Genomic DNA, 113006 nt, shown 5'->3' with positions numbered 1-113006 from the left:
CGGAGCCCCGCCATAAAGAGCGATGCCGGGTCGCGCCATGACGCCGTGAAAATCGCCGCCGAGGAAGATGCCGCCGGAATTTGCGAAGGAGATATCGTAGCCCGGGAATTCTTTCGCAACGCGACGCATTTCCGCAAGCTGATCACCGTTCTGAGCGCCGTCGAGCTCATCCGCGGAGGCGAGGTGGCTCATGATGAACAGTATGTAGAGATGGCTTGAGGTTTCGAGATGAGCCGCGACGGCAGCTCTTTCTTCAGGCGGTATGCCGAGCCGCGACATGCCGGTGTCGAATTGCAGGACCGCCGGAAGACTGCGCGCCACGGAATGCGCGGTCTGCGACCATTGCCGGAGCTGTTCGAGCGAATTGATGACAGGGATGATGCCGCCTTCGACGCAGGCAATTTCATTATCCGGCAACAGCCCGTTCAACACGAAGATCGCTGCATCGCGCGGCAATTGCGGGCGCAGCCGAAGCGCCTCGATGAAGTGAGCCACGAAGAAGTCTCGGCATCCATGGTCATAAAGTGCCTTGGAGACCTGATTTGCGCCAAGCCCGTATGCATCGGCCTTGACGACAGCGGCCGTTCGCGCTGGTGCGACGATGGTGGAGAGCCTGTCGTAGTTCCGGCACAGGGCCGCAAGATCAATGGTGAGATAGCCGCAAGCGCCGCTGTCAATCGTCAGTCTTGACGCCCGGGAATCCACTATGCCGCCGTCCATATCAGCCCTCGTTCTTTCAATTACAGATTATTGAAACGATCGTGAAATTGCTCATCGAATAGTGATTGATTGTTGTGTAATTGTGGAAGTATTGAAACGATCGGCGAATTTTTGAAAGAATCCACATGACCGCACTCGACACGATCGATCGCAATATTCTTCGCCTGTTGCGCCTGGATGCCCGTGTCAGCAATGCAAGCCTTGCAAGCGAGGTCGGCTTGTCTCCGTCCGCATGCTTGCGGCGCATCAAGCTGATGGAGCAAGCGGGGGTCATCCGGGGCTACACGGCGCTCGTCGATACGTCTCAGGCTGAAACGGCGATCGCCGTCATCATCAACATCACGCTTGAGCGGCAGACGGAGGATCATCTCGACCGTTTCGAGGCGGCGGTACGCAAGCATCCGGAGATCCGCGAGTGTTTTCTGATGACAGGTGGGTCGGATTATCTCCTGCGCGTAGAGGTCGCCACGGCCGGCGACTTCGAGCGTATCCACAAGGATATTCTCTCGACCTTGCCGGGGGTTCTGCGCATCCATTCTAGCTTTTCGATCAGAAACGTGCTGGCGACGCGGCCGAAGAATTCGCGTTGAACATTCCATGCCGGCCTGAGGGATGGAGCCGCGGCGCGCGATCCTGTCTCAGGCCTGATCCCAGCCAATGCCGGTGGCCGCATCCACCTCGCAGATCAATCCGCTCGGCTCATAGCTGATTTTCACCTTGCCGTTCAGTTCCGCCGCGAGCAGGTTTTCAATCAATCTGGAGCCGAAACCCTTGCGTGTGGGCGGCTTGACGGTTGGTCCTCCGGTTTCCTGCCAACGCAGTCTGAGCCGGTCGGTATCGCCTGCTTCTGACGACCATATGATCGCGACATGACCATCGGGCACAGAAAGAGCTCCGTATTTGGCGGCATTCGTCGCCAGTTCATGCAGCGCAAGCGATATGGAGACAACGGTCCTCGGCGCGAGCTTGATCGCCGGGCCGGAAACCTCGAATCTCTCCCTTGGGTAGGGTGACAGAGCCTGGTTGATGACAGCCATCAGATCGGCTTCTTCCCATTTGCCATGGATCAGCAGATCATGGGCGCGGGCCATCGACGCCAGTCGCGCATCGAATGTTTCGACGGATGCCTTGTCGACGTCGTCGCGTCCCAATGTCTGGCGCGATATGGCCATGACAGTTGCCAGCACGTTCTTGACGCGGTGATTGAGTTCGCCAGCCAGGACGCTTTGAAGGTGCTCGGCTTCCTTTTTTGCGCTGATATCATGGGCAATCTTCGATGCGCCGACGATCCGGCCATAGGTGTCGTAGATCGGGGAGACGCTCAGCAGGACATCGACGAGCTTGCCATCGCTGTGCCGCCGCTTGGTCTCGTATGGCTCGACCTTTTGCCCCGCCCGGATTTGCGCGAGGATCGCCGGTTCCTCCTCGCTTCTGTCATCGGGAACGAGCATCATGACCGAGTGGCCGATGGCTTCTTCGGCGGAATGACCATAAAGCCTCTCCGCGCCGCTATTCCAGCTGGTGATCATCATGTTGAGATCGGTGCTGAGGATGGCATCGTCTGACGATGCGATGATGGCCGCCAGGCGCCGCTCGACTTCCTGTGCCCGCTTGCGTTCGCTGATATCGGTGACGACGCTGACGGCGCGCCGGATTCTGTCGGCAGAACGGTCGCGCACGCCAGACGCCGAATTCGTCACCCAGACCAGGTTGCCGTCCTTGCGGACATAACGCTGCTCGATCTCGAAACTTTCGCCGGTCGCCAGCATCGTTTTGAACAGCTGCATGGTGTCGTGCTGATCGTCCGGATAGGTGATGTCCTGCATTCGCAGGTCGAGCAGCTCGCTCTCCGAATAGCCGACAATCTCGCAGAACCGCCTGTTGACCAGCGAGAAGCGGCCGTCGAGCTCATATTGGGCAATCCCGGTCGCGGATTGCGAAATGATGGCGCTAACCCGCTCCTCGCTCTCGCGCAATGCCTGCTCCGAGCGAACCCGCTCCGTGGTTTCGTTGACGATGCAGAACACCCCGAGCACCTTGCCGTCGCTGTCACGCACAAGCGAGTAGGAGATGTCGAAATAAACCGTCTCCGGATAGTCATGACGTTCGATGTAGAACGGCCGATCCTTGGCGACAACGGTCTTGCCTTCATTCAGCACGGTTCGCAGAAGCGGTTCCAGATCATCCCACAGTTCGGCCCAGTTTTCTCGCGCCGGACGACCCAAAGCCTGCGGATGCTTCTCGCCTATGGTGGGGGCGTAGGCGTCGTTGTAAAGCGCGACAAAATCCTCACCCCAGAACATGACGATCTGAGCTTGAGCGGAGAGCATGATATCCACGGCCGAGGTCAGGCAAGCGGGCCAAGCCGATCTGGGGCCAAGACTGGTCTTTGCCCAGTCAAAGCCAAAAATGAGCGCCGCCATCTCGCCGGTGTGGCCTGCCAGTTCGGGCATGACGTTCAGGATGACACCCCCTCTTGAATGAGAACAACCCTGCGAGAATTGTCTCATCTCCCTCTAGTTCGCGAGGACTCATAGCATAATCCATGCGAGGAAGTGCAGAGGGAAGTTTCAGTGATTTCCATGTGTTTTAAGTAACATAGGCAAATCTTGCTATGTATGCTTTTCCCCGGTGACGGACCGCACGGCCCGCTTGTGCTCGCAAGGCAGATCGAACAGATCGCGTGCATCGCCGCGCGTGACGAATGCCGGCCGTCCGACCTCGCTGTCAGGTATCTGGCCTCGCATGCATTTCCTCGATCAACCATCTTTCGAGCGCCAAGGCGTCCGGCCGGTTTGCCAGGTGCGGAGCGATCCAGAGCACCATGCGGCGCGGTCCGGGCAGGAAGCCGAACGGCGCCACCAGGCGCCCCGAGGCCAGTTGATCGAGCACCAGCATTTGGGGAACCACCGCGACACCGAGCCCGCAGGCTGCGGCCTGTATCAGCAGGTAAAAATGGTCGAAAGTCGAATGGCTGGAAAGGTTGAGTTCCTCTTGTTTCGCGGCTGACTGCCAATCGCTCCACGCCTCCGGGCGGGTCCGCGTCGACAGGATGGTTCCGCCTTCGAGGTTTTCGGGGCCATGGATGCTGGCTCGGCTCAGATATTCGGGCGAACAGACCGGACCGATCGCTTCGCCGCCGAGTTCGCGGATGATCGCGTCTTTCGGTGGCTCGATGACGCTTGAGCGTATCGCCAGGCCGATCTTGTCGCGCACGAAGTCGACCTGATCGTAATTCATGTTGAATTGCAGTGCGACCTGCGGATGGCGCTCGTGGAATTGGCCGATGCGCGGGATGATCCATCCCATCATGATCGAGGAGGAACAGGACAGAGTGAGCGGACTTGGGCGGACGCGCTCGACACTCGCCTGCATCAGGCTGAAGGCACTCTGAAGCCCTTCTGCCAGCCGCAATCCTTCCGGCGTCGGTTCCGTCGAGTGCGCCCTGCGGGTGACGAGAATGACGCCCAGCGAAGCCTCAAGACCGCGAATGTGACGGCTGATCGCGCCGTGGGTCACGCAAAGCTCATCTGCGGCGAGCGTCATCGATCTGTGCCGCGCGGTCGCTTCAAATGCCTTGAGCGCATTCAGCGATGGAAGAGGGCCACTCATTTTCCGATCCCAATCAGTTCGTCATGTGATTTTTCCTCACATCAATGGGAGATTAAATCGTTTGCCCGCGACTTGTCCATCCCGCTAGAGATCGAAGTCAAAGGCGCGGGGCCGGGGGCAGTTCTTGGAAGGGAAATGGGAGTTTCCATTCTGTCATCGACGCAAACGGACAGCCGCGTTGAGAATGATCTAGAACGGGGGAGGATTCAGATTGCAGCCCGGTATTCAGGAAATGTCACAGGTCGAACGGTCGGCCATTGCCAAGGTGTCGAAGCGGTTGGTGCCCTTCATCGCCTTGATGTTCTTCATCAACTTCCTTGATCGCACCGCGATTTCCTTCGCCGGGCCGAACGGCATGACGACCGATCTGGCCCTGACAGCGGCACAATTCGGTTTTGCGGCGGGCATCTTCTTCGTTGGCTATATCGTGCTCGAAATCCCCAGCAATTTGGCGCTCCATAAATACGGCGCGCGCCGCTGGCTCGCCCGCATCATGGTCAGCTGGGGCATCGTCGCGCTGCTGTTCACCTGGGTATCGAGCGCGACGGAGCTTTACGTTCTGCGCTTCCTGCTCGGTGTCGCCGAAGCCGGCTTTTTTCCCGGTGCCATCCTTTTCCTCAGCCTGTGGGTGCCGGCACGGCATCGCAACAAGATCCTGGCGCTGTTTTACCTCGCCCAGCCGTTGACGACGGTTATCGGTGCTCCCTTTGCGGCCATGCTGATCCAGATGCATGGCTTGTTTGGCCTTGAGGGCTGGCGCGTGATGTTTTTCGGCGTCGCGGTCCCCGCCATCGTCATCGGCATCGTGACCTGGTTCTATCTCGCCGATCGCCCTGATGATGCCAAGTGGCTGACGCAGGCTGAAAAGGATTGGTTGAACCGCGAGCTTGCCAGCGAAGAAAAGGCGAAGGTGGCGGAGCATGGCAAGATGACCGGCCTTGCGCTGACCGATAGCCGCGTGTGGCTGCTTTCGGTGATCTATTTCGGCCTGATCTACGGGCTTTATGCGCTCGCCTTCTTCCTGCCGACGATCATTGCCGGTTTCGAGGCAAAATTCGGCACCAAGTTCGATGTGTTCGACAAGGGCCTGATCACGGCGATTCCCTATCTGCCTGCCGCCGTCGTGCTGTTCTTCTGGAGCCGCGATGCATCGAAGCGCGGCGTCAGGCCGTGGCACATCGGCATTCCCGCCCTGGTCGGAGCATTCAGCATCCCGGCTGCGCTGTTCATGGGTTCGCCGGAGGCGACGATTGTCATGATCACGCTGACGGCATGCGCCATTTTCGCGGCCCTGCCGAACTTCTGGGCAATCCCATCCCGTTTCCTGGCAGGACCGGCTGCCGCGGCCGGCATTGCCCTGATCAATACGATCGGCAACATAGCCGGATTTGCGGCACCTTATATCACTGGTCTCGTCAAGGACGCGACCGGTGTCTACGAATTGCCGATGTTTATCGTAGGGGCTCTGATGCTGCTATCGGCGCTGCTGGCCTTCTCCTTGAGCGGTCGGGTGGGTGCGCCGGAACTTACAGTTTCGGGCAGCAAGCGCTGAGAACGCCTCCGGCAGCAAGCGACAGAGTTAGATGGCGGTCACGAAATTGGCCGCCATTGTCCCTTTCGGAGAGATCTCCGTAGTCTATGCCCGTGAGGTTGGACCCGAGATATGCGAATCTTGAGGACAACCACCCACGCCTATGGACAAGGGGTTGCCGGTATCGGTGGCCTCTCAGCCCGCCCGCTGCAGCATGCCGAACAGGTCGCGCGGATCGTCCGGGTCGGCGATGATATCCAGCTTCTGGAAATAATCGGTGCCGACAAGCTTTTCGCGAACATAACGCAGCGCCGAGAAATCCTCGATGGCAAAGCCGACGCTGTCGAACAGGGTGATCTGTCCCTCGCTACGGCGACCCTGCGTGCGGCCGCTTACCACCTGCCAGAGCTCGGTGACCGGATAATCCGGATCCATCTGCTGGATCTCCCCTTCGATGCGGGTCTGCGGCGGATATTCAACGAAAGTGTCGGCGCGCAGCAGGATATCGCGATGTAGCTCTGTCTTACCCGGGCAGTCGCCGCCGATGGCGTTGATGTGAACGCCAGCGCCGACCATGTTGTCGGTCAGGATCGTGGCAAGCTGCTTGTCGGCGGTACACGTCGTGATGATGTCGGCGCCCTCGATGGCCGCCTGCGCCGATGTGCAGGGAACCAATCGCAGGCCTTTTCCGGTGAGGTTGCGCTCGGTCTTTTCCGTGGCCCTCGGATCGATGTCATAAAGCCGGACCTCTTCGATGCCGAGGACGGCCTTCATCGCCAATGCCTGGAATTCCGCCTGCGCCCCATTGCCGATCAGCGCGACGCAGCGTGCATTTCGCGGCGCCAGATGCCGAGCGGCCATGGCCGAGGTGGCGGCCGTGCGCAGTGCTGTCAGCAGCGTCATTTCGGTGAGCAGCACGGGGTAGCCGGTCGATACTTCCGCAAGCAGGCCGAAGGCGGTCACGGTCTGCAGCCCCTGCGCCATGTTCTTCGGATGCCCGTTGACATATTTGAAGCTGTAGACCGCGCCGTCCGAGGTCGGCATCAGCTCGATCACGCCGTCATGGGAGTGGGAGGCGACACGTGGTGTCTTGTCGAAAAGATCCCACCGGCGGAAATCCGCTTCGACCGCATCCGTCAGTTCGACCAGCACGGTCTCGATGCCGACATGATGGACAAGCCGCATCATGTTCTCGACGCTGACGAAGGGAATGAAGGCTTTTTCCGAAGGAAGCGGTGCGGGCATTGTCATGTCCTCGATAAGATAATTCCCAATAGGGTAACAAGCGGATCGATTGACTGAAATCGCAAAACTGTGCCAGTTCTGGTATGAGTTTACACAAATTGCTCAGTATTTTTGACAGAAAAGACAAAGCCAGGATTTTGCGATGACGCTTGCCAAATATATTCCCGATGATCTCGACCGGCGCATCATCGCCCATTTGCGGGCCGACGGGCGGGCTTCACTGTCGAAATTGTCAGATGCGCTGGGCGTTGCGCGGGGTACGGTGCAGAACCGATTGGACCGTCTCATGGAGACCGGCACCCTTCTCGGCTTCACCGTCCGGGTGCGGGAAGATTATGACGAGCAGACCGTCCACGCGGTCATGATGATCGAAGTGGTGGGAAAGTCGACCACGCAGGTCATCCGCAAGCTGCGTGGCCTGCCGGAGATCTATTCGCTGCACACGACGAACGGCAATTGGGATCTCGTCGCCAATATCCGCGCAACCAGCCTCTCGGACTTCGATCGGGTCTTGCGCGAGGTACGCATGATCGACGGTGTCGCAAACAGCGAGACCAGTCTGCTGCTCAGCAGCCTCTGACCATTCGCATCGCCGAAGGACGGCTTGATGCCCGTTCCTGCCTAACCGCGGCTTGCCCGCAAAATGCGCTTCCAGATGGTGCCGCCGAGATATCGGTTGAACACGAGGAAATAGGCGATGATGAGGACAAAGAGCAGAAGGGCCGGCAGGCCATTTAGCTTGAAGCCGTCATCCGTCCTGCCGCCGAAGATCGACGCGACGATATAGCCGAGAATAAAAAACGCAGTCAGGAAGTCGAGGATGGCGGCAAGGACGATGCGCCAGGTGGCTGGTTGCGCCGCGGCATTTGTATCAGGCATTGGTGGATCCCATCCGTGAAAGATCTTGGCGGAGGCGTTTGCCGGCTTATTACATCACAGATACATCCAATGCGGGAGCGCTTTGTCAATCGCAGAAGCAGCCGGCTGCATCGATCTGGGCAGGCAGAGAAGGCCATTTCTGGGCTTTCTTCGGCGAAGGCCGCGCCGGCGGCGAACGGACTGAAGAACAGTTTGGCTACGTTGCACAGTCTAGCTTGAAAACTCGCGGCTTGTTGTTATGATTTCGTATGGAACTTACTTTGCTCGCCCACGCCCTCGCCTGGACCGTGCTCGGTCTGGTAGTATTGACCACAGTCGTCCCGGTCGGGACCAGATATCCATTCATGGCGATGGCAACCATCGAGAGCGTAGTCCCATTCGGGCTCATGGGGTTTCTGTTCGTCATAGCTTACCCCGACGATCGGCGCATCGTTGCGCTTTTATGCATAACTGTCGCGGCAGCCAGCGAGTCGATTGCGTTGGTCCTGCCTGAAAAGTGTCTGCGTATCGAGCGGGCGATCCTGAAAGTGCTCGCGACCGTGTCGGGATTAATTCTGGGCGCCTTGTTTATGGAATGTATGCTGCAGGTGTCGTAGCTTTGCCTCGCATAGGCAAGGGAATGCGCACCAGGACATCCACCTGACACCACCCAAAAATGTTCATGCTGGCGGCGCGTCAACTTCCATATACAACTATCGATCCGAAGCCTTGCCGCTATGGCTCTCCAGCCGGTAACGGTTCCCGGGATAAATGAGGCGCGCGGTGGAAACGACGCCGCGTGCCGACCATGTGCGCCGCCGGATCGTCAGGCAGGGCTCGGTCTTCAGGATCGTCAACAGCTTGCATTCCCAGGCCTGCGGCATGACAGCTTCGACCACATGTTCCGACCCGCTGAGCGGCGCGACTTCCGAAAGATAGGCATTCGGCGTCATGCCCGTAAAGTCTTGCTGCAGGTAGTCAGGCGCAGCATCGGGGTGGACATGGCGGTCCTCGATCTGCACCGGCACGCCGTTTTCGCTATGCACGATCAGCGAGTGGAAAGCGGGCGATCCGATGTCCAGCCCCAGCGCATCGGCAACGTCGGGTGAGGCTGCTTCTTGGGCAAGAACGATCACGATTGCCTGGTGAGAATGCCCGCGTTCGGCGATTTCTTCGGCGATATTGCGCACCTCGAAGAGGGCAGATGCTCCCTTGCGTTCGGCAACGAAGGAGCCGACGCCCTGGATGCGCACCAGCTCGCCTTCATTGGCGAGTTCACGCAGCGCACGATTGGCTGTCATCTTGCTGACGCCAAGTTCGGTGACCAATTCGTTTTCGGAGGGAACACGATGCTTGGGCGGCCACTCGCCGCTGTGGATGCGATCGAGTATCACCTGCTTGACCCCGGCATAGAGAGGCGATGCGTCGTTTTCCGCCAGTTCGCGTTTCATCTCGCCGGAGCGCTTCATTGCCTATTCCCTTTGCACGAACTGAATCTGCCTCGAAAACAACTTTCCCACTTGCATATCACAAATTATCTCATATGGTACCCTATACAACCTCGCAAACAATCCTAAAAATAAATTGGGAAAGCGAGCAAGCCGGCGTAGATCGGTAGGAAGTGCTGCAAGGCCTGTTTCAACCTCAGAGGAGCTCCACACGATGAAATTCAGTGCAATTCTTTTGTCAGGCGTCATGGCCGCCGCCGCCTTCGCGGCACCGGCTGTCGCCAAGGACTGGAAGACGGCGACGATCACCCTGGAAGGCGCCTATGCGCCGTGGAATATGACGAATGCCGATGGTTCGCTCGGCGGCTTCGAGCCGGAACTTGCCAAGGTCCTGTGCGAACGCGCCAAGATCGACTGCAAGCTGGTTGCCTCCGATTGGGACGGTATGATCCCGGCACTCAACGCCGGCAAGTTTGACGTGATCATGGATGCGCTGTCGATCACCGACGAGCGCAAGCAGGTCATCGGCTTCACTATTCCCTACGCCGCTACGCCTGCTGCTTTCGCAACCGCCAAGGACAGCCCGCTTGCCAATGCTGCCGGCACCGGCTCCACCATCAAGATGACCCCCGGCCAGACCGGCGTCAAGGAAATCGACGTGCTGAAAGAAGCCTTCAAGGGCAAGACCATCGGCATCCAGGCCGCGACCGTCTACGCCAAGTTCGTCTATGACAATTTCGGCTCGATCGCCACGATCCGCGAATACAAGACTGGTGCCGACCGCGATCTCGATCTGCAGAACGGCCGTATCGATCTCGGCTTCGACGATGCTGTCTATTTCAGCAACGCTTTTGCCAGCGCAAACGACACGCTGGCCTTTACCGGCCCCGAAATCGCCGGCTCCATCTGGGGCGCGGGCGAAGGTCTCGGCATCCGTCAGGCTGATACCGATCTTGCCGACAAGTTCAACGCTGCGATCAAGTCAGCGCTTGCCGACGGCACCATCAAGACCCTGTCGATGAAGTGGTTCAAGGTCGACGTTAGCCCGGAATAATCGGGGCGGCCTTCGGGTCGTTGCCACGGGTCTCCGGCTGCAAAGCCGGAGACCGTCAGTTATTCTGACGTCAGAAACTGCCACGGACGGGGAATGGACGCTATGGCAAGCTTGCAACTGCTGGGCTTCGGCTCGAACGGGTGGGGCGCGCTGCTGCTCGTTGCCGCTTTGATGACGCTTGCCGTCACCGCGACGGCATTGGCAATCGGGGCGGTGTTGGGCGCGATCGTCGCCTCGGCAAAGCTCTCGGGCAGCCTGCCGCTGAAAATGCTCGGCAATGTCTACACGACAGTGTTTCGTGGCGTGCCGGAGCTTCTGATCATCTATCTCATCTATTTCGGTGGATCCTCGGCGGTCACCTCGGTCGGCAAATGGTTTGGTTACGAGGGCTTTCTAGGCCTGCCATCCTTTGCCGCGGGCGCACTTGCCGTCGGCATCATATCCGGCGCCTATCAGGCCGAGGTCTTCCGCGGCGCCTATCTCGCCATTTCCAAGGGTGAGCTCGAGGCAGCCTCGGCAATCGGCATGCATGGCGGCCTTCGCCTGCGCCGCATCATCATCCCGCAGGTGATACGCTACGCCATTCCGGGTCTTGGCAACGTCTGGCAGCTGAGCCTCAAGGATTCGGCCTTGATCTCGGTCACCGGCCTTGCGGAGTTGATGCGCACCAGCCAGGTCGCCGCCGGCTCCACGCGCCAGTATTTCCTCTTCTTCATCGTCGGCGGGATTCTGTACCTGATCCTGACCAGCCTGTCGGATCGCGTTTTCAACAGGGCGGAACGACGTGCCAATCGCAGCATGCCGGCTGCGACAATCGGCCAGGCTTGAGGAGCGGCAAATGGATTTTAACTTCCTCTCGAGCACCATGATCACACTGCTGCAGGCGGTGCCGGTGACACTCCTGCTGTTTTCGCTGTCGATCGTAACAGGCGGCATCTTGGCGCTTGTTATCGTCGCCATGCGCGTCAGCGGCAATCCGATCCTGTCGGGCTTTGCCAAGGGCTATATCTTCGTGTTCCGCGGCTCGCCGCTATTGATCCAGATGTTCCTGGTCTTCTACGGCTTGGCGCAATTTTCCATCATCCGCTATTCGTTCCTCTGGCCCTTCCTGCGTGAGCCCGTGGTCTGCGCGATCCTGTCGCTGGCGCTGTGCACGGCCGGCTATACCGCCGAGATCTTCCGCGGCGGCATCCGTGCCGTTTCGCCGAAGGAGATCGAGGCGGCGCGCTCGATCGGCATGTCCCGCCTGCTGCTCGTGCGCCGTATCATCGCGCCCATCGCCTTCCGTCATGCCCTGCCGGCCTATTCGACCGAGATCGTCCTGATGATGAAGTCGACGGCACTCGCCAGCCTCGTCACGGTTTGGGAAGTTACAGGCGTTGCGCAACGGCTGATCTCGCACACCTACCGCACGATGGAAGTCTTCCTCTGTGCGGCGATCATCTACCTCGTGCTGAATTTCATCATTCTGCAGGGCATGGCCCTGCTGGAATATTCGCTGTCCCGTCATCGCCGCGCCATTCCGCCGGCGTTGAAGGCCTAAAGACTTCATTGGAGCAGGCAAATCATGCCAGATGTAACCCGACTTTCAGTTCGCAACATCCGCAAGAGCTTCGGCACCCATGAAGTTTTGCGCGGCATTTCCCTTGATGCTCAGGATGGCGACGTCATTTCGCTGCTCGGCGCTTCCGGCTCCGGCAAGTCGACATTCCTTCGCTGCATCAACCTGCTTGAGATCGCCAACGATGGCGAGATCTGGGTGGATGGCGAGCAGATCCGCATGATCCACAAGAATGGCAAAAGCCGTCCGGCGAGCCACAAGCAGGTGGATCATATCCGCTCCGAGCTCGGCATGGTTTTCCAAAGCTTCAATCTCTGGTCCCATATGACGATCCTTCAGAATGTGATCGAGGGGCCGATCCATGTCTTGAAGCGCCCGCGTGCCGAATGCATCGCCGAAGCCGAAGCGCTTCTGGAAAAGGTCGGCATCGCCGATAAACGCCACGCCTACCCCGCGCATCTGTCCGGTGGTCAGCAGCAGCGCGCGGCCATCGCCCGTGCCCTTGCCATGAAGCCGAAGGTCATGTTGTTCGATGAGCCGACGTCGGCGCTCGATCCGGAGCTTGTCGGCGAAGTGCTGCGCGTCATGCGCGCGCTTGCCGAGGAAGGGATGACCATGCTGGTCGTCACCCACGAGATGAGCTTTGCCCGCAATGTCTCTAACCGTGTCGTCTTCATGAAGGAAGGGCTGGTCGAAAGCACCGGCACGCCGGACGATATGTTCGGTGGCGGCGCATCGCCGGCCTTCCGCCAGTTCATCGGGCATTTCGGAACCGGACAATGACCATCACGATCGATAAGCCGTTATCCTGGCGCGATGTTGCTAGCGTCAGCACCGGCGAACCGCTGACCCTGTCCGAGGCAGCATGGAAGCGGGTCGAGCAGGCGAGCCGCATCGTTGAACGCATCGTTGAAACCGGCGTGCGGGCCTATGGCGTGAATACTGGTGTCGGCGCCCTGTCCGATACAGTGGTGGACCGCCCTTCGCAGAGCCGCCTCTCGCGCAATATCATCCTCAGCCATGCCTGCGGTGTCGGCCCCCTTTTGCCGGCCCGCGAAGTACGCGGTATTATCGCGGCACAGATCGCCAATTTCGCCCACGGTCATTCCGGCGTGCGGCCTGAAATCATCCGTCATCTCGCAGCATTTCTCGAGCATGACTGCATTCCCGAGGTGCCATTCAAGGGCTCTGCCGGCTACCTCACGCACAACGCCCATACTGCCCTCGTGTTGATCGGCGAGGGACGAGCAGTTGTGAAGGGCAAGTCCATGACCGGAGCGCAGGCGCTAGCCACGATCGGTCTGAGCCCGCTGGTGCTGGGCGCCAAGGAAGGTTTGAGCCTCGTCAATGGCTCGGCTTGCGCCACGGGATTGTCGGCGCTGGCGGTCTACCGCGCCGAGCGCTTGCTCGACTGGGCTGATGCCATTGCAGCATTGACGTTGGAAGCAGCCGGCTGCCAGATCGCTGCCTTCGATGAGGCCGTGCTGGCCCTGCGCCCGTCTGCTGGTATTGCTAAGGTGGGTCGCCGACTACGCAGCCGTCTGCACGGTAGTGGTCTTGTCGCCGCAGCGCTTGGCCGGCGAACGCAGGACGCATTGAGCTTGAGGGCCGTTCCGCATGCGCATGGCGCTGCCTGGGATGTCTTCGCTGAGACTGCTCGTATCGTAGATCAGGAACTGGCGTCGGTTACAGACAATCCGGCGGTCTCCGGCACGCCGGAGCAACCCGTCGTTTCCTCGGAAGCGCATGCCGTTGCGCCAGCCCTCGGCCAGGCGGCCGATAGTCTGGCGATCGCGATCGCGCAGATCGCCGCCATGAGCGAGCGGCGGATGGATCGTCTCGTCAATCCGCTGGTGAGTGGCCTACCGCCGTTCCTGGCGAGCGATGCCGGCAGCCATTCCGGCTTCATGATCGCCCAATATACGGCGGCGGCCCTGGCCAACGACAACAGGCGGCTGGCCGCGCCCGCGTCGCTTGATGGCGGCCTGACCTCCGGCCTGCAGGAAGATTTCCTCGCGCACCCGACGGCTGCGGCCAACAAGCTGCTCGCCATCCTCGACAATGCCGAATACATCCTGGCGATCGAACTCATGGCAGCGGCACAGGCCCATGATTTCCTTGGTTCCAAGGGTGCCAGAGCACCGGGAACGGACCGCCTCTACGCCGCCGTCCGTTCACGCGTTCCTCTCTATGGCGATGATCGCCCGCTGAATGCCGACATGGAAAGCCTGCGGGATCTGATCGCGCAGACCGCGCCGCCCGCCGAAAGTGAAACTGGAGCATAGAATGTCCGTGGAATTCGACGTTGCCGTCATCGGTCTCGGCGCGATGGGAAGCGCGGCCCTGGCTTTCGCCGCCGCTCGCGGCGCAAAGGCAATCGGCATCGAAGCGCATTTTCCGGCGCATGCCCTCAGCTCGTCGCATGGCGACAGCCGGCTGATCCGCCTCGGCTATTTCGAAGATCCCTCCTATGTCCCGCTGCTGCAGCGCGCCTATCAAAACTGGCGCTCGCTCGAAGCACGGCTGCGCGCCGAGATCCTGACCGTGACCGGCGTCCTGCAAATCGGGGTGCCCGACAGCAAGATCGTCAGCGGCACGCGCGCTTCCTGCGAGATGCACGGCCTGCCGCATGAGATGCTCGACCGGGACGCCATGAAGCGCCGCTTCCCGGCGTTCGAGCTCGAGGATGGTGAAGTCGGCCTGCTTGATCCGCAGGGCGGCTATATCAGGCCGGAAGCTGCGATCATGGGCTATCTGAAGCTTGCCGCGGAAGATGGAGCGGCGCTGCATTTCGGCGAGCGGGTTACCGCCATCGAGCCCGATGATGCGGGCGTGACGGTTGTTTCGACGACAGGGCGCTATCGCGCGCGCAAGGTCATTGTCGCGACCGGTGCCTGGATTGCAGAACTCGTGCCGCAGCTCAAGGCCCATGCGCAGCCGATCCGTCAGGTCGTCGCCTGGTATCAGCCGAAGGACGGCTTCGTCGCCGAGCCAAAGCGCATGCCCTGCTTCCTGCGTGACGAGGGGGAGAACGGTTCGTTCTTCGGATTCCCGGCGATCGGCGTCGATGGCGTGAAGGTCGGCCGTCACGCGCATTTCAGGGAGCCTATCGACCCTAGGGCACCCAATCCGCCCGTCAACGACACCGATACGGCGCTGCTCGACAGCTTCGCTGCCAAGCGTCTGCCGGATGCGGCGTCATTCCGCGTGAGGGCGACGACCTGCCGCTATACCATGCTGCCGAGCGAGGATTTTCTCATCGATACCCTGCCGGGGCAGCCGAATGTGGTGGTCTCTTCGGCATGCTCCGGCCACGGTTTCAAGTTTACCAGCGTTGTCGGCGAGATCCTTGCCGATCTGGCGCTTCAAGGTGGAAGTGCGTTACCGACAGCTCTGTTTTCCTTTGACAAGCACTTTGGTGGCCGAGCGGCATAGCTGACTGACTGGCAAGCTCTAGCCGATCGTCATTCGCCGCAGGACGTCCGACCTGAAATAGAAGTGCTGAACGAGCGCGCCGAATATGTGCAGGACGACGACGATCCAAAGCAGCATTTTGATCGGGCCGCCATGGGCGAAGCCTGCCGCGTCGATGCCGAGATAATAGGTTGCTATTCCGGACAGCGGCATCGCGAAGATCAGCGCATAGAGCAAGACATGTGTCACACGCGCGATATGATGCAGGAATGCCGGCTGACAGTTTGGCCTTTCGGGAGTATCGGACGAGAAGCGGACGGCCAATCGTATGATGGCCAGCAGCAAGACTGCAATGCCGACATAGGCGTGGATATTGGCACTGGCGATATCGGCAGGCGAGGGTGTCTGGCCGTTGCGGATCAGGTGCTTCCAAGCATTCATGCCATCCGGAAACAAGAGATTGAAAAAGATAAGCAGAGCCATGAGCCAATGGAGCAGGCGCTGGGGAATGGAGTATGCGGATCTGGCCGGCATCGGATCTCCTTGATTGGAACTGTTCTAAAAATAGAACATGATTCTAACGAGAACCTGAATGCGCCGGCCAGACCCGCGTTCATTTAAGGAGCCTCCCGGAATACCGTGGCCCTCCGGGGGCTCCTTCAAATCAACTCAAAACGGCACGCGGTTCGAGAAACGATTCCAGGCCGTAGGCGCCGAATTCGCGGCCCATGCCGGACTGTTTGAACCCGCCAAAGGGCGCAAGCGGCTCGTGCGGTGCGCCGTTTATGACGACGCGACCAGCGTCGATCTGGTTTGCGACTCCCTTTGCTCTGCTGAGATCCGAGGAGAAGACATAGGCCTGTAGGCCGTAATCCGTGTCATTGGCGATCTCGACTGCATGCGCCTCATCGCGATAAGGGATGACGCAGAGTACGGGTCCGAAGATCTCTTCGCGTGCAATCCGCATGTCATTGTTGACGTTGGAGAAGACCGTCGGGCGGACGAACCAGCCATGGTTGAGTCCTTCCGGTCGACCTTCGCCGCCGACAACTACGCTGGCCCCTTCTTCCTGGCCGAGACGGATATAGGATTGGACGCGATCCCATTGCTTCTGGCTGACCATCGGGCCGATCATGACCGCCGGGTCGTTCCCATCTCCTACTCTTAGCGCCGAAACAGCCTTGGCCAGTCGATCATGGATTTCGTCCAGCCGGCTTTCAGGAGCGAGAATACGTGTGCCGGCGATGCAGGCCTGGCCGCTATTGGCGAAGCCGGCTGCCAGCACCTGCGGAATGACGAGATCAAGATCGGCATCATCCAGGATGACGTTCGGGCTCTTGCCGCCGAGTTCGAGCGTCACGCGTTTCAGTGTCATTGAAGCAGCCTGAAAAATGGCCCGTCCGGTGGCCGTCGAGCCGGTGAAGCTGATCTTGGCGATATCGCGATGCGCGCTGAGGGCCGCGCCCGCCACATGGCCATAACCGTTGACGATGTTGAACACGCCGTCCGGCAGCCCGGCGGCATGAAGGCATTCGGTGATCAGCTGCGTCTGGATCGCGCTCATCTCCGATGGTTTGATGACCATGGTGGTGCCGGCGGCGATTGCCGTGGCGAGCTTGCTGCAGATGAAGCCGTAATTGCTGTTCCAGGGCGTAATGGCGGCTGCAACGCCGGCGGGCCGCATCTCCACCTCGGCATGGCCGATGCGACGGCGAAACTCATAGTCCTTCAGTGTCTCCGCCATGTGGAGGAAAGCCGTTGCGGCATGCGGCACTGAGAAGCCGATGAAGCCGGCCGGCGCGCCATATTCCTCGCGCATGGCGTCGGTCAGGTCCGGGGCGCGTGCGGCGACAGCCTCATGCAGGCTGTGCAGCATCGCGATACGTTCGGCCTTGGAGCTTTGCAACTGGCCCGGGAAAGCCGCCTTGGCGGCGCTCACGGCATCGTCGATATCTCGTGCGTCTCCAAGGCGGACGGTACCGATCTGCTCTTCGGTGGTCGGGTTAAAAAGAGGGGCTATCTCCGTGCCATGGGGCTGAACGAAGCGGCCGTTGATGTAGATGGTGTCTATCGTGCGCATGAGCGTCTCCTTCATCTTCACGATAGAGGTAGGATGCGCTATTTGTTCGGTCTAGAAGGACAAAGACGAACAGGCTGATAAGGAGAATCGCGCAATGAAAGCAAGCCTGGCTGAGCTTGAGGCGATTGCCGCCGTTGCACGGCATGGCGGCTTTCGCGCCGCCGCCCGCGAACTTGGCATGTCCTCATCGGCGCTCAGCCATGCTGTCGCGACGCTGGAGGAGCGCCTGTCCGTGCGGATCTTCAACAGGACGACGCGGAGCGTGACGTTATCGGACGCCGGCGAGCGTTTCGTTGCGGATATTGCACCGGCGCTTGCGGCGATCGACACGGCCATCGAGAATGCCGGCATCTCTTCCGCAACCGTATCCGGCACGCTCCGGCTCAACATGGCGCCCGGCGCCGCGCGCATGCTGCTGGTTCCCCTTATTCTCGAATACGGGCGGCGCTACCCGAATGTGGACGTCGAGATCGTCACCGACAATGCTTTGGTCGATGTCATCGGCAAGGGCTTCGATGCGGGCATTCGCCTCGCCGATGCCGTTCCCACAGATATGGTCGCCATCCCGATCGTTCCAACCTTACGCGCGCTGGTCGTCGGCTCGGCTGATTATTTCAGCGAGATGCCGCGCCCTCTCGTTCCCAGCGATCTCCTGCAGCATCGATGCATTCGTGCGCGCATGGCAAGCGGCCGGCTCTATCGATGGGAGTTCGAACGGCGCGGCGAAGCCATGCTGATCGATGCGCCGGGGAGCCTTACCCTCGATGCGTCCGATCTGATGCTGACCGCGGTGCTGGAAGGGGCGGGACTTGCCTATATCAGCGAAGCGGCCATTGCCGATCACGTCGCGGCCGGCAGCTTGATCACGGTTCTTGAGGATTGGAGTCCGCCCTATCCGGGGCTCAGCCTCTATTTCGCCCAGCGGCGCCAGATGCCGGCAAGGCTTCGCGCCCTGATCGATCTCATCCGGGAACAGAATGGCGCCCGCGCAACGAAGGCGAAAGATTAAGTTTCCGACATGAACCCCGATAGAGCTTGAGCGGCGTCATATCGAGATGTAGCCATATCGCATCCGACATCATCATGATGATTGCTTTGGAGGTGAGCCTGCTATGGACCAGAAGATCGAAGCCGTTCTCGAAGCCTATCACGAGCTTATTCGCGAGGAACACAGCAAGCCCAGGGATATGCCGCCGGGCGGCCGCGATGGCGGTCAGGATCGTCGGTTGCGCGCTGTCGGACCGGAGACGGGTCGTTTCATCAATATTCTGGCGAAGAGCCTGAAGACGCCCACCATTCTCGAGCTTGGGACATCCTTCGGCTATTCCGGTATCTGGCTTGCCGAAGCCGCGCGTGCAAGCGGCGGAAAGCTCATTTCGATGGAGCTGCACGCCTACAAGACCGAGTTTGCCAGGGAAATGGCTGGGAAGGCCGGCCTTTCGGAGCATATCGATTTCCAGATCGGCGACGCGGTCGAGATGATCAAGGCATTGCCTTCGGGCGTCGACTTCATCCTCGTCGACCTGTGGAAGGATCTCTACATTTCGTGCCTGGAAGCCTTCTATCCCAAGCTCAATCCCGGCGCGATCATCGTCGCAGACAATATGTTCATGCCCGGCAATGAGGACGTGAAACGCTATGGCGAGGCTGTTCGCGCCAAGCCAGGCATAACGTCCGTCCTCCTGCCTGTCGGCTCCGGGATCGAAGTCAGCCGATACGACCCTGTGTAGGAACAGACGGCGGCCTCAGACGGAAGGCCGCCGCCGGTTTGGTTTTACTTGCCGGCGTCTCTGGCCGCCTTCTCAATGACGGCTGCGACCTTTTCCGGCTGCGACGCGAAGACGGCATGGCTCGACTTGATCTCCGTCACGTCGCTGCCCGCCCGCTTTGCCATATCCCGCTCGAGTTCGGGATTGATGGAGCGATCTTGGGTGGCCACGATCGACCAGCTCTTTTTTATCCGCCAGGCCGGATCGCTGATCTTGGCCGTGAAGGCTGCCTTGGCGGCGAAGACCTGCGATTTCGCCAGGAAATCGGCTTCGTCCTTCGGCAGGTCCGCGGCGAAATCGGCGGCAAAGGTTGCGGGGTCGAGATAGAGATACTGGCCGTCCTTCGTCTCGCGGATATTCATGCTGCCCGCCGGCTTGGAGCTGGCGAGGCTGATCAGGCTCTCGCCCTTGTCGGGCTGAAACGCTGCGACATAGACGAGACCAGCGACATCGGGCCGGTTGCCCGCCTCGGTGATGACCATGCCGCCATAGCTGTGTCCCACAAGCAGGCTGGGGCCGCTCTGCAGGTCGAGCACGCGGTTCGTTGCTGCAACGTCGTCGGCAAGCGAGGTGATGGGCTCCTGCACGATCGAGACCTTGAAGCCGTGCTTTTCGAGGATCTCGGTGGTCTTGCGCCAGCCGGATCCATCGGCCAGCGCGCCGTGGACGATGACGATGTTCTTGATCTCGGCTGCCTGGACTGCAAAGGCCAATGTGCTTGCGGCAAGGCCAAGTGCGACGGCGGAAAGAAAGCGCTTGTTCATGGGTAGGACTCCTGTCGGTAAAGGTTGATGTTGGGAGTGGGGAGGTTCATCCGAAGGTGAAGGCGTAGGCCTGCACACCGGGGTCGAGGAAACGGATTTCAAAGTTGCGGGCCGTGACGTCGCCGGACTGGCGAACGAGCTGGTAGAGCTTGGTCGCCGTCACCGTTCCGTTTCCGGCGGCATCGGTGTCGGAGCCGTGGTCGGCACCAGGCGCTTTGCCATCGAGGGTCACCTGGAAGCGGATCGGTTTTCCGTCGGCTGCCGGCCCGAGGACGAGATGCAGATCGCGAGCGCTGAAGCGATAACTTATGCCGCCGCCTGCCTTGCCGAGCGATGCCTGCTCGGCGCCGACTGTCCATGTGCCTGCTAATCCCCATTGGTTGAGGCCGGGATTGGCAATTGAATAGTCGGCGGCGATGTCAGCCTTCAGGCTTTCGGGAGAGGCAAAACCTGTCGCCTGCTTGTAGCCGACATAGGTTTCACCGGAGCGGATATGGCCGAGATCGGGGCTTGCCTCTGCACCCTTTGCTTCCGGTACGACAGGTGCGCTCTGCGCCATGTCGCTGCCTGCTTCGCGCAGAAGATCCTGGATCGCACGCTCGGTCTGGGGATAGTTGCCTTCGCCGAAATGTTCGTAGCGGATCTGCCCCTTGGCATCGATCAGATAATGGGCAGGCCAGTAGTTGTTCTCGAAGGCGCGCCAGATGCGATAGTCGTTGTCGATGGCGACGGGGTAGCCGATCTTGAAGTCGGCAATCGCCTTCTTGACGTTATCGACATTCTTCTCAAAGGCGAATTAGGGGGCATGGACGCCGATGACGACGAGGCCCTGATCTTTGTATTTCTCCGCCCAGGCACGAACATAGGGGATGGTGCGGATGCAGTTGATGCAAGAGTAGGTCCAGAAGTCGACGAGCACGACCTTGCCGCGAAGCTGCTCAGTGGTCAGTGGCGGCGAGTTCAGCCAGGTAACGGCGCCGTCGAGCGAAGGGGCCGGTCCCTCAACCGGAAGGTCGCTGTGGAATGGTCGGGTCGCATCGCTGACGGCGACCATTGCGCTATTGCTGGCGACTTCGGTGGCGGCCGCATCGAAGGGCTTCCTATGCAGCTTCTCCAGCAAAGCCTGCTCGAACGAGCCGGTGCTTGCATAGGACAGCCGGGCGAGAAGGCCGGTATCCAGGCCGAGAGCGATGGCTGCAACCCCTGCCAGAACGGCAGCGCCGGCGAATTGGCGGATACGCTCGCTGATCCCGAGTGATTGCTTCATGCGGGCAAAGATCTTTCCACCGGCGAAGAGGGCGACGGCGAGCGAGGTCGCGGCACCGGCGCCATAGGCGAGCAGAAGGAATGTGGTCTGCAGGTTGGCGCCCTTCAGGGCAGCACCGGTGAGCACGAGCCCGAGGATCGGCCCGGCGCAGGGTGCCCAGAGCAGCCCGGTGGCAATCCCAAGCACGAAGGAGCTCCGAACACTCGATGTCGCGCTACCCTTGCCTGCGGCGTTCAGGAGATTGTTGCCGAGGTCGACGACCGGCCGGGAAAGCAGGCTCGACACACGCGGCGACAGCAGGCTAAGGCCGAAGAGCGCGAGCAGCACGATCGCGACGAGGCGGCCATATTCATTGGCGCGAACGGCCCAGCCACCGCCGATGGCAGCAAGCGTCGCGACTAAAGCAAAGGTGAGCGCCATGCCGGCAAGCATGGGCAGCGTGCTTCTGACGAAGGGCTGCCCGGCGCGGGCGAAGACGAAGGGGAGAATGGGCAGGATGCACGGACTGAGAATCGTCAGTGCGCCGCCAAGATAGGCAATGATGAGAAGCGTCATCGTCATTTTCCTTTGGAACGGATTGACCGGCTGCGGACGGCGACGCGCCGTGCTCAGCAGTGACGCTATCTGCCGTTGGCGACGTATCTCGAGTGTGTCCGGTGGAAGGGGAGAATGTACCGAAACGTCTGTGTCTTCGGCTTCGATACAGTGCGATACAAACTCAGCGGTGCCGGAGTGATTCTGCAGTGAGGCCAGTAATTTGCCGAAACTATCCGGTGAAGGAAGCGGATTGTATCAGACTGTATCTGCGCCGCCTGAAGCTACATGGGCATTCAAAACTCGGCCGCCTGCGACACACCGGCGATACATGCGGCTGGCTTTCTTGCCGTCAACATCCATTCCACAGGAGAGACAGATGTCCGAGGAAATCAACCACAATCGCCGCCGCTTTTTCGGCATTGCCGCAATCGCCGTTGCTGCCGCCGAATTCGGCTTGCCGGCCATCGCCGGTGCACAGCAGTCGAAGCCTTCCGTTGCCGTTCCCGCGGTCAAGGCCGGCACACATACATCTTTCGCGGCTCTGAAGCAGATCGATGCGGGCGTGCTCAATATCGGCTATGCCGAGGCCGGCCCGGCGAATGGTCCGGCCGTGTTGCTGCTGCATGGCTGGCCCTATGACATCTATAGCTTCGTCGACGTGGCGCCGCTGCTGGCCGACGCCGGCTATCGCGTCATCGTCCCCTATCTGCGTGGCTATGGCACCACCCGCTTCCTTTCGGCCGATACGCCGCGCAACGGACAGCAGGCTGCTCTTGCTGTCGACATGATCGCGCTTCTCGATGCCTTGAAGATCGAAAAGGCCGTTATTGCCGGTTACGATTGGGGCGCTCGCACCGCCGACATCATGGCGGCCCTTTGGCCCGAACGTTGCAAGGCGCTGGTGTCGGTCAGCGGCTATCTGATCGGCAGCCAGGAGGTCAACCGCAAGCCCCTGCCGCCGAAGGCAGAGCTTGCCTGGTGGTACCAGTTCTATTTCGCCACCGAGCGCGGTCGCCTCGGCTACCAGGAAAACCGGCATGAATTCGCAAAGCTGATCTGGCACACCGCGTCGCCGCAATGGGCTTTTGACGATGCGACCTACGATCGGTCCGCCGTGGCGTTCGACAATCCCGACCATGTCGACGTCGTTATCCACAATTACCGCTGGCGCCTTGGCCTCGTCGAAGGCGAGGCGAAGTACGATGCCTACGAGAAGACGTTGGCAGCAGGGCCAGTGATCTCGATCCCGACCATCACCATGGAAGGCGATGCGAACGGCGCTCCGCATCCGGAACCATCAGCCTATCGCGGCAAGTTTTCCGGCAAGTACGAACATCGCACCATCAGCGGCGGGATCGGCCATAACCTTCCTCAGGAAGCACCGCAGGCGTTTGTGCAGGCCGTGATAGATGTTGATCGTTTCTAGTTCGACGGTAGTGTGCGAGGAAGCGCCGGCTCATGCCGGCGCCCTCTGCTGCCGACGCGAGACGGGGATGAATATTCGTAGCCTGATGCTTACGATGATGAATGGGAAGTCAAATGGAGCATATCGACCACATCCTGATTGTCGATGACGATCGGGAAATCCGCGAGCTGGTGTCGAGCTATCTGACGAAGAACGGCTTGCGGACGACGACGGCGGCTGATGGTCGTCAGATGCGCAGTTTTCTCGAAGCGAATTCCGTCGATCTGATCGTGCTCGACGTCATGATGCCGGGTGACGACGGCCTTGTGCTCTGTCGCGAGCTTCGCTCCGGAAAGCACAAGGCGACGCCGGTTCTGATGCTGACGGCGCGCAGCGACGAGATGGACCGGATTCTCGGCCTCGAAATGGGGGCCGACGATTACCTGCCCAAGCCATTCGCCGCCCGCGAGCTTCTCGCTCGCATCAAGGCGGTGCTGAGACGAACGCGGATGCTGCCACCCAATCTGCAGATCAGCGAGGCCGGGCAATTGCTCGTCTTCGGTGACTGGCGACTCGATACTGTGGGACGTCACCTTCTCGATCGCGACGGAACGGAAATCGCCTTGAGCGGTGCCGAATACCGCCTGCTGCGCGTTTTCATCGATCACCCGCAACGGGTGCTCAATCGCGACCAGCTTTTGAATCTCACCCAGGGCCGCGATGCCGATCTCTTCGATCGCTCCATCGACCTGCTCGTCAGCCGTCTCCGCCAGCGTCTGGGCGACGACGCCCGCGAGCCGACCTATATCAAGACGGTTCGCAGCGAAGGCTATGTCTTCTCCGTTCCGGTAGAAATTGCGGAGCTGCGTCCATGAGCACGGCGACCCTGCTGCATCGCGGGCTGTGGTGGCCCAGCACCTTGCGCTCGCGCATATCGATCATCCTGCTGGTCGGGCTTGCGATCGCCTACGGGCTTTCCTTCAGCGTGCTCTACATCGAGCGCTACATGTCGGCAAAGGCCGTGATGCTCGGCACGCTGGAGAGCGACGTCGCGACGTCTATCGCGGTGCTTGACCGTCTGCCGGCCGACGAGAGGGCCGGCTTCGTCGATTGGCTCGGTCGTGGCAATTATAGCTTCGAGTTGGGGCCGGGGTTGCCGGGTGTGCCCGATACTTCGGGCCATGGCGCAGAAATTGCCGCCAAGATAGAGGATGCCGTCGGACATCGTTTTCCCATACGGATCGAATCGATACCTGGCCCCATCTCGCGCCTGCAGGCGCATCTGAATTTGAGCGACGGCAGCCCGCTGACGATCGACGTCACGCCGAAGGGCATCATGCCGATCGCCTCCTGGCTGCCTTACGTCTTCGCGGTGCAGATGCTGGTCATCGTGCTGTGTACGTGGTTTGCCGTCCGTCTGGCGATCCGCCCGCTTGCCGAGCTTGCCGCGGCTGCCGACGCGCTCGATCCCAACAAGAAGGGGCAGGCTTTGAACGATGGGGGGCCGAGCGAGGTCGCTCATGCCGCCAAGGCCTTCAATGCGATGCGGGATCGAATCGCGCACTATCTCGAGGAGCGCGTGCAGATTCTCGCGGCGATCTCCCACGACCTGCAGACGCCGATCACGCGTATGCGCCTGCGCGCCGATATCGCTGATGAGTCGCCCGAAAAGACCAAGCTGCTACAGGATCTCGGCGAGATCGAGCGGCTGGTGCAGGATGGCATCGCCTATGCGCGCAGTGCCCACGGCAATGGCGAGAAGAGCTCCCGCATCGATCTTGCCTCCTTCATCGAGAGCATTAGCTATGATTATCAGGACACGGGCAAATCGGTCGAGATTCTCGGCCTTATCCATGGGACGGTGGCGACCAAGCCGCATGCGCTTCGCCGCATCCTCACCAACTTCATTGACAATGCCCTGAAATTCGCCGGCGCGGCGGAAATTGCCGTGGAACGCAGGGATACGGGCGACGTCGTCATAACGGTTCTCGATCGAGGGCCGGGCATTCCGCAGGACCAGATCGAGGCGGCCATGCAGCCTTTCTTCCGGCTGGAGCAATCGCGCAACCGCAATACCGGCGGCACGGGGCTTGGCCTTGCGATCGCTCAGCAACTGGCGCAGACACTCGGCGGCTCCGTCAGGCTCTACAATCGCGATGGCGGCGGCCTGGCGGCCGAAGTCGTCATTGCCGCATCGTCCGCCTGAAGATTTTCAACCTCTTTGTAAGTAATTGTATCCGGCCTGTAAGCGCATACGCTTCGTAACAAATCCCGCGTTTTGCGAAACATGCCGGATACGTCGATCCATCAAAACCACTCCGTCAACGGACGTCGCCCCAGACGAAACAGCAAAGCGGGCGACCCAACAAAGGAGTGTTCCATGACCAAGATCGACAAGGTTCTCTACACAGCCAGAACCCACACCATCGGCGGCCGCGACGGCTCTGCCCGCAGCGATGACAGCCAGTTGGATGTCAAGCTTTCGCCTCCCGGCAGCGCCCATGCTGGCACCAACCCCGAACAGCTTTTCGCAGCCGGCTGGTCGGCCTGCTTCATCGGTGCGATGGGGCTTGCCGCAGGCAAGCGCAAGATCAAGCTGCCGGCCGATCTTTCGGTCGACGCCGAAGTGGATCTCGGGACTACCGAGGGCGCCTACTTCCTGCAGGCACGCCTGACGATCAGCATGCCGGGCATCGAATCGGATCTGGCAAGAACGCTTATCGAAGAAGCGCACCAGACCTGCCCCTATTCGAAGGCGACCCGCGGCAACATCAATGTCGAGCTGAAGCTCGCCTGAGAATCGCTCAGGCGTCGATATTGCGCGCCGTATCGAAAGGCGCGGCGCGCAGAATCGTTAATTTTTATTGCATCGAATATCGAGCAAGGCCGGCTGTGCCTTGCGTCTGGAGGATCCCATGAGACCTATCATTCTTCTCCTTGCAGGAGCTGCGATTTTCGCTGCTCCATGCGTTTACGACCCCGGTTCCAGAGAGCCTTCGGCGCTTGCGAGCATTGCCGTTTTGTGGGGCGGATCGGGGCTAAATCACACGGTGCGTTAACCATCTGTTAACCATGCCAAAGGTACACAAGGTCAACGATTTATTCACATAGATGACCAAAGTGCTAACAGACGCTCGCTCGATCCGTATCAAGGGCCGCTCCTTTCTTGCGGTCATGCTTTCGCCCGATCTGCCGCTGGAACAGTGGCTGGTCAGGCTCGACGACCTGGCGGCCCGTTCGGCCGGTTTCTTTCTCGGGCGGCCGGTGGTGCTCGACATCACCGATCTGCCGATCGACAAGGCGCAGCTCAAGGAACTGATATCGGAGCTTTCGGCTCGCAATGTCAGCATCATGGGTATCGAGGGTGGCCGTCCGTCGCTTGCCGGGCCGGGAATGCCGCCGATTCTGAAGGGCGGACGTCCGGCTGCCGATTTCGAGGTGAACGAAGCCGAACCGGTGGTCGAACGGCGCAATAGCGAAGTCAAGCCGGCGCCGGTCGAGGTTCGCCCGGTCACCCAGTCGCTGATCATCCGCGAGCCGGTGCGCTCCGGCCAGTCGGTGATCTTTCCCGAGGGTGACGTCACCGTCATCGGGTCGGTGGCGTCCGGTGCGGAAGTCATCGCGGGCGGGTCCATTCATATCTATGGCGCACTGCGGGGCAGGGCCATGGCCGGGTCCATCGGGAATGCCTCGGCGCGGATATTTTGCCGCAAGCTCGAGGCCGAGCTGCTGGCGATCGATGGCATCTACAAGATGGCGGAAGACATCAGCCCCGGCCTTCGCGGACAATCCGTCCAGCTTTGGCTGGATGGCGAAACGATCATGGCAGAAAAACTAATCTGAGCCGAAGCCGGCCAAAACAGGAGAGCGAGATGGGCAAGGTAATCGTCGTCACATCAGGCAAGGGCGGAGTTGGCAAGACGACGTCGACTGCCGCATTGGGGGCGGCTCTGGCACAGAGAAACGAGAAGGTCGTCGTCGTCGATTTCGACGTCGGGCTGCGCAATCTCGATCTGGTCATGGGCGCGGAACGTCGAGTGGTTTACGATCTGGTCAACGTCATTCATGGCGATGCCAAGCTGCCGCAGGCGCTGATCCGCGACAAGCGGCTGGAGACGCTCTTCCTGCTGCCGGCTTCGCAGACGCGTGACAAGGACAATCTGACGCCCGAAGGTGTCGAGCGCGTCATCAACGAGCTCAAGAACTATTTCGACTGGGTCATCTGCGACAGCCCGGCAGGCATCGAGCGCGGCGCTACGCTTGCGATGCGTCATGCCGACGTCGCCGTCGTCGTCACCAATCCGGAGGTGTCCTCGGTGCGCGATTCCGATCGCATCATCGGCCTGCTGGATTCCAAGACGCTAAAGGCCGAGCGCGGCGAGCGCATGGAAAAGCACCTGCTGCTCACCCGCTACGATGCCGCTCGCGCCGAACGCGGCGACATGCTGAAGGTCGACGACGTGCTGGAGATCCTCTCCATTCCTCTGCTCGGAATTATTCCGGAGAGCATGGACGTGCTTCGCGCTTCCAATATCGGTTCGCCGGTCACCCTCGCGGATGTTCGCAGTGCACCTGCTCTCGCCTATTTCGAAGCCGCACGCCGCCTTGCCGGCGAGCAGCTGCCGATCACCATCCCCGGTGAAAAGCGGGGCATCTTCGGCAAGATCTTCGCAAGGAGGGCCGCATGAATATCTTTGGACTGTTCCGCAAGCAGCAATCTGCACCCATGGCGCGTGAGCGCCTGCAGATTCTCCTCGCCCATGAGCGTGCCTCGGTCGATTCGGATCTCGTATCCATCCTGCGCGAGGAAATCCTGGCCGTCATCGCCAAGCACGTTCAAGTCGATCGCGACAAGGTGCAGGTGAAGATGGATCGCGACGAGAATGTCTCCATGCTGGAGATCGACGTCGAGATTCCCAGAGACGCAGCACTTCAGGCCGCTTGATAGGCGCCTGATACCGCCGCTACGTCGAGACAAGAGCAAAGGATTCTCTTTTCTGAGGGATCCTTTGTGTTTCTTTGATCTTTGCTCTTGCAAAGAGTGCGATTCGCTATTATTTGCACACCATCACCTGTAACGATGGCCTGCCGTGCTGACATTTCCGTGTCGAGCTGGCGTTTGCTGTCCGGGTCAAAGCAAGGGCGCTCCCCAGAAATGGGTCGAGCGCCCTTTGCGTTTGTCGGTGGCATCGAAGCGCTTTTCTTGTCCGAAGCGATATGCCAGTTTGCTTTGATCATGCGGGAGGCGGCAGGCTTGGGCGGGTTGAATTGTCTCAGGAGAACGTTGTTCAGATGGCTCCTTGCAAGCGTTGTAGTTGCGGCGGGCGCCCTCGAAGCCTCGGCTGCGGATAAGACGATCTATCTGACATTCGATGACGGTCCACTGCCGGGAACGCAAAACGTTCTTTCCGTGTTGAGCCAGGAGAATGTTCCGGCCGCCATGTTCATGGTCGGCCTGCATGTGGAGACCATCCCTGCCGGTCGCGACTTGCTGGCGCAGGCCAAGGCGATGCCGCTGGTGACGGTTGGCAATCACAGCTACAGCCATGCCAACAATCGCTACAGGCGGTTTTATTCCAATACCCAGGCCGTCGTTGCGGATATGCTGCATGCCAATCAGGTGCTCGGTCTCACGCCGATGGTGAATGCGCGCCTGCCGGGCAGGGACGTCTTCCGCCTTCCGACAGTGTCGAGGGAGGATCTGTCCATCAACGTTGCCCAATGGGAGCGCGAGTGGCTGGACTACGAGCTCGTCGCCGAGGCCGGCTTCTATCTTTATGGCTGGGACTTCGAATGGGTGCACAGCGACGATGGCAAGCCGGTCCAATCGGTGGACCGCCTGGTCAACGAAATCGACCACCTCTTCCAGTACGGCCGTTTCACCCAGCGCGGAAAGATGATCCTGCTCATGCATGATCAGATGTTTCAAGACCAGTTCAACGGCCGTGACAACTTGCAATCCCTCATTCGCAAGCTGAAGGAGCGCGGCTATGCCTTCGGCGATATCAAGAACTATGCGCCCTCGAACCCATGAACGCTCTTGCATCTTCAGTTTCGGGTCTTTGATCCCTGGCACATAGCGTGAAACCGCTTCGCGTGTTTGTGTGGCAGGGCGAAGGCTCAGCACCGAAGCGATCGTCGTTCTCGAATATGCTTACGTCACATTATTCGCGCGAGCGTCATAGCTTTCCTGTGCCTTTTCGATGTGCTGCAGGTGGTTGATCGCCCACTCGTAGACCGCGCCGAACGGGGCCTGAAGTGTTCGGCCGAGATCGGTGATCGAATACTCCACCGCGACCGGTGACGTCGCCAGCACTCTGCGCGAGATCAGCCCATTTCTTTCAAGCCGTCGCAATGCCTGGGTCAGCGCCTTGTGCGTGATGCCTTCCAGCCTGCGCATGAACTCATTGAAGCGGGTCGGCTTTTCTTCAAGGACGGTCAGTATCATGACGGACCATTTGTTCGCGACCTGATCGAAAAACGAGCGCGCCGCACAGTCCGCGAAGAAGACGTTGTCCACCTTTCCGGGCATCTGGATATCCTCCGGTATATCTACGCACTTTAAGGTGCGTAATTGATCGTAGATTTACAACGTATATCTAGAAGTCACCGAGCAATCAATGCCGGGCCGCCGAGCGGGAAGCTGGCGGACATGCCAGAGATTTCAAAGGAGACTATCCGTGGCAGAGAGCAATTTCGACCTATCGCGGCGCGGTCTGATGACCATTCTTGGAATGACGGTGGCGGCCGCCGCCGCAGGCCCCAATCCTGTCCTCGCTGCGCCGCCGCGCGCCGCCAAGCTTTTCTACACGGTTTCCGGAAGGGGCCGGAACGTGATGCTGCTGCATGGCTGGACGTGCGATTCCCACGACTGGAGTTGGCAATTGCCCGCCCTCGAAAGCCGCTACCGGGTGGTTGCCGTCGATCTGCGCGGCCATGGCCGGTCCGAGATCATGCCATCCGGCAGCTACATGCCTGGCGACTATGTTCGGGACATCGAAGCCCTGATTGAAAGGAAATTCCAGGGTGAGAAATTTATACTGATAGGGCATTCCATGGGTGGGCAGGTCGCTGCGCGCCTTGCGGCGAAGCGGCCGGATCTTGTCGACGCGGTCGTGTCCGTCGATGGTTCTATCGGCTTTGCGGACAGCGTTGGGCCGGTCTTCAAGAAAGCCGTCGATGGTCTCAAGACCCAGAATCCTGGCGTGGTTGGTCCGGCCCTGTTCGAAAGCGTCTACGATCCCTCAACCGATCCGGCACTCAAGCGCTGGCATGCAAGACGACTTCAGGGAATGCCGGAGCATCCTGTTCGAGAATCCTTCGGACCGCTATTCTTCGGATCTGACCAGGTCGGTCTTGGCAGCAATAGCGAAACCTTCTGCAAGACGATCACAGTTCCCTTCTATCATCTCTGCCGTGACGAGGGCCAGGCCGCACGGATGCGCACATGGTTCTCGAACGGGAAGTCCAAGGTCGACGTCTGGACGAACGCCGGGCACTGGATCATGCAGGACCGCAAGGACGATGTGAACTCGGCGATCGTGTCCTGGGTAGAGTCGCTATGAGCGACGGAGGCCCCGAATGCTCCTCTATTGACGTTCCAAGCTGATGCAAGGAGCCGGCGACGACATCGAGGCGGTCAGCAAGCCGCTCGTTGAAGTGGCAGCCTGAACGGCACCATATGACGGGGCTCGTTTGCTTTCCAACAGGAACTAGCCCTGTTTCGCCGCGGCTCCTGCCGCGACCGTCAGGATGAAATCGTCTAGCTCCTGTTCCAGGCTTTCGATCGGCAGGCCGACGAACCGTCCCTCGATGCTGATGCTGACAACGCCATGCACGGCGCCGAACAGCGTTCTCGCGCGGATCGCGCGTGCCGTCTCCGACATGTTCGGTTGCAGCTCGGCTAACGGCTCGGCAATGACGCCCATCAGGAACATATGCTCCTCCAGATGCCATTCGGGGCTCGGGCGGTCATTCGGCGGGCGATGATCGAAAAGCGCCTTCCATAGATTGCGATGGGTGACAGCAAACAGCAGATAACCGCGTGCAAGGTTGCGCAGCCGGTCGGTCGGCGTGCGGTTCTTGACCTCGGCCAGCGCCAGGGAGGCTTCCAGTGTTTTCAAAGTCGCCGAATTGACGTGGATGATCAATTCGTCGAGGTCGGCAAAGACGGTATAGAGGCCGCCAAGCGCACAGCCGACATCCTGCGTGACATCCCGCGCACGCAGGTTTGCCAGGCCATCGGCGGCGATGCGATTGCGCGCCGCCTCGATCAGCCGCAGCTTCAGATCCTCGCGCTTTTCCTGGGTGTTTTTCGCCATCGATCATTCCAATTCATTTTTTTGAACGTTGTTCAAAATTTATCTTGAACAACGTTCATGGTTCTGGCATACCTCTCTTCGTGAACAACGTTCATAAACGGGAGACGACAAATGTTCAATGTAATTCTGACGCTCATCCGCGGCCGAGCTCATGATGCGGAGCAGGCGTTCATCGATCGCAACGCTGTGCCGCTGCTTGCGCAGCAGATCCGCGATGCAGCTAGCGCCATTCAGTCGGCGCGGCGGGCCGTGGCAATCGCAGTCGCGCAGAACGAGCAGGAAAAGAGCCAGCATGCGGCGCTTGCCGGGCGCATCGCCGATCTGGAAACCCGGGCCGTTGCAGCGCTTCAGAAGGGCAGTGAAGAGCTTGCCCGGCAAGCGGCCGAGACGATCGCCCAGCTCGAAGCCGAGCGCGATGCCTCGGAGAAGGCGCAGGCGCAATTCACCCAGACGATCGACAAGCTCAAGGCAACCGTTCGCGCATCCGAAGCACGCCTGCAGGAATTGCAGCGTGGCGAGCGGCTGGCGCGCGCCACCGAACAGACGCAGAAGCTGAGCGCCGCCTGTGAAGATAATTCAGGCCTGGCGACCCTGGACGATGCAGAGGAAACGCTGGCGCGCCTTCGCGCCTATCAGGATCGTTGCCAGATTGCAGCTTCGGCCATGAAGGAAATGGACGCGGCGAGCCGGCAGACGGTCATCATCGAAAAGCTTGCCAATGCCGGCTTCGGCGCACCGCTTGGCCCATCGGCCGACGACGTGCTTGCCCGCCTGCGCAGCCGCATGAATTCAGCAGCCTGAAACCGAACACACCGAACATATGAGAGAGGGTACGATCATGAACGACAGCTTCCAGAAACATTCCCAGGCTTGGGTCAGCTTTTCCTACGTCTCCTTCGCCGCCGCCGCCTTTATGCTCTTCGTCGGTCTCTACATGATGCCGATCGACCTATGGGGTAAAGGATATCTCGCCATGGGTATCCTGATGCTGGTACAGACGACGGTCAACGTGACCAAGACGGTTCGCGACAACTCCGAGGCCGACAAGCTGATCCGCAAGGTCGAGGATGCCCGCACCGAGAAGCTGCTCGTTAAGTTCAATCGTGACGGTCAGGACTAACCTTTATTAACGACGCCATAGAGTTGTGTTCGCGCTCAACCTTTGCGTAACCACTCTGTGGCGTCTTGTTCACTGAACGAGGGGAACGTCATGCAAACCCATTTGATGAGATCGAGGAAATTCGCGCCGCTGTTTTGGACGCAGTTCCTCACCGCTTTTAACGATAATTTTCTCAAGCAGACTTTGATTTTCGTCATTCTTGCGCAGATGGCAGCCCAGGGCGCCGCGCTGGTGACGCTCGCAGGCGGCATCTTCATCGTGCCGTTCCTACTGCTTTCGGCAGTTGCCGGCGAGCTTGCCGACAAATACGACAAGGCCAAGATGGCCGAGCTTCTGAAGCGCTGCGAGCTTATTGTCGCAGCCATCTCGGTCGTCGGTATCGGCTTCTCGTCCATCTGGATCCTGATGCTCGCCCTTTTCGGCTTCGGCGTCATCTCCTCGCTGTTCGGGCCGATCAAATACGGCATCCTGCCGGACCATCTTGAAAGCAGGGATCTTCCCAAGGCAAACGCCTGGATCGAGGGCGGCACCTTCATCGCCATTCTGACCGGCACGATGATTGCAGCCGTCGCTTTCCGCGAGGGCGAGAATGTCTGGATCTTCGGACCGATGATGATGGGGCTTTCCATCCTTTGCTGGTTTTCCGCCCGCATGATCCCCTCGACCGGCTCCAAGGCGCCCGATCTTGTCGTCGATAAGAATGTTGTTCGTTCCAGCTATCGGCTGGTCAACGAACTCCGCGCCGACAGCCGCATCTGGCGTGCGTCGCTGATGAATTGCTGGTTCTGGTTCGTCGGTGCTTTCATCATGTCGATGCTGCCGATCATGGTCACCGACATTCTCGGCGGCTCGGAAATCGTCGTGCCCGCCTATCTGGCGATCTTCGCGATCTCCGTCGCGATCGGCTCGGCCATCGCCGGCTGGATGGCCGCCGGCCGCATCGTGCTTCTGCCGGCTCCGATCGGCATGCTGATTGTCGCGCTTTTTGGTCTGGACCTCGCCTGGAACCTCTGGGGCCTCCAGTCGGTCTCGCATGCCGAATCCATTCTCGCCTTCTTCGAGGGGCCGAAGACCATCCGCGTTGCGATCGATCTTGCCGGCATGGCCATCGGTGGTGCATTCCTCGCCGTTCCCACCTTTGCGGCCATGCAGAGCTGGGCAAACGAAGACCGGCGCGCCCGCGTCATCGGCGCGGCCAACGTGCTGTCGGCTCTGTTCATAGCAGTCGGTCTGGCGCTGGTGGCCGTGCTGCAGGCCATTGGCCTGTCGATCCCGATCATCATCCTGAGCATTTCCGTGCTGAACGTGGCTGTTGCCTGGCTGATGCTGGAGACGCTGCCGACCAATGCCTTCCGCGACCTCATCTCCATCATCTTCCGCGCCTTCATGCGACTGGAAGTCGAGGGCCTGGAAAATATCCGTAAGGCCGGCCCGGCGCCGATCATTGCGCTTAATCACGTCAGCCTGCTCGACGGCGCGCTGGCGCTGGCCATCACCGAGGAAGAGCCGGTCTTTGCCATCGACTATGCCTTTGCCAAGAAGTGGTGGGTGCGTCCCCTGCTGAAGCGGTGCAAGTTCCTGCCGCTCGATCCGACCAAGCCGATGGCAACGCGTTCGCTGATCAAGGTCATCCAGGACGGCAGCCCTGTGGGCATCTTCCCAGAGGGACGCCTGACGGTCACCGGCACGCTGATGAAGGTCTATGATGGCGCTGCCATGGTTGCCGACAAAACCGGCGCCATGATCGTGCCGGTTCGCATCGACGGGTTGGAAAAGAGCTATGCCTCTTATCTGACGTCGAGCCATGTCCGCCGCCGTCTCTTCCCCAAGGTCAAGGTGACGATCCTTGAGCCCGTGAAGCTCGACGTTTCCCCCGAATTGAAGGGCCGCAAGCGGCGCATCGCAGCTGGTGCAGCACTCTATCAGATCATGTCGTCGCTGATTTTCCGCACGGCGGATACCGACAACACGGTGCTTGGACGTGTCATCGAAAGCGCCCATGAATATGGCGGCAAGAAACTCGCCGTGGAAGATCCGCTTTCCGGCAAGCTCTCCTATGCCAAGCTGCTGACCGGTGCAGCCGTGCTGGGCGCGAAATTCAAGAAGATGTTCCCGGCTGACAAGACCCTTGGTGTCATGCTGCCGAACGCCAACGGCACGGCGGCGACCGTCCTCGGCGTCATGTCTGCGGGCAAGGTGCCGGCCATGCTGAATTTCACGGCGGGTGCTGCGAACATCCTGTCCGCCTGCAAGACCGCCGAGGTCAAACATGTCCTGTGCTCGCGCGCATTCGTTACGCAGGCCAAGCTTGGCCCCGTTGTCGAAGAGCTTGAGAAGCAGGTCAAGTTCGTCTGGCTGGATGAGCTGCGCACGCAGATCACCCTGGTTGACAAGATCTTCGGCCTCCTCCGCAAATACCGGCCGCTGGTCAAGCGCAAGGCTGACGATACGGCGGTGATCCTCTTCACCTCTGGTTCGGAAGGTGCGCCGAAGGGCGTGGTGCTGACGCACCGCAACATCCTGTCGAACGCCGCCCAGGCCGCCTCGCGCATCGATTTCCATCCGGGCGACAAGGTGTTCAACATCCTGCCGATGTTCCACTCCTTCGGCCTGACGGCGGGTACCATCCTGCCGCTGGTCTCGGGCGTGCCGATCTTCCTCTATCCGTCGCCGCTGCACTATCGCATCGTGCCGGAGCTGATCTACGTCTCGAATGCCACCATCGTTTTCGGCACGGATACGTTCCTGAACGGCTATGCCCGCAGCGCTCATCCGTATGATCTGAGATCGATCCGCTATATCTTCTCCGGTGCCGAACCGGTGAAAGCCTCGACCCGCGAGGTCTATATGGAGAAGTTCGGTCTGCGCATCCTTGAGGGCTATGGTGTGACCGAGGCCGCTCCTGTGATCTCTTTGAATACGCCGATGTACAACCGCTCGGGAACGGTCGGCAAGATCATGCCGGGCATGGAATGGAAGCTCGAGCCGGTTGCCGGCATCGATGAGGGTGGACGTCTTCTGATCCGTGGCGCCAATGTGATGGCCGGCTACCTGCGCGCCGACAATCCCGGCGTTCTCGAACCGCTGCCGGACGGCTGGCACGATACCGGCGATATCGTCACCATCGATGAGGATGGTTTCGTGAAGATCCGCGGTCGTGCCAAGCGCTTTGCCAAGATCGGCGGTGAAATGATCTCGCTTGCGGCAATCGAGACGCTCGCCGCCCAGCTCTGGCCCGGCGCGCTCAGCGTTGTTTCCTCCATACCCGATGCGAAGAAGGGCGAACGCATCGTTCTCCTCACCGATCAGCCGAATGCCACGCGAAGCGACTTCCTGGCCTTTGCCAAGGCGAAGGGTGCAACCGAGATGATGGTCCCGGCCGAAGTCACTGTCGGCAAGGTGCCTGTTCTCGGCTCCGGCAAGATCGATTTCGTCACGGCGCGGGCCATGGCGCTGGAAGGTGTCTCCGAGTCGCAAGCGGCCTAAGGTTTCATGACTGAACAAAAGGGGGCGGTGGATCAATCCACAGCCCCTAGCTGAAATGCGGAATCCAGGCATGTATTAGTGCCGGGTCAACCTGCGGCGCGCCAGTCTAGGCGGTTTATCTTGCCGGCAATATCTTCCTGAAGCATTCTGCCCACTATACTGTGGCAGAATGCTCGTTTTCGCGACGGGAAACTATTCACTAGAGCTGGTTCTGCTGATGACACCAAACGAATTGAAGATCGTGCGCCGAGCTTATGCGAAGCAGATCATAGCGGCTGTTAGAATTGTCGATGAGCGCATTGAAACAGCTTTCGCCGAAGTGCCGCGAGAAGATTTCCTTGGTCCCGGTCCCTGGCCGATCTTCCGAATGCGGAAAGCCTATGTTCCAACCCCGACCGCCGATCCGGTCTACCTTTACACAGATGACATCGTTGGTATCGTCCCGGAGCGCCGCATCAACAATGGGCAGCCGTCACTTCATGCCTTCCTGCTTGCGCAAGCTGCACCGCGAGCAGGTGAACATATCGTACATGTTGGGGCTGGTACCGGCTATTATTCCGCGATCATGGCGAATCTCGTTGCCGCCGCTGGCAAAGTGACTGCGATCGAGTTCGAGCCTGAACTTGCTGCGCGAGCGAAAGCAAATCTTACTCCCTATCGGAACGCTTCCGTGGTTCAGGGCGATGGTAGCTCCGTGGCTTTCAATGCAGCCGATGTGATCTATGTGAATGCTGGGGCAACCCGACCAGCGGACATCTGGCTTGACCGGCTCAAGGACGGCGGAAGGCTGGTTCTTCCGCTTACGACCGATCTTGGATTCACCAGCAGCAATTGGAGCAACATGCACCTTCGAGGAGCGGTATTCCTGGTGACGCGCAAGGGTGAGGAATTCCACGCGCAATGGATTTCGCCAGTGGCTATCTTCCCTTGCGAAGGAATGCGCGACGCGGAGTCGGAAAGGGCGCTTGCGGCGGCATTCGAGAGCGGCGAGCATAAGAGGGTGACTCGGCTATATCGCAGTGATGAGCTGCCGACTGAGCAATATTGGCTTCGCGGTCTAGGCTGGTGCCTAGCCTATGCTTAGACTGATTTTCTGAGAAGTTCGGTCGCAAAAACAAGGTGCAAAAGTCAGATTCTCGCGACAGATATTTACGGTAGGAAGTATTCCAGATTTGGGTTGGGGGGCAACCCACAGCCCCTTTTTGTATAGATGGTTCAAGCGTTACGAGACATGCGGCAGGATGATCTGAAACGTCGTGCCGTCCGTGTTGCTGTCAGACAGTTCGATGGTCCCGCCATGTGAAGCGATCATCGCCCTGACGATGCCGAGGCCCATGCCGGTGCCACCTTGTTCGCGGCGCGTCGAAAAGAAGGGCTCGAAGATGCGCTCTCGATTGCTTTCGGCAATGCCGGAGCCGTTGTCGCGGATCTGGATGGTGGTCCGGCGCCCATCGGTCGTGGTGTTGATCCTGAGAGCGGTCGCGCCGTTTTGAAAGGCATTTTCCGCAAGGTTGGCAAAGACGATGCCGGCGACTTCGCCGGGCAGTGCGATGTTCGCGTCCGTGCCGTCGTCCCCGATGATGGTCAACTGTCGGAAACTTGCGGCCAAATGCCCGATGATATCAGTCATGTTGCTGAGGCCCGGCTCGGACGGCAATTCGGCCTTTGCCAGATCACGCAGGCGTGACAGCAGCATATCCAGGCGTTCGGTATCCGCGATGATATTGGCGAGGAAGTGATTGCGCTGCGCCTGGCTCATCGGATTGTCGTCGTCATCGTCGCGCAGAAGTTCTGCCGCGCCCTTGATCGAGGTGAGGGGCGATTTCAGCTCGTGGGAGACATGTGCGGCGAAGGAGCGGACATAGTCGGAATGATCGACCAGCTTGTCGGCAAGATCGAGGAAGCTCTGCGAGAGGGTTGCAACCTCCCGCGTGCCGTAGCTGTCGAGCGGCCGGATCGCAGCTCTTTCGCCCCGCGCGATTTCGTCGGTCCGGGCGATCAGGGCATTGATCGGAACGGTCAGGGTACGGGTCAGTACGTAGGCGACCACGAGGGTCAGGATCAGGACGACGGCCAGGGTAGCGATTTCCGCCGGGGCAATCGCGCCGGATGCGACCCGCACCGCGCGAAACCAGATGACGGTCAGCACGGGTAGCGTCATCACGGTCAGCAGCACCGCATAGACGATGAGGTAGAGCGGCGGCCTCCACTTCGGCCTCACCTGGGGCGTGCGCATCACGCGCTCCCTTCCATGCCGGATGTCAGCTTGAAGCCGATGCCATGGACCGTGGCGATAATGCCCTTGCCGCCGGCTGCCGAAAGCTTGGCGCGGATATTGCGGATATGGCTGTCTATGGTGCGGTCGGCAACCTGCATATCCGCCCCGTAGGCTGCTTCCATGAGCTGATCGCGGTTGAAAACGATCTCCGGACGCGACAGCAGCGTATCGAGGATGGCGAATTCGAGCGCAGTCAAAATCAGCGGCACATCGGCGAAGGTGGCGGTCCGGCCGCCGCGATTGAGGCGCAGCAGGCCGGCGGATATGGAATCTTCCTTGATGTCCGGTCCGGCGCCATGCCCGGCCCGTTTCAGGATGGTCTTGACCCGGGCCACCAGTTCACGCGGGCTGAAGGGTTTGGTGACGTAATCGTCGCCGCCGATCTCAAGGCCCAGGATCCGGTCTATTTCTTCGTCGCGCGCCGAGAGAAATAGGATCGGGAGATTGGATGTCTTGCGGATCCGGCGGCAGACCTCCAGCCCATCCATCTCGGGCATGCCGATATCGAGCACGATCAGGTCGATACCGCCCCGGTGAAAGGCCATCATGGCCTCCGCGCCGTTGCGGGCCGTCGTCGTCGCCATGCCGGCGCGATCGAGCGCGAAGCAGATCACGTCGCGGATATTGGGTTCGTCGTCGACGACGAGGATGCGCTTGATCATGCCGTGCCCATTTGAGTTGTACCGCCTGTTTTTCTTCGTTTCAGCCTCATCTTGCAAGGGCGGGGTGATCGTAAAGGTAACGATCGAGACGGGTGGCGCGGAAAGTCCAGCTTCTCCAGTCGCTCTGTCCCTCCCACTCGGCCAAGGCAAGCTCGTTGCGGAACCTGCCGGCGAGAGCGATACGTTCCGTTGCCTCTGCAGGGGCAGCGGCCATGAAGGCATCGAGTGCCGGGATGGCGGGCGGCCCCAGCGTCCAGAGATAATAGATGTCGAGTGGCATGCCTTCGCCCGATACCTCCCGGCTATGGGCAACATTGAAGCGGGCAATGAAGGCGGGAATGTCGACAAGGGCGGTGGCATAAAGCGTCACGGCCAGCGTCGCCATGCTGAGCGCCACCAGCCATTCGTTGGAGCGCCGCAACAAGATGCGCAGGAGGATGAGAAAGAGACCCATGGCGACGAGACCCATCCAGATACCGGCCGCGACCCGTAGTTCCGTCAGTGAATAGGATTCGACATAGAGATCGAGCCTGAGGATGGAGGAGAGGCAAAGGAGGATGTTTTGCCCGATCCACAGATGCACAAGGCCGCGAATGAGGGTGCTCTTGTCACCCGGTCCGCCGCGACGCATGGCGGCGAGTACGAAGGCCGCGGCGAGGAGTGCCGTTACCATCAGCGGATAGGCGCCGCGATGGGCGTATTCGGCGTGGCTCATGCCATCAGGCAGATTCACGCCGCCCCAGAGATAGGTGAGATCGAGCAGCGTCTGCACGGCAAACAGTGCATTGAAGACGACGAGCGAGCGTAGCAGCGCCGCATGCCCGAAGAATTCACTCTCAAATCTTGTGGCATCGATGATCTGCTCGCGGCGGCGCCAGGCAAGGCGTTTGAGGCGCGGGCGAAGCATCACGGACATGAAGGTGGCGACGACGAGCCAGAAGGCGATGCGCCAGGGATCAAGGAATTGCAGCAGATAGGTGAGATCGAAGCTGCGCAGCACCTTGTCGATCAGCGGATTGGCCATCGCGAAGAGGGCAATGAAACCGACCGCGAAGGTGAGCGGCATAATCCAGCCGCGAAGATGGTGCCAGAGCGGTTTCGAAGTACGCAGCCGAGCACGGTGGAGCCGACCATAGGTCGCCCTGCGAAATGGCCGCACCGGCAGATCCAGCAGAAAGCGAAGCAGAACGACTGGAAGGCGGCTCCAATGCCGTGGGAAGAGCCCGGTGGTGGCAAGCGAGACGCATGTGATGCCGAGCAGGCTGAGGGTGATGCCCATCCACGACGTGGTCTCGAGAAGCGGAGCCGACAGGATAATGCAAAGAGCCAGAAGCCCGATGATCCTTGAAGGAGACAATGGTCTCCTGGAGCATATCAACAGGCCGATGGCGATGGCATTGATCAGGAGGAAAAGATTGAGGCCTGGCGCCCTGTTGAAAATGAGGAAATCGGCAAGGGCGACGAGGGCGATCAGGATAAGGAGTTTGCGGTTGGAATATTGGGCTGGGTTGGTCGGCACGGCGGGCATGTCAGAGGCGCTCATGGATATCGGCTCTCTCATCTCGTTCGGCGATTGTGAAGGGTATGATCTCCGCGCTTCGAGCGGGTGGATCTGCTTGGGTGCGATGACGATCCACCAGCCACCAGCCTTCCTTGAGAAGACTGTGAGGCAGGCGAACGGGTGGGGCTCTGGATTTGCCGGGTGTCTTGTTCATGGCGCGACAATGGCGCGCGCCTTTGCAGAATCTGTGCAGTGCCCGAGCAGCTATTCAGGAAAATCGCACGCCGGCGACGGCCGAAGCCCTGTAGCCTGTGGTTGCATGCCGCAAAGTCAGGCTTTCTTTCGCCAATGAGGTGTGCCCTGAGTGGCACGAATGTCGTGCTCAAGGAAATAAGGACGGAACCTTTTGAAGTATCATCCGTTTTTGAAGTGCGCGGTTGATTTTGATCGCGCCGCCGAGAATTATAATCAGGAGTGTCTTCATGAAGTTTGCGTTCATTTCCGCAACCACTGCGCTAATCGTTGTTGCCGGTATTGCAGGCGCCGCTCAGGCGCAGCAGAGTGCGGCCACCGGCGCGGATGCCATCCTTGCTGGACCGGGCATCACCATGGGAACGGCCGCAACCATGCCTTTGAAGTATGTCGAGATTCGCAATACCGATCTTGTGACATCGAAACTCATCGGCACCAAGATCTACAACAAGCAGAATGAATCCATCGGCTCGGTTTCCGATGTGGTGATCGGCGACGGCAAGTCCGTCATCGGCGTCGTCGCCAGCGTCGGCGGCTTTCTCGGCATCGGGGAGAGCTATGTGGTCATAGATCCTGCCTCCATCGCCCTGGCGAATGAAAATGGCAGCTGGAAGGCCTATGTCGACACCACCAAGGATGATCTTTCGAAGGCTCCGAAACTCGACTATTCGAAAATCATGAAATAGGCCTCAGGGATGTCGCCGCAGTTTGCGGCGCCTCACATGATCCTCAAACAGGCTGAATGAATATATTGGGCGGTCGCAGGGCCGCCCGATTCTGTTGTGCGGGCGTGTGGCCTCGATTGATGTCGAGCTCAGACGCTTTGACGGCTCCAGCTCGTTGTCACATGCGTCCCGTTCGAGACATCGTAGTCGACATGTCCCTCCAGCCGGGTGGCCATCGCATTGATGAGCTTGCGTCCGAGCCCGGTTCCCTGGGCGCGGCCGGAGAGTTCAAAGCCGATGCCGTCATCTCGTATGCTCAGAGTGGCCCGTTCCGCCTCGGCCTTGAGCGTAATCCAGATGTGGCCCGACCTACCTGGAAAGGCATATTTGATCGCATTCGTCACGAGTTCGGTCGCGATGACGCCGAGCGACACAGCGTTGTTGGGCGTTACGAACATCGGATCGAATTCCATGATCACATCGATGTTCTGATCCTTGCTGCGCGTCGTGCTCAAAAGCTCATTGATCAGCGAGCGCAGATAGGCATCGAATTCGACCTCGCCATCGTTCTCCGATGTGTAGAGGCTGCGATGGACGCCGGCGATGGCGGAGATGCGGCTCTGGGTTTCCAGCAGTGCGGCCTTTGTGTCTTCGGTGCTGACGGTCTGCATCTGCATGCGGATCATCGCCGAGACGAGCGCCAGGCTGTTGGCTATGCGATGGTTCATCTCCGCAAGCAGAAGCTCGGCGCGCTCCTTGGCCAGAAGCAATTGCCGATCGCCGGCCTCCTTCGCCCGGCGCAGGCGATGGTTCTCAACCGCCTGATCCAGCGTGCTGATAAGAAGCGGAAAAAAATCATCCGCCGACGATTTCATGACGTAGTCGGTGGCGCCGTTGCGCAGCGCCGTGATCGCAATCTGCGCATCGCTGGAGCCCGTCACGTAGAGGATGGGAACCGTGCGCGCCTTTTCACCGATTGTCTCGAGGAAATGAAGTCCGGTGCTGTCCTGCAGATAGTGATCCAGCACAACCGCGTCGAATTCCTCCTGTTCAAATGACACGAGGCCGGCGGCGACCGATGGTGCATGATGCAACTGATATCCATTCCGCGACAGGATGCGCTCCGCCAAGCGGGCAAGGGCAGGGTCGTCGTCTACATAGAGGATTTTCGCGTTTGCCATCAGGATGCCGAAGGTACCTGGATCACGGAGAAGAACATCCCGAGATTTCGGATCGCGTTCGCAAAGCCGTCATAGTCCACAGGCTTGGTGATGTAGACGTTGGCGCCGAGATCATAGCATTTCTGTATCTCCCGCTCGTCATCGGTGGTCGTCAGGACCACGACCGGCAGACACTTGGTGTGTTCGTTCCCCTTGATCTGTTCGAGGATATCGATGCCGGACATGTCGGGAAGATTGAGATCGAGGAGAATGAGGAGATGTCGGTCTTTATTGACGAGACCGTCGCGCTCTTCGCCGAGGATAAAATTGAGCGCTTTCTTGCCGAGCGTAAACGGAATGATTTCGTTGTGGACGCCGGCGCGACGCACGTTCTTTTCAATCAGCCGCGCATGACCTTCGTCGTCCTCGATCATGACGATCGTAACTTCCTGACCTGTCGCTCTCATGCCGATATGCTCCTTGTAATTTTTGTGAGATCCGACGGAAGCACCAGCCTGAAAATGCTGCCTGTCCCCAAATCCGATTCAACGGTGATATCACCGCCGAGGTTTCTGATAAGCGAACGAACATAGGCAAGACCTATCCCTTCGCCGGCCTGATCCTGATCACCCGCCCGGCGAAACAGCTCGAACACGCGCTCCTGATCCTGCTTGGCGATGCCGCGGCCATTGTCGCGCACATCGATCCTGATCCTGTCCCGTCCCTCCTGATAGGCGTCCACTTTCAACTCGAGAGGGCGGCCCTTCATCTGATATTTGACTGCATTGTCGAACAGGTTGCCGACGATCTGTTCGAGCGAGAAGCGGTCGGTCACCAGATTGCCCGCCCGGACGGAGATTTCAGCCTTGCCGCCGGCATCCAGAATCTGATGATGGACACTTGCGGCCGTCGCATCGAGCAGGCTTTTGAGGTCGATCCGCTCCGGCTGCAATTTCCGCCGCCCGTCCCGGGAAATCTTCAATATCGCGTTGATCAACGAGTCCATCTTCTGGGTCGATGAACGGATGAAGCCGACAGCTTCGGGCAGATCCTCCTCGACGGCCAGGCGTGCCTCGCGAATATCGTTTTCATCCGGTTTGCTTTTGTCTGTAAGCACATAGGCGCGCAGCGATTTCATCGAGTTTTCCAACTCGCTGAGGAAGCCCATGATGTTGACCAGCGGCGCGCGCAGATCATGCGTGACGATATAGGCGAAGCGTTGAATCTCCTGGTTGGCGCGTATCAGGTCCTGTGTTCGCTCGTTCACGCGTTCTTCCAGTCCCGTGTTGAGGCGCAGCACCGCTTCCCGCGCCCGGGAAAGGTCGCGTATGTGCTGGAAGATAATGGCAATCGCGCCGGCAAGCACGATGACGATCGCAAGGGCGCCGCAGATCGTAACCCAGCGAAGGTTCCCGGCGGCGGACAATTGGTCGGAGACGATCGTGCGCAAGCGATCGTCGATTGTGGCCAGGAAGCCGCCGAGTATGCTCCTGATGTTGTGCATGTAGAGCTCGCCGGAGTTGGTTTTCACCAGGGCGACGGCGTCGGCCATGTTTCCTTGCTGGGCAGAATCGATGGCGGTCTTCAGCTCGGCCATCTTGAGATCGATGGCTTGATCGAGGCCTTTCAATTTGCCGGCATAGTCAGGATCGGCGGAAGCGGATTCCATCAATCTGCTGCGCCGTGCGGGAAGTTCGGCGACGGCCTTGTTATAGGGCGCCAGATACGACGTGTCGGTGGTCAGCAAGTAACCGCGCTGCCCGGTCTCGGCATCCTGGATGGTGCTGAGCAGATCGGCTGCGAAGCTGCGCAACCTGCGCAATTCGGTGGTGCGGGATGAATAATCGCTATTGAGCTGCACAAGCCACAGGGATGAGCCGACAATGACGACAAGCACAGCGATCCCGAAGATCAAGGCCAACAGCGTCGACCGCAAGAAATGCATATTCGATTTCATGTATATCCATCCGCGCGGTGCGACGCGGTGTTTTGTATCGCGACAAATGGCTAAAAGAAAGCACAACATCAAGGGACGTATTGCAAGTTTTTGGCTGCGATCCCGCGCAAAGAGGAGGCATCGGTCACTGCCTTTGGCTGAATTGGGGCAGTCAGAGCAGAATGCTAAGCAAGCCAACGCAGATTTCGTTGTAAAAGAAATTTGTAATAATCGCCGCTGCCTTGCAGGTGTCCCAAAATGGGGCAGTCACTTGTGGAACTTAAGCTTGTGTTTTCCAGCTTCCGGTCGGCCTATGGATTGCCGATCTGAAAATCGATTTGGTGACCGTGCTGTCGTACGCACCCCTGACGACAGCCGGGAGTCCCGGGGTCGGCCCCTCAGCCGGGACCGGGATTCTCGTCAGTGGAGGCCATGCCAATCTCTTTTCGTTGCGCGCGCTTCGTGGTGCATCGACCGGTCCGTGGAACGAGGATTGCAAGGGGGCTCGCGCCATATGAACCCGGGAACAACTTTCCCTGCGGCCCATTCACGGTTTATCCTGATATATAGATGTCATAACTGAGGGATCGACGAGACGGACACTTCAGGCATGCATGAACAAGGCGCAGAGGAAGCCGGCATATGAGAATTACGACAATTACGAACTGGGCCTACGGGATCACCGTGGTCCTGACCGTGCTGTCCGCCGTGGCTTTCATTCTGTCAGCGCGAAGCGCCACCCAGGAAAGGCAAGCGGTGGAGCAGCACCTGCTGCTGAACAGCATGGGCGAAGAGCTTGCGCTGGGAGCGGAGGAGATGACGGACGAAGCCCGTCTCTATGTCATGCGCGGCGATGCAAGGCATCTTGATGCCTTCACGGTCGATGAGGGCGAAGAGCGCCGCCGCGATACCGCGATCAATGCCCTGCGCAACCTTGGCATTCCCGATGGTGAGCTTCAGGTCGTCGAGCAGGTCGCCGCCAATGCAGAGGCGCTCGACAAGATCGAGGGATCGGCTGTCGCAAGCTATACCGGCGGCAATCAGGCGAGTGCCCGCGAGACGCTGTTCGGCCCCGAGCATGAGCGCAACCAAACGGCCTTGCTCAATGCTGTCGCCCAGTTTCGGTCTCTGGCCACCGCGCGCACCGAGGCTGCCGTGCGCAGCGCGCAGGCGCGCAGCGATCTTTGGGCCGATGTCGCCAAGGTGATGCTCGCTCTGACCGCCGCGATATTTCTTGCGGTCCTCTACTTCATCCTTCGGCGCAGGGTTGCCCTGCCGCTCGTGCGCATGACAGGGATCGTCAATCGGCTGGCAAAGCAGGATTATACCGTCGAAGTTCCCAATGATCGCCGGGGAGACGAAATCGGCGAAATGAACGATGCGATACAGATCTTCCGCGAGAATGGGCTGGAGCGCAATCGGCTGGATGCCGAGCGCAAGCGGGATCTGCAGACCAAGGATCTCATCTTGCAGATGATGCACCGCCTCCAGGCCTGCTATGCCCAGAATGAGCTGGCCGAGGTCGTAGCCCTCTTCGTGCCGCGGATCTTTCCTGGCATTGCCGGCTGTCTCTATACCATGAACGAGAGCAGGTCGGCCTTGTCCGAGGTCAGCCGGTGGCTCGATCCGGCTCACACCGAAACATCTTTTCCGGCCTCGGCCTGCTGGGGGCTGCGTCGCGGACGGCCGCATGTCAGCCATGTCGCGGACAATGATATTTCGTGCCAGCATCTGGATGAAGCGGGCATTCCGGGGCTCTGCGTTCCCTTGACCGCGCTCGGCGAAGCGATCGGCCTGCTCTATTTCGAAGACCGCACCAAGGATGCGACCGCCGTGGATGCGCCGCAGCTTTACCTTGAGCTGATCGCCGAAAACATCGGCCTTGCCATCGCCAATCTGCAGCTGCGGGATAAACTGACCAGCCTCGCGGTGCGCGATGCACTGACCGGTCTCTTCAACCGTCGTTCCCTCGACGAGGCTTTGAACACGCTGCACCGCGACCAGTCCGCCCGTACCGTCGTCTGCATGATGATCGACATCGACCACTTCAAGCGCTTCAATGACGAGTTCGGCCACGATGCCGGCGACGAAGTGCTGCGCCATGTCGCGCAGATCGTCTCCGATACGGTTGGCGATACCGGCACGGCCTATAGGTTCGGCGGGGAGGAACTGACGGTGATTGCGACCGACATTGCGGATGAAGAGGGCTTCCGGCTGGCGGAGAAACTCCGCACCGGCGTGTTCACCACGCCCTTCTCCTATCGTGGCCGCATTGTCGGGCCTCTCTCCATCTCGGTCGGTGTCGCTTCCTCTCCGATTTCAGGGCCGACGACGACCTTGATCAACCGTGCCGACGGCGCTCTGCTGAAGGCGAAGCTGAGCGGGCGCAACCAGACGGTAGCGGCCTTTGCGATGGGAACGCAAGAGGCCTTGAAAAGAGGCTAGCCCATCGCATTCCCCCGGGGCTGCTCTATTTCCCGCCGTAGGGTATTGGCAAAACCCTGGGTTTTATTCAGCATGCGAAGCAGCGTTGCCGTGCTTCGTTCCGGAGCCCTGCAGGCGTCAAATATCGTTGTTCTCGATGGTGCATAAATGCGCCTTGAAAGGCGCATCGGTCGGTTGCGCCGGTAATGGCGAAATGGGAGTGGAGATTTCGTGACTACACCTCACACAGCAACCCCCTCAGCCGGCACGACCCCTCAGGCACTGGGTCTCGATCCCGAAGTCGGGCGCAAGCTTCTGGCCGGGATCGAAGCCGGCCTCCTGCGCGACCTGCATGTCGTGCTTGCCGCTCGCTCGGAGCATGTGTTCCTGGAATATTATACGACCGGTCGCGATGAAAACTGGGGTGCGCCGCTCGGCGATGTCCCGTTCGACGCGCAGACGCTTCATGATCTTCGCTCGGTGACCAAGAGTGTCGTCAGCCTTCTCTACGGCATCGCACTGGATAAGGGATTGGTACCGCTGCCTGAAGCGTCGCTTTTCGCGCAATTTCCCGAATATGCCGATCTCGGTGCTGATGGCGATCGATCGAGGATCACCATTGAACATGCACTCACGATGACGCTTGGAATGGAGTGGGATGAGGACCGTCCCTATACCGATCCCCTGAACAGCGAAATCGCCATGGAAATGGCGGAGGATCGTTATCGTTTCGTCCTCGAACGTCCGATCGTTGAGCCGCCGGGAACGAGCTGGATCTATTCCGGCGGCAGCGTCGCGCTTGTGGGGGCGATCATCGAGCGAGGTAGCGGCAAATCCCTACCCGATTTCGCACGGGAAACCTTGTTCGAGCCGCTTGATATCGCGACATTCCATTGGTCTACCGGACATGACGGGGTGGCTTCCGCGGCGTCGGGGCTGCGTCTGACTGCCCCCGATCTGCTGAAGATCGGGGTGCTTGTTCTGCAGAAGGGCATATGGCGCGGCCAAAGGATCATTTCCGAAGACTGGATCACACAGTCGCTGACACCGGCGATTCCAACTGGAGATGGTCTGAGCTATGGCAGGCTCTGGTTTTGCGGCGATGCGCCGGCTCCGGCCTTTCCCGATGCACGGCCATGGTATGCCGGGTTTGGAAACGGCGGGCAAAGACTTTGGCTGATGCCCGATGCGAATATAGCCGCCGTCATCTATTCCGGCAAATACAATGAATGGGACGCGTGGATTACACCCACCCGGATCTGGCGCGAGATCATTCTTGCCAATTTCCGGGAGGTTTGAAGCCGTATCATGGCTTTGTCCAAAGATAGCTTTCCCACACTCTCGACCGATCGCTTGCGGCTGCGCGAGCCGACCGCCGATGATTGCCAGGGCTGGCACGACCTGCTTTCGATCCCGGAAGTCACGCGGTTTTCGAATTGGCCGGATGCACCGAAGAAGCCTCAGGCGGAGCGATCGTTGAAATGGATGTGCACGGCCTTGTCGAAGGGGAAGGGCTGCGCGTGGATCATGGAAGAAAGCGTATCAGGACGACTGATCGGCGCCATCCGCTTCAACAGTATCAACCGGTATTCGAGAATGGCGGAAATTGGGTATGAACTACATCCTTCATCCTGGGGCAAAGGACTGATGAGCGAAGCGGCGCGGGCCGTGGTCCAATGCGGTTTCGAAGATTTTTCGCTGAACCGTATCGAGGCCTGGACGCTGCCGGGAAATGTTGGATCCGATCGGGTTCTCGAAAAGGCCGGCTTCCGATATGAGGGAACGCTTCGTCAGAAGGCGTGGTTCAAAGGGACATTCCATGATTTTCGTATGTTCGGTTGCCTTGCCGACGAACGATAGGGGTTGCCTCCCAGTAATATGGTGCCGGGAGTTCAGGCCGTTAATGCGGATTGAAAATAGTCTCGCGGCGACCGCCCAAGGGAGCGCCGAAACATCGCCGAGAAGGCACTCGGGCTGTCGTAGCCGCATTCCAGGGCGACCTCGAGAACGCTTTTTTCTTCCGCCAATAATGCCAGCGCCTTCAGCATTCGGGCTTGCTGGCGCCATTTGCCGAAACTCAATCCCGTCTCGCGTTGAAACAGCCGCATGAAGGTTGCCCGGCTCATATGAAGCTGCTGGGCTGCCTGTTCGATGGAGAGTTCGCGAGCAAGATCTTTGCGCATCCAATGGCAGAATTCGGCGAGTGCCGTATGCGTCGGCATCGGCAGGTTGAGCGGCTGTGCCGGCAGGAAGCTCAGTTCGAGGAGGAGCAGGCGGATAACACCGTTCGCCATCTCCGGCCTGTCGGGTTGGCCCACCAGTTCGGCGAGCCGAAGGATAAGCTCGCGCAGCAGTGGAGTGACCTCGACCACCATGCAGTCTTTCGGCAGGGCCGCATCGCTCTCGGCGTCGATCAGCAGCGAGCGAAATTGCACGCTCGTATGGCTTGTGGTGACATGTTCGAGGTTCGGCGGCAGCCAGACCGCGCGGCTTGGAGGGACGACCCAGGTGCCGCTACTCGTCGTCAAGGATATCACGCCGCTAACGGCGTAGAGGAGTTGCGCCCGATGGTGGCTGTGCCTGGGGCTGGAAAAATGGTGATCATCATGCGCGATGACGGCAACGTCTTCGGTAACGCTGACACCAGACTGCAAATATGCCTGATCCTTTTGCGACGATAATTGATCCATACGCGTGAGAATATCATGGCGGGGAACGATAACCTAGAATTCGTTCAGGCAGGAATCTCTCGTCAGGTGTTTATCTCTTCCCGCAATATGCATGGCTCCGACAGGCTGCATCCGGCAGCCGTTGCATCCTTGCACTTGCAGGCAAGCTCGACTGACGCGCTTGCCAATCTGCTTGTTTCCGTTGCGCTGCGACTTAGCGGCGGTCGTCGGGACTGACGGCATCCCGGCGACCGTAGGCTGCTGTCCGCTTTTTCCCAAAATACCAGCACGCAACGGAACGGATCATGTTGAAGAATCCCGAGACCAAATATCGCCCCTTTATCTCACCCATCGAATTGCCTGATCGGCAATGGCCGAGCAGACGGCTCGCCAAGGCGCCGCGCTGGCTGTCCACGGATCTGCGCGATGGCAATCAGGCACTTGCCAATCCGATGGATGTCGAGCGCAAGCTGCGCTTCTACGACATGCTGCTCGCCTCCGGCTTCAAGGAAATCGAAGTCGCTTTTCCGTCGGCCTCGCAGATCGAGTTCGATTTCGTCCGCGCCTTGATCGAGGAAGATCGGATTCCCGAGGATGTTGCGATCCAGGTGCTGACCCAGTCACGCAGCGATCTCATCGCCCGCACCTTTGGATCCCTGATTGGCGCCCGCAAGGCCATCGTTCATCTCTACAACGCCACCGCGCCGCTCTTCCGCCGCGTGGTTTTCGGCATGGAGCGGCACGAGATCGTCGATCTCGCCGTCAGCGGCGTGACAGCGATGCTGGAGGAGAGCCTCAAGCAGCCGGATACCGACTGGACCTTCGAATATTCGCCTGAAACCTTCTGCTTCACCGAGCCGGATTTCGCGCTTGAGATTTGCGAGCGCGTTCTCGACGTCTGGCAGCCGACAGTGGATCGCCCGGCCATCCTCAACCTGCCCGCCACGGTCGAGGTGGCGATGCCGAACGTCTATGCCGACCAGATCGAATGGTTTTGCCGCAATATCTCGCGCCGAGACGCCGTCGTCATCAGCGTCCATCCGCATAATGACCGAGGCACGGCGGTGGCCTCTGCGGAACAGGCCCTGCTTGCCGGCGCCGACCGCGTGGAGGGCTGCCTCTTCGGCAATGGCGAACGCACCGGAAATGTCGATCTGGTGACGCTGGCGATGAACCTCTACACGCAGGGCATCGACCCCGAGCTTTATTTTCCTTCGATCCGCGAGGTTGTGGGCACGGTGGAATATTGCAACGGCCTGCCCGTTCATCCGCGTCATCCCTATGCGGGTGAATTGGTGCACACGGCCTTCTCGGGCTCGCACCAGGATGCCATCCGCAAAGGGTTTGCCGCCCACGAACGCCGCAACGACGGCATTTGGGAAATGCCCTATCTGCCGGTCGATCCCGCCGATATCGGCGAGAGCTACGAAGCGGTCATCCGCGTCAACAGCCAGTCGGGCAAGGGCGGCATTGCCTGGGTCATCGAACAGGACAAGGGCCTGAAATTGCCGCGCGCCATGCAGGTCGATTTCAGCCGGCACGTGCAGCTTCTCGCCGATAAAACCAAGCGGGAGCTGACCGCCGAGGATATCTGGGCGGAATTCGTCCGCGCCTATCGCCTCGATGATACCGGCAGCTTCACGCTTGTGGATTATGAAGGCGGTTTTCGCCGAGGCTCCGGGTCGGAACGCATCTTCACCGGCCGCATCCGCCATCGGGATCGAGAGATTGCCATAGCAGGTCGCGGCAATGGTCTCGTCTCAGCGGTGCTGGCGGCGCTTGCTGAAGCCTTTGGCGTGGAGTTGAGCGTCATCGACTATCAGGAGCACGCGCTTCGTCGCGGGACGGACGCAAAGGCAGCCGCCTATCTCCAATGCGCCCGGCCGGACGGCAGGCAGGTCTTCGGCGTCGGCATAGACGACGACGTTGCCACGGCAACGGTCAAGGCGGTCCTCAACGCAGCAAGCGCGGCCGAGTGACGACGATTGGCATCGTTCGCTATCGATCGAGAAACCGGCCGGTAGCGGCAATCGTCATGCAGCGGTAGCAGGTGCCGGATCAATCGACTTGCTGTAACCAGCCGCGATAGTGGACGATCAAGCCGAGAACAGGCAGGGCGATCGAGACATCGAAGTGGAAACGATCGCTCTCCGACCATTCATAGGCCGTACTGCGCGGCGCAAGAAAGAGCGGCAGAGGAACGCCAAGAAATGACCATCCGCGGATCTCCATGCTAAGCCCGTTGCCGCGCGGGAGGAGATCGAATGCGAAGCGAAGCGGGCCGAAGCGCTCGACGAGATGACCCTTGTCCTCGCTCAAGCAACGGGAAAAACGCAATCCCGAAAAGTCGCGGGTCCAGCACTCGGTGCCGCTCTCTTCCTCGAAGGAGACATGCAGAGGATGAATTCCCTCTGGGGGAAATCCGAACAGTTTGGCGACCAGGCGGGCGGCAAGGGAGGCCCCACGGCTGACGACTGCTTCACCCTCCGCCCCGCCGTCGCCGAAGACTTCATGCATGGCACGTACCGGCTGCGACAGGAGAGGGAAAGTCTGACCCATGACGCGCCGATAAAGCGGGGTATAGGACATTTCCCTCGTTTCGTCGGTGGTGGCCAATGCCTGAAACAGTTCACGGAACTCGGCAAGCTGCGAGAGACCGCCGGCATACCGGGCGCCGGGCGAAAGCCGGCCGTCTCGCAAGGCGCGCGTCAGCAATTGCGCGGGAAGGGTCGGGATTTCCACGCCATCGCCATTCTCGGCAATCAACGTCCAGCGACGGGCCTTCATCGCGCCGTGCGCAATCCCTTTTGCCTCTATCGTGACAGCCGAACGTGCGGTGCCTAACCGCGCTGTAAGACCCTGAAGCGGCAGAAGGAGACGCCCAAATCCGCGCAGCGATGCGATGTAACCCCAAGTAACCGGCCAGGATAGCAGCCACAATGCCAAGGTCTGGAAGGCAAATTCCGGTCCGGCCCGGAAGATGACGCTCGGCCGTCCTTTTACGTGGTTGACCAGCAGATCGTGATCCGGCACGTCGGCGAGCGCGACCAGTCGCTGCAAGCTCGGCCGCCCGGAAATGGCGTAGGTTTCCCGCTTTAGCATGTGCCAGCCGGTCTTTTCCTGCCAGCGCCGGCCGCGCCACACACGCACCGGCTTGCCGACATAGCTCAAGATCGCGGATGCGACCGAGACCCCCGCCGTTGCGCGGTTGGAAGCGCCGATAGACATCTCGATCGAACGGATCTCGTCCATGTCGTGAGTGAGGTCGGCGACAACGGCGCTGGACAAAGCGGGCACGCTTGATGCACCTGAGATGATGCAGATCCCGGCCGCCCGGGCTCGTTCATCAAGCTTGCCGATAGCGCCGACGAATTCGCGGGCATCGGCGAGGTCGATATAGTGGACACCCGCAGCGATGCAGGCTTCTGCAACCCGGTAGTCGCTCTGCTGAAATGGCCCTGCGGCATCGACGAGCAGAAATGGCCTGTGCTCGTTGAGGATGGCCGTCATGTTACCATTGCGGTCGGCGCGCAGTGCAGTTGCATTCGGCAACTGACGGGCCAGGGCCTCTGCCGCCTCAGAATTTCGGCCGGCAACCAGAACCTCGAAACCATCGCTGGCCAGCCGTCGTGACAGGCGCGAACCGAAGCCGCCATAGCCGCCGAGAACGAGGACTTTCTTCAAAGGATGCGGTCCGCCTGCTCAGGCGTCGGCAGCCAGCAGGTCTCGCGCTTGCCGAAGATGCGGTAGCGATTGCGGGCCAGCCAGCGATAGGCGGGATCGCGTAGCCCCTTCGGGACAAAGCGCAGCAGGGAGAATGCTTTCCAGGGCCAGCCGAGGCCGGCATAGATGCCAAGTATCGCGTCGCTGTCTCGCAGCACCTGCGCACCGTCAACGACGATCATGCTGTCCGGATCGGCGGGGTCGATGCCGAAACGCCGATAAAGCCCGGTTCCGGTTTCATCCTGCATGGAGGCGAGACGAAAGCGGCCGATGCGGTCATGGCGGAGCACGAACTGGGCGTTGGCCGAGCAGAGAACACACATGGCATCGAATACGATGATGGGGCCTTGATATTGGCTGCTATTGCTGTCGCTCATGAGGGCGTCGGAGTTCCTGCGGTAGTTCTCCGATAGCTTTGCCCGGCTGCGCGCCACGCGTCAATTGCGGGATCACAAGGGGCTGCTCGCGAGCCTACAAAAGCGTGTGATGCGGATCATGATGGTGCGAAGAGACCGATGCTCTACCTATCTGCGGAATAGATCCGACCCGATCGCGACGATCGGGCCGGATGTTGGGCTTAGCGATAGCGCCAGCCGCCGTGCCACCACTCACGGTGTACCCAGTAGCGATGTCCATCCCAATAGCCGCGTCCCGGATAGAAGGCGCCATAGGCCGGGCCAACGGGCACGACGACGACAGGCCGGCCGTTGGGGTGGCAATAGCCATAGGGGCCGCGATGGAAGCCGTAGCCGCATCCATCGGCGGCTTCGGCTTGCGAGATCGTTGCGAAGCAGGCTGCGGCCGCAAGGGCCAGCAAGGTAATCTTTCTCATGATGTCCTCTAAAGAGCTTGATTATTATCCCTTCAGCACTTGAACGGCTGCGACCGGCAAATCCGTCGCTGGCTCTTCAGATTTTCATTCGATTGTCGATGGAGGCACGGGCGCGACCGGAAAGCGAGTAACGGCCTGTGGTCATGGCCGGATCATCGGAGGTGCTTCAAACGAACTGCGATCAGGATTGCGTTTCCATTGCCCGGGATGGAAGGTTGGACTTCGCGGGACATGCTTTCTCGACTGCTGCTTCCAGCTTCGTCTCTCTCATGAGCCTTCCCCGCAGCAATGCGCGCAGGGTCATGGGCACGGTCCTGTACCGTTCCCCAAGACATAGATGCCCGTCGGAGCCGTAGGTGAACAGGAGCTGGCGGCGGGCGAAGACATGGGCAAGCCACAGGGCAAATGCTATTCCGACGCCCCAGCCCATCAGGGTATCGCTTGCCCAGTGCGCGCCGACCCATTGGCGCGACAGGCAGATCAGGACGCCGGCCGGCATGAAGACCGGGCGCAGACGGGGAAAGACCAGCGCCAGCGACATTGCCATGGCGCCTGCCGTTGCCGAATGTCCGGATGGAAAGGACGCAAAGTCCGCGTGAAAGGTGAAAGGCCGAAAATAGAACGCGCCATTCGTTTGCAGGAGTTCCGGCCGGGCGCGGCCGATGGTGTTCTTGAGCAGCGAAGCGACCAGGCCGCCGCCGGCGACGGAGAGGAAAATGAAGGCGGCGGCGGTTGCGATGAGATCGGTGCCTGTCCGCGCGGATTTCCGCAACTTATGCGCCGGCGCGAGGACGGCGAATACCAAAAGGGCGCCGCTGAATGACAGGACAAGAAGGCCGGTGCCGAAGCTGCTGATCCATTTTGCCGCTCCGCGCAGCTGGTGCGGAAACGCTTTCATCCAGACGCCCAAGGGGTAATCGGCGGTCATCATCACAAGCAGAGACAGGGCGAGGAAGATGAGGATGATCGCAATCGGGCGCTCAAGGAGGGCGCGGTTGGCCGGAGGCGGGAGCGTCGGCGCGTCGAAGAAGCGTCTGATGCCGTTGACCAGGCGGGCACGGCAGGTGCTGGCAATATCTGCTGATGTTTCCCTCATGGGCTGAGAACCATGCTGGAGCACGGGTGGAAGGCCAGTTGCCCGTGGCGGGCAATAAGTTCGCTGGTGGGTCTGGCCTTCATCAAGCTGTGTCTCGGGTTCCGTCTTCTCACGCTGTCACTGCTACAACGACACGCTGACAACCGCCTGAAAGGGCAGCCGCATTGCATTCGGGTTGTTAGGGAACTCCGACATTGCCTGTGCATGACGCAGCGGATCGGAGTGCCAGAATTCGCCAATCGGAGCGCAACATTGCCCTTCATTAGGCAGCAATGCTCGATATCGAGGTCATCCCGCTTGAAAGCTCGGCTGCGGCGAGGTTGAAAAGGGATGAATTGCCAAGAGGATGGCGGGTGAGACAGCTCGTAGACGCCAAAAGAGCCAGCGAAGGATTGCGTTACATGGCTTTTTTAGCGACAATCGATGTTGCGTTCGGTGGGAGGAGCCAGATGCACGAATATTCCGCGCATGCGGATCAGGTCTACGCGTCAGCACAATCGGCCGCGGCCAGTTCTTCGGTCGTCGCCTCCTGGCGCCGTTGCATGACGATGCACCGTCTCGCACCGGAAGAGAAACGTTTGCCAATGCGGCTGACGGGCCAGGAATTCGCGGCTGCCATGGAGCGCTCCGAGCGCCTGATTGCGGAAGCTTCCAACGAGCTGGATCGCCTCTTTCTCACAGTCGGCAAGGCTGGATGCTGCCTGCTGCTCACCGACCGGGACGGCATAGCGCTCGAGCGCCGCGGCGCGGTTGGAGACGACAAGGAGTTTCATGACCTCGGTCTATGGACAGGCACGATCTGGACCGAGGCAAGCATGGGCACCAACGGCATCGGCACAGCCTTGGCGGATGATCGGGCCGTGGCGATTTTCCGCGATCAGCACTTTCTCTGCGCCAATATCGACCTGAGCTGCACGACCGCGCCGATCCGGGATCATCGTGGGCAATTGGCCGGAGCGCTCGACATTTCCACCTGCCGTGATGACGTCAACGATGTGACTTTGGCGATCCTCTCACAGACCGTTCGCGATGCGGCGCTGCGTATCGAGCTAAACCTGTTCAGGAGCGCCTTCGCCGGTGCCCGCTTTGTCATGGTTCCCACGGATACGGCGTCCACATCGGCGCTTCTGGCCGTCGATCGTAATGATCTCGTGCTCGGGGCGACCAAGGCGGCCCGTCTGGCATTGAAGCTGGACGATCATCGCATTGCCGCCGGGATTCCCGCCTCGGACGTGTTGCGCGAGCAGCAAGGAGGGGTGGGCGAAGACCTGCAGGAGGCCGAGCGCGCCGCGTTGTTGCGTGCGCTTTCGCGCGCGGACGGCAATGTCTCGCAGGCAGCAATGGCGCTCGGCATGAGCCGCTCGACGCTGCATCGGAAGATGAAACGCCTCAATTTGCATTGATTTGCCCGTGATCGGCATTTGTCTGGCGCAGCTGTCGCAGAGTTGCGACACTGTGCGCTGCGGTATTGGTCGCCAACACTACCCAGAAAAAGAGGATGGACGCAGATTTCTCCCATTGGGTCCCTATCCCGGACCTGCCGACCAAGGGAGGATGGCATGCTGCATCAGAAGATCGTCGAATCTCCGTTCAAGTTGAAATATGGCAATTACATCGGTGGCCAATGGCGCGAACCGATCGGCGGCAAATATTTCGACAACCTCACACCGATCACCGGTGGCAAGATCTGCGAAATACCGCGCTCCGACGAAAAGGACATCAACGCCGCGCTCGATGCCGCCCATGCGGCAAAGGACAAATGGGGCAGGACCTCCGTCGCCGAGCGCTCCAATATCCTGATGAAGATCGCCCAGCGAATGGAGGACAAGCTGGAGGTGCTGGCGCAGGCGGAAAGCTGGGATAATGGCAAGCCGATCCGCGAGACCATGGCCGCCGACATTCCGCTTGCCATCGATCACTTCCGCTATTTCGCCTCCTGCATCCGCGCGCAGGAAGGTTCGATCGGCGAGATCGACCATGACACCGTCGCCTATCATTTCCATGAGCCGCTTGGTGTCGTCGGGCAGATCATTCCGTGGAACTTTCCGATCCTGATGGCCGCCTGGAAGCTTGCGCCGGCACTTGCGGCCGGTAATTGCGTCGTCATCAAGCCTGCCGAACAGACGCCGGCTTCGCTGCTGGTCTGGGCCGAGCTGGTGGGCGATCTCCTGCCGCCGGGCGTTCTCAACATCGTCAACGGCTTTGGCCTCGAGGCCGGCAAGCCGCTTGCCACCAGCCCGCGCGTTGCCAAGATCGCCTTTACCGGCGAAACGACGACCGGCCGGCTGATCATGCAATATGCCAGCCAGAATCTGATCCCCGTCACGCTTGAGCTTGGCGGCAAGTCGCCGAACATCTTCTTTGCCGACGTTGCGGCCGAGGACGATGATTTCCTCGACAAGGCGCTCGAAGGCTTCGCAATGTTCGCCCTTAACCAGGGTGAAGTCTGCACATGCCCCAGCCGCGCGCTGATCCAGGAATCGGTTTACGACCGCTTCATGGAAAAGGCGATCAAGCGTGTGGAAGCGATCAAGCAGGGCAACCCGCTCGATTCCGCAACGATGATCGGTGCCCAGGCTTCGAGCGAGCAAATGGAGAAGATCCTCTCCTATCTCGATATCGGCAAGCAGGAAGGCGCGGAAGTGCTGACGGGCGGCGCGCGCGCCGATCTCGGCGGCGAGCTGTCGAGCGGCTACTACATCAAGCCGACGATCTTCAGGGGGCACAACAAGATGCGTGTGTTCCAGGAAGAGATCTTCGGCCCGGTGGTTTCGGTGACGACCTTCAAGGACGAAAAGGAAGCGCTCGAAATCGCCAATGATACGCTCTACGGCCTCGGTGCCGGTGTCTGGACGCGTGACGGCAATCGCGCCTATCGCTTCGGCCGCGAGATCCAGGCGGGTCGCGTCTGGACGAATTGCTACCACGCCTATCCGGCCCATGCGGCCTTCGGCGGCTACAAGCAATCCGGCATCGGGCGCGAGACGCACAAGATGATGCTCGATCACTACCAGCAGACCAAGAACATGCTGGTGAGCTACAGCCCGAAGGCGCTCGGGTTCTTCTGAGACCTCCCAATGAAGCCAATGAGGCTCCCAGCTGTGGTTGGGGGCCTTCGTGCATTGCGGTCAATCAAGGAGGATGATCATGGATGACATAGGCACGGAGCCGCGCGTACTGGCGACAGACAAGGCGCTCGACCTCATCCGCGAGATACAGCAGGATCATCCCGATATCCTCTTCCATCAATCCGGAGGCTGTTGCGATGGCTCATCGCCCATGTGCTATCCGGTGAACGAGTTCATGATCGGCGACAACGATGTGAAACTCGGCGAGATCGGCGGCGTGCCTGTCTATATCAGCGGCAGCCAGTTCGAGGCGTGGAAGCACACGCAACTGATCATCGACGTCGTGCCCGGCCGTGGCGGCATGTTCTCGCTCGACAATGGGCGTGAGAAACGGTTCCTCACCCGCTCGCGGCTTTTCGGCGGCGGCGAGGCCTGTGCAATTCCGGATATCGGCCGCCCGCCTGCGCGATAAGCTGCGCGGATCTTGCTTGTAGTATTTGCCTAATACCCGCAGTGCACATTCCTTTGCTAAACTATGCCTGTTGGTTTTGAGGGAGGAACACGATGCCAGCAGCAAAGATCTTGATGATTACAGGTGATTTCACCGAGGATTATGAAACCATGGTGCCGTTTCAGACGCTGCTTGCCTGCGGCTACACGGTGCACGCGGTCTGCCCCGGCAAGAATGCCGGCGAGACGGTGGCGACTGCCATCCACGATTTCGAAGGCGACCAGACCTATTCCGAAAAGCGCGGTCATAATTTCGCATTGAACGCCACTTTCGCCAGTATCCGCGCCGAAGATTACGATGCGCTGGTAGTCCCAGGCGGCCGCGCACCGGAATATCTTCGCCTGAACCCCGATGTCATCAAGGCGGTGCAGCACTTCTTCGAGGTGGGCAAACCTGTCGCTGCAATCTGCCATGGAGCGCAATTGCTGGCGGCTGCCGGCGTACTCAAAGGGCGAACCTGCTCGGCCTATCCCGCCTGCCGCCCGGAAGTGGAGCTTGCCGGCGGCATCTATGCCGATATCGCCATCAACGATGCAGTGGCCGATGGCAATCTCGTGACCGCGCCCGCCTGGCCGGCACACCCATCCTGGCTGCGCCAGTTCATGGCAGTTCTCGATGCGAGCGCCCTGTCGGAAGCCAACGCAGCTTGAGGCAAAATGGGGAGGCATGCATGTGCGAATTGTTCATCAAGGCCGATGCAAGGCTCTGGGAAAGCACGACGCGATCCCTGCGTATCGATGGCATGGTGACCAGCGTGCGGCTGGAAAATTTCTTCTGGTCTAAGCTGGAGGAAATTGCCCGGCGCGACAGCATGAATGTGGTGCAGCTGATCACGAAGCTGCATCACGAGTCGATCGATGCCGGCCATGATCTCGGCAATTTCACATCGTTCCTCCGGGTCTGCTGCTCACGCTATCTCGACCTGCAGCTTGCCGGAGATATTTCAAGCGATCTCTCCGAACCCATCGCCGGGCTCGATGCCCCGGCGATCCTCGACCGGGAGCGTCTGAAATATCATTGATTCCGGCTTGCTCTCCGCCGCGCCCCACGCGGCGGAGAGCACGGTTTTTTGCCCAGCCGCCTAAAGTTTGGCGAAAGCACGCTTTTCCAGATCCATCCTGCCTCCCGTGGCGTCTTCTGCAAGGGCGTCTTGCAGGCGGCTTCTGATGAGATTAACCGCCGCTTCCGCGGCCGTCTCCATATAGCTCGGGTCGCGATGCAGCAGCACCACCGCAAACGAGCCATCGAGAAGCAGCATGATCTGCCGGGCAAGGGAAGCGGCTTCAGCGCCAGCTCCGGCCTCTGTAAAAACTCCCGAAAGCCAGTTCTCGACGCGCTTCTTATGAGCGCGGGCAACAACCAATGCGGGGTGGCCAGGAAGGTTAACCAGCTCGACAGAGGTGCGCAGGAAGCCGCAGCCTTTCCATTTTCCACTCTGTGCCGAGCGGGCGAGCTGGCGAAAAATGCCGGCGACTTTTTCGGCTGTGCTGCCTTCCTCCTCATCGAACCAGCGTTTGAACACAGCAAGATTCGGCTGGTCGCGCCTCTCCAGATGAGCGGCGATCAGGTCATCCTTGCTGCGGAAATGATAGTAGAGGGTGCGCTTGGTCACCCCGGCTTTTTCCGCGATCGCATCGACGCTGACGGCCCGGATGCCATCCTGCTGGAAGAGCTTCGCGGCGGCTAGCAGAATACGGTCGCGTGTCGGCAGGGTTTTATCTTTCATGACTTCAAAGTATACCGGGTAGTGAATATACACAACGCGGCAATCATCCCATGCTGCCGGCCATGAGCGACGAAGCGATCCTTTCATCGACCATCAGCGGTCAGCCGATTTCCATTCGCTGCGAGGACGGCGTTGTCCTTGGCGGTCATCTCTGGCGCGCGGCGAGGAGTGCCCCCGTTGGTAGTGTGATTATCAATCCGGCGACCGGCGTCCTCGCGCGCTACTATCATCGCTACGCACAATTTCTGGCGAGGCGCGGCTTCGATGTCCTGACCTACGATTATCGCGGCATCGGCCAATCACGCCCGCAGCAACTCCGCGGCTGCCATTATCGCTGGCGAGAGTGGGGCGAGCGGGATTTCGAGGCCGTGCTTCAATTCATGGTCAAGCATCGCCGCGATGGTCCGCTCATGGTCGTCGGCCACAGTATAGGCGGTTTTCTGCCCGGACTAGCTGCAAGTGCCGGGATGATCGACCGGATGCTGACCGTCGGTGCTCAATATGCCTGGTGGGGTGAGTATGCGCCGCGCCGGCGTCTCCGCTTGTTCGTCAAATGGCATATCGTCATGCCTACGATGACTGCCTTCTACGGCTATTTTCCGGGCCGCCGGCTTGGCTGGCTGGAGGATTTGCCGAGGGGCGTCGCGAATGAATGGAGCTTTCGTGGACGCCGGTTCGAGAGCAGCCATCCGAAGGGCGAGAGGAAAGAGGTGCTGCGCCGAATGGCTGCGGTCACGGCGCCGATCCTGGCGGTCGCGGTTTGCGATGATGAACTCGGCACCGTGCCGGCTGTCCGCCGTACCCTCGATTACTATACCGGGGCGCAACGCACGGCGGTGCTGTTGACCCCATCCGATTTTGGCCGCGATACAATCGGCCATTTCGGTCTGTTCCACGACAGCCACACGGCCGGTTTCTGGACCGATACGCTCTCATGGCTGCAAGAGGAGCGAAATCCCTGGCCGGCATCCTCGGTAAACTCAGGCGGCTGAGCGCTCGTATCGGCTCATATCGCGGCTGATCGGAATTTCACCCAATGGCCGAGATCGCCAGCCTGTGGCGCGCTTGCCTTGCCGTTGTGACCATCACGCTACATACTCACCATGTTTCAAATTGCTCGAGGGAGGAAGGCAATGCGGACATCACTCTACGAGCTCAGCGTGCCGACCTTCCTGCAAACCGTGAGAGCTGTCGGAGGCTTTCTGGACCGAGCGGCCACCCACTTTTTTAACACGGGTGTCGATCCCGATAATTTCGTAAATACCCGCCTGTTCGATGACATGGCGCCATTTCATTTTCAGATCGAAGCGGCGTGGCATCACTCGGTGTGGGGTGTCGAAGCCCTCAAGACCGGTGCGTTTACCCCTCCCGCCCTCGTCGGACCTGTTCCTTTCACCGATCTGCAGGCGATAATAGGCAGGGCAGAAACAATGCTGGAGGCCTTCGTTCCCGAAGAGATTGACGCCTGCGCGGGCAAAAACCTGGACCTCCAGATCGGCCCGCGACGGCTTGCTTTCACATCGGAGACCTTCATTCTCTCTTTCTCTTTGCCGAACTTCCATTTCCACGCCGTCACCGCATACAACATTCTGCGCTTGCGGGGCGTGCCGCTCGGCAAACGTGATTATGAGGGTCGGTTGCGCACCCGTTCGTTCTGAGCCGAAGCTTGGTCCTCGGCAAAGGGACTGTTGCCACTCGAACAACACGCCCGCCGGCCCTTCATGAGTTAACGGCCCTGTCAGAACAATGATTTGCGATTGTGAAACTGTGGATTTTCATTCATGAAAAATGGATATAACTTCATGCTGATTATGGCGTCTAATCGTTAGGTGCCCCCTCGCATATTTTCCTCGCATCTAAACCGGAAGGCTCGCAAGAGCAGGAGAAATGCGATGAAGAAGCGTGTGCTTGGAAATAGTGGCCTTGAGGTCTCGGCCCTCGGATTCGGCTGTATGGGCCTGAATTTCAGCTATGGCCATGCGTTGAGCAAGGATGAAGGCGTCAAGCTGGTGCGTGACGCGGTCGAGCGTGGTGTTACCTTTTTCGACACGGCCGAAGTCTATGGCCCTTTCACCAACGAGGAAATCGTCGGCGAGGCCCTGCGGCCTGTCCGCGATCAGGTGGTGATCGCCACGAAATTCGGCTTCAACATCGAGAACGGCAAGATGAGCGGCCTCAATAGCCGCCCCGAACATATTCGCGAGGTGGCTGATGCTTCGCTGAAGCGACTGGGCATTGAAGTGATCGATCTCCTTTATCAGCACCGCGTCGATCCCGAAGTGCCGATCGAGGATGTCGCCGGCACCGTGAAGGATCTGATCGCCGCCGGTAAGGTCAGGCATTTCGGCCTCTCCGAACCCGGCGCGCAGACGGTCCGCCGCGCCCATGCGGTGCAGCCGGTCGCGGCACTGCAGAATGAATATTCGCTGTGGACGCGCGGGCCTGAAACCAACGGCATCCTGGAGGCCTGCGAGGAACTGGGCATCGGCCTCGTTGCCTATAGCCCTCTCGGCAAGGGCTTCCTGACCGGCGCGATCGGCAAGGACACGAAGATCAGCGAGAATGACTTCCGCAAGCTTTTGCCGCGCTTCACGCCGGAAGCGATGGAGAAGAACCAGGCACTCGTCGACCTGCTGCAGCAGATCGCTGGCAGTAAGAATGCCACACCCGCGCAGATCGCACTTGCCTGGCTATTGGCACAAAAGCCCTGGATCGTTCCGATCCCCGGCACCACCAAGCTGCACCGTTTGGAGGAAAATCTGGCAACGGCCGATGTCGAGCTGAGCGCGTCGGAACTTGCCGAAATCCAGCGTGCTCTCGCAGAGATTGCCATTGAAGGCGAGCGTTACCCGGAACAATGGCTTAAGACGACCGGTCGCTGAGCCTGACGTCGATTGCCGGGGCCGCCAGCCTCCTTCCGGCACATCTTGCCGCATTGCCAGAACCCCCGATATAACTGGCACACAATCATATCGGGGGTTCATGAATGCAGCGGGAGGAACTGGTCGATCTGAATGCCTTTGCCGTCATCGCCGAGGAGAAGAGCTTTACCCGTGCGGCTGCAAAGCTCGGCACCTCCCAGTCGTCTCTCAGCCATACGATCCGGCGTCTGGAGGCGCGGCTCGGCGTGCGGCTGTTGACGCGCACGACCCGCAACGTGGCGCCGACGGAAGCCGGAGAGCGGCTGTTGGCCACGCTTCTGCCGGCGCTTGAAAGCATCGGCACAGAACTCGCCTCGTTGAGCGAATTGCGCGAGAAGCCGGCCGGCACCATCCGCATCACCACGTCGGAACATGCAGCCACCAGCATCCTCTGGCCTGCGCTTGAAGGGCTGTTGCGGCAATATCCAGACATTCATGTCGAACTCAGCATGGATTCCGCCCTGCGCGATATCGTCGCCGATCGCTTCGATGCCGGCGTCCGGCTCGGCGAGGCGGTCGCCAAGGATATGATCGCGGTCAAGATCAGCCCCGATGTAAGAATGGTCATCGTTGGCTCTCCGGACTATTTCGCGAGGCATCCGGAACCGAAGACGCCGAACGATCTATCGGATCACAATTGCATCAATCTGCGTTTGCTCAGCGCCGGCGGCCTTTACGCCTGGGAGTTGGAAAAGGAGGGGCGCGAGGTGCGCGTCCGGGTGGATGGCCAGCTCGTCTTCAACAATATCGGCATGATCACACGTGCGGCCAAGGCCGGCTTGGGGCTAGGCTTCGTGATGGAAGATCATATTGCGGAGGAGCTGGCGAGCGGCCAGCTCGTCCGGGTTCTCGAGGATTGGTGCGCGCCGTTTTCCGGCTACCACCTTTACTATCCGAGCCGCCGTCAACCCTCGGCCGCCTTCTCCCTTCTGGTCGAGGCATTGCGCTATCGAGGCTGATCGTCCGGATCGCTGCATATCACCATCCCGGCCACCTTGTGCGGCCGGGATCAGTGTATTGTCTCAGGCTGCTTCCGGAACGGAAAGCGACGCCATGTCGATGACGAAGCGATAGGGAATATCGGCTCGCTGCAAGGCCGCGAATGCCTCGTTGATCTCTTCCGGGCGGATGATCCGGCATTCGGGAAGGATGCCCTTTCGTGCGCAGAAATCGATGACTTCCTGCGTCTCGCGCATGCCGCCGATCGGCGATCCGGCAACGCGGCGGCGGCCGACCAGGAAAGGCAGGCCGTTGACTTCGCCCCAGGGGCCGACCTGGCCGACAATGACAAGCGTTCCGTCGACGTCGAGCAGCGGCATATAGGCATCGAGATCGTGCTTGACCGGGACGGTATCGATGATCAGGTCGAAGGCGTTGGCTGCGGATTGCATTGCCGCCGCATTGCTCGAGACCAGGAAATTGTCCGCGCCGATTTCGCGGGCCGCCTTCTCCTTGTCAGGCGAGCGCGAAATCATCGTCACCTTGGCGCCCATGGCTGCCGCGAGCTTGACGGCCATGTGGCCGAGGCCGCCCATGCCGATGACGCCGACGCGGCTATGCGGGCCGACATTCCACGTACGCAGCGGCGAATAGGTGGTGATGCCGGCGCAAAGGATCGGAGCGGTGCGGGAGATGTCCATGCCCTCGGGCACGGTGCAGACGAACTCCTCACGCACGACGATATGCTTGGAATAACCGCCCTTGGTGATCGAACCGTCGATGCGGTCGGGCGTGCTATAGGTGCCGGTATTGCCCTCGCGGCAGAACTGCTCCTCGCCGCGGCGGCATTGATCGCAATGCTGGCAACTGTCGACCATACAGCCGACCGCGCCGTGGTCACCCACCTTGAACTTGGTGACGTCGCTGCCGATCTCGATGACGCGGCCGACGATTTCGTGGCCCGGAACCAGCGGATAGAGCGCAAAACCCCAGTCGTTATGCGCCATATGGACATCCGAATGGCAGATGCCGGCATAGACAATTTCCATCACGACGTCATTCGCTCGTGGTGCGCGACGTTCGAAAGTATAGGGCTCCAGCGGTGTTTCCGCCGAAGTGCATGCATAGCCAATGGTCCTCATGTCCTCATCCCCGTCATTTGGTTGTCTCGAAACCTGCTGTGGTGCAGGTCTCGAATATCCGACGAAGATTAACCGAGGCTAGGCACGGCGTTAATAGGGCTGGCTTCGATAGCAATCATGTCGATCATTCATGAATGACTGCCCGATGTTGCAATCGGCGCCGGATCATTAACATCCTCAAGGCGCGATGCTTGCGGGAGAGACCTGAAAGGCGAGCAATCTGCCGCTTTCAAGCAAACGGCCGAACGTCCGACCCATTATCCGGATTCCCGAACAGTAAAATCATAAATTCGCGTCTTATTCCTTTTCTTTGCCGATATTACATATACATAAGGATTTATGTATATATAAGTTTCAGGCCGGTCGGGGGACAGGGGAATGCATCTTGACGAATTTGTTGCGCTCGGCCGATCGGCACTGAGCGTCAGCCCGCTTGCCTTGGGAACCATGACCTTCGGCGAGGGCGTCGCCTGGCAGGCGCGCATCAACAAGCCCGCGGTAATCCTGGATCGCTATGTCGGCCTCGGCGGCAACTATCTCGATACGGGCAGGGGAGACGAAAAACCGGGTGCCCAGACGGTTGTCGGCAATTACCTCGCACAGAACTCGAGCCAGCGCGACCGCCTTGTGATGGCGGCAAAGTTCGGTGTCAGCCAGGAGGATGTTGGCCGTGGTCGCGAAGCCATCATAGCGGAATGCGAGCGAACCCTGCGGCGGCTGCGCACGGACCATCTCGATCTCTTCTGGCTCGATAATTGGGACATGCAGGTCCCTCTCGACGAGATACTGGCGGGATTGAACGATCTCATCCAATCGGGAAAGCTGCGCTATTTCGGCATCTCTGATGCCCCCGCCTGGAAGGTCGCGCATGCGCAGCTGATCGCGCAGTTTCATGGTTGGGCGCCGTTCATCGGCCTGCAGATCGAATATTCGCTGGCAGCCCGGCTGTTCGAGAGCGAACTCATTCCCATGGCGCGCGGGATGGGGCTTGGCGTCGTCTCGCATTCGCCCTTAAATGGCGGGCTTATCAGCGGCAAGTATACGCGCAGCAATATCGGAAACCTCACCTCCGATGGCACATCGCCATTGGCGCAGCACCCCGATGAACAGCGTCTCGAAATCGTCGATGCCCTCATCCGCATTGCCGCCGAACTCGACACCACCACCGCGCGGGTAGCCCTTGCCTGGGTGCTAGCGAGGCCGGCCGTTTCCTCGACCATTATCGGCGTGCATACATTGGCACAGCTCGATGATGATCTTGGTGCGCTCGATGTTCAGCTCTCGCCCGAGCAAACGACAACGCTCGACGCGCTGACCATTCCGGTCCACTCGCTCGTCCTGCCGGTCATATTGCAGAATGCGGCGCCGCCCAGCTGCGTGGATTATTCCACGATGAATCAGAGGCTCTCCTGATTTTCGGGTGACTCGCCCTTCTGGCTTCTTTTATCGTCTTATCTTCCTATGTAAGCACTAAGTGTCAGGAAGAGGGACAGCATGAGCGATGCGCCGCAGCCGCCGAATGTGAATCGGAACGTATTGCGCGAGCTCGTTGCGGGGTTGAGTGACGGCATCATCCTGCTCGATCCCGAGGGCGCGATTTCCTGGGCAAATAGTGCTGCATTGCAGATGCACCGGATCTCCGCGCTTGAGGAGTTGGGCAGTGATGCCGCCGGCTATCGGCAGGCCTTCACGCTGCGCTATCGCAACAATCATCTGCTGGAGGAAGGGCAGTATCCGATAGAGCGGCTGCTGAATGGAGAGACTGTCGATGAAGTGACGGTCGAGATATCACCCGCGGCGGATCTCGATCTCATCTGGGTGCATACCGTTCGCAGCCTGATCATTGCCGATGCGGGTGCGCGGCCGGACGTTCTGGCACTCATCATTCGTGATGAGACGCCGCTGTTCGAGGCGGAGGAGCGTTTCGAACGTGCCTTCAATGCGAACCCTGCGCCCGGCCTGATTTGCCGCCTCGATGACCTGCGTTTCATCCGCGTCAACCAGGGTTTCGTCGAAATGACGGATTACGCCAAGGAAGACGTCATCGGAAAAACCGTCGATGAGATCGGCCTCTTTGCCAATTGCGATACCGGCGAGGACGCGTTGTCGAAACTTGTCGAGGGCCGGCTGATCCGTCAGCGCGAGGCGCTGATCCCCCTTCAAGGCGGTGGCGACCGGCTCGTCATCGTTGCGGGCGAGCCGATCGCCGTTGGTGAAGAGCCGTGCATGCTGTTTACTTTCGCGGATCTCGATGCACGGCGAAAGGCTCAGAATGCGCTTCGCCAAAGCGAGGAGCGGTTTTCAAAATCCTTCAGGCTCTCGCCGGCGCCAGCGGCTATTTCCCGGCTGGACGATTTTGTTTTCACCGAGGTCAACGACGCCTTTGTTCAGCTTTCGGGCTACGGGATCGAGGAGGTCATCGGGAAAACTGCGAGCGAGCTGCGCCTGTGGGATGACATCGCCGCCCGGCGCGTCATGGAAAAGAAATTGACCGACAATGCGCCGCTCCGCGACGAAGCCTTGCGCATGAAGCAGAAGGACGGCTCGCTGGCTGATTGCCTGGTGTCCGCCGAACGTGTGGAGATCAACGACCAGCAATGTGTCATCTGGTCGTTGCAGGACGTCACCGAGCGCCGGCGCAGCGAAGCGGAACTGATCGAAGCCATCGAAAGCGTGATGACCGACACGTCGTGGTTCAGCCGTTCTATCGTCGACCGGCTAGCAACCTTGCGGCAGGTCTCGAACGGCAAGGGCACCACCGCGCAGCTCCTCGATCTCAGCGAGCGTGAGAGGGAAGTGCTTGCTTTGATCTGCCGTGGCCAGAGCGATGCCGAGATGAGCGAGACACTCCATCTTTCCAGAAATACGATCCGTAACCATGTCGCATCGCTTTACGCGAAGATCGGCGTTAACAGGCGCTCGGCCGTTGTCATATGGGCGAGGGAGCGGGGTTTCACGGGCATGTCGGCATCGGCGAAGGTTCGAAAATAGGCCAAAGGCAACCTTGTTCGGGCTCCATCGGAATGCCCGGCTTAAGAATCGGCATTGCAGGTCTCAAAAAGGCTAATTTGTACTAGTGCCGATAGTATTTTCCGCTCTGAAAGCCCATGCGCTGCCGCCCTATTTCCTTGCTCATGGCTTCGGTCAAAACCGAGGCCGCTGCTTTTGAACAAGCTAGGAGACAAGACCATGGATAAGAACCGTATCAAGGGTGCAGCCAAGGAAGTAAGCGGCTCCATCAAGGAGGCCGCGGGCAAGCTGACCGGCAACGATCAGCTCAGAGCCGAAGGCGCTGCCGAAAAGGTCGAAGGAAAAATCCAGGCCAAGGTCGGCAAGGCCAAGGACGCCATCAAGGATGCGCTTCGCTAAGAAGCGCGCGTCCGCTCTTGCGACCTTCGAGGCTTCCCGATGCTCTTCCTGGCCAAGCTTTCATCGCTGACGGCATCGTCCGATAGCTGCGCGACATGCGCAGCCATCCGGTGCCTGATTGCCTATGCCGATGGGCTCGAAGACTCGCATATCGAGGTTGCCAGCGTCGAGGGCACGATTGTCCTTTCGGGCATCGCATCATCAGACGAAGCGCGTGAGCGGGCGCTCGGGATTGCCGGCGAATATGCCGGCATTCGCATCATCAACAATATCGCCCTCAGCACCGACGAAGGATCGCCAGATCAGTCCGAGATCGGTGTCTAGGCATAGGGCGCAGGTCGACCTCACGGCCGCGCTCAATTTCCGCAAGGAGACATCATGAACAAAACCATTATCGCGGCTGCGGCCATTTCCGTTGCCTTTGGTTCGGCAGCTTCCGCTGCCAGCACGCATCATCATCCGAAAAAGCACCCGGCGCAGGTCGCGTCCGAGCCTAAGGAACGCCTGGGAACGCTCTCATGCGAGGTTGCCGGCGGCGTCGGCATGCTCATCGGTTCCAGCAAGACGGTCAGCTGCACCTTCAAGCAGAGCTCGGGCAAGCTGGAGCGCTACACCGGAACTATCGGTAAGCTCGGTATCGATATCGGGATTACCGGCAAGTCCTATCTGAGTTGGGTCGTGGTCAACACTGCGCCTGCTCGCATCGGTGACGGCGCTCTTGCCGGTACCTATGTCGGCGCCTCCGCGGGTGCTTCCGTCGGACTCGGGCTTGGCGCCAACGTCCTGATCGGCGGCAACTCGAAGAACTTTGCGCTGCAGCCGCTGAGCGCCGAGGCCGGAACGGGCCTTAACGTCGCGGCGGGTGTTTCGCGTCTGCAGTTGAGCCCGGCTCGCTGACAAGCGATCGACACCGGCGCCCGCCATTCGGATGCGTGCCGTTGCCGTTTCCCGCATGTCCATTGTGATCTTCAAAATCAGCGGACCAGCGCATGCGGCCCGCTCCCATAAACGTGTCGCGAGGTTAGTCCCGTGAGTGAATCCATGAGCTACAACACCAGTTATCCATCATCCGCGGATATGCCGTTCATGCGGCGAACATCCTGGGGCGCGATCCTTGCGGCGAGCGCCATTGCCCTTGCCGTTCAGATCGTGCTGAACCTCCTCGGCGTCGGTATCGGCGCTGCAATCGTCAACCCAAGCAACAGCCAGAGCGCGCCCGGTCTCGCTGCTTCGATTTCCGGGGCAGCCTGGTTCATCGTGTCGGGCCTGCTGGCGGCTTTCGTCGGCGGCTATGTCGCGAGCCGTCTTTCCGGGACGATATCGACCGCCGTCGGGGTTCTGCATGGGATTGCCGCCTGGGCCGTATCGACCCTGATCGTCGTCTATCTCTTGACCACATCGGTCGGCGCGGTGGTCGGCGGTGCCTTCAATGGCGCGACGGAACTGCTGTCAGGTGCGGGCAAGACCGTTCAAACCGCCGCAGTCAGCGCGGCACCCGCCATTGGCAATATGCCCAATCCGATGGATGCGATCGAGCAGCAGATCCGCGACACCGGCAATGATCCGCAGGCACTGCGTCAGGCAGCGATCTCGTCTGTCCAGGCCGTGCTCACCGGCGATCCCGCCAAGGCCGACGAAGCCCGCACCCGTGCAGCGGACGCTTTGGCGCGTGCCCAGAATATTCCGGCGGATCAGGCGAAGAACGAGGTAGCTCAATACGAGCAGCAATATCACCAGGCCGTCGATGCAGCCAAGGCAAAGGCTATTCAGGCAGCTTCCGTCACGGCAAAAATCGTCTCGACGGGTGCCTTCGTCGCCTGCATCTCTCTCGTTCTTGCGATCGCCGCCTCATGGATCGGTGCAGCCTGGGCCGCGGCGTCCAACCGCAATCAGTATTAGTCACGAGAAAGCTATTGCGCAGCAGCATCCTGTAAAGTGACAGGATAATCCGGACGCGGTCTGAAACGGGCCGCGTCCGAATGTTTTTCTACTTCACATCAAGCGATGTCGAAGCGGTCGGCGTTCATCACCTTGGTCCAGGCAGCCACGAAGTCGCGTACGAACTTCTGGGTGGCATCGCCTTGGCCATAGACTTCGGCGATTGCGCGCAGCTGCGAGTTGGAGCCGAAGACGAGGTCGGCGCGCGTGGCGGTCCACTTCACTTCGCCGGTTGCGCGGTCGCGTCCTTCGAACACGTCCTTGGCATCCGAAACGGCTTTCCACTCCGTGCCCATGTCGAGCAGGTTGACGAAGAAGTCGTTGGTCAGCGTTTCCGGACGCTTGGTGAAGACGCCATGCTGGGTCTGGCCGGCATTGGCGTTCAGCGCACGCAGACCGCCCAGCAGCACCGTCATTTCAGGAGCAGTCAGCGTCAGCAGCTGAGCCTTGTCGATCAGCAGCTCTTCCGACGAGACCGTGTAGGCACGCTTCTGATAGTTGCGGAAGCCATCAGCGATCGGCTCTAGAACGGCAAAAGCCTCTACGTCAGTCTGTTCCTGCGATGCATCAGTACGGCCCGGTGCGAAGGGAACGACCACATCATGGCCGGCCTTCTTCGCAGCCTGTTCGACGGCAACAGAGCCGCCGAGCACGATCAGATCGGCAATCGAGACCTGCTTGCCGCCGGTATGGGCATCGTTGAACTTCTTCTGGATGCCTTCGAGCGTGTTGAGCACGGAAGCGAGCTGGGCCGGCTGGTTGGCCTCCCAATCCTTCTGCGGCGCAAGACGAATGCGAGCGCCATTGGCGCCGCCACGCTTGTCGGAACCGCGGAAGGTCGATGCGGAAGCCCAGGCTGTCGAAACCAGCTGCGGGATGGTGAGGCCCGAGGCTGCGATCTCGGCCTTCAGTGCATCGATATCATTGGCGTCGATCAGAGCGTGATTGGCAGCAGGGATCGGATCCTGCCAGATGAGCTCTTCCGTCGGAACTTCCGGGCCGAGATAGCGGGCGTGCGGGCCCATGTCGCGGTGCGTCAGCTTGAACCAAGCGCGGGCAAAGGCATCAGCGAAGGCGTCCGGGTTCTCGAAGAAGTGCCGCGAGATCTTCTCATAGGCCGGGTCGAGGCGCAGAGCGAGGTCAGACGTCAGCATGGCCGGCGCGTGACGCTTGGCCTTGTCGTGTGCATCCGGAACCGAGTTTGCGCCTGCGCCATGCTTCGGGGTCCACTGGTGTGCACCGGCCGGGCTCTTCGTCAGCTCCCAATCATAGCCGAACAGGTTCCAGAAGAAGTTGTTGCTCCACTTGGTCGGTGTCGAGGTCCAGGTCACTTCCAGGCCGCTGCCGATGGCGTCGCCGCCCTTGCCGCTGCGGAAGCTGTTCTTCCAGCCGAGCCCCTGTTCTTCGATGCCGGCTGCTTCCGGCTCCGGGCCGACATGGGCGGCATCGCCGGCACCATGCGTCTTGCCGAAGGTGTGGCCGCCGGCGATGAGGGCGACGGTTTCTTCGTCGTTCATGGCCATGCGTGCGAAGGTTTCGCGGATGTCGCGGGCCGAAGCGATCGGGTCCGGATTGCCGTTCGGGCCTTCCGGATTGACGTAGATGAGGCCCATCTGCACGGCTGCGAGCGGGTTTTCCAGATCGCGGTCGCCAGTGTAGCGCTTGTCGGCAAGCCAGGTGTCTTCAGCGCCCCAGTAGATGTCTTCTTCCGGCTCCCAGACGTCCTCGCGGCCGCCGCCGAAACCAAAGGTCTTGAAGCCCATGGATTCCAGGGCGACGTTACCGGTGAGGATCAGAAGGTCGGCCCAGGAGATGCTGTTGCCGTATTTCTGCTTGATCGGCCAGAGCAGGCGGCGTGCCTTGTCGAGGTTGACGTTATCCGGCCAGCTGTTGAGCGGTGCAAAGCGCTGCGTGCCCGAAGATGCGCCGCCGCGGCCATCGGCCGTGCGGTAGGTGCCGGCGCTATGCCATGCCATACGGATGAAGAGCGGGCCGTAATGACCGAAGTCGGCCGGCCACCACTCCTGCGAATCTGTCATCAGCGCGGTGAGGTCCTTCTTCAGGGCCTCGAGGTCGAGCTTCTTGAATTCCTCGGCGTAGTTGAACGTCTTGCCCATCGGGCTGGACAGTGCGGAATTCTGATGGAGAATCTTGAGGTTCAGCTGGTTCGGCCACCAGTCGCGGTTCGATCTGGCCGACACGGTCGTGTTGCCGTGCGGAAAAGGACACTTACCAGCGCCTTCGACTTTATTGTCCATAATTTTCTCCCTTATGATGGCTTGAAGCATGCTGCCCTGAAGGTGTCGTCACCCGCTTGGGAAGCAGTTCGGTTTCGCGTCTGGCGCAATGACGACATGTCACGCGCGTGGAATCTCTAACTATTCTGACGTCCCGCGAAGCGGGCCGTCCGGAGGCAAATCATATTTGGCGCCTGGCATTTCAACCGGTCCAGGGCATCAATCAACCACCGCAGTCAATGCTCTCAATGTGAGCTTCGTGTGACATCGCGGCGGCATTTCATTTCCGGCCCGCGCACTATAGTCAAGCTGTCCCATTAATTTAAGTTGGATTTCCTGATCGAGGCGATAAGATGGGCTTATGACAAATCTCACCCTCAAACAGCTTCGGTATTTCGAGGCATTGGCCAAGCACGGCCACTTCGGGCGGGCGGCGGATGTCTGCGCGATCTCCCAGCCGGCCTTGTCGATGCAGATCAAGGAACTGGAGGAGCAGCTCGGGACCGATCTGTTCGAAAGAGGTGCGCGGCAGGTTCGCCTCACCAATTTCGGAGAGGCGTTCGCCGTACGTGTGCGCGAGATTCTGCGCTCGGTGGATGAGCTGGGAGATCTGGCGCGTGCTTCACGAAACCAGCCTGTCGGGCGGCTGCGGATCGGCGTGATCCCGACGGTCGCGCCCTATCTGCTGCCCACCATCATCGGTAACCTTACCAGCATGTATGATGGGCTTGATATTCATGTGCGCGAAACGCTGACCTCAAAACTTGTGGAGGAGCTGGCGGAAGGAAGGCTCGACACGGCCATCGTTGCCTTGCCCGTATCCGAGCCCTCGCTGACCGAGGTCGCGCTGTTTGCGGAAAACTTCGTGCTGGTGCGGCCGAGCGAGGACGAAGGCAAGCCGGTCCCCAATCGCGAAGCGCTGCGCGAGATGCGATTGCTGCTGCTGGAGGAGGGGCATTGTTTCCGCGACCAGGCCCTGTCCTTCTGCAACATACAATCGGCACTGCCGCGCGAACTTATGGACGGCAGCTCGCTATCGACGCTGGTGCAGATGGTCAGCGCCGGCATCGGCGTCACCTTGATACCGGAAATGGCTGTGGCCGTTGAGACGCGGTCCGCCTCGGTCTCGGCCGTGAGGTTCCAGAGCCCGCAGCCATCACGCACGATCGGCATGATCTGGCGCAAGACGAGCCCCCTGGCCAAGCAGCTCATGCGGATTTCCGAGGTGGTTCGCCAATCGGCAGACGTGATGCGCGAGCAGCATGATTCCATGTGGCGTGCGCAGGATTTCGAGTTCGATGATCGGAGGCAGTCACCCGCTTCTCGTTACCGCAGCGGTGATTCTGCTGTTGGTAAGGGGGATGATTCCGCTTCGAAATAACTGTCCCTGCAGTTGTGAGCAGGCCCTTGTCCACAGACCAAGGAATTTCAAACGATTAAAGTAATTTTAATCGTTTAAATTTTTTAATACCTTGATTTACAAAGAATCTCTTCCATGTCATGCCAATATCGCATGGCAATGGAGGTCGTGATGCAAGAGTTCGAAAACGTAAGAAATGAAATTCCTACGTATGTGATTGATCGTCTCGAGAGCGAATGGCGGATGGTACAGCCTCAGGACTCGCAGCTGAAGGCCGGCCTGCAGACGACGCGCCCCGAAAACACGGCTCCTGCCGCATCCGACAGCCTCGGCTCACTGGATAAGTAACGGGTCTTGAGGGTTCGGCTTTCGCCGCGCCCTGATACAGCGAGATCTTCGGGCGGTGCCTGGCACCGGCATGCCTCACCAATATCCCACAGAGAAATTCGGATCAGCCCCGACCGTGGTCAGGGCTGCCGATTTACTGTCGGAGTTCGGAAAGGCGCCTGTGCGGCTGTCTAGGCGTCGAGGTAGCGTTCGGTCAGGCGTGCCCACATGGCGGCGCCGACGGTGAGGCTCTCGTCGGCGAAGTCATATTTGGCGCTGTGCAGTATCGGCGAATTGACGCCGTTGCCGAGGCGCAGGAAGCTGCCAGGCTTGTGTTCCAGGAAGTAGGAAAAATCTTCGCTGCCGGGGATGAGATTGCATGTGGTGACCTTGTCTGCGCCGACAAGCTCTTCCGCAACCGTGCGCGCGAAAGCGGTTTCCGCCTCGGAATTGACGACGACCGGATAGCCACGGATGTAATCTATCTCGGCGCTGGCGCCGTAACCTTCTGTGACGGATTGAACCAGTGTGCGGATGCGAGTTTCGAGCAATCCGCGTATCGTCGGATCGAAGGAGCGGATGCTGAGCAGCATCTTCGCGCTTTCGGGGATGACGTTTGACGCCTCACCGGCATGGATGGAGCCGACGGTGACGACGGCTGTCTGTGTCGGGTCGATGCTGCGGGAGACGATCGTCTGCAGGCTCATGACGAGATTGCAGGCCACAACGATCGGATCGACCGTCAGGTGCGGACGGGAGGCATGGCCGCCCTTGCCAATAATCGTGATCTCGGCGGTATCGGCCGCTGCCATCAGCGGGCCGGACCGCATCAGCCATGAGCCCTCCGCGGCGCCGGGATGATTGTGCAGGCCGAAGATGACGTCGAAGGGAAAGCGCTCGAACAGGCCGTCATTGATCATGGCCTGGGCGCCACTTGGGGCGCCGCCTTCCTCGGCCGGCTGGAAGATCAGGTTGACGGTGCCATTAAAGCGGCGGGTGCGAGCGAGATATTCGGCCGCCCCCAACAGCATCGTCGTGTGGCCGTCATGGCCGCAGGCATGCATCTTTCCCGGTGCTTTGCTGGCATAGGGACGACCCGTCTGCTCGGCGATCGGCAGGGCGTCCATATCGGCGCGGATGGCGATGCTCTTCTTGCCGGCCCCAACGGTAAGGCGCGCCACGACGCCATGGCCGCCGACATTGCGTGTCACCTCATAACCCCAGCCTTCCAGCTTTTCGGCGACGAAGCGGGCTGTCTCCGCCTCCTCATAGGAAAGCTCGGGATTGGCATGCAGATGCTGCCGGATGCCGGTCAATTCGGCCTTCATCGGTTCGAAATCCGAAAGGCGGGCGAAATCGTTGTCGAGGGTCATGGCCATTCCAGTGGTTTGCTTGCGTGGGCGTGCATCAAAAAAGATCGAATGCTGTCGCGTTAGATGAAGCGCGACAGGAAGCTTCTGGTGCGGGGATGCTGCGGGTTGCCGATGACGTCCTCCGGCTTGCCCTCTTCGACGATCTTGCCGCCATCCATGAAGACGACCCGGTCGGCCGCTTCGCGGGCAAAGCCGATCTCGTGAGTGACGACGATCATCGTCAGGCCCTGCTTGGCGAGGTCGCGCATGGTGGCGAGCACTTCGCCGACGAGTTCCGGATCGAGCGCCGAGGTCGGCTCGTCGAACAGCATCAGTTTCGGCTTGATCGCCAGGGCCCGGGCAATTGCCACGCGCTGCTGCTGGCCGCCGGATAGCTGGCGGGGATAATTGTCGGCCTTGGCCGAAAGACCCACGCGGTCGAGCAGCGCTCGCGCATTGTCCGTTGCCTGCTTCCGGCTTTCGCCGTGGATGCCCACAGGCGCTTCGATGATGTTCTGCAGCGCCGTCATATGCGGATAGAGATTGAACTGCTGGAACACCATGCCGATCTTGCGCCGTTGCAGCGCGATCGCGTGAGCGGAAAGCTGCACGAGGCGGCCCCTGTTCATGCGATAGCCGATCTGCTCGCCATCCACCTCGATCGAGCCGCGGTTGATGGATTCCAGATGGTTGATGCAGCGCAGGAAGGTGGATTTGCCGGAGCCAGAGGGGCCGAGGATGACGACGACTTCGCCCGGTGCGAGATCGAGATCGATGCCCTTCAGCACTTCGAGATGCTCGAAGGACTTGTGGACGTTGCGGGCGCGCACGAGCGGCGGCAGGTTTACGTTGGCGTTCATTGGCCTGCCTCCTGTGCGGGCACCAGGGCGGGCGCATCTTCCTTCACGGCTTTCACTATGCCGGTGCGGCGGTCGCTGCGGCTGTAATAGCGCTCGATATAGCTTTGGCCGATGTTCAGCACCGACGTGATCAGCAGATACCAGATGACGGCGACGAGCAGCATCGGGACGACTTCGAAGGTGCGGTTGTAGATCGACTGCACGGAATAGAGCAGGTCGGCCATGGCGATGACGCTGACGAGCGAGGTCGCCTTGATCATGCTGATGAGCTGGTTGCCCGTGGGCGGTACGATGGAGCGCATCGCCTGCGGAATGATAATGCGGCGGAGCGCGCGGGCTCGCGTCATGCCAAAGGCTTCGGCTGTTTCGAACTGGCCTCTTTCCACTGAAAGCAGGCCGCCACGGATGATCTCCGCCATGTAGGCCGCTTCATTGAGCGCAAGGCCGGCGATGGCTGCTGTCATCGGGCTGATGACGGAATTCGTATCCCAGCCGACGAAGGTCGGGCCGAAGGGGATACCGATTGAAAGTGTCGGGAAAAGCGTCGAGAGATTGTACCAGAAGATCAGCTGCACGAGCAGCGGCGTGCCGCGGAAGAACCAGATGAACAGCGAGGCAAGCGAGCTTGCCAGCGTATCCTTCGACATGCGGGCGACCGCCAGGAGCAGACCGAGCACGATGCCGAACGCCATGGCGACGACAGTCAGGCCAAGCGAGACATACAGGCCGCTGATGACGACGGGATCGAAGAAATACTGGCCGACGACGTGCCAGCCGAAGTTCTCGTTGTTGGCGACCGACCAGGCGAAATAGGCCGCAATCGCAAGTGTCACGACCCAGGCTGCCACGCGGCCCTTCGGGAACGGTTTGTGGGCATTCGCCACATCCCGCTCGGCCGCATCGCCGGAGGGCGATGCGATATCTCCGGTATTCGTGCTCATTTCGGCAACGTCCCGCCAAGGTTGATACCGGGTTCCTTGATCATATTGTTCTCAAGGCCCCATTTCTTCATGATGACGGCATAGGTGCCATTATCAATCAGAACCTTGACGGCGTCCTTGAGAATGGGCCCGAGCGGCGAGCCCTTCGGCACAACGGCGCCTTGATAGAGATCCTCGAAGCCGTTCTTCTGGCCGACGCCGGTCAGTTCCAGCTGGCCGTTTGCCTGCGATACGAAATAGGTGAGCGGCGCCTGTGAAGAGAAGAACGCGTCCGAGCGCTTGGAGCGGACGGCGAGGATCGAGCTCGGCTGGTCGGTGAAGGACTGGACTTCGATCGCGCCCTTGCCGTCGGTCTTGCACTTTTCCGCCTGGACCTGGATCACCTTTTCCGCCGAGCCGCCGGCCATGACGGCGATGCGCTGGCCGCAGGCGCTATCGAGCGAGGTAATGGCCTTCGGATTGCCCTTCTGGACGGCGAAAACGACGAATTCCTGCACCCAGTCGACGAAATCATTGGCCTCCTCGCGGCTCTTGAAATCGCCGATCGGACCGAAGGCGAACTGGTAGCGGCCGGAATTGATGCCTGCGAGGATGGCGGGCAGGCCGCTGACGCTTTCATGCTCGATCTTCACCCCAAGGATCTCGCCGATGGCGTCGGTCAGATCGGCACTGGCGCCGGTGAGCTTGGTGCCGGTGACGATCTCATAGGGAGGAAATGAGCCATTGTTGACGGAGATCATCTTGCCGGAGGTGCGCAGGGCTTCCGGCAGCTTGGCGTGCAGATCGGCGTTGACCGAAAGCTTCGGCAGGCCGGCGTCTTGCGCGAAGGCCGAGCCCGAGATCATCAGGCCTGCCACGGCAAGGTAGGTCATTTTCTTTAGCGACATATGCGTTCCCCTTTTTTTGCTTTGCATTTCTGAGTTTCAGTCGATGGTTACCTGGCGCTCGTCCGGCTGCCATCGACGTCGAACGGAAAGAGTTCTTCCGGTGTCATCAGTCGCGGCAGGATGCCCTGGATGTGCAGCTCCCCGGCAAAGTCTGCGATCATCTTGCGATTGGCCGCAAAGCCGCTTGCATCCCAGCCTTCCGGCAATTCGGCCGCCGATTTCAGCAACTCGTCGAGCATGAAGGGCGTGGTATCGGCATATTTGCGCCGCTTGCTGAGCCAGACACGCTGCGATTCATCGATCAGGGCGCTCAGCTCGGCAATGACCCAGGGATGCTCGGCGACGATTTCCGCCTTCAATCCGATCAGGTGCATGCCCGGTACATAGCCTACATCCTCGAAATAGCGACGTTCGGCGCTGCGGAAATCGGAAAGGAGCTGGCGGAAGGCGGAGCCGCCGGCGAAATAGCCGTCCGGCATGAACGGTGTGAAGATCGCGTCGAGGCTGCCTTCCTTCAGGAGGTCGACCATCGGCCTTTCGCCGGGCGCTGCCTCGATGCGGCCAGGGCGGCCGAAGCCGTCGAGACGGTCGGTGATCGGATGGGCTTCAGTGAGGCGACCGGCATACCACATGGCATCCTCGACGCCGACACCTTCGCGGCGGAGAGCGGCGCGCGTCCAGGTATTGCCGGAGTCGCGCCAGCCGGTGACGCCGATACGCTTTCCGGCCAATTGCGCGAAGGTCGTGATCGGGCTGTCCTTGGCCGTGATGACGCAGCGGTGGCGGAAGCCACGCATGATGAAATTCGGAATGCCAACGACGCTCTCGTCGCCGTCGATGCGCAATTGCGTGTAGCGGCTGAACGAGGTTTCGGCCGCGTCATAGGCATCACTCTTGCCGACATGCGAGATGAGCGTGCCGACCCGATCCACCTTCAGGTCGAGCTTGGGGGAGGAGACGTCTCCCAGGACCAGCGGCGTCATGTAGTCCCAGTCACGGAGGGCAAGGCGAAGAGTAAGGGGCATGAATTTCACTCGCGAGAAAACTTGTTTTCACAATGGTTAAATGTTCAATATGGGTCGATCAAATGTTATTACGTTATTGAACATTAAAAGATGGCGCGGAAATGAGCGAAAATCGGGACGCGAAGTGGTTTGCCGAAAAATTGAACGATCGGACAATTCGCGGAATCGCGATCGAAACCAGTGCCTTGATCCGCGCCGGCGCGCTTCCTGTCGGCACCAAGCTGCCGCCGATCCGCGACCTGGCTTTTGCGCTCGGCATCAGCCCGGCAACGCTGTCCGAGGCGTGGAGCGAGCTCCGGCGGCAGAAGATCATCAGCGGTCGCGGCAGAAACGGTACATGGGTCAGTGGTGATCGTTTCGTTGCCAAGCCGGCCCGTCTCGCAAGCGTCGGTGACTATGGCGACGGTGCATTGAACCTGACGGCAGCCGTTCCCGATGTCCGGCTGCTGCCGAAGCTGGAGGCGGCAATGACCTATGGCGCTTCAGCCGAGAGCCTCAACAGCTATGAGCGCAGCCGTATCCTGCCGGAGCTGGAGGAAGAGGTCAGGAAGAGCTGGCCCTACGAGCCGGAAGCCTTTCTTGCAACCAATGGCGGCTATAATGCCGTCTATACTTTGATCAATGCTCTCGTCATGCCGGGCGCTTCCGTCGCCATCGAAGACCCAACAGGCATGCGACTACTGGATATTCTGGAGGATCGCGGCGCCCGCATCATTCCGGTAAAATGCGACGAGGAGGGGCCGCTGCCATCGGCGCTGGAGGAGGCGTTGAAATATCGCCCGGTCGCCTTCATCTTTCAGCCGCGCATCCATTCCGTCACCGGCCAGAGCGTCGGCCCAGCACGCATGGCAAGGCTTGCCGAGATTCTTCGCGACAAGGATACGCTGATCGTCGAAGACGATGGTGTTGCCGATATCTCTACGGCCCCACGCCATTCCATGGGGCATCTTTTCCCCGACCGCGTCATCCATATTCTCTCGTTTTCGAAGACGCATGGGCCGGATCTGCGCCTTGCGGTGCTGTCGAGCTCGCGTGCGATCATCGACCAGATCCAGTCCTATCGCAGCTTCAGTTCCGGCTGGACCAGCCGTATCCTGCAGGCCGCCGCCGCCTGGCTGCTGCGCGATCCCGCGACGGCGGCTTGTCTGGAGCACGCCCGCAAAATCTATCGGGAGCGTCGGGGCGGCCTGATCGACGCGCTTCGCGAACGGGGCGTGATGGCACAGCATGGAGGCGGCCTATGCGCCTGGATACCGGTTTCCTCAGAACCTTTCGCGATCGTCACGCTTGCTGCGCGCGGTATCGCCGTGCATCCGGGTGCCAAATTCTCCATCCTGAGCAGCAGCCACTTGCGCGTCGCGACCGCCAATCTCTCGGAGCGTCGCGATGAGGTCGCGGATGCCATCGCGCTTGCCGCTGTCCATACCTGACCTTGCCGGGAGCTATTCGCCGGGCGCGTTGACGCTGACGGTTTTGCTCTCGCTTTTCCAGGATGAGGCATATCGGACGAGCAATGTGGCCAACTGCGCCGTGACAAATGCGATGATCGAGATGAGGACGAGATAGAGGGGAACATAGACGAGAGGCTGCGACTGCATCTCGCGGAAGACATGGCCATAGATCTCGGTAAAGCCGCGGTGGCACATGTAGATCGGGTAGGAGAGATAGCCGAGGAAAATGCCGATCCGCTGCAGCCTTGCCGGGAGCTCAAGCATCGTGCCGGCAAGGACGATAAGCGGCGAGATCAGCACGCAGAATATCAGCGCATATTTCAGCGAATAGGTCGGCAGGAACAGCAGAATGCAGATTGCCGCGATCGGCAGGATGGCCGCATAGGTGTTAGCGGTCCGCCCAAGCGTGGAATTGCTCCGCAGCCGGTAGATGATCATGCCGAGGGTGAAGGAGAAAAGCACCCGAGAGAGCCCACCGTCCACCGAGTGCCATTCCCAGCCGAGGTCGAGCGACTTGTGAAAGAAGACCGAAGCGATCAGCGCCGCCAGGGAAATAGCGGCGACGGCCACCAGGCTCCGGGTTTTCAACCTGAACAGGACCAGCGCGAATATCAGGTTCGCCAGCAACTCCCAGAACAGCGACCAGGCAGGCCCGTTCAGGGGGTAGAGTGGCCAGATGTCTCCGGCCGATCGGGTCAGGAAGCTCGGCGAAGGCAGCATGAAGACGGTCGACAGAATGCTTGCCCCAAGATCGGCCCGGCCGACACCCGATCCCTGCCAATACAGCAATAGCTGGATGAGACCGTAGACGCTGCCGATGAGGAAGAGCGGATAGAGCCGCGCATATCGCGCCTTCATAAAGGCCAGCACGGTCATGCCGCCAGCAAGCTTTTCGCCATAGGCGCGGGCGATCACGAACCCGCTAAGGACGAAGAAGAAATCGACGGCGACATAGGCCGACGGCGCATAGGGCCTGTCGAGATGGTAGACCACGACGGCCAGTGCCGCGAGGCCACGCATGGCATCAAGTGCGGCATATCTGTGTTTCGGTGCGTCAGCCATCATTGGGCGAGACCTCGTTGAGCGAAAATGACGCGCTGCCTATCCGGCAGCGCGGGCACCGAAGAACTCGTTTCGCAGGTTGCGATCGAGTGGGCGGACACGCGACAGATTGCCCAGCAGCTGGCGGGGATGACGCAGCACCGATGGGTTCAGAAAATGGGTCCGGAGGAGATTGGAGGATTTGCTGTGGGCGCCGCTATGCCCGACGCGATAGATTGCACCGCGAAATGGAAGCGATGCTAGCGGATGACCTGCCTCGGCGAGCATCTTGCCGATGCGCACATGGCTGCCCAGCATCGACTTGATGTAGTCGATATCAGCCTCTTCGAAACTTGCCGGCAGCCGGTAGAGGTCCGATCGGATGATCAGCGACGTGCCGCAGTAATTGGCGAAGTCATTGTGGTGCAGCAGCAGTCGGCCGCCTTCGTTCCAGAGGTAGCCGCGGTCGATCTTCCAGCCATTGGCATCGCTGTTCTTTCCAGCGAATTCGACGATGCCGGCGCTGACGAAATCGTCGTCGTCGACAATCATGAAGAAGCGTGTGTCGCGAGCTGAGAGCATGCCGGCCAGCACTCGCCGGCCCTTGTCCAGGCGGAACGCGTCATAGACCTTTTCGCGATCGGCACCATTGATATCGTGCAGCAGGTTTGGCGGAAAGGTGACCCGCTCGACCGAGAATTTCGGTGGCAGATCGGGCAGATCGGCGCCTTCATTGGCGACGATCACGGCGCGCCAGTCGCCGTTGGATTGCCCGGAGATAGAGGCTATCGTTTGCGATAGCCTGCTTTTCAACGAAGGCCAATCATTGGAATTGGCCTGATGACGAACAGGAATAATGAACGTAACCAGTGTCATAAACGCGCCCTTTCTGACAGTTGGTATTTTCATCGCTGGGATCGAAGGGGCGCCGTGGGGGACGGGCCCTTTCCATCCATTGTTTGCGATGGCAGTGATTATGCCTTTGCGCGACGACCTTGCAGCGTCGTGCGCACCAGGAAGAGGATCCTTTCTCTGCATAGAAGGAAGATGAGAGCTGAATAGGTGAGGCCGCCGACCAGGATTTCGCAGATCAGGCGGACGGCAAGGGAAGAGTCGCTGAGGGCAGACGATGTTGCCAGCACCACCACGAGCATTCCGAGATAAGCGGCTATCGGCCTCAGGAACTGGCCGAAATATTCGGGGATGCTGAGCCCGATCAATTTCGAGACCATCCATAGCGTCAGCGGCCATAGCATGATGACGCCGAGCATGAGCCCGAAGACAACAGTCGCCACGCCGTATTCGTAAAGAAAAAATACCGTGAGGATGGCAACGATATTGCGCACTAGCTGATAGTAGAACCACCAGTCGGACTTGCCCTGGCTCGTTATCAGCGAGGCCTGGATGACGCCGATGCCGGCCATCAGGCCTATCACGCAGAAGAAGCGGACCGGCCAGATCGCCGCCGTCCAGTGCGGGCCGAAGATCAGCGGAATGGCATCGTCGGCAACAGCCGCGAGCCCCATGAAAGCTGGAAACGAAATCAACGAGCAGCCGAAGGTCGCCATGAGGAAGGCCTCGCGGACCTTCTTCTGGTCGTGCTGCAGCGAGGACAGCAGGACGTGGCTTACCGATGTCAGGCCGCCGGCGACGACGTTGTTGAGCATCTCGTAGAGACGGCGCGCGAAGTTATAGATACCGAGCGCGGCCGGGCTCACCAGGGTGCCGATGATCAGCTGATCGAGGTTCATGGTCTGCAGGAAGCGATTGCCGGACGCGAAGACGCCGTAATGCAGCAGTTCGCGCAGGCTCGAGAGCTTGATCCTGACGCCAGGGAGCCATCTGGCGCCCCAGAAGGCCGCTACGCAGGCCGCAGCCGGTGCTGCAATCTGGGCGATCGCCAGGGCCCACAGGCCAAAGCCGGCGAATATCAGCGACAGGCAGATGGTGGCCGATACGAAGGTGGCAATCGCGGTGCGCACGGCGGCGAGATGGAAGGACATCGTCCGCCCGATCAAGGCGTTGGGAACGATGATCATCATGTCGAAGAATATCTTCAATCCGATGATCATCAGCAGGCTGACGATCTCGTCATGGCCGACCCAATGGGCAAGCGTCGGGGAAAGGAGGAAGAGTGCGGCATAGAGGATCGCCGCCGAGAAGAAGGACAGCCAGAAAACAGTATCGAGATGGCTGCGGCGGATGGATTTCTGCTGGATCAGCGCTTCGCCGAAAGCGGTGGGGCCAAAGCCGGCCGTAAAACTGACAATAGCGAAGGCGAGCGCCACCAGACCGAAATCCTGCGGCAGAAGAAAACGCGAAGTGACGACAAAAACGAGACTGTTGAGCGCTGTCGGGATCAACGTATCGAGCGCCGACCAGAATGCACCTCTCAATGCGGCCCGCGATCGGTTTTCGCTCAGATGTTCAAAGACGATTTCATCCGCTTCGGAAGCCAGCAACCGCATACCTCGCCTTTTAGATTTTCAACTGGCGCAGGCGTCTCCCGACGCCGGCCAGTTGCCGCGCCGTCATCTTTCGATAGAGCCGAGCGGCACACTGGAGGCTTGATCTAGGCCAGGCTTTCGATTTGTCTAGGGATGATTATTGCATTGCAACATTACGTTGCTGAAAAGCTGCTGCGATCGAAGTAAGCGCGGAAGATCGGGCGCTTTCGAAGTCATTGGGCGGCGGAGCGAACCTTCGGCGCATCGTCCCATTGGATATCGGACGCCAATTCCACCTCGTGGGAGAGCTCGTCCATGACATAGAGATAGCCGTCCAGCATGTCGCAGGCGCGCTCATTGGCGCCGATCTTCGCTTCCGTTTCACCGATCGCGGTGGCAATCGCCTTGATGCGGGCGCGCAGCATATGGCCAACGACATCCTTGCCGGAGGGCTTGCCGAGGCGGTCGAGATGAAGGCTGATGCGGCTGGAGTGCCGTTCCAGCTCGCTTTTGCTGAAATGCGCCTTGCGGATCTCCTCGAGCAGAGCCGCGCGCATCTTGGCAACCGGATCGAATGTACCTGGTTCGCGTTCGTCGAGAACCATGTCGGTAATAAGCTTCTCGATGGCAACCAGGGCCTGCAGGTCGACGGCGTCGGTCAATTCGACATCATAGCCAGTATCGTCGAAGACCTTACGGCGCACGGGGTCCAGAAGCAGCTCGTAGGCTTTCTGCAAACGCGAGAAGGCCTCGGTGTCGCCGCCGGAGTCGGGATGAGCGGCCTTGGCCCGTTTGCGATAGGCAGCCTTGATCTGCTCTTCGCTCGCGTCGCGTTCAACGCCGAGAATATCGTATGGATCAGTCACTCCAACTCCTGCCGCCGCTTAATCCTGTTGGGGGTCGAAGCCCCTTGCCGCTTATTTCACCGGCAGGCAAGAGGCTCGCCGTCGGCTCTTTCCTATCCGTCCACGACGTCTTTGTACCATCACAACGGCAGAGTTTGGACAAAAACGATCATGTGTCAAAGGTGAAGTGTCTCTTCTGTGGAAATTGATCGCCCTAGATCGTCCTGTCGAAGAAGACGGTCGTGCGAGCCTGTTTCAGCCGATAAAGCTGGGCCGGGCGGTTGCTGGCGCGGCGCATTTCTCCCTCGATGGGCTCGATGAAATCCACCTCCGCCATGCGCTTTCGGAAGGCGGATTTATCGAGGCTTCGGCCCAAAAGGCGCTCATAGACGGCCTGTAATTCTCCCAGCGTGAAGGCTTCCGGCAACAGATGGACCGGCAGCGTCGAATATTCGACCTTGTTTCGCAGCCTTGCAATCGCTGCCTTAAGGATGGCGGCATGATCGAAGGCGAGGGGCTCCGTGACGGCCTCGCCATTGATCGGCGACCAGGCGACATCAATAACGTTGCCACCTTGCTGCAGGGTGGCCGCGTCCAGCGAAATCAATGCCATATAGGTCACGCTGAGGCTCCAGCCGCGAGGATCGCGCGCAGCGCTTCCGTAGACACCGACCTGCTCGAGATAGGGGGTGGCGACGCCGGTCTTGTTGCGAAGCACGCGCCGGGCCGCTGCCTCCAGATCATCGTCTTCATCGACATGGATCCACCCGCCAGGTAGCGCCCAATCGCCAGCGAAGGGTGCTGCGCCGCGGCGCGCCAGCAAAACCTCAAGCCCGGCCGCCGTCAGCGCAAAAATAGCAAGATCGACCGAGACGATCGGTCTTTGATAGGAGTCTTCGAAGCTGCTCATGCTGCGGAACATAGCGCGCCATCCGCTTAGTGTAAAGTTTCAACTAACTTAGTTGACATTAATCACTAAGTGGTGTTTCTTTGCGCCGTGGCGGCTTGCAAGGCCGTCTTGTTCGCTCAGGAGGCACTCATGTTCGGATTTCGTTTCATCAAGGCGCAGCCGACCCAGTATGTGATCCAGTATCGCAATGGTCGGCCCCAGCGTGAGGGCGCCGGGCTCTCCTTCTGGTACTTCGCGCCGTCGACCTCGCTGGTCGTGGTGCCGACCGCGAGCGTCAACGAACCGTTCATTTTTCCAGAAGTGACGTCGGACTTTCAGGAAGTGACTGTCCAGGGCCAGATCACCTATCGCATCGCCGATCCGAAGCGGACCGGAGAACTGCTGGATTTCTCGCTCAACGCCAAGGGTGTCTACGGTTCGGAAGATCCGCAGAAGCTGTCGCAGCGATTGATCGACCAGGTTCAGGTGGCGATGCGAGCCGAGGTACAGGCCTTGTCGCTGAAGGAGGTGCTGGCCGCCGGCGAATTGCTGGTCGGTCGCGTTGCAAATACGCTGCATGATCATCCGGCGCTGCAGGCGCTGGGTCTGGAACTCCTGAGCCTGTCGATCCTGGCTGTGAAGCCGAAGCCGGAGACCGCCAAGGCTCTGGAGGCAAGTGCCCGCGAGGCGCTGTTGCGCAGCGCCGACGAGGCTATCTATGCGCGCCGCAACGCGGCCGTCGAGCATGAACGCACCATCAAGGAAAACGAGCTCGCCACTGAAATTGCCGTCGAGAACAAGAAGCGCCAGGTGCGCGAGGCGCAGATGGATGCGGAACGCTCGGTTCAGGAGCGGCAGTTGCAGATCCGGGCCGAAGAGATGACCGGCAGGATCGCTCTCGAAGAGCAGAACAAGTCGTTCGTTGCGCTTGCCTCGGCCAATGCGCGTGAAGAGGCCGATGCAAAGGCCTACGGTCTGGCCGCGATGATGAAGTCGTTCGGCGATGCCGATCCGAAAGTGCTGCAGGCGCTGGCATCGGTCGGCATGGATCCCGGCCAGTTGATGGCACTCGCCTTCCGCGATCTTGCCGACAATGCCACCAAGATCGGCCAGCTCAATGTCACGCCTGATCTCCTGCGTGAAATCATGCAGCCGCAGCCAAGGGGTTAAGTGATGCCGGCCGCAGAGGATAGACGGGCTGACGACAGAAAGATCGTCCTGATCGTGCGTGACACGCGTCTGGACGAGTTGATCGTACGGTTCAACACCGTCCAGCAGGCGCAGTTCTATGTCGAGCATCTCGGCGCGGACTTCGGTGATTATCTGGCGGAACAGCAGCACTACCGGGCGGCCGTGCAGGAGGTCGAAGCCAGCCTTCGCGCAGTCGCGCGGGTGCAGACGCTCAACCGGCGCTATCTCGGCAATTTCATCTTCGGTGTCGATGATATCGTCGTCGTGCTGGGGCAGGATGGCCTTGTCGCCAATACACTCAAGTATCTCGATGGGCAGCATGTGCTCGGCGTCAATCCCGATCCAAAGCGCTGGGATGGCGTGCTGCTGCCGTTCCGTGTGGGCGACGTTCGCAAGGTGATGCCGGAGGCTCTGGCGCAGCGCAGAACACTCAAGCGCGTCAGCATGGCGAAGGCGTCATTGAATACCGGTGAGGTGCTTTATGCGGTCAACGACCTCTTCATCGGCCCGCGAAGCCATGTCTCCGCCCGCTATGATCTCCGGATCGGCGAGGTGCACGAAAAGCAATCGTCGAGTGGGATCATCGTTTCCACAGGCATGGGGTCGACCGGATGGCTGAAGAGCCTCTATGCGGGCTGGACGGGAGCGGCTGCCAGTTTCGGCATGGAGGTGCCGGCCGGGCTTGCCGATGCGACATTTCCCTGGGATGCCGAGTTCCTGCATTATTTCGTGCGGGAGCCTTTTCCGAGCCGGACGACCGGTGTTTCGCTGGTGTCGGGGCAGATCGCGGCCGAGACGCCGATGGCCGTCGTTTCGGAAATGGCCGAGCACGGCGTCATCTTCAGCGATGGCATCGAGGCCGATTTTCTCCCCTTCAACGCCGGAACGCTGGCAACCATCGGTCTTGCCGAACGGCAAGGGCTGCTGGTGACATGAAAGCAGCCGGCCCGCCTCCGGAATGAGAGACGGGCCGGCTTGTTTGGTCTTTTTCAGGCCTTAGGCAGCCGAGAAGGGTACGGCTACGAACGTCTTGGCGCCATCGCGTTCGATCAGGAGCAGGACGGATTTGCGGCCATCCTTGTTTGCCTGCGCGACGGCGGTCTGCACCTCGTGGGCGTTGCGGACCGGCTGGTCGTTGACCGAGACGATGATGTCGCCGGTCTGGATGCCGGCGGCAGCCGCCGGCTTGTCCGGGTTGACGTTGGCAACGACGGCACCCTCGACACTGCGCGGCAGGTTCAGCTGCTGACGCACGTCTGGGGTGAGGTTGGCAAGGCCGACACCGATGCTCGGCTGGTTGGAAGGCTGCACCTTGCCGTCGCCACTATCGTTTGCAGCCTGCTTGCTGTCGTCATTGCCGCCGATGGTGACGTTGACGTCCAAGCTCTTGCCATTGCGCCACAGGGTGACGGAGCGATGGTCGCCCGGGGATAGATCGGCGACAAGCCGCGAGAGATCCTTCGGCGTCTTGACCGCCTCGTTGCCGACAGCAGTGACGATATCGCCGCTCTTGATGCCGGCGCGGGCTGCCGGTGTGTCGTCATTGACGCTAGCAACGAGCGCACCCTGCGTCTGCGACAGACCCATGGCATTGGCGACATCCGAGGTTACCGGCTGAATGGCCACGCCGAGGTAGCCGTGGTCGATCGAACCGCTCTTTTCCAGCTTGGCAACGATCGTCTTGGCCTCGTCAGAGGGGATGGCAAAGCCGACGCCGACGCTGCCGCCGTTGGGCGAGTAGATGGCAGTGTTGATGCCGACCACATTGCCTTCCCGGTCAACCAGCGGGCCGCCTGAGTTGCCGTGGTTGATTGGAGCATCGATCTGGATGAAATCGTCATAGGGGCCGCTATGCAGGTCGCGGCCGCGGGCCGAGACGATGCCGGCGGTCACCGTCGTGCCGATGCCGAAGGGGTTGCCGATCGCCAGGATCTGGTCGCCGAGCTTCAGCCTGTCGGAATCGCCCCAGGCAATAGTTGCCAGCGGCTTCGGTGCCTGGATCTTCAGGACGGCAAGGTCCGATTTGGCGTCGGCGCCCAGCAGCTTGGCGGGCAGTTCGGTGCCGTCGTCGAGCGTCACCTTGATGTCGATGGCGTTCTGGATCACGTGGTTGTTGGTGACGATGATGCCATCAGGGCTGATGATGAAACCCGAGCCGAGCGCCATGGCGCGCTGGCTCTGCTGCTGGCGCGGTGCCTGCTTCGGGAAGGGAATGCCCTGGTTCTCGAAGAACTGGCGGAATTGCTCGTCCATCGGCGAGTTGCTGCTGTCGGCGCTCGTATCGGTCGCCTTCATCGTGGTGGTAACGGTGACGACGGCGGGCTTGTCCGCATCGACGATCGGGGCGAAGGAGCCGCCGGGTGCGATGATGCCGGCGGGTTCAGCTGCCGAGGCGACGGTTGCGGAGGTGAAAGCAAAAGGCAATGCGCCCGCGCCAACGATGATGGCGGCACCAACAATGGCGGCAGTGCGGTGCTTGCGGAGAAGAGATGACATAGCAAAAGTCCCTTGCGAGATCGTTGGAAAATTGGCGTCTTGTCCATCTCAGGGACAGGCGTCGAACGGTCTGCGTCAATTCGTTCCGGGAGCCTTGTTCCCGTCTTTACTACGGGAAGCAAAGTATAAAAATGAACTGGCGCTGGTAGTTAATATGATCCGCCAATTGATTTTTACAAATTAAATATTGATCATGTTTATATTGCGAAATTTTAAGATATTACATGAATTTAATGTTTTTTAGCCCGAATTTTTCCTTATTTAAGGTTGCTGTACCGGCCAGCGCTTGAGGGCCTCCGCTCCGAGTTCCGTCAGCGCGTAAATGCCGCGATCGACGCGCTCGAACCAGCCATAGACGTTATCTCTCAGAATTTGCGGCGCCTTTGGCGCTGACGCGCGCATGTCCTTGGGTCGCTGCACGCCATTTTCGAGCGCAGCGGCACAGACGAGGGCCTGCTGGCGATAGGCGGTCATGATCGGTTTGCGCGTGCTGCCGCCAAGAGCGGGATCACCCTTTCGCCGGCGATGTTCTTCAACAAGGCGTGATCTGCGACGTGCATTCTTGCGCGGCATCGGCGCGATCGGGCTGACGACGATGTCGACGCTGCCATTATCAGATACGGCGAGCATGCCGAAACCCAGCCGACGGCAGAGGTCGCGGAAGCGCCGGTCGCTTTCCCGGCCCTTGCCCTTCGCCGAGACCCGGGCGGCAATCCATACCTCATCGCTGGCGGCAGCGCGATCGACGGCCTGTAGGACCAGTTCGAGATTGAAAGAGAGCTTCAGCTCGCAGATGACGACAACGGGAGGCTCGCCGTCATTGAGCCCGAGGAGATCGCAGCCGCCGATCTCGCCCTTCACGGCATAGCCGGCAGTTTCGAGAAATGTCTTGATCGGGAGATAGAGTTCCGTTTCCAAATACTGCTGTCCGGCCTGGGGATATCCGATTTGAGTTTATCCGATTCGGTTAACCAGAAAGTCGATAAACGCGCGGATACGGGCCGCCAGATGTTCGTGGCCCGCGTAGACGGCATGGACGTTTTCGATATCCTCCGGATTGAAGTCCTCCAGCACGGCCACCAGCCGCCCTGCATCGAGATCCGGCTGCACGTGAAATTGCCCGATACGGGCAAGCCCCACGCCTTCCAGGCAGAGGCTGCGCACCGTCGGGCCATTATTGGCCTGGAGATTACCCTCGACGGTTATGACGAATTGCGCGCCCGTCGCCGGATCGCGAAAAGGCCAGGCTTCGGCGGTTGGACGAAAATTGAAGGTCAGGCAATTATGGTGCGCCAGATCCTCGGGTGTCTTCGGAAGGCCGCGCCTTTCGATATAGGAGGGCGATGCGATGACGACGCGGCGGCTTTCCAGCAGCTTGCGGGCCTTTAGCGAGCTGTCGCGCAATACGCCTGAGCGAATGGCGACGTCAGCGCGCTCGCCGACAATGTCGATGATGCTGTCGGTGAGTGAGAGGTCGAGCTCGATCTCCGGGTAGCGCGCCAGAAAATCGGGGATCAGCGGCACGATGCAGCTCACCCCGAAGGCGACTGAGGAGCTGACGCGCAACAGCCCGCGTGGGGCGGCCGCTCCGCCCGCCGCCACGATCCGCTCTGCTTCCTGAATAGCGGCGAGGATCGCCTGCGCCTTTTCGAGGTAAATCTCTCCTTCCGGCGTCAATTGCAGTGAACGCGTCGTGCGCACGACAAGACGGGTGTCCAGCCGCTGCTCCAGCCGGCTGACGAGCTTGCTGACGGCGGACGGAGACAGACGCAGTTTCCGCCCGGCCGCCGAGAAGCTGCGAAGCGTCGCCACCTGAACGAAGACGTCCATCTCGCCGGCACGATTGTCCACGTCTTCCTCCTGGCTTTGAATTCAATTCACAAGTGTTCGGTTTATATAGGCGATTATCGATTGAATGTCTTGGCCCCATATTCCCATCCGAACAAGAACCAGTGCAGCCGGAATTTACCGGGTGCCTTTTCGATTGGGTGATCCCATGCCTCTCGCTCTCTTTGCGTTGACGATCGCGGCCTATGCGATCGGTACAACCGAATTCGTCATCGTCGGTCTGCTGCCCACAGTGGCAAACGACCTCCATATCAACCTGCCGCTCGCCGGCCTCATCGTCAGCGTCTATGCGCTCGGCGTCACCTTCGGCGCACCGATCCTCACCGCGCTCACCGGTCGCATCCAGCGCAAGCCGCTGCTGCTCGGCCTGATGGCGCTGTTCATCATCGGCAACAGCATGGCCGCCTTGAGCCCGTCCTATGCGCCGCTTCTGGTCGCCCGCGTGCTCTCGGCCTTTGCTCATGGTGTCTTCTTCTCCGTCGGCTCGACCATCGCTGCCGATCTCGTGCCGGAAAACCGCCGTGCCTCGGCAATCGCCATGATGTTCATGGGTCTGACGGTTGCGATCGTCACCGGTGTTCCGCTTGGCACCTTCATTGGCCAGACCTTTGGTTGGCGCGCTACCTTTGCCGCCGTCGCAGCTCTCGGTGTCATCGCCTTTGCCGGCATTGGGTTGCTGCTGCCGTCGAACCTGAAGAAGGCACCGCCGGCCACCATCGGCGAACAGGTCCGCGTACTTGCAAGCGGCCGGTTGCTCATCGTCTTCGCCATGACCGCGCTTGGCTACGGCGGTACCTTCGTCACCTTCACATTCCTGGCTTCCATCCTGCAGGAAGTGACCGGCTTTGACGCTTCTGCCGTCAGCCTCATCCTGATGCTCTATGGCATCGCCATCGCTATCGGCAATGTCGTCGGTGGTCGCCTTGCCAACGGCAATCCGGTGCGCACGCTGACATGGCTTTTTGTCGCTCAGGCGATTGTACTGGCGCTCTTTACCTTCACGGCCGTCTCGCCCTGGCTCACCATTCCGACGCTCGCAGCCCTTGGCTTTCTGTCGTTCGCAACTGTGCCTGGACTGCAGCTCTACGTCGTGCAGCTTGCCCGCGAAGTTCGCCCTGCTGCTGTTGATGTCGCCTCTGCACTTAACATCGCCGCCTTCAATCTCGGCATTGCCGCAGGTGCGTGGGTCGGTGGACTGGTGGTGGAATCTTCGCTTGGCCTCGGTGCCACGCCTTGGGTCGGTGCGATCCTGGTTGTCGCTGCCTTGGTGTTCACTCTCTGGAGCGCCGCGCTCGACCGCCGCTCCGCCTCCGCAACGCAGGCCGTTTCCTGCGCTGCCTGATCAGACTTTGCAATTGAAAGGACAATCCATGAAAATCGTCAACGCCAATGGCGCTTCCATTCCCGCTCTCGGCTTCGGCACCTTCCGCGTGCCAGGCCCCGATACCGAACGCATGGTGGCGCATGTGCTTCGCAACGGCTATCGCCACATCGACACCGCCCAGATCTACGGCAACGAGGCCGAAGTCGGTAGTGGCATCAAGCACTCCGGCATTGCCCGTGGCGATCTGTTCCTGACCACGAAAGTCTGGGTCGAGAACTATCGCCACGACGCTTTCATCGCCTCGGTCGACGAAAGCCTGACGAAGCTGAAGACCGATTATGTCGACCTCTTGCTTCTGCACTGGCCGAATGATGCCGTGCCGCTTGCCGAACAGATCGGCGCCCTGAACGAGGTGGCCAAGGCAGGGAAGGTGCGTCACATCGGCGTTTCCAATTTCAACCGGGCGCTGATGCGCGAGGCCGTGACGTTGAGCGATCTGCCGCTCGTCACCAATCAGGTCGAGTTCCATCCCTATCTCGACCAGTCCGCTGTTATCGGGACGGCTAGGGATCTCGGCATGTCGGTGACGGGCTATTATGCCATGGCTGACGGGAAGGTCCTGTCTGACGCGGTACTGAAGGAGATCGCGGGCCGGCACGGAAAATCGGTTGCGCAGATCGTTCTGCGCTGGATCGTGCAGCAGGATCTGGTTGTCCTGTCGAAGACCGTGTCCGAAAGTCGCGCAATGGAAAACGCCGCCATCTTCGATTTTGCACTGACGCAGGATGAAATGACGGCAATCCATGCGCTTGCCCGGCCGGATGGCCGCATCGTCAGCCCCGATGGCCTTGCTCCGGTCTGGGACCAGGCAGCTTAATTCTGAAATGAGGGAGCCGGATTAACGGCTCCCTTTCTGCGTTCCTGCGGTCAAGCCTTGAAGTCGAGCTTGACCTCGCAAGCGCCGACGGACGCCGGCAAGAGCGGCTTTCGGATGCGCTGGCCGAATTGCCGCTTGAAGCCGAAGACATTGCCGATCAGGCTCTTGGTATAGAGGCCTGGGCCGCTCGAGTAGGTCCGCCAACCCCCATCGACAGCAATATCGCCCGCCTTGACGCGACCCCAATCGGACGACGCCTTATAGCGATCGTCGAAAGCGGCGTCGCTGCTGCTGAAATAGGTGTTGCGCTGGCGCAGCGACGCATGGTCCAGCCGGCCGCTGACGGCGATCGGATTGGCAAGCGCCAAGGCGGCCCAGACCGCTTCTGCGTCGTCATCGAGCGCCAGGGCTTCGCAGTAGCGCAGATGCGCATGCACATACATCAGCCCGATTTCCCGGCCGAAGAAGGAGGAGGATTCGGCCCGCCGGAACAGCGTTTCGGGTCCGCCGGCGTACGTCGCCGGCTTCTCCATCAGCCGCACGCCATCCGGGAAGAGGAGATTGTCGCGGATGATCTTCATGTGGGCATGACGCTGATCCCTAGTGAACAACCCGCCGATCATCGGCTGGGTCATCGCGATCAGCGAGTAATGCAGGCCGGTGCGGGTATCCTCTGGGTGCAGCAACAGCTCGACGCCGTCATGGCTCGGATCGAAGACGCCGTAGCCGGCGACGATGCCGTCGCGCATCAGCAGCCGGTTGAAGTCGGCGCGCATGGCGACAGCGGTTGCCTGAAGCGACTGCGCTTCCTCATTGCGGCTGGCAAGCGTGAGGATACTCGCGTAGCGCACCAGCTGCTCGTACAGCAGCGAGACGGTCCAGCTGCTGACCATCCAGTCGCGCAGGTGCGGATCGGCCGGCTGTAGGCTGTCGTTCCAGTCTCCCTCGCCATAGCGGATGAGGCTCGTTCCCGGCACGAAGCGGCTGCGCACGGTTTCGAGCAGCTTTTCGACGTGATCGGAGATCGTCGCGCGCTCCGAGGTCAGCAGCATCGTATCGTCGGCGCGCCACGGAACCGTTTCGGCGAGGAAGGCAATGTCGCCTGTCGCCTCGATATAGTCGCACAGCGCCTTGAGCGGCCAGACGACGATATCGCCATGGGCTTCGCCGGCGCGGATATTGGCATAGGGCTCCAGCATGAACCATTGCGGCCAGTCGCCACGATCGCGATACTGTTCGGAGAACAGCGTGCTGAGGATTTCTCGGGTTTCCTCGTCATGCTCATAAGCCAGCAGGAATTCCACCGGACCCTGGCAGACGTCGCGCGTTCCCCAGGCAGCACCGGTATATTGCTCGAGCCCATGCGGCACGCTCAAATGCACGATCGCATCATGGGCAATCCAGGGCACCATGACGGCCTGCGCCAAAACATCCGGGTCATCACCCTCGATGCGGGCGTTGCGCGTCACATGGCTCCAGAAGCGTTGCGCCGGCACGAGCATTTCTTCGCTCGTTACACTTGCGGCATAGCGCTTGGCAGAAGCTTCGCCTGCCGCCGCATCGGCCATCGAGCCGGTGACGGCAAAGCGCAACCCTTTCGTGGAATGTGACTTCAGCGCGATGAACGGGCCATTGCGGGACTTGCCGTCATCATAGAGCAGTTCGTCGCCGCCAAAGGCCTCGAAAGCTTCCGGCGTCGAGGTAACGAGATGGTAGGCCGCGTTCGGGTAGCGATCCCAGAGCCACGAGGGTTGCGGGCGGAAGGAGATCCGCTTGCCATCCGTATCGATCGCAATATTGGCGACGGCTTCATAATCACGCTCACCAAGCACGATGTGGCCGAAGACGAGGAAGCGGCAGGCAGCCCCTTCCACCGAAACGCTCCACTGCATGGCCGGATCGTTGCCATCGGCGATCGCCGAGACGGTGATGGTTCGGCCGGACAGCCGATAGATCCAGCTGGTGTCGCTCAGGCCCATCTCGAAGGCGGCGGGCACGCCCAGCAGCCGCCAGCCATCGCCGAGATCGACGAGAATGCGCAGCCCGCTTGCCCGGGTCAGATTGTAGGGATCGCGGGAAACGGAAAAGAGCTTGTGGAAGGAGGTGTTGCCGATGGTCAACTGCGCGGCGAAGATGCCCTGCATCCAGCAGGTCGCCGCCAGGGTCTTGTCGTCGAGCAGCATGTTCTGCCCGCTGCGGATGATGGCGCCGTGGCGGCGCGCCACGACACGTTCCTTTTCGCGTAGCACGATGTGCCGGTTATGCGGCCCATCCGGTACGAAGAAGGAAATGAGCTTTCCGTCCACATGCTCTTCAAGCATGCGCTTGGGATAAAGCGCATCGATATCCGCCTGACCGAGGCTTTCGCTGACGGCAAAAGGCGCATCCTGCACAAGGCTGCGGGGAGCTGGCGCGGCGGCAATCGCGTCCTTGGCCAGTTCAGCCTGCAGCTTCGTGAGGCTATCGAGGCGCGCAAGATCGGCGTCGCTGGAGGCGGTAGGATGGTCCGCAACGAAGAGGCCGAAGAAGGTTGTCGTCGCCGTCGCATCCGGTGCGAGCGAAAGCGGTTTCGACTGGATCGCCGGGCAAGCAACCTCGTGCTGTCGACGCAGGCTCGGCAGGTTGGTGCCGAAATCCGGCACCATGACGCCGTCATTGTCTTTCGCCGGCACGACGAGCTGGATAGCGTCGGTCGCGAAGGCCGCAGCGCCCTCCAGGCATCCTTGTGCGAGCCAAGGGTTGCGTTTGCCGCCCTGTTGGAGGTTCTGCCGGTTCATGACCACGGGTCCGAAGGCGGCATGGCTTGCAATGTGATGGTCGATATATTGTGAGGCATAGGCCTCGCTGTTCATCAGGAAACCGCGATCGCCAAGGCCGACATCTTGAAGCAGAACCAGATCGGCCGCGAGCGTCGCGCCGGTCGTGTTTTCGAGCGATACCTGCCAGAACCATGCGGTTTCGCTCGAATGCAGCCGAAGGCTGACCGTGTGCTTGATCTCAGCCGTCTCGCCGCTCCAGGAGAAGCCGCCCTCGGCATGACCGAAACGCACGGCAGCCTTCGGGCCAACGATCTCGACCGTTTCAGGCTTGGCGCCGCCGACGCGCAGATAAAGCCTTCCGATACCGCCATAGACAGGCGATCCCAGCACCTGGTTGATCATGACGCCGCCCTGCTGATCGGCGAAATCGATCGAAAACAGAGTGCCGTTCGGCAGCGCCGAAGCCGAAAGACCGGCACTATTGGTAAGCGTGGTAAGACCGAGTTCTTCGCGACGGGGCGTCTGAAAGTTGCGATTGAAGTCCGAGGACATAAGCTAGGTCTCGCTGATTCATGGATCGGATGGGCGCACTAAAGCATAAGGTAGAGCCTGAATATAGGAGGCATTTCGCCATTCGCGAGCGCAATCTTTTGTGACGGCTTGCCGGCGAAAGACCGAAAACATCAGGTTTGATCCGGCGCCGGACGCCGGATCTTTTGGCAGCAAACAATGCCGGCCTATCGATGCGCCGGGGTCTCTGCGACCTGATTGGCCGTGCGGATGACCGCGGACAAATCGGCTTCCTCAAAGGCCTCCTTCGAGATGCCGCTGATGTGGAAGGTCCTGTTTTCACCGGGCATCAGGTTGACGAGCATGTCGTCGACCTCGGCATTGGGGCTGATGCGATCGACGAACAGGCAGAGGTCCCGCAGCAGCGTATGCGCCGTGATGGTCACCGCAATTCCATCGCCGGTCTCGACGGTCTGAATATCGAAGCGCGGATGCGGATAACGCAGTTCCATGTCCTTCTCGAAGAACCACCAGGCTTCGGCATCGCCGAGGCGGGCGCGCAGGAATTCCCGTCGGGGATCGCCCGGCGTTGCCACGTCGTCCGGGATCGCGATGTCGGCATTCTCGAAGCGGTCGCATAGGACGCGCCAGACGGAATGATGAGCCAGCAGCTTGCCGTTGAAATCGAAGCGCTCGATGGTGAAAGGCACGCGCCAGAACAATGTCGCATCATTGGCGGCAACGGCGGCAAGCCCATCGCCGCGCGGCTGGATGGTCAGGAGATGCGGCGCGTAACTATGCTTCAATGCGTACCAGAGCGGCTTCTTGCGCCCCGCGCCGTCGATGGCCGCCCATGACGTCACCGGCCAGCAATCATTGAGCTGCCAGACGATCGTGCCCATGCAGGTCGGCCGGTGCGAGCGCATGTGATCGATGCCGAAGCCGATGGCGCGCGCCTGATTGAGCTGGGTGACGAATAGCCAGTCATCGAAATTCTGCGGGTGCGGGAACCAGCCTTCCAACCCTTGCAGCAGCTTGTCGTTGCCGCCGGTTGCCTTCTGATGGTGCAGGACCCCGGGGGAGGCGGGCGCGGGATCCGTCTCGCGCACGGATTGCGTCAGTGTCGCGAAGGTCGATGGCGCCTGCCAGCCGAATTCTGAGCAGAAGCGGGGGATATAGTTGCGGTAGGTCTCGTATCCCACCTCGTTCCAGACGTCCCAGATGTGCTTGCAGCCGTGCTCGTCGGCATTCGGCGCGATCTCCATCGAGCCGGAATAGGGGCTTCCCGCCCAATAGGGCCGGGTCGGATCGATTTCCGCTACGAGCTTCGGCAGCAGATCGAGGTAATAGCCGGCGCCCCAGGGGCGATTGCCGAGCACATCCTGCCAGCCCCAGTCGAAATAGCCCCAGATATTCTCGTTGTTGCCGTTCCAGATGACTAGCGAGGCGTAGGGCATGAGCCGGGTGATGGCTTCGCGCGCCTCGGCCTCGATCTCGCTGTAGACGGGCTCTTCTTCGGGGTAGGTGGCGCAGGCAAACAGGAAATCCTGCCAGACCATGATACCGGCGGCGTCGCATTCTTCATAGAACGTATCGGTCTCGTAGATGCCGCCACCCCATACGCGCAGCAAATTCATGTTGGCATCACGCGCCTGGGCGATACGCTCGCGATAGCGCTCCCGCGTCACGCGCGGCAGGAAGCAGTCGTCCGGAATCCAGTTGGCGCCGCGGGCAAAGACCGGCACGTCGTTGACGATGAGGGTGAAGGCAGAGCCGATCTCACCCGGCGTCGTATCGAGCCGCACGGAGCGGAAGCCGACGCGGCGGGTCCAGTCGTCGAGAGATGCACCATCGGAGCCGAGCAGCTGCAGGTCGAGGTGGTAGAGCGGCTGGTCGCCGAGCCCATGCGGCCACCAGACTTGCGGATTGTCGATGCGGCATTCGATCTGCGCGTGAGTTTCTCCCTGCGCAACACGGACTTCCGAGCGCTTGCCGCCGACCGACAGCACCAAGGCTACGCTATCCGTGCCCTTCGTCGCCCATTCGATCTCGACATGCAGGCGCGCGACGCCCTGGCCGCCCTGCAGCGTGATCTCCGGTCGAATGCTGCCGAGGCGCGCCTTCGACCAGCTTTCCACGGCGATCGGTTGCCAGATACCCGAGGTGACGACGGTCGGACCCCAGTCCCAGCCGAAATTGCAGGCCATCTTGCGGATGAGATTGCTCGGGCCGGGATAATTCTGGGGAATATCGGCGGCGCTGCCGAGCTGCTTGCGGACCTCCTCGCCATGTTCATAGGCGGATTGGAAGTCGACGATCAGCTCGTTGCGGCCGCTCTTGAGGCTGTCGCCGATATCGAAGCGGTAGCTGCGGTGCATGTTGCGGGTTTCGCCGAGTACCTTGCCGTTCAGTTCCAGGTGCGCCGCCGTGTCGAGGCCGAGGCAGGAGAGATCGATGCGATCGGCCTCATCGCTGTCCCAATCGAAAGCCAGGCGATAGCGCCAGGCGGAGCGGCCGATCCAGTCCTGCGAGATCTCGTTGACGTCCAGATAGGGGTCGGTGATCAGCTGCGCCGCCATCAGGTCGAGATGCACGTTGCCGGGCACGGCCGCCGCAATGCTGTTCGGCAGCGACGGTGCGCTGGAGGGCGCGCGAAGGCGCGAGATGGTCCAGCCGGTGTCGAGCGTCTGTCTTTTCATGTCATGGATCCGTGATGAAATGGATGTCTCAAATGGCCTTCGGCGCGATGAGTTGCGGCCCGGCCCGCAGGTGGCGGTTCATATGATGAGCTTAGGCGATTCGATCTCGTTGTTCCAACGCTTCCATGATGTCGCCCTGTTCACCATAGGCGATATCGACGGTTTTTGCGAAGCTTTGCCTGCCTCCATCAGTGGCCGTAACAATGGCAACGGAATGCCATAGACTTGTGACAGCGCATGATCATCGGCAAGCCCAGCCGATTGCTTTACGCCCACATCAAGGTCATATCGCCTGATGTCCAAGAGATCGGCAAGGTCGACATCGTTCTGATCATTCAAACGGCATGTTTGCGAGAATACCCGCTTCGCTGTCGAGTTACCGTGAAAATAAAGCGGCTGGTTGCATATTCGATAGGCTTTTGCTTAAAGTTTAAGCTGGTCTAGTGTTTTGATTTTATTTAACTTTTTCGATTATAAATCTGCAATTCGCTAATATTTCAACTCGAATTGGCAAGGTCGACCTGTCCATGAATTCCGTCTGGCCGGACGCCCCGAACGATGATTTTCGATCGCTTTTCAAGACGCATCCTTCGCCGATGTGGGTCTATGATCCCCAGACGCTGAAATTCCTGATCGTCAATGACGCAGCCCGCGATCTCTATGGCTATACGCATGCTGCTTTCGCCGTGATGACCGTGCTCGATATCCGGCCGGAGCAGGAGCGCGAGCGCATGCTCGATGCCGTGCACCAGCGCACAGACATGGAGATGGCGCAGCGCTGGACGCATCTGAAGGCTGATGGTCAGACGTTCGAGGTTTTGACCTACGGCCGTGAGATCTGCTTCGACGGCAAGGCCGCGATCCTGGCGATCGTCCAGGATCGCACCGAGGTCAACGCTGCCCGTCGGCAGGTCGATGCCACGCAGTCGCTGCTCGACAGTATCGTCGACAATCTTCCGGTCGGCGTCTTCGTCAAGGATATGGCGAGGGAAGGCCGCTACATCCTGTTCAACGAAGCCTGTGGCGGCATCATTGGGCAACGCGCGAAAGATGTCGTCGGCAAGCCGGATGAGGCCGTATTTTCGGACGAGCAGACCGCTATTTTTCGAGAGCAGGACAGGCTCGCCTTCGACACCGGCTCAACCGTCGGGTTCGAAGAGACTATCCATGCGCTGGATGGCGTTCCCCGCATCATCAAGACAGCAAAGCGCGTGCTCCCGGCCCCGAAGGGGCAGGCGCCGCGCTATCTTCTCGGCATCTCGCAGGACGTCACGGAGGAGCGCAGCGTCGAGGCGAAGCTTGCGCATCTCGCCATGCACGATTCCCTGACAGGCCTACCGAACCGGGCCTTCTTTTCAGAGAGCATCGTTCGGCAGGTAGCCTCCGCGACGCCGGAAAAGCCGATTGCGCTGCTCTATATCGATGTCGATCATTTCAAGCATATCAATGACAGCAAGGGCCATGCTGCCGGTGACATGCTGTTGCGTCAGGTCGCCGAACGCCTCCTGCAGCTTGCCGAGAAGAGCGATCTGGTCGCGCGCCTCGGCGGCGACGAGTTTGCGCTGGTGCTGAAAATGACCGATGCGGGGCGGGCCCAGCGTTTTGCGGATCTGCTGCTGCTCTCGCTTTCCGTGCCCTTCGATCTCGATGGCGTGCGCGAACATGTGACCTGCAGCATCGGCATCGCGATGGCGCCGGAGCATGGCAGCGATGCCGACGTGCTGATGCGGGATGCGGATCTGGCGCTCTATGCCGCCAAGGGCAGTGGTCGGTCGACCTATCGCTTCTACCAGGCCGACATGCGACTGGAGGCGGAGCGGCGTCATCAGCTTACCCTCGAGCTTCGGGAAGCCCTGCAGAACGTCGAATTCGAACTCCATTATCAGCCGATCATCCGGCTGGACAATGACGGCCTGTCGGGTTTCGAGGCTCTGATTCGCTGGCGCCATCCCAGGCGCGGTCTCATCGCGCCGGCCGAGTTCATCCCCGTTGCGGAAGAAACCGGCATGATTGTGCCGATCGGCGATTGGGTGCTGAGGGAAGCCTGCCGGACTGCCGCACATTGGCCGGACAATCTGAAAATCGCCATCAACCTGTCGGTCTATCAATTCCGCCATGCGAGCCTGCTTGCCAGCGTCGTCGCCGTTCTCGATGAAACCGGTCTCAGCCCCGGGCGGCTGGAGATCGAAATCACCGAATCCGTCCTGCTTTCCGAAGTCGAGCAAAGCCTGTCGCTGCTGCGCGCCCTGAAGGAGCTCGGCATTCGCATCGCCATCGACGATTTCGGCACCGGCTATTCATCGCTCAGCTACCTGCGCTCCTTTTCCTTCGACAAGATCAAGCTCGACCGCAGCTTCGTCGCCGGCATGGAAACCGATCCGGGCAATCTGGCCATCGTGCGTGCCGTCGTTGGCATTGCCTCCGGCTTCAATGCTGTGACGCTCGCCGAGGGCATCGAAACGGAGGCACAGTTGGCGAAGCTTCGCGCCGAAGGCTATAACGAGGTGCAGGGCTTCCTGCTCGGACGCCCGATGCCGCGCGCGGAGGCCGAGGCGCGTATTTTCAGTGAGATCTATCCTCCAAGGGTCATTCTAGCCCGATAGCGCTGCGGGGATACAGCTTGAATGATGACGCCTCACCGGGCTGCCAAAAATTTTTGAAAAAAATCGATTTCCTCTGTCGGAATGTCTCTCCGGTCGACGTCCTTGGGGCAGCCCATCGCAAGGGCACGACCCATAAACCCGTCCCCAAGGAGAGACGAACATGACCGATACGACAGAACAGACCCAGGCTTCTCAACCGCGCGTGCCGGTGCGCGGCGGTGTCGTGGCCTATCTGACGGTAGATGGCGCAACGAAGGCTGCAGAGTTTTACAAGCATGCCTTCGGCGCCGAAGAGGCCTTCATGTTCCCGGTCGACGAAAAGGGCCGGACCATGCACATTCATCTCTACATCAACGGCAGCTCCGTCATGCTGGGGGATGCCTATCCGGAATACGGCCATGCGCTGGAAAAGCCGCAGTCTTTCGTCATGCAGCTCGTCGTCGAGGACTTCGATGCGTGGTGGAAGCGCGCCGTCGATGCCGGGCTTGAGGTCATCGTCGAGCCGCAGGTGATGTTCTGGGGTGATCGTTGGGGCCAGCTTCGCGACCGCTTCGGCGTCACCTGGGCCATGAATGCGCCCGTCAACGGATAACGTCTGCAAGCTCTCGGCGCGGAATACGCGCGCCGAGAGCTTCTTCCTAGGCCGTTGGCCTATTCAGCGAGCAAGCTCCGCGTCAGCGGATGAGAGGCATCGGCAAGCCCATCCAAGACCGTGTAATGGTGCTTGTCCGGCTCGATCACCGCTTCCGTTGCGGCGCCAAGCCCGGTCCAGATATTGGCCAGCAAAGCATTCTGGCGAATGAATTCCGCGCGCTCCGCGCCGCCCACCCAGCACGTAAGGCGGACATTGGTCACTGGCTCCAGCAATGCCGGGCTTTCGGCCATTGCTTCGGCGGCATCGATACGAAGTTCCTTGTTCATTTTGCGCTTCATGATCGGACGCAGGTCGTGCAAGCCGGAGATCGCGAGGACATGGCGTATGCGTTTGAGGATCGCCTCGTCTAGCGGCGACGTCGTCGTCATCATTCGGGCGACGAGCTGACCGCCGGCCGAATGCCCCGTCAGAATGATGGGGCCGTCCACCATTTCTGCTGCCTTGGTGATCGCCGCCGCGATCTCCCTGCCGATGCCGCCGATGCGATTGTCCGGGCAAAGCGTGTAAGAGGGGATTGCCACCGCATAGCCGGCCGCAATCGAGCCGGCGGCGAGATGTGACCAATAGCTCTTGTCCAGTTGCAGCCAGTAGCCGCCATGCACGAAAACCACCAATCCCTTTGGGTGGCCTTCGGGCAGAAAGAGATCGAAGCGGTTGCGCTCAGCGGGACCATAGACGAGATCAAGCTTTGCGCGCCCCGCTGCGGAAAGGCTTTCGCGGAAAGACCTGGCTGGCTCCACCCAGGCATCCGGCCATCGATTGCCGTCGACGATATAAGCGCCGTTGGTATAGGCGCTCTCCCAGTCGGTCAGCTTGAAATAGCTCATTTCCAACTCCTCCGTTTCGGCGCCCTGCGATGATGGGTCAGGTCACAGCCGAGCGCACGGCAAAGCGTGCATCCTTCCATGAGCCGCTGCGCAAGATATCTTCGAGCACAGCCGCGGCGCGCCAGACATCCCGATAGCTGACGTAAAGCGGCGTGAAGCCGAAACGCAGTGTCGAGGGCGCGCGGAAATCGCCGATGACGCCGCTGTCGATCAATGCCTGCATGACCTCATAACCGTTGCTATGGGTGAAGGAGACCTGGCTACCGCGCCGTTCGCTGTCGCGCGTGGTGTCCAGCACGACGCCATATTGGCCGCACTTCGCTTCGACCAGCCGGATGAAGAGATCGGTCAGCGCAATGCTCTTTTGGCGCAGAGCATTCATGTCCACTTCATCCCACAGCGAAAGCGCACCCTTTAGCGCCCGCAACGAAAGGATGGGCTGCGTGCCGCAGAGGAAGCGCTTGATGCCGGCGTCGCCATCAAAGTCTCGCTCGAAAGCAAAAGGCCGGGCATGGCTCCACCAGCCGCTGAGCGGTTGAACGATGGATGTGTGATGCCGGCGGGCTGCATAGATGAAGGCCGGAGCACCCGGGCCGCCGTTTAGATATTTATAGGAGCAGCCGACGGCGAAATCGGCGTTTGCACCATCGAGATCGACCGGAAGCGCGCCGGCGCTATGGCACAGATCCCAGATGACAAGCGCGCCTGCTGCCTGAATGCGCTTGGTCAGCGCTGCCATGTCGCGCAGTTCGCCGTTCTTGTAGTTGACGTGATTGACGAGCACGACGGCGACACTTTCGTCGATCAGTTCCTCGATTGTATCGGCATCGCGGCCTTCGAGGCGAAGCGTAACGCCGGGACGGGTCGAAGCCACGCCTTCGGCCATATAGAGATCGGTGGGGAAGCTGTCGCCTTCGGCGACGATAACGTTGCGGTCCGGCCGCATCGTCAGGGCTGCATGCAGCGTTTTGTAGATATTGATCGACGTGGAGTCGGTGACGACAGTCTGGCCCTCAGCCGCGCCGATCAACCGGCCGATGCTGTCACCGAGTTCGAGCGGAAGATGAAACCAACCGGCGCTGTTCCAGCTGCGGATCAGGCCGTTGCCCCATTCCTCCATGGCTGCCTGGCGCACTTCGGCAAAGACATCGTGGGAGGCCGCGCCCAGCGAATTGCCATCGAGATAGATGACGCCGGCTGGCAGGGCAAAACGGCTGCGGAAGGCGCGCAGTGGGTCGTTCTCGTCCATAGCCTCAATGGCGGCGAGATCGGGAAGGCTGTCCATGATTGTATGGCCTCTTGATTTATTCGCGAATGGTTTCCCGGGTGGCTGCTCCGCCGCGGCTGCGGCGGATGCTCGGTAGCGCCAGCATGATGAGCACGAAGAGGCCCGTGGCGAGTTTCAGGTTCGGCGGCGGCATGCCGGCGGCAAGGCTGAGCGAAACGAGCTGATAGTAGACGATTGAGCCAACGAAAGGCGCAAGCAACTGCCGCAATACGGTCTGCTTGCCGGTGAAGGCTTCGCCGATCATTAGCGCGGCGAGGCCGTTGATCAGGATGCCGATGCCCATATTGACGTCGGCAAAGCCCTGAGACTGCACCATCAATGCGCCGCCGGCTGCGGAAAACGCACTGGCAATGCCGACGCCGCCAATGGTCGCGGCCCAGACATTGATGCCCTGTGCCTCTGCCATGTCCGGATTGGAGCCGACGGCGCGCATGGCCGTGCCCTTTTCCGTCTTGAAGTAGAGGTTGAGGGCGATGAGGACGATAACGGCAATCAAGCCGGCAACGACGATCTTGCTTGCCGGGAAGCCGGGTTCTGCAAACGGCACCCAGTCGAACACGGTCGGCGAGCCGAAGACGGACAGGTTGGATTTGCCCATAATGGCGAGATTGACGCTGTACAGCATCGTCGACATCAGGATGCCGGCGAGCAGCGTGTGGATGCGGAAGCGCAGGTGAATGAATGCCGTGCAGCAACCGGCAGCAAGGCCGACGACGAAGGCCACTGCGATTGCGAGCGGCGGTGCGACACCGGCGGCCAGCAGAACGCCGCAGACGCAGCCCCCGAGCGGAAATGCACCTTCGCTGGTCAGATCCGGAAAATTCAGCATGCGGAACGGGATCATGATCCCGAGGACGACGAAGCTCAGGATGAAGCTCTGTGCCAGCGTGACCGGGATGAGCGAGACGAAACTCGAAACGGTTGTCTGAATGAAATCCATGATATCAGCTCACCAGCAACATTCGGTCGGTCTTGACGGAGAAATGACCGATGAGTTCGGGCACGGTGATGCGCCGTTTTCCTTCCCCGGTGATTTCCAGATGAAGGCGGCCGGCGTCTAGCATGATAATGCTGTCGCCGAAGTCGACGGCATGCTGCATGTTGTGCGTCACCATCAGCGTCGTCAGCTTCAGCGCCTCGACGGTGCGAACCGTTGCCTGCATGACGATATCGGCCGTGCGCGGATCAAGCGCGGCAGTATGTTCATCGAGCAGCAGCACATCGGGCGAACCACCAACCGCCATGATCAGCGAGAGCGATTGCCGCTGGCCGCCGGAAAGCAGCTCCACCTTGGTATCGAGCCGATTCTCCAGGCCGAGGCCGAGAACGGCGAGACGCTCCTTGTAAGCGGCAAGGCGAGCAGCGTTCAGCCCGGGACGAAATCCTCGCGTTTTGCCGCGCAATTCGGCCAGAAGCATGTTCTCGCCGACGGTCATGCTCGCTGCAGTTCCCTTCATCGGGTCCTGAAACACGCGCGCCAGACGGGCGGCGCGCTTGTGCACCGGCATGTTGGTCACGTCGTTGCCGTTGATGAGGATCTCTCCGGAATCGAGGCTGAGTGCGCCTGAGATCGCGTTGAGCATGCTGCTCTTGCCCGCGCCGTTCGAGCCGATGACGACGCCGAACTCACCGGATTTAAGGGAAAGTGTCAGGCCGTTGAGCGCGACTTTCTCGTCCGGCTGGCCTCTGTAGAAAACCTTGCGCGCGGATTTGATGTCCAGCATCCGTGCCTCCCTGCAATGTAGGCTTGGAGCGGTTAGGCGTTTCACGAAATCGCCTAACCGTCTTAAGCTATTGTTTTACGCAATTCCGAACGGAAAACCGCTACGCACTTTTCCTGAAATTGCTCCGGAAAATGGCGGCGTTCATGACGCCGCCATGGATCCGAATGATCGTTAGAAGATGCCGCCGATTACTTCGTGAAGCAATTGCAATCGGCAAGCGAAGCCGGGACTTCGGCGCCGAATGCCTTCAGCACGGCCTTGTTGATCAGCGGCGCATGGTCCTTGTAAGCCGGAACGGACGGCTTGATCGTCTTCGGATCGGCACCCTTCAGGATCTCGGCCGCGATCTTGCCGGCATTTTCGCCGACCTGCTCGTAGTTGACGGCGAAGCTGGCCGGGACGACGCCACTGCGAACGGCCGCATCGTCGGAATTGACGATCGGGATCTGTGCCTGGCGGGCAGCGGCGGCAACGGCCGGGATTGCCGGCTGCAGCAGGTTGGAAGCCGGCGTGTAGATCACGTCGGCCTTGCCGGCGAGCGAGGCGATGCGCTGCTGGATGTCGTTGACGTTGTCGACACCGACCGGAACGACTTCGAAGCCGGCAGCCGGAGCGGCAGCCTTGACCTTGTCGATCAGCGCAACGTCGTTGGCTTCGCCCGGATTGTAGGGCACGCCGAGACGCTTGGCATTCGGCAGCAGCTTCTTGGTGAAGGTCAGGATCGCGGAAATGTCCTGCAGGTCGCTCGAGCCGGTAATGCCGACGTCACCCGAATCCCACGACGGGACGAGCTTGGCGGCGACCGGATCGGTGACCGCGGTGAAGACGATCGGAATGCCGGAGCCGGCGAGTGCCTTCTTGGCGATCTGCGATACCGGTGTCGTGACCGTATACATCAGCTTCGGATGTTCGGATTGCAGCTTGGCGATCATCTGCGGCACGAGCGAAGCGTCGAAGCTCGTATTGCTTTCGGAATAGACGACATCCTTGCCTTCGACGAAGCCATTATCGGCGAGTGCCTTCTTGAAGCCGGCGATCGAGGCGTTGAGCTGCGGATGCTCGCCGAAGTTGGCGATTGCGATCTTGATGGGCTCGGCCGATGCCGAGGCGACGCCTGCCATGAAGGCACCGGCAACCACGAGGCTGGACAGCCATTTGGACGTAAAGCTACGCATATTTTCCTCCCGAATGTGTCAAGGAGCCATGTTCCCTCGGCTCTCTTGACGGGGATCATAGCGACTGCTGCAAGCCTGTCAATTTGCGATATATGATATGCACCGCACGCGCCTTTAATATATAATTTCCCGTTACGGCGATTTTATATATAATCCGGGCCGGAAGAGGGCTGGGATAGAGGTCATGCAGGACAAGGATGCGTTGAGCAAGACGGAGGCAGCCTACTGGCTGTTGCGGCGCGATATCCTCAATACGAGGCTGAGGCCAGGCGCATCTTTGCGGCTCGGCGCTCTCCGGGATATTTACGGTGTCGGCTGGACGCCACTTCGCGAGGCGCTCTCGCGGCTGGAGGCCGAGAAGCTGGTGACGGCCGCCAGCAATCGCGGCTTCGCAGTGGCACCCGTATCGCGTGCGGAACTGGAAGACCTGATGCGGGCCCGCATGGTCATCGAAATGCCGCTTCTTCTGGAATCGATCGAAAAGGGCGGCCCGGATTGGGAGTCCGCCGTCGTCACAGCGCATTACCGCCTGTCGCGCTGCAAGATCGTGCCGGACGATGCCTCGGATGAGATGGCCGACGAATGGGACGAGAAGCATACGGCCTTTCATGCCGCGCTCGTCAGCGCGGCAACATCGAACTGGCTCCAGCGTTTCCAGGCCACCATTTCCGACCAGCTCCGCCGCCATCACCGCTTCCTCGGCTTGGCGCCGACGCAGCGCGCGGCCGCTGGCCTGACGATCGGCTATGAAAAAGCGGCAGCGGCCCTGCAGGATGCCATGGCGATCGAGCACCATACCGCGCTGATGGAGGCAGCCCTCGACCGCGATCTCGATCGCGCCAAGGCGCTGATGACCGAGCATATCGGCTACACGCTGCAGGTCTATATTCGCTCGGAGGATGAGGAAGAGCAGCAAGGGCAAAAGCAGCTCATCGGCACGCGACCATAGAAAATCGCCGCGTCCTTCAATCGAAGGATGACAAACCGGCACGGGCTCCTATTCTCAATACAGTTTTTTGAATTTTGAGACCGGCCAATCATGATGGCGGCTGGTGGGAGGACAACATGACGCGTGTAGTGGTTATCGGCGCGACCGGCCATGTCGGGACATATCTCGTCCCTCGGCTGGTCGAGGCGGGGCACCAGGTGGTGGCAATCAGCCGAGGCCAGGCGAAGCCCTATTCGCCGAACCGGGCCTGGGACGACGTCGAAATGCTGACCATGGACCGCGCAGGTTTGGAGAAAGACAGCAGTTTCGGTCCGGCGATCCGCGCATTGAAGGCGGATATCGTCATCGACATGATCTGTTTCACGCTGGATAGCGCCAGGCACCTGACCGAAGCGCTTGCCGGACATGTCAGCCACTTCCTGCATACGGGCACGATCTGGACGCATGGCTTCTCTACGGTAGTTCCGACGCCAGAGGAGGCGCCAAAGCAGCCGTTTGGTGACTACGGTACGCAGAAGGCGGCAATCGAGACGCATCTTCTGGAAGAGGCTCGCCGCCGGGGGTTTCCCGCGACCTTGATCCACCCGGGCCACATCGTCGGACCGGGCTGGTCTCCGCTTAATCCGGCCGGCCATTTCAATCTCTCAGCGTTTTCGACATTGGCGCGCGGCGTAACGCTTGCTTTACCGAATTTCGGCCTCGAGACGGTTCACCATGTCCACGCCGATGATGTCGCGCAGATGTTCATGGGCGCGATCGCCAATTGGAGTGTATCGACCGGGGAGGCGTTTCATGCGGTTTCAAGCGGCGCGCTGACGCTCAGGGGCTATGCCGAGGCGATGTCACGGTGGTTCGGTCATGAACCGAAGCTTGAGTTCCTGCCCTATGAGGCTTGGGCAAAGGACCAGACGCCCGAAGATGCGCAGGCCACCTGGGAGCACATCGCCCGGAGCCCGAATTGCTCGATCGCCAAGGCGCAGAAACTGCTCGGCTATCAGCCGCGCTATACATCGCTGCAGGCGGTTCAAGAATCTGTCGCATGGCTGATGGCAAACGGCCGGATCGGCTGACGAGCCGGACTTCAGGCCGTCATCGCTTGAGCCAAGCCACCATACCCTCGGCCGCCGTTCGCCCAGTGGCAAAGCAGGCCGTAAGCAGGTAGCCGCCCGTCGGCGCTTCCCAATCGATCATTTCCCCGGCGACGAACAGGCCGGGGAGCTTCTTCAGCATATAGCCCTCATCGAGCTCGCTCCAGCGGATGCCGCCGGCCGAGGAGATGGCCTCGGCAATGGGCCTTGGTCGCAAAAGCGGGATCGGCAAGGCCTTGATCAGCCGCGCGAGACCTTCCGGCTCTGAAAGGATAGGCGGCGCTGCCAGTTCGCGGATCAAGCCGGCCTTCACGCCTTCGATCCCCGCGCCCTTGCGCAGCCGATTGGAAAGGCTGGCCTTAGCGTCCTGCCGGGCGAGTTCCCGCGCGAGCCGCTCGGTTGTACGTCCGGGCACGAGATCGACGACGAGCACAGCTTTGTCTCCGCGTGCCAGCCGGTCGCGCAATGCGGCGGCATGGGCATAGACCAGGCTGCCTTCGATGCCGGTTTGCGAGATGACGAACTCACCGGGAAACGTTCCCGCCTCGGAAGTGGCTGTGACCGCTTTCAGCGGCGCGCCGGCGAAGCGTTCCTTGAATGGCACGCTCCAGGCGACGTCGAAGCCGCAATTGGCCGGCTGGAAGGGGGTGATATCGATCGCCTTGTCTTCGAGCCAGTCGACCCATGCCGCATCCGAACCCAATCGAGGATAGCTGGCACCGCCAAGCGCGAGCAAAGCGGCGTCGTATTCGACGATCTTGCGCCCCTGTGGCGTCTCCAGAGCCAGGCCGCCATCCGAAAAACCGGACCAGCGATGCCGCGTCATGACGCTCACTCCCTGGGCCTCCAGCCGCGCGAGCCAGGCGCGCAGCAGGGGCGACGCCTTCATGGCCTTCGGGAACACACGGCCGGAAGAGCCGATAAATGTCTCCGTACCCAATCCTTCGGCCCAGGCCCTGACGTCGTCCGGTCCAAAGCGATCGAGCGCGGCGCGCAGCCGGGGTGAGGCTGTGCCGAAGCGATCGGCGAAGAGACGGAACTCTTCCGAATGGGTGATGTTCAGTCCGGATTTGCCGGCCAGCAGGAATTTGCGCGCAACCGTCGGCATGCTGTCATAGACGGTGACACGATGGCCGGACGCAGACAGGACTTCTGCCGCCATGAGCCCGGCGGGGCCGCCGCCGATGATTGCGATCTGCTTTTCAGCCATGGGCCAATCCGGTGCCAATTTCCATTCGTTCTCTTGAGCCGGACCGGCCACGAAAGCAAGATCGTTCCATCCATATCCAAGGAAACTCCTGCCTCAAGCAGCGACCTTCATTATGACATATCCACATTTAAATCGATATAACCGTCTGGTTACTACGGCCCGTGAATCGCCGGGGGCTGTCAACTGATGCGATGATCGGTTACTTATCGGCGACAGGAAGGGCCTTTCAGCCCTGTGAGATGTCGCCGGGAGCCATGATGTCGGAAGCCAGAACCGTGAAACGCCGCGCCAAGAGCACAGACGCTGCGAATGCCGATGAAGGGGCATCGCGGGCGACTGCGGAACGGCCGCGTCTGAGGGACGCAGAGCGCACGAGCAAGGCGATTTTGGCTGCGGCGACGAAGGAATTTGCCGAGCGCGGCTATGGCGGCGCCCGCGTTGACGCCATTGCCGAGCGTGCCAAGATCAACAAGCGGATGCTCTACCATTATTTCGGTGGCAAGGATGCGCTCTATGTCGCCGTTCTCGAAGGCAGCTACATCGCCATCCGCTCCGCCGAGGCCAGGCTTGATCTCACGCATCGCTCGCCCAGGGATGGCATGCGCGAGCTTGTTGTTTTCACATGGCAATATTTCCTGGATCACCCTGAATTCCTCGGCATTCTCAGCACGGAAAACATGCACAAGGCCCGCTTCCTGAAGCGGTCGGCCCGCATTTTCGAGCTGCATTCACCCTTGGTTGCGGAAATTTCCGGTCTGCTGGATCGAGGCGCGGCCTCCGGTGATTTCCGTCCCGGCTGCGATCCGGTGAAGATCTATATGAGCATCGCCGCCCTCGGCTCGTTCTTCCTGACGAACCGCTGGACACTGTCGACGATCTTCCGGCGCAATCTCTCGGACAAGGGTGAAATTGAGGCCTGGGGCGAGCATATCGTCGAGGTCATTTTCGCCTATCTGCGCCCCTAGGCGCCTTTCAGCCACTCGCTCCATAGTCCCTGCTTCGCGCTCTTGCTTCTGGGCGTTGACAGGTGCGCTTTGCCATGTCAGTTATGTAACTATATGGTTATTTACGGGAGGAATGGCTTATGGCGACAAGGCCAATCGGGATCATCATGCAC

The 113006-nt window shown here is 60.2% G+C and carries 104 protein-coding genes and 1 pseudogene (1 of these 105 running past the window's edge); 58 read left to right on the top strand and 47 right to left on the bottom strand.

The annotated features are described in order from the left end of the window. A protein-coding gene (gene alr / locus A6U86_RS22250) for an alanine racemase (protein ID WP_068395321.1) crosses the window boundary here: on the bottom strand, positions 1–720 show its 5' portion. It extends 414 nt beyond the left edge of the window; 720 of the gene's 1134 nt are visible here — the first part of the coding sequence; its start codon is at positions 718–720; its stop codon lies off the left edge, out of view. A gap of 125 nt (positions 721–845) precedes the next feature. Between alr and A6U86_RS22245 the strand changes: the two genes are divergently transcribed. Beyond that, positions 846–1310 carry an Lrp/AsnC family transcriptional regulator gene (locus tag A6U86_RS22245; RefSeq protein WP_068395319.1) on the top strand — a complete coding sequence of 155 codons (465 nt, stop codon included), beginning with the start codon at positions 846–848 and terminating at the stop codon, positions 1308–1310. A gap of 48 nt (positions 1311–1358) precedes the next feature. Here the strand turns inward: A6U86_RS22245 and A6U86_RS22240 are convergent, their stop codons facing one another. After that, positions 1359–3143, bottom strand: a complete 1785-nt coding sequence (locus A6U86_RS22240) for a PAS domain S-box protein (protein ID WP_068396003.1) — start codon at positions 3141–3143, stop codon at positions 1359–1361. A 304-nt stretch (positions 3144–3447) separates the two neighbouring features. Beyond that, the gene (locus tag A6U86_RS22235; protein ID WP_068395316.1) at positions 3448–4332 is read right to left on the bottom strand and encodes a LysR substrate-binding domain-containing protein; all 885 of its coding nucleotides are present in this window, start codon (positions 4330–4332) and stop codon (positions 3448–3450) included. A gap of 232 nt (positions 4333–4564) precedes the next feature. Here A6U86_RS22235 and A6U86_RS22230 point away from each other — a divergent pair, with 232 nt between their 5' ends. Next, positions 4565–5884, top strand: a complete 1320-nt coding sequence (locus A6U86_RS22230) for an MFS transporter (RefSeq protein WP_068395314.1) — start codon at positions 4565–4567, stop codon at positions 5882–5884. A gap of 174 nt (positions 5885–6058) precedes the next feature. On the opposite strand, the gene A6U86_RS22225 is transcribed toward A6U86_RS22230, so the two are convergent. Next, complete coding sequence (locus tag A6U86_RS22225; RefSeq protein WP_068396000.1) at positions 6059–7108, bottom strand: ornithine cyclodeaminase; 1050 nt, start codon at positions 7106–7108, stop codon at positions 6059–6061. Between the two features lie 142 nt (positions 7109–7250). Here A6U86_RS22225 and A6U86_RS22220 point away from each other — a divergent pair, with 142 nt between their 5' ends. Continuing rightward, positions 7251–7688: an Lrp/AsnC family transcriptional regulator gene (locus A6U86_RS22220; protein WP_068395312.1), complete on the top strand. Its 438-nt coding sequence runs from the start codon at positions 7251–7253 to the stop codon at positions 7686–7688. A 41-nt stretch (positions 7689–7729) separates the two neighbouring features. On the opposite strand, the gene A6U86_RS22215 is transcribed toward A6U86_RS22220, so the two are convergent. Next, positions 7730–7987 (bottom strand): hypothetical protein, encoded by a 258-nt coding sequence (locus A6U86_RS22215; protein ID WP_068395310.1) that lies wholly within the window; start codon positions 7985–7987, stop codon positions 7730–7732. 248 nt (positions 7988–8235) lie between these two features. On the opposite strand from A6U86_RS22215, the gene A6U86_RS22210 reads away from it, so the two are divergent. Further along, a complete protein-coding gene (locus A6U86_RS22210) occupies positions 8236–8583 on the top strand; it encodes a hypothetical protein (protein ID WP_068395309.1) in 348 nt (115 codons plus the stop codon). 96 nt (positions 8584–8679) lie between these two features. Here the strand turns inward: A6U86_RS22210 and hutC are convergent, their stop codons facing one another. Next, complete coding sequence (hutC, locus tag A6U86_RS22205; protein ID WP_068395307.1) at positions 8680–9435, bottom strand: histidine utilization repressor; 756 nt, start codon at positions 9433–9435, stop codon at positions 8680–8682. A 193-nt stretch (positions 9436–9628) separates the two neighbouring features. Here hutC and A6U86_RS22200 point away from each other — a divergent pair, with 193 nt between their 5' ends. The 6 genes from A6U86_RS22200 to solA all read left to right on the top strand — a co-directional run bounded on the left by A6U86_RS22200 (position 9629) and on the right by solA (position 15464). Continuing rightward, entirely contained in the window at positions 9629–10468 is an 840-nt protein-coding gene (locus A6U86_RS22200) for a transporter substrate-binding domain-containing protein (protein ID WP_068395305.1), read from the top strand. Between the two features lie 102 nt (positions 10469–10570). Then, a complete protein-coding gene (locus A6U86_RS22195; RefSeq protein ID WP_068395997.1) occupies positions 10571–11296 on the top strand; it encodes an ABC transporter permease in 726 nt (241 codons plus the stop codon). 10 nt (positions 11297–11306) lie between these two features. Next, positions 11307–12011: an ABC transporter permease gene (locus A6U86_RS22190; protein WP_068395303.1), complete on the top strand. Its 705-nt coding sequence runs from the start codon at positions 11307–11309 to the stop codon at positions 12009–12011. A 24-nt stretch (positions 12012–12035) separates the two neighbouring features. Beyond that, on the top strand, positions 12036–12812 hold the full coding sequence (locus A6U86_RS22185; protein ID WP_068395296.1) for an ABC transporter ATP-binding protein: 777 nt from the start codon (positions 12036–12038) through the stop codon (positions 12810–12812). After that, the gene (hutH, locus tag A6U86_RS22180) at positions 12809–14314 is read left to right on the top strand and encodes a histidine ammonia-lyase (protein ID WP_068395294.1); all 1506 of its coding nucleotides are present in this window, start codon (positions 12809–12811) and stop codon (positions 14312–14314) included. The genes A6U86_RS22185 and hutH overlap by 4 nt, the downstream gene beginning before the upstream one ends. A gap of 1 nt (position 14315) precedes the next feature. Then, a complete protein-coding gene (solA, locus tag A6U86_RS22175; RefSeq protein WP_068395293.1) occupies positions 14316–15464 on the top strand; it encodes an N-methyl-L-tryptophan oxidase in 1149 nt (382 codons plus the stop codon). Between the two features lie 18 nt (positions 15465–15482). Here solA and A6U86_RS22170 read toward each other — a convergent pair whose 3' ends face one another. After that, positions 15483–15977 (bottom strand): cytochrome b, encoded by a 495-nt coding sequence (locus A6U86_RS22170; protein WP_068395291.1) that lies wholly within the window; start codon positions 15975–15977, stop codon positions 15483–15485. A 130-nt stretch (positions 15978–16107) separates the two neighbouring features. Further along, the gene (locus A6U86_RS22165; RefSeq protein WP_068395994.1) at positions 16108–17523 is read right to left on the bottom strand and encodes an aldehyde dehydrogenase family protein; all 1416 of its coding nucleotides are present in this window, start codon (positions 17521–17523) and stop codon (positions 16108–16110) included. A 94-nt stretch (positions 17524–17617) separates the two neighbouring features. Here A6U86_RS22165 and A6U86_RS22160 point away from each other — a divergent pair, with 94 nt between their 5' ends. Both A6U86_RS22160 and A6U86_RS22155 read left to right on the top strand, forming a co-directional pair. Next, positions 17618–18532, top strand: coding sequence for a LysR family transcriptional regulator (locus A6U86_RS22160; protein ID WP_068395289.1), 915 nt, complete (start codon positions 17618–17620; stop codon positions 18530–18532). A 103-nt stretch (positions 18533–18635) separates the two neighbouring features. Continuing rightward, a complete protein-coding gene (locus A6U86_RS22155; RefSeq protein WP_068395287.1) occupies positions 18636–19253 on the top strand; it encodes an O-methyltransferase in 618 nt (205 codons plus the stop codon). Positions 19254–19297: 44 nt separating this feature from the next. Here the strand turns inward: A6U86_RS22155 and A6U86_RS22150 are convergent, their stop codons facing one another. After that, a complete protein-coding gene (locus A6U86_RS22150; protein ID WP_068395285.1) occupies positions 19298–20056 on the bottom strand; it encodes an alpha/beta fold hydrolase in 759 nt (252 codons plus the stop codon). A 46-nt stretch (positions 20057–20102) separates the two neighbouring features. Further along, a pseudogene (locus A6U86_RS22145) lies at positions 20103–21878 on the bottom strand (cytochrome c biogenesis protein DipZ). Between the two features lie 358 nt (positions 21879–22236). Here A6U86_RS22145 and A6U86_RS22140 point away from each other — a divergent pair. The 8 genes from A6U86_RS22140 to A6U86_RS22105 all read left to right on the top strand — a co-directional run bounded on the left by A6U86_RS22140 (position 22237) and on the right by A6U86_RS22105 (position 29299). Next, a complete protein-coding gene (locus A6U86_RS22140) occupies positions 22237–23286 on the top strand; it encodes an alpha/beta fold hydrolase (protein ID WP_068395283.1) in 1050 nt (349 codons plus the stop codon). A 113-nt stretch (positions 23287–23399) separates the two neighbouring features. Next, positions 23400–24140 (top strand): response regulator, encoded by a 741-nt coding sequence (locus A6U86_RS22135; protein WP_047554526.1) that lies wholly within the window; start codon positions 23400–23402, stop codon positions 24138–24140. Continuing rightward, the gene (locus tag A6U86_RS22130) at positions 24137–25471 is read left to right on the top strand and encodes a sensor histidine kinase KdpD (RefSeq protein WP_068395281.1); all 1335 of its coding nucleotides are present in this window, start codon (positions 24137–24139) and stop codon (positions 25469–25471) included. Before A6U86_RS22135 ends, A6U86_RS22130 begins: the two co-directional genes overlap by 4 nt. A gap of 174 nt (positions 25472–25645) precedes the next feature. Continuing rightward, positions 25646–26062, top strand: coding sequence for an organic hydroperoxide resistance protein (locus A6U86_RS22125; RefSeq protein ID WP_068395280.1), 417 nt, complete (start codon positions 25646–25648; stop codon positions 26060–26062). A gap of 314 nt (positions 26063–26376) precedes the next feature. After that, complete coding sequence (gene minC, locus A6U86_RS22120; RefSeq protein ID WP_068395279.1) at positions 26377–27108, top strand: septum site-determining protein MinC; 732 nt, start codon at positions 26377–26379, stop codon at positions 27106–27108. 29 nt (positions 27109–27137) lie between these two features. Further along, entirely contained in the window at positions 27138–27953 is an 816-nt protein-coding gene (minD, locus tag A6U86_RS22115) for a septum site-determining protein MinD (RefSeq protein ID WP_068395278.1), read from the top strand. Continuing rightward, a complete protein-coding gene (gene minE / locus A6U86_RS22110) occupies positions 27950–28210 on the top strand; it encodes a cell division topological specificity factor MinE (RefSeq protein ID WP_068395276.1) in 261 nt (86 codons plus the stop codon). Before minD ends, minE begins: the two co-directional genes overlap by 4 nt. Before the next feature lie 339 nt (positions 28211–28549). After that, positions 28550–29299 (top strand): polysaccharide deacetylase family protein, encoded by a 750-nt coding sequence (locus A6U86_RS22105; RefSeq protein ID WP_068395991.1) that lies wholly within the window; start codon positions 28550–28552, stop codon positions 29297–29299. 120 nt (positions 29300–29419) lie between these two features. On the opposite strand, the gene A6U86_RS22100 is transcribed toward A6U86_RS22105, so the two are convergent. Next, positions 29420–29785, bottom strand: coding sequence for a helix-turn-helix domain-containing protein (locus A6U86_RS22100; protein ID WP_244510054.1), 366 nt, complete (start codon positions 29783–29785; stop codon positions 29420–29422). Between the two features lie 160 nt (positions 29786–29945). On the opposite strand from A6U86_RS22100, the gene A6U86_RS22095 reads away from it, so the two are divergent. Next, complete coding sequence (locus tag A6U86_RS22095; RefSeq protein ID WP_244510053.1) at positions 29946–30830, top strand: alpha/beta fold hydrolase; 885 nt, start codon at positions 29946–29948, stop codon at positions 30828–30830. 147 nt (positions 30831–30977) lie between these two features. Here the strand turns inward: A6U86_RS22095 and A6U86_RS22090 are convergent, their stop codons facing one another. Then, positions 30978–31586 (bottom strand): TetR/AcrR family transcriptional regulator, encoded by a 609-nt coding sequence (locus tag A6U86_RS22090; protein ID WP_068395272.1) that lies wholly within the window; start codon positions 31584–31586, stop codon positions 30978–30980. A 111-nt stretch (positions 31587–31697) separates the two neighbouring features. Between A6U86_RS22090 and A6U86_RS22085 the strand changes: the two genes are divergently transcribed. From A6U86_RS22085 to A6U86_RS22070, 4 genes are all read left to right on the top strand, one after another. Next, positions 31698–32387, top strand: a complete 690-nt coding sequence (locus A6U86_RS22085; RefSeq protein ID WP_068395270.1) for a PspA/IM30 family protein — start codon at positions 31698–31700, stop codon at positions 32385–32387. A 37-nt stretch (positions 32388–32424) separates the two neighbouring features. Further along, positions 32425–32706 (top strand): YiaA/YiaB family inner membrane protein, encoded by a 282-nt coding sequence (locus A6U86_RS22080; RefSeq protein ID WP_034506376.1) that lies wholly within the window; start codon positions 32425–32427, stop codon positions 32704–32706. Positions 32707–32796: 90 nt separating this feature from the next. Beyond that, positions 32797–36192: an acyl-[ACP]--phospholipid O-acyltransferase gene (locus A6U86_RS22075; protein ID WP_068395268.1), complete on the top strand. Its 3396-nt coding sequence runs from the start codon at positions 32797–32799 to the stop codon at positions 36190–36192. Positions 36193–36361: 169 nt separating this feature from the next. Beyond that, positions 36362–37276: a protein-L-isoaspartate O-methyltransferase gene (locus A6U86_RS22070; protein ID WP_244510052.1), complete on the top strand. Its 915-nt coding sequence runs from the start codon at positions 36362–36364 to the stop codon at positions 37274–37276. 138 nt (positions 37277–37414) lie between these two features. On the opposite strand, the gene A6U86_RS22065 is transcribed toward A6U86_RS22070, so the two are convergent. Genes A6U86_RS22065 through A6U86_RS22055 form a run of 3 tightly spaced genes read right to left on the bottom strand, consistent with a single transcriptional unit; the run spans position 37415 to position 40675 of the window. Next, positions 37415–38428: a HAMP domain-containing sensor histidine kinase gene (locus A6U86_RS22065; RefSeq protein ID WP_068395265.1), complete on the bottom strand. Its 1014-nt coding sequence runs from the start codon at positions 38426–38428 to the stop codon at positions 37415–37417. Beyond that, a complete protein-coding gene (locus A6U86_RS22060; RefSeq protein WP_068395263.1) occupies positions 38428–39132 on the bottom strand; it encodes a response regulator in 705 nt (234 codons plus the stop codon). Before A6U86_RS22060 ends, A6U86_RS22065 begins: the two co-directional genes overlap by 1 nt. 46 nt (positions 39133–39178) lie before the next feature. Further along, positions 39179–40675 carry a DUF4153 domain-containing protein gene (locus tag A6U86_RS22055; protein WP_068395260.1) on the bottom strand — a complete coding sequence of 499 codons (1497 nt, stop codon included), beginning with the start codon at positions 40673–40675 and terminating at the stop codon, positions 39179–39181. Positions 40676–41115: 440 nt separating this feature from the next. Between A6U86_RS22055 and A6U86_RS22050 the strand changes: the two genes are divergently transcribed. After that, on the top strand, positions 41116–41571 hold the full coding sequence (locus A6U86_RS22050) for a PRC-barrel domain-containing protein (protein WP_068395258.1): 456 nt from the start codon (positions 41116–41118) through the stop codon (positions 41569–41571). Between the two features lie 128 nt (positions 41572–41699). Here A6U86_RS22050 and A6U86_RS22045 read toward each other — a convergent pair whose 3' ends face one another. Genes A6U86_RS22045 through A6U86_RS22035 form a run of 3 tightly spaced genes read right to left on the bottom strand, consistent with a single transcriptional unit; the run spans position 41700 to position 44667 of the window. Then, positions 41700–42731: a sensor histidine kinase gene (locus A6U86_RS22045; RefSeq protein ID WP_068395256.1), complete on the bottom strand. Its 1032-nt coding sequence runs from the start codon at positions 42729–42731 to the stop codon at positions 41700–41702. Continuing rightward, the gene (locus A6U86_RS22040; RefSeq protein ID WP_068395254.1) at positions 42731–43177 is read right to left on the bottom strand and encodes a response regulator; all 447 of its coding nucleotides are present in this window, start codon (positions 43175–43177) and stop codon (positions 42731–42733) included. Before A6U86_RS22040 ends, A6U86_RS22045 begins: the two co-directional genes overlap by 1 nt. Further along, positions 43174–44667, bottom strand: coding sequence for a CHASE3 domain-containing protein (locus A6U86_RS22035; protein WP_068395252.1), 1494 nt, complete (start codon positions 44665–44667; stop codon positions 43174–43176). Before A6U86_RS22035 ends, A6U86_RS22040 begins: the two co-directional genes overlap by 4 nt. 621 nt (positions 44668–45288) lie before the next feature. On the opposite strand from A6U86_RS22035, the gene A6U86_RS22030 reads away from it, so the two are divergent. The 3 genes from A6U86_RS22030 (at position 45289) to A6U86_RS22020 (ending at position 48930) form a co-directional block, all read left to right on the top strand. Beyond that, positions 45289–47091: a diguanylate cyclase gene (locus tag A6U86_RS22030; RefSeq protein WP_068395251.1), complete on the top strand. Its 1803-nt coding sequence runs from the start codon at positions 45289–45291 to the stop codon at positions 47089–47091. A gap of 210 nt (positions 47092–47301) precedes the next feature. Beyond that, positions 47302–48369, top strand: coding sequence for a serine hydrolase (locus A6U86_RS22025; RefSeq protein WP_083196940.1), 1068 nt, complete (start codon positions 47302–47304; stop codon positions 48367–48369). Positions 48370–48378: 9 nt separating this feature from the next. Continuing rightward, complete coding sequence (locus A6U86_RS22020; RefSeq protein WP_068395249.1) at positions 48379–48930, top strand: GNAT family N-acetyltransferase; 552 nt, start codon at positions 48379–48381, stop codon at positions 48928–48930. Positions 48931–48962: 32 nt separating this feature from the next. On the opposite strand, the gene A6U86_RS22015 is transcribed toward A6U86_RS22020, so the two are convergent. Then, entirely contained in the window at positions 48963–49724 is a 762-nt protein-coding gene (locus A6U86_RS22015; protein WP_141683782.1) for a helix-turn-helix transcriptional regulator, read from the bottom strand. A gap of 320 nt (positions 49725–50044) precedes the next feature. Here A6U86_RS22015 and leuA point away from each other — a divergent pair, with 320 nt between their 5' ends. Next, positions 50045–51718 carry a 2-isopropylmalate synthase gene (gene leuA / locus A6U86_RS22010; protein ID WP_068395245.1) on the top strand — a complete coding sequence of 558 codons (1674 nt, stop codon included), beginning with the start codon at positions 50045–50047 and terminating at the stop codon, positions 51716–51718. A 79-nt stretch (positions 51719–51797) separates the two neighbouring features. Here the strand turns inward: leuA and A6U86_RS22005 are convergent, their stop codons facing one another. The 4 genes from A6U86_RS22005 to A6U86_RS21990 all read right to left on the bottom strand — a co-directional run bounded on the left by A6U86_RS22005 (position 51798) and on the right by A6U86_RS21990 (position 55390). Next, positions 51798–53423 carry an SDR family oxidoreductase gene (locus A6U86_RS22005; protein ID WP_068395243.1) on the bottom strand — a complete coding sequence of 542 codons (1626 nt, stop codon included), beginning with the start codon at positions 53421–53423 and terminating at the stop codon, positions 51798–51800. Further along, positions 53420–53839: a thiol-disulfide oxidoreductase DCC family protein gene (locus tag A6U86_RS22000; RefSeq protein ID WP_068395241.1), complete on the bottom strand. Its 420-nt coding sequence runs from the start codon at positions 53837–53839 to the stop codon at positions 53420–53422. Before A6U86_RS22000 ends, A6U86_RS22005 begins: the two co-directional genes overlap by 4 nt. A gap of 200 nt (positions 53840–54039) precedes the next feature. Continuing rightward, the gene (locus A6U86_RS21995; RefSeq protein ID WP_068395240.1) at positions 54040–54294 is read right to left on the bottom strand and encodes a GCG_CRPN prefix-to-repeats domain-containing protein; all 255 of its coding nucleotides are present in this window, start codon (positions 54292–54294) and stop codon (positions 54040–54042) included. 181 nt (positions 54295–54475) lie between these two features. Beyond that, complete coding sequence (locus A6U86_RS21990; RefSeq protein ID WP_068395238.1) at positions 54476–55390, bottom strand: phosphatase PAP2 family protein; 915 nt, start codon at positions 55388–55390, stop codon at positions 54476–54478. Between the two features lie 449 nt (positions 55391–55839). On the opposite strand from A6U86_RS21990, the gene A6U86_RS21985 reads away from it, so the two are divergent. The 5 genes from A6U86_RS21985 (at position 55840) to A6U86_RS21965 (ending at position 59990) form a co-directional block, all read left to right on the top strand. After that, complete coding sequence (locus tag A6U86_RS21985) at positions 55840–56793, top strand: helix-turn-helix domain-containing protein (protein ID WP_068395236.1); 954 nt, start codon at positions 55840–55842, stop codon at positions 56791–56793. A 156-nt stretch (positions 56794–56949) separates the two neighbouring features. After that, entirely contained in the window at positions 56950–58458 is a 1509-nt protein-coding gene (adh, locus tag A6U86_RS21980; protein ID WP_068395234.1) for an aldehyde dehydrogenase, read from the top strand. 79 nt (positions 58459–58537) lie between these two features. Then, entirely contained in the window at positions 58538–58930 is a 393-nt protein-coding gene (locus A6U86_RS21975; protein ID WP_136687445.1) for a DUF779 domain-containing protein, read from the top strand. Positions 58931–59022: 92 nt separating this feature from the next. Beyond that, complete coding sequence (locus A6U86_RS21970) at positions 59023–59619, top strand: DJ-1/PfpI family protein (RefSeq protein WP_068395230.1); 597 nt, start codon at positions 59023–59025, stop codon at positions 59617–59619. A 20-nt stretch (positions 59620–59639) separates the two neighbouring features. Then, positions 59640–59990, top strand: coding sequence for a ribbon-helix-helix domain-containing protein (locus A6U86_RS21965; protein ID WP_068395228.1), 351 nt, complete (start codon positions 59640–59642; stop codon positions 59988–59990). A 60-nt stretch (positions 59991–60050) separates the two neighbouring features. Here the strand turns inward: A6U86_RS21965 and A6U86_RS21960 are convergent, their stop codons facing one another. Further along, complete coding sequence (locus A6U86_RS21960) at positions 60051–60695, bottom strand: TetR/AcrR family transcriptional regulator (RefSeq protein WP_068395226.1); 645 nt, start codon at positions 60693–60695, stop codon at positions 60051–60053. A 62-nt stretch (positions 60696–60757) separates the two neighbouring features. Between A6U86_RS21960 and A6U86_RS21955 the strand changes: the two genes are divergently transcribed. The 4 genes from A6U86_RS21955 to A6U86_RS21940 all read left to right on the top strand — a co-directional run bounded on the left by A6U86_RS21955 (position 60758) and on the right by A6U86_RS21940 (position 64575). Beyond that, positions 60758–61687 carry an alpha/beta fold hydrolase gene (locus A6U86_RS21955; protein ID WP_068395978.1) on the top strand — a complete coding sequence of 310 codons (930 nt, stop codon included), beginning with the start codon at positions 60758–60760 and terminating at the stop codon, positions 61685–61687. A 141-nt stretch (positions 61688–61828) separates the two neighbouring features. Beyond that, positions 61829–62353 carry a DUF1993 family protein gene (locus A6U86_RS21950; RefSeq protein ID WP_068395224.1) on the top strand — a complete coding sequence of 175 codons (525 nt, stop codon included), beginning with the start codon at positions 61829–61831 and terminating at the stop codon, positions 62351–62353. Between the two features lie 234 nt (positions 62354–62587). Beyond that, positions 62588–63577, top strand: a complete 990-nt coding sequence (locus tag A6U86_RS21945) for an aldo/keto reductase (RefSeq protein WP_068395222.1) — start codon at positions 62588–62590, stop codon at positions 63575–63577. Positions 63578–63681: 104 nt separating this feature from the next. After that, positions 63682–64575 (top strand): LysR family transcriptional regulator, encoded by an 894-nt coding sequence (locus A6U86_RS21940; RefSeq protein WP_068395220.1) that lies wholly within the window; start codon positions 63682–63684, stop codon positions 64573–64575. 63 nt (positions 64576–64638) lie between these two features. Here A6U86_RS21940 and A6U86_RS21935 read toward each other — a convergent pair whose 3' ends face one another. Further along, positions 64639–65697, bottom strand: coding sequence for an NAD(P)-dependent alcohol dehydrogenase (locus tag A6U86_RS21935; RefSeq protein WP_068395219.1), 1059 nt, complete (start codon positions 65695–65697; stop codon positions 64639–64641). A gap of 378 nt (positions 65698–66075) precedes the next feature. Here A6U86_RS21935 and A6U86_RS21930 point away from each other — a divergent pair, with 378 nt between their 5' ends. The 6 genes from A6U86_RS21930 (at position 66076) to A6U86_RS21905 (ending at position 70965) form a co-directional block, all read left to right on the top strand. Next, complete coding sequence (locus A6U86_RS21930) at positions 66076–67110, top strand: aldo/keto reductase (protein WP_068395216.1); 1035 nt, start codon at positions 66076–66078, stop codon at positions 67108–67110. 81 nt (positions 67111–67191) lie between these two features. Beyond that, positions 67192–68688, top strand: a complete 1497-nt coding sequence (locus A6U86_RS21925) for a PAS domain S-box protein (protein WP_068395214.1) — start codon at positions 67192–67194, stop codon at positions 68686–68688. A 198-nt stretch (positions 68689–68886) separates the two neighbouring features. After that, positions 68887–69066 carry a CsbD family protein gene (locus A6U86_RS21920; RefSeq protein ID WP_068395212.1) on the top strand — a complete coding sequence of 60 codons (180 nt, stop codon included), beginning with the start codon at positions 68887–68889 and terminating at the stop codon, positions 69064–69066. 39 nt (positions 69067–69105) lie between these two features. Continuing rightward, the gene (locus A6U86_RS21915; RefSeq protein WP_068395210.1) at positions 69106–69390 is read left to right on the top strand and encodes a BON domain-containing protein; all 285 of its coding nucleotides are present in this window, start codon (positions 69106–69108) and stop codon (positions 69388–69390) included. A 54-nt stretch (positions 69391–69444) separates the two neighbouring features. Continuing rightward, on the top strand, positions 69445–69963 hold the full coding sequence (locus A6U86_RS21910; RefSeq protein ID WP_174073870.1) for a DUF992 domain-containing protein: 519 nt from the start codon (positions 69445–69447) through the stop codon (positions 69961–69963). A gap of 144 nt (positions 69964–70107) precedes the next feature. Continuing rightward, positions 70108–70965 (top strand): PhnA-like protein, encoded by an 858-nt coding sequence (locus tag A6U86_RS21905; RefSeq protein WP_068395206.1) that lies wholly within the window; start codon positions 70108–70110, stop codon positions 70963–70965. Between the two features lie 98 nt (positions 70966–71063). Here A6U86_RS21905 and katG read toward each other — a convergent pair whose 3' ends face one another. Next, the gene (gene katG, locus A6U86_RS21900; RefSeq protein WP_068395204.1) at positions 71064–73262 is read right to left on the bottom strand and encodes a catalase/peroxidase HPI; all 2199 of its coding nucleotides are present in this window, start codon (positions 73260–73262) and stop codon (positions 71064–71066) included. Positions 73263–73602: 340 nt separating this feature from the next. On the opposite strand from katG, the gene A6U86_RS21895 reads away from it, so the two are divergent. Continuing rightward, positions 73603–74622 (top strand): hydrogen peroxide-inducible genes activator, encoded by a 1020-nt coding sequence (locus A6U86_RS21895; RefSeq protein WP_068395202.1) that lies wholly within the window; start codon positions 73603–73605, stop codon positions 74620–74622. A gap of 150 nt (positions 74623–74772) precedes the next feature. After that, a complete protein-coding gene (locus tag A6U86_RS35675) occupies positions 74773–74949 on the top strand; it encodes a hypothetical protein (RefSeq protein WP_234906371.1) in 177 nt (58 codons plus the stop codon). Between the two features lie 170 nt (positions 74950–75119). On the opposite strand, the gene A6U86_RS21885 is transcribed toward A6U86_RS35675, so the two are convergent. From A6U86_RS21885 to A6U86_RS21865, 5 genes are read right to left on the bottom strand one after another with little or no spacing between them, the layout of a single operon-like run. Further along, entirely contained in the window at positions 75120–76301 is a 1182-nt protein-coding gene (locus tag A6U86_RS21885) for a M20 aminoacylase family protein (RefSeq protein ID WP_068395975.1), read from the bottom strand. Between the two features lie 59 nt (positions 76302–76360). Then, a complete protein-coding gene (locus A6U86_RS21880) occupies positions 76361–77140 on the bottom strand; it encodes an amino acid ABC transporter ATP-binding protein (RefSeq protein ID WP_068395197.1) in 780 nt (259 codons plus the stop codon). Continuing rightward, complete coding sequence (locus A6U86_RS21875) at positions 77137–78081, bottom strand: amino acid ABC transporter permease (protein ID WP_068395195.1); 945 nt, start codon at positions 78079–78081, stop codon at positions 77137–77139. The genes A6U86_RS21880 and A6U86_RS21875 overlap by 4 nt, the downstream gene beginning before the upstream one ends. Continuing rightward, positions 78078–78968, bottom strand: coding sequence for an ABC transporter substrate-binding protein (locus A6U86_RS21870; protein ID WP_068395193.1), 891 nt, complete (start codon positions 78966–78968; stop codon positions 78078–78080). Before A6U86_RS21870 ends, A6U86_RS21875 begins: the two co-directional genes overlap by 4 nt. Before the next feature lie 47 nt (positions 78969–79015). Further along, positions 79016–79993 (bottom strand): ABC transporter substrate-binding protein, encoded by a 978-nt coding sequence (locus A6U86_RS21865; RefSeq protein ID WP_068395191.1) that lies wholly within the window; start codon positions 79991–79993, stop codon positions 79016–79018. 101 nt (positions 79994–80094) lie between these two features. Here A6U86_RS21865 and A6U86_RS21860 point away from each other — a divergent pair, with 101 nt between their 5' ends. After that, positions 80095–81423 (top strand): PLP-dependent aminotransferase family protein, encoded by a 1329-nt coding sequence (locus A6U86_RS21860; protein WP_068395189.1) that lies wholly within the window; start codon positions 80095–80097, stop codon positions 81421–81423. 12 nt (positions 81424–81435) lie between these two features. Here A6U86_RS21860 and A6U86_RS21855 read toward each other — a convergent pair whose 3' ends face one another. The 5 genes from A6U86_RS21855 to A6U86_RS21835 form a co-directional block, all read right to left on the bottom strand. Beyond that, entirely contained in the window at positions 81436–82509 is a 1074-nt protein-coding gene (locus tag A6U86_RS21855) for an acyltransferase (RefSeq protein ID WP_068395187.1), read from the bottom strand. Between the two features lie 36 nt (positions 82510–82545). Beyond that, positions 82546–83361, bottom strand: a complete 816-nt coding sequence (locus A6U86_RS21850; protein ID WP_068395185.1) for a galactosyl transferase — start codon at positions 83359–83361, stop codon at positions 82546–82548. A gap of 98 nt (positions 83362–83459) precedes the next feature. Further along, the gene (locus A6U86_RS21845; protein WP_068395183.1) at positions 83460–84953 is read right to left on the bottom strand and encodes a lipopolysaccharide biosynthesis protein; all 1494 of its coding nucleotides are present in this window, start codon (positions 84951–84953) and stop codon (positions 83460–83462) included. A 212-nt stretch (positions 84954–85165) separates the two neighbouring features. Further along, a complete protein-coding gene (locus tag A6U86_RS21840) occupies positions 85166–85798 on the bottom strand; it encodes a J domain-containing protein (RefSeq protein ID WP_068395181.1) in 633 nt (210 codons plus the stop codon). Between the two features lie 193 nt (positions 85799–85991). Next, complete coding sequence (locus A6U86_RS21835; protein ID WP_234906372.1) at positions 85992–86699, bottom strand: NUDIX domain-containing protein; 708 nt, start codon at positions 86697–86699, stop codon at positions 85992–85994. 117 nt (positions 86700–86816) lie between these two features. Here A6U86_RS21835 and A6U86_RS21830 point away from each other — a divergent pair, with 117 nt between their 5' ends. Together A6U86_RS21830 and A6U86_RS21825 are read left to right on the top strand one after the other, a co-directional pair. After that, the gene (locus tag A6U86_RS21830; protein WP_068395969.1) at positions 86817–87836 is read left to right on the top strand and encodes an SPFH domain-containing protein; all 1020 of its coding nucleotides are present in this window, start codon (positions 86817–86819) and stop codon (positions 87834–87836) included. Between the two features lie 3 nt (positions 87837–87839). Beyond that, positions 87840–88793, top strand: coding sequence for a sugar kinase (locus A6U86_RS21825; protein WP_068395179.1), 954 nt, complete (start codon positions 87840–87842; stop codon positions 88791–88793). A gap of 60 nt (positions 88794–88853) precedes the next feature. Here the strand turns inward: A6U86_RS21825 and A6U86_RS21820 are convergent, their stop codons facing one another. The 3 genes from A6U86_RS21820 to A6U86_RS21810 form a co-directional block, all read right to left on the bottom strand. After that, positions 88854–90353, bottom strand: a complete 1500-nt coding sequence (locus tag A6U86_RS21820) for a DegQ family serine endoprotease (RefSeq protein WP_068395175.1) — start codon at positions 90351–90353, stop codon at positions 88854–88856. A 261-nt stretch (positions 90354–90614) separates the two neighbouring features. Beyond that, positions 90615–91271, bottom strand: a complete 657-nt coding sequence (locus A6U86_RS21815; RefSeq protein ID WP_068395173.1) for a DUF2161 domain-containing phosphodiesterase — start codon at positions 91269–91271, stop codon at positions 90615–90617. 36 nt (positions 91272–91307) lie between these two features. Next, positions 91308–92204: a LysR family transcriptional regulator gene (locus tag A6U86_RS21810; protein WP_068395171.1), complete on the bottom strand. Its 897-nt coding sequence runs from the start codon at positions 92202–92204 to the stop codon at positions 91308–91310. A 145-nt stretch (positions 92205–92349) separates the two neighbouring features. Here A6U86_RS21810 and A6U86_RS21805 point away from each other — a divergent pair, with 145 nt between their 5' ends. Further along, positions 92350–93543, top strand: coding sequence for an MFS transporter (locus A6U86_RS21805; RefSeq protein ID WP_068395169.1), 1194 nt, complete (start codon positions 92350–92352; stop codon positions 93541–93543). A gap of 28 nt (positions 93544–93571) precedes the next feature. After that, positions 93572–94402 carry an aldo/keto reductase gene (locus A6U86_RS21800; RefSeq protein WP_068395167.1) on the top strand — a complete coding sequence of 277 codons (831 nt, stop codon included), beginning with the start codon at positions 93572–93574 and terminating at the stop codon, positions 94400–94402. 50 nt (positions 94403–94452) lie between these two features. Here the strand turns inward: A6U86_RS21800 and A6U86_RS21795 are convergent, their stop codons facing one another. Together A6U86_RS21795 and A6U86_RS21790 are read right to left on the bottom strand one after the other, a co-directional pair. Continuing rightward, the gene (locus A6U86_RS21795) at positions 94453–97713 is read right to left on the bottom strand and encodes a cellobiose phosphorylase (protein ID WP_068395165.1); all 3261 of its coding nucleotides are present in this window, start codon (positions 97711–97713) and stop codon (positions 94453–94455) included. 185 nt (positions 97714–97898) lie between these two features. Beyond that, positions 97899–100370, bottom strand: a complete 2472-nt coding sequence (locus tag A6U86_RS21790; protein WP_068395163.1) for a glycoside hydrolase family 2 protein — start codon at positions 100368–100370, stop codon at positions 97899–97901. Here A6U86_RS21790 and A6U86_RS21785 point away from each other — a divergent pair. From A6U86_RS21785 to A6U86_RS21770, 3 genes are all read left to right on the top strand, one after another. Continuing rightward, entirely contained in the window at positions 100369–100593 is a 225-nt protein-coding gene (locus tag A6U86_RS21785; RefSeq protein WP_068395161.1) for a hypothetical protein, read from the top strand. The genes A6U86_RS21790 and A6U86_RS21785 overlap by 2 nt on opposite strands. A gap of 304 nt (positions 100594–100897) precedes the next feature. Continuing rightward, complete coding sequence (locus A6U86_RS21775) at positions 100898–102973, top strand: bifunctional diguanylate cyclase/phosphodiesterase (RefSeq protein WP_068395157.1); 2076 nt, start codon at positions 100898–100900, stop codon at positions 102971–102973. A gap of 160 nt (positions 102974–103133) precedes the next feature. Then, positions 103134–103565, top strand: coding sequence for a glyoxalase/bleomycin resistance/extradiol dioxygenase family protein (locus tag A6U86_RS21770; protein WP_068395155.1), 432 nt, complete (start codon positions 103134–103136; stop codon positions 103563–103565). A gap of 59 nt (positions 103566–103624) precedes the next feature. Here the strand turns inward: A6U86_RS21770 and A6U86_RS21765 are convergent, their stop codons facing one another. From A6U86_RS21765 to A6U86_RS21745, 5 genes are all read right to left on the bottom strand, one after another. After that, positions 103625–104455: an alpha/beta hydrolase gene (locus A6U86_RS21765; RefSeq protein ID WP_068395153.1), complete on the bottom strand. Its 831-nt coding sequence runs from the start codon at positions 104453–104455 to the stop codon at positions 103625–103627. A 37-nt stretch (positions 104456–104492) separates the two neighbouring features. Continuing rightward, complete coding sequence (gene kynU, locus A6U86_RS21760; protein ID WP_068395152.1) at positions 104493–105740, bottom strand: kynureninase; 1248 nt, start codon at positions 105738–105740, stop codon at positions 104493–104495. 19 nt (positions 105741–105759) lie between these two features. Next, entirely contained in the window at positions 105760–106683 is a 924-nt protein-coding gene (locus A6U86_RS21755; protein WP_068395151.1) for an ABC transporter permease, read from the bottom strand. 4 nt (positions 106684–106687) lie between these two features. Further along, entirely contained in the window at positions 106688–107467 is a 780-nt protein-coding gene (locus tag A6U86_RS21750) for an ABC transporter ATP-binding protein (protein WP_068395150.1), read from the bottom strand. A gap of 188 nt (positions 107468–107655) precedes the next feature. Then, complete coding sequence (locus A6U86_RS21745) at positions 107656–108642, bottom strand: ABC transporter substrate-binding protein (protein WP_068395146.1); 987 nt, start codon at positions 108640–108642, stop codon at positions 107656–107658. 184 nt (positions 108643–108826) lie between these two features. On the opposite strand from A6U86_RS21745, the gene A6U86_RS21740 reads away from it, so the two are divergent. Together A6U86_RS21740 and A6U86_RS21735 are read left to right on the top strand one after the other, a co-directional pair. Then, the gene (locus A6U86_RS21740; RefSeq protein ID WP_068395144.1) at positions 108827–109591 is read left to right on the top strand and encodes a GntR family transcriptional regulator; all 765 of its coding nucleotides are present in this window, start codon (positions 108827–108829) and stop codon (positions 109589–109591) included. A gap of 116 nt (positions 109592–109707) precedes the next feature. Continuing rightward, positions 109708–110661 carry an NAD(P)-dependent oxidoreductase gene (locus A6U86_RS21735; RefSeq protein ID WP_068395966.1) on the top strand — a complete coding sequence of 318 codons (954 nt, stop codon included), beginning with the start codon at positions 109708–109710 and terminating at the stop codon, positions 110659–110661. A gap of 19 nt (positions 110662–110680) precedes the next feature. Here the strand turns inward: A6U86_RS21735 and A6U86_RS21730 are convergent, their stop codons facing one another. Next, the gene (locus A6U86_RS21730) at positions 110681–111889 is read right to left on the bottom strand and encodes a TIGR03862 family flavoprotein (RefSeq protein WP_068395142.1); all 1209 of its coding nucleotides are present in this window, start codon (positions 111887–111889) and stop codon (positions 110681–110683) included. A gap of 257 nt (positions 111890–112146) precedes the next feature. On the opposite strand from A6U86_RS21730, the gene A6U86_RS21725 reads away from it, so the two are divergent. Further along, positions 112147–112854, top strand: a complete 708-nt coding sequence (locus A6U86_RS21725) for a TetR/AcrR family transcriptional regulator (RefSeq protein WP_068395963.1) — start codon at positions 112147–112149, stop codon at positions 112852–112854. The last annotated feature ends 152 nt before the right edge of the window (positions 112855–113006 follow it).

The organism is Rhizobium sp. AC27/96 (assembly GCF_001692325.1).
In the GTDB taxonomy this organism is placed as follows: Bacteria; Pseudomonadota; Alphaproteobacteria; order Rhizobiales; family Rhizobiaceae; genus Rhizobium.
This window is presented reverse-complemented; position numbering and strand designations above follow the sequence as displayed.

What these genes read in the sequence shown, in the direction of transcription:
- A6U86_RS21935 (WP_068395219.1), bottom strand. Translation starts at nt 65,697, where the DNA reads ATGAGGACCATTGGCTATGCATGCACTTCGGCGGAAACACCGCTGGAG.
- A6U86_RS21845 (WP_068395183.1), bottom strand. Translation starts at nt 84,953, where the DNA reads ATGCGGTTGCTGGCTTCCGAAGCGGATGAAATCGTCTTTGAACATCTG.
- minE (WP_068395276.1), top strand. Translation starts at nt 27,950, where the DNA reads ATGAATATCTTTGGACTGTTCCGCAAGCAGCAATCTGCACCCATGGCG.
- A6U86_RS21725 (WP_068395963.1), top strand. Translation starts at nt 112,147, where the DNA reads ATGTCGGAAGCCAGAACCGTGAAACGCCGCGCCAAGAGCACAGACGCT.
- A6U86_RS22140 (WP_068395283.1), top strand. Translation starts at nt 22,237, where the DNA reads ATGTCCGAGGAAATCAACCACAATCGCCGCCGCTTTTTCGGCATTGCC.
- A6U86_RS21875 (WP_068395195.1), bottom strand. Translation starts at nt 78,081, where the DNA reads ATGAGCACGAATACCGGAGATATCGCATCGCCCTCCGGCGATGCGGCC.
- A6U86_RS22235 (WP_068395316.1), bottom strand. Translation starts at nt 4,332, where the DNA reads ATGAGTGGCCCTCTTCCATCGCTGAATGCGCTCAAGGCATTTGAAGCG.
- A6U86_RS21950 (WP_068395224.1), top strand. Translation starts at nt 61,829, where the DNA reads ATGCGGACATCACTCTACGAGCTCAGCGTGCCGACCTTCCTGCAAACC.
- A6U86_RS22215 (WP_068395310.1), bottom strand. Translation starts at nt 7,987, where the DNA reads ATGCCTGATACAAATGCCGCGGCGCAACCAGCCACCTGGCGCATCGTC.
- hutH (WP_068395294.1), top strand. Translation starts at nt 12,809, where the DNA reads ATGACCATCACGATCGATAAGCCGTTATCCTGGCGCGATGTTGCTAGC.
- A6U86_RS21795 (WP_068395165.1), bottom strand. Translation starts at nt 97,713, where the DNA reads ATGTCCTCGGACTTCAATCGCAACTTTCAGACGCCCCGTCGCGAAGAA.
- A6U86_RS22030 (WP_068395251.1), top strand. Translation starts at nt 45,289, where the DNA reads ATGAGAATTACGACAATTACGAACTGGGCCTACGGGATCACCGTGGTC.
- A6U86_RS21885 (WP_068395975.1), bottom strand. Translation starts at nt 76,301, where the DNA reads ATGACCCTCGACAACGATTTCGCCCGCCTTTCGGATTTCGAACCGATG.
- A6U86_RS21880 (WP_068395197.1), bottom strand. Translation starts at nt 77,140, where the DNA reads ATGAACGCCAACGTAAACCTGCCGCCGCTCGTGCGCGCCCGCAACGTC.
- A6U86_RS21990 (WP_068395238.1), bottom strand. Translation starts at nt 55,390, where the DNA reads ATGAGGGAAACATCAGCAGATATTGCCAGCACCTGCCGTGCCCGCCTG.
- A6U86_RS21965 (WP_068395228.1), top strand. Translation starts at nt 59,640, where the DNA reads ATGTGCGAATTGTTCATCAAGGCCGATGCAAGGCTCTGGGAAAGCACG.
- A6U86_RS21960 (WP_068395226.1), bottom strand. Translation starts at nt 60,695, where the DNA reads ATGAAAGATAAAACCCTGCCGACACGCGACCGTATTCTGCTAGCCGCC.
- A6U86_RS22200 (WP_068395305.1), top strand. Translation starts at nt 9,629, where the DNA reads ATGAAATTCAGTGCAATTCTTTTGTCAGGCGTCATGGCCGCCGCCGCC.
- A6U86_RS22075 (WP_068395268.1), top strand. Translation starts at nt 32,797, where the DNA reads ATGCAAACCCATTTGATGAGATCGAGGAAATTCGCGCCGCTGTTTTGG.
- A6U86_RS21785 (WP_068395161.1), top strand. Translation starts at nt 100,369, where the DNA reads ATGTCATGGATCCGTGATGAAATGGATGTCTCAAATGGCCTTCGGCGC.
- A6U86_RS22085 (WP_068395270.1), top strand. Translation starts at nt 31,698, where the DNA reads ATGTTCAATGTAATTCTGACGCTCATCCGCGGCCGAGCTCATGATGCG.
- A6U86_RS22020 (WP_068395249.1), top strand. Translation starts at nt 48,379, where the DNA reads ATGGCTTTGTCCAAAGATAGCTTTCCCACACTCTCGACCGATCGCTTG.
- A6U86_RS22225 (WP_068396000.1), bottom strand. Translation starts at nt 7,108, where the DNA reads ATGCCCGCACCGCTTCCTTCGGAAAAAGCCTTCATTCCCTTCGTCAGC.
- adh (WP_068395234.1), top strand. Translation starts at nt 56,950, where the DNA reads ATGCTGCATCAGAAGATCGTCGAATCTCCGTTCAAGTTGAAATATGGC.
- A6U86_RS22070 (WP_244510052.1), top strand. Translation starts at nt 36,362, where the DNA reads ATGCTCGTTTTCGCGACGGGAAACTATTCACTAGAGCTGGTTCTGCTG.
- A6U86_RS22040 (WP_068395254.1), bottom strand. Translation starts at nt 43,177, where the DNA reads ATGAGAGCGACAGGTCAGGAAGTTACGATCGTCATGATCGAGGACGAC.
- A6U86_RS21730 (WP_068395142.1), bottom strand. Translation starts at nt 111,889, where the DNA reads ATGGCTGAAAAGCAGATCGCAATCATCGGCGGCGGCCCCGCCGGGCTC.
- A6U86_RS21925 (WP_068395214.1), top strand. Translation starts at nt 67,192, where the DNA reads ATGAGCGATGCGCCGCAGCCGCCGAATGTGAATCGGAACGTATTGCGC.
- A6U86_RS21745 (WP_068395146.1), bottom strand. Translation starts at nt 108,642, where the DNA reads ATGCGTAGCTTTACGTCCAAATGGCTGTCCAGCCTCGTGGTTGCCGGT.
- A6U86_RS21985 (WP_068395236.1), top strand. Translation starts at nt 55,840, where the DNA reads ATGCACGAATATTCCGCGCATGCGGATCAGGTCTACGCGTCAGCACAA.
- A6U86_RS22185 (WP_068395296.1), top strand. Translation starts at nt 12,036, where the DNA reads ATGCCAGATGTAACCCGACTTTCAGTTCGCAACATCCGCAAGAGCTTC.
- A6U86_RS22055 (WP_068395260.1), bottom strand. Translation starts at nt 40,675, where the DNA reads ATGAGCGCCTCTGACATGCCCGCCGTGCCGACCAACCCAGCCCAATAT.
- leuA (WP_068395245.1), top strand. Translation starts at nt 50,045, where the DNA reads ATGTTGAAGAATCCCGAGACCAAATATCGCCCCTTTATCTCACCCATC.
- A6U86_RS21865 (WP_068395191.1), bottom strand. Translation starts at nt 79,993, where the DNA reads ATGCCCCTTACTCTTCGCCTTGCCCTCCGTGACTGGGACTACATGACG.
- A6U86_RS21955 (WP_068395978.1), top strand. Translation starts at nt 60,758, where the DNA reads ATGAGCGACGAAGCGATCCTTTCATCGACCATCAGCGGTCAGCCGATT.
- A6U86_RS21765 (WP_068395153.1), bottom strand. Translation starts at nt 104,455, where the DNA reads ATGAGCTATTTCAAGCTGACCGACTGGGAGAGCGCCTATACCAACGGC.
- A6U86_RS22230 (WP_068395314.1), top strand. Translation starts at nt 4,565, where the DNA reads ATGTCACAGGTCGAACGGTCGGCCATTGCCAAGGTGTCGAAGCGGTTG.
- A6U86_RS22160 (WP_068395289.1), top strand. Translation starts at nt 17,618, where the DNA reads ATGAAAGCAAGCCTGGCTGAGCTTGAGGCGATTGCCGCCGTTGCACGG.
- A6U86_RS22090 (WP_068395272.1), bottom strand. Translation starts at nt 31,586, where the DNA reads ATGGCGAAAAACACCCAGGAAAAGCGCGAGGATCTGAAGCTGCGGCTG.
- A6U86_RS21945 (WP_068395222.1), top strand. Translation starts at nt 62,588, where the DNA reads ATGAAGAAGCGTGTGCTTGGAAATAGTGGCCTTGAGGTCTCGGCCCTC.
- A6U86_RS21750 (WP_068395150.1), bottom strand. Translation starts at nt 107,467, where the DNA reads ATGCTGGACATCAAATCCGCGCGCAAGGTTTTCTACAGAGGCCAGCCG.
- A6U86_RS22065 (WP_068395265.1), bottom strand. Translation starts at nt 38,428, where the DNA reads ATGCGCACGCCCCAGGTGAGGCCGAAGTGGAGGCCGCCGCTCTACCTC.
- A6U86_RS22210 (WP_068395309.1), top strand. Translation starts at nt 8,236, where the DNA reads ATGGAACTTACTTTGCTCGCCCACGCCCTCGCCTGGACCGTGCTCGGT.
- A6U86_RS21830 (WP_068395969.1), top strand. Translation starts at nt 86,817, where the DNA reads ATGTTCGGATTTCGTTTCATCAAGGCGCAGCCGACCCAGTATGTGATC.
- A6U86_RS21970 (WP_068395230.1), top strand. Translation starts at nt 59,023, where the DNA reads ATGCCAGCAGCAAAGATCTTGATGATTACAGGTGATTTCACCGAGGAT.
- minC (WP_068395279.1), top strand. Translation starts at nt 26,377, where the DNA reads ATGACCAAAGTGCTAACAGACGCTCGCTCGATCCGTATCAAGGGCCGC.
- A6U86_RS21800 (WP_068395167.1), top strand. Translation starts at nt 93,572, where the DNA reads ATGAAAATCGTCAACGCCAATGGCGCTTCCATTCCCGCTCTCGGCTTC.
- A6U86_RS21920 (WP_068395212.1), top strand. Translation starts at nt 68,887, where the DNA reads ATGGATAAGAACCGTATCAAGGGTGCAGCCAAGGAAGTAAGCGGCTCC.
- A6U86_RS22035 (WP_068395252.1), bottom strand. Translation starts at nt 44,667, where the DNA reads ATGAAATCGAATATGCATTTCTTGCGGTCGACGCTGTTGGCCTTGATC.
- hutC (WP_068395307.1), bottom strand. Translation starts at nt 9,435, where the DNA reads ATGAAGCGCTCCGGCGAGATGAAACGCGAACTGGCGGAAAACGACGCA.
- A6U86_RS22240 (WP_068396003.1), bottom strand. Translation starts at nt 3,143, where the DNA reads ATGGCGGCGCTCATTTTTGGCTTTGACTGGGCAAAGACCAGTCTTGGC.
- A6U86_RS22060 (WP_068395263.1), bottom strand. Translation starts at nt 39,132, where the DNA reads ATGATCAAGCGCATCCTCGTCGTCGACGACGAACCCAATATCCGCGAC.
- A6U86_RS21850 (WP_068395185.1), bottom strand. Translation starts at nt 83,361, where the DNA reads ATGACACTGGTTACGTTCATTATTCCTGTTCGTCATCAGGCCAATTCC.
- A6U86_RS21915 (WP_068395210.1), top strand. Translation starts at nt 69,106, where the DNA reads ATGCTCTTCCTGGCCAAGCTTTCATCGCTGACGGCATCGTCCGATAGC.
- A6U86_RS21790 (WP_068395163.1), bottom strand. Translation starts at nt 100,370, where the DNA reads ATGAAAAGACAGACGCTCGACACCGGCTGGACCATCTCGCGCCTTCGC.
- A6U86_RS22150 (WP_068395285.1), bottom strand. Translation starts at nt 20,056, where the DNA reads ATGAACAAGCGCTTTCTTTCCGCCGTCGCACTTGGCCTTGCCGCAAGC.
- A6U86_RS21820 (WP_068395175.1), bottom strand. Translation starts at nt 90,353, where the DNA reads ATGTCATCTCTTCTCCGCAAGCACCGCACTGCCGCCATTGTTGGTGCC.
- A6U86_RS21805 (WP_068395169.1), top strand. Translation starts at nt 92,350, where the DNA reads ATGCCTCTCGCTCTCTTTGCGTTGACGATCGCGGCCTATGCGATCGGT.
- A6U86_RS21930 (WP_068395216.1), top strand. Translation starts at nt 66,076, where the DNA reads ATGCATCTTGACGAATTTGTTGCGCTCGGCCGATCGGCACTGAGCGTC.
- A6U86_RS22190 (WP_068395303.1), top strand. Translation starts at nt 11,307, where the DNA reads ATGGATTTTAACTTCCTCTCGAGCACCATGATCACACTGCTGCAGGCG.
- A6U86_RS22220 (WP_068395312.1), top strand. Translation starts at nt 7,251, where the DNA reads ATGACGCTTGCCAAATATATTCCCGATGATCTCGACCGGCGCATCATC.
- A6U86_RS21825 (WP_068395179.1), top strand. Translation starts at nt 87,840, where the DNA reads ATGCCGGCCGCAGAGGATAGACGGGCTGACGACAGAAAGATCGTCCTG.
- A6U86_RS21895 (WP_068395202.1), top strand. Translation starts at nt 73,603, where the DNA reads ATGACAAATCTCACCCTCAAACAGCTTCGGTATTTCGAGGCATTGGCC.
- A6U86_RS22195 (WP_068395997.1), top strand. Translation starts at nt 10,571, where the DNA reads ATGGCAAGCTTGCAACTGCTGGGCTTCGGCTCGAACGGGTGGGGCGCG.
- minD (WP_068395278.1), top strand. Translation starts at nt 27,138, where the DNA reads ATGGGCAAGGTAATCGTCGTCACATCAGGCAAGGGCGGAGTTGGCAAG.
- A6U86_RS21775 (WP_068395157.1), top strand. Translation starts at nt 100,898, where the DNA reads ATGAATTCCGTCTGGCCGGACGCCCCGAACGATGATTTTCGATCGCTT.
- kynU (WP_068395152.1), bottom strand. Translation starts at nt 105,740, where the DNA reads ATGGACAGCCTTCCCGATCTCGCCGCCATTGAGGCTATGGACGAGAAC.
- A6U86_RS21905 (WP_068395206.1), top strand. Translation starts at nt 70,108, where the DNA reads ATGAGCTACAACACCAGTTATCCATCATCCGCGGATATGCCGTTCATG.
- A6U86_RS22125 (WP_068395280.1), top strand. Translation starts at nt 25,646, where the DNA reads ATGACCAAGATCGACAAGGTTCTCTACACAGCCAGAACCCACACCATC.
- A6U86_RS22245 (WP_068395319.1), top strand. Translation starts at nt 846, where the DNA reads ATGACCGCACTCGACACGATCGATCGCAATATTCTTCGCCTGTTGCGC.
- A6U86_RS22045 (WP_068395256.1), bottom strand. Translation starts at nt 42,731, where the DNA reads ATGGCAAACGCGAAAATCCTCTATGTAGACGACGACCCTGCCCTTGCC.
- A6U86_RS21855 (WP_068395187.1), bottom strand. Translation starts at nt 82,509, where the DNA reads ATGATGGCTGACGCACCGAAACACAGATATGCCGCACTTGATGCCATG.
- A6U86_RS22170 (WP_068395291.1), bottom strand. Translation starts at nt 15,977, where the DNA reads ATGCCGGCCAGATCCGCATACTCCATTCCCCAGCGCCTGCTCCATTGG.
- A6U86_RS21735 (WP_068395966.1), top strand. Translation starts at nt 109,708, where the DNA reads ATGACGCGTGTAGTGGTTATCGGCGCGACCGGCCATGTCGGGACATAT.
- A6U86_RS21770 (WP_068395155.1), top strand. Translation starts at nt 103,134, where the DNA reads ATGACCGATACGACAGAACAGACCCAGGCTTCTCAACCGCGCGTGCCG.
- A6U86_RS22155 (WP_068395287.1), top strand. Translation starts at nt 18,636, where the DNA reads ATGGACCAGAAGATCGAAGCCGTTCTCGAAGCCTATCACGAGCTTATT.
- A6U86_RS21995 (WP_068395240.1), bottom strand. Translation starts at nt 54,294, where the DNA reads ATGAGAAAGATTACCTTGCTGGCCCTTGCGGCCGCAGCCTGCTTCGCA.
- A6U86_RS21975 (WP_136687445.1), top strand. Translation starts at nt 58,538, where the DNA reads ATGGATGACATAGGCACGGAGCCGCGCGTACTGGCGACAGACAAGGCG.
- A6U86_RS22130 (WP_068395281.1), top strand. Translation starts at nt 24,137, where the DNA reads ATGAGCACGGCGACCCTGCTGCATCGCGGGCTGTGGTGGCCCAGCACC.
- A6U86_RS21835 (WP_234906372.1), bottom strand. Translation starts at nt 86,699, where the DNA reads ATGTTCCGCAGCATGAGCAGCTTCGAAGACTCCTATCAAAGACCGATC.
- A6U86_RS22135 (WP_047554526.1), top strand. Translation starts at nt 23,400, where the DNA reads ATGGAGCATATCGACCACATCCTGATTGTCGATGACGATCGGGAAATC.
- A6U86_RS22080 (WP_034506376.1), top strand. Translation starts at nt 32,425, where the DNA reads ATGAACGACAGCTTCCAGAAACATTCCCAGGCTTGGGTCAGCTTTTCC.
- A6U86_RS22165 (WP_068395994.1), bottom strand. Translation starts at nt 17,523, where the DNA reads ATGCGCACGATAGACACCATCTACATCAACGGCCGCTTCGTTCAGCCC.
- A6U86_RS22000 (WP_068395241.1), bottom strand. Translation starts at nt 53,839, where the DNA reads ATGAGCGACAGCAATAGCAGCCAATATCAAGGCCCCATCATCGTATTC.
- solA (WP_068395293.1), top strand. Translation starts at nt 14,316, where the DNA reads ATGTCCGTGGAATTCGACGTTGCCGTCATCGGTCTCGGCGCGATGGGA.
- A6U86_RS22050 (WP_068395258.1), top strand. Translation starts at nt 41,116, where the DNA reads ATGAAGTTTGCGTTCATTTCCGCAACCACTGCGCTAATCGTTGTTGCC.
- A6U86_RS21870 (WP_068395193.1), bottom strand. Translation starts at nt 78,968, where the DNA reads ATGTCGCTAAAGAAAATGACCTACCTTGCCGTGGCAGGCCTGATGATC.
- A6U86_RS21755 (WP_068395151.1), bottom strand. Translation starts at nt 106,683, where the DNA reads ATGGATTTCATTCAGACAACCGTTTCGAGTTTCGTCTCGCTCATCCCG.
- A6U86_RS21740 (WP_068395144.1), top strand. Translation starts at nt 108,827, where the DNA reads ATGCAGGACAAGGATGCGTTGAGCAAGACGGAGGCAGCCTACTGGCTG.
- A6U86_RS21860 (WP_068395189.1), top strand. Translation starts at nt 80,095, where the DNA reads ATGAGCGAAAATCGGGACGCGAAGTGGTTTGCCGAAAAATTGAACGAT.
- katG (WP_068395204.1), bottom strand. Translation starts at nt 73,262, where the DNA reads ATGGACAATAAAGTCGAAGGCGCTGGTAAGTGTCCTTTTCCGCACGGC.
- A6U86_RS21940 (WP_068395220.1), top strand. Translation starts at nt 63,682, where the DNA reads ATGCAGCGGGAGGAACTGGTCGATCTGAATGCCTTTGCCGTCATCGCC.
- A6U86_RS35675 (WP_234906371.1), top strand. Translation starts at nt 74,773, where the DNA reads ATGCAAGAGTTCGAAAACGTAAGAAATGAAATTCCTACGTATGTGATT.
- A6U86_RS21910 (WP_174073870.1), top strand. Translation starts at nt 69,445, where the DNA reads ATGAACAAAACCATTATCGCGGCTGCGGCCATTTCCGTTGCCTTTGGT.